General features: G+C 64.6%; 101 protein-coding genes, 1 tRNA gene and 3 pseudogenes (1 of these 105 running past the window's edge). 71 read left to right on the forward strand and 34 right to left on the reverse strand.

What is annotated here, in order from left to right:
- Positions 1–92 precede the first annotated feature (92 nt).
- Positions 93–581, reverse strand: coding sequence for a DNA starvation/stationary phase protection protein Dps (gene dps, locus FJW06_RS18815; protein ID WP_040979811.1), 489 nt, complete (start codon positions 579–581; stop codon positions 93–95).
- A 224-nt stretch (positions 582–805) separates the two neighbouring features.
- Here dps and FJW06_RS18820 point away from each other — a divergent pair, with 224 nt between their 5' ends.
- A complete protein-coding gene (locus FJW06_RS18820; protein WP_140753716.1) occupies positions 806–1,636 on the forward strand; it encodes a PhzF family phenazine biosynthesis protein in 831 nt (276 codons plus the stop codon).
- A 5-nt stretch (positions 1,637–1,641) separates the two neighbouring features.
- Here the strand turns inward: FJW06_RS18820 and FJW06_RS18825 are convergent, their stop codons facing one another.
- From FJW06_RS18825 to FJW06_RS18835, 3 genes are all read right to left on the reverse strand, one after another.
- Positions 1,642–2,892, reverse strand: a complete 1,251-nt coding sequence (locus FJW06_RS18825) for an LLM class flavin-dependent oxidoreductase (RefSeq protein ID WP_140753717.1) — start codon at positions 2,890–2,892, stop codon at positions 1,642–1,644.
- Positions 2,889–3,854 (reverse strand): LLM class flavin-dependent oxidoreductase, encoded by a 966-nt coding sequence (locus FJW06_RS18830; protein WP_140753718.1) that lies wholly within the window; start codon positions 3,852–3,854, stop codon positions 2,889–2,891. The genes FJW06_RS18825 and FJW06_RS18830 overlap by 4 nt, the downstream gene beginning before the upstream one ends.
- Positions 3,855–3,956: 102 nt before the next feature.
- Complete coding sequence (locus FJW06_RS18835; protein WP_140753719.1) at positions 3,957–4,877, reverse strand: LysR family transcriptional regulator; 921 nt, start codon at positions 4,875–4,877, stop codon at positions 3,957–3,959.
- Between the two features lie 131 nt (positions 4,878–5,008).
- Here FJW06_RS18835 and FJW06_RS18840 point away from each other — a divergent pair, with 131 nt between their 5' ends.
- The 4 genes from FJW06_RS18840 to FJW06_RS18855 all read left to right on the forward strand — a co-directional run bounded on the left by FJW06_RS18840 (position 5,009) and on the right by FJW06_RS18855 (position 9,390).
- Positions 5,009–6,235 carry a urate hydroxylase PuuD gene (locus tag FJW06_RS18840; protein WP_140753720.1) on the forward strand — a complete coding sequence of 409 codons (1,227 nt, stop codon included), beginning with the start codon at positions 5,009–5,011 and terminating at the stop codon, positions 6,233–6,235.
- Between the two features lie 2 nt (positions 6,236–6,237).
- On the forward strand, positions 6,238–7,551 hold the full coding sequence (gene guaD / locus FJW06_RS18845) for a guanine deaminase (protein WP_140753721.1): 1,314 nt from the start codon (positions 6,238–6,240) through the stop codon (positions 7,549–7,551).
- 79 nt (positions 7,552–7,630) lie between these two features.
- The gene (locus FJW06_RS18850) at positions 7,631–8,134 is read left to right on the forward strand and encodes a heme-degrading domain-containing protein (RefSeq protein ID WP_140753722.1); all 504 of its coding nucleotides are present in this window, start codon (positions 7,631–7,633) and stop codon (positions 8,132–8,134) included.
- The gene (locus FJW06_RS18855) at positions 8,131–9,390 is read left to right on the forward strand and encodes a glycerate kinase (protein WP_140753723.1); all 1,260 of its coding nucleotides are present in this window, start codon (positions 8,131–8,133) and stop codon (positions 9,388–9,390) included. Before FJW06_RS18850 ends, FJW06_RS18855 begins: the two co-directional genes overlap by 4 nt.
- Before the next feature lie 154 nt (positions 9,391–9,544).
- Here the strand turns inward: FJW06_RS18855 and FJW06_RS18860 are convergent, their stop codons facing one another.
- From FJW06_RS18860 to FJW06_RS18885, 6 genes are all read right to left on the reverse strand, one after another.
- Positions 9,545–11,011 carry a UdgX family uracil-DNA binding protein gene (locus FJW06_RS18860; protein WP_140753724.1) on the reverse strand — a complete coding sequence of 489 codons (1,467 nt, stop codon included), beginning with the start codon at positions 11,009–11,011 and terminating at the stop codon, positions 9,545–9,547.
- A 2-nt stretch (positions 11,012–11,013) separates the two neighbouring features.
- Complete coding sequence (locus FJW06_RS18865) at positions 11,014–12,249, reverse strand: putative DNA modification/repair radical SAM protein (protein ID WP_140753725.1); 1,236 nt, start codon at positions 12,247–12,249, stop codon at positions 11,014–11,016.
- Positions 12,250–12,347: 98 nt separating this feature from the next.
- Positions 12,348–13,754, reverse strand: a complete 1,407-nt coding sequence (locus tag FJW06_RS18870; RefSeq protein WP_140753726.1) for a glutamine synthetase family protein — start codon at positions 13,752–13,754, stop codon at positions 12,348–12,350.
- 11 nt (positions 13,755–13,765) lie between these two features.
- Positions 13,766–15,160: an aspartate aminotransferase family protein gene (locus FJW06_RS18875; protein ID WP_140753727.1), complete on the reverse strand. Its 1,395-nt coding sequence runs from the start codon at positions 15,158–15,160 to the stop codon at positions 13,766–13,768.
- A 153-nt stretch (positions 15,161–15,313) separates the two neighbouring features.
- Positions 15,314–16,288: a WD40 repeat domain-containing protein gene (locus tag FJW06_RS18880; protein ID WP_140753728.1), complete on the reverse strand. Its 975-nt coding sequence runs from the start codon at positions 16,286–16,288 to the stop codon at positions 15,314–15,316.
- 238 nt (positions 16,289–16,526) lie between these two features.
- Positions 16,527–17,582 carry a GTP-binding protein gene (locus FJW06_RS18885; protein ID WP_140753729.1) on the reverse strand — a complete coding sequence of 352 codons (1,056 nt, stop codon included), beginning with the start codon at positions 17,580–17,582 and terminating at the stop codon, positions 16,527–16,529.
- Positions 17,583–17,954: 372 nt separating this feature from the next.
- Here FJW06_RS18885 and FJW06_RS18890 point away from each other — a divergent pair, with 372 nt between their 5' ends.
- On the forward strand, positions 17,955–18,428 hold the full coding sequence (locus FJW06_RS18890) for a MarR family transcriptional regulator (protein WP_140753730.1): 474 nt from the start codon (positions 17,955–17,957) through the stop codon (positions 18,426–18,428).
- Positions 18,429–18,509: 81 nt separating this feature from the next.
- Here FJW06_RS18890 and FJW06_RS18895 read toward each other — a convergent pair whose 3' ends face one another.
- Positions 18,510–19,400: an AraC family transcriptional regulator gene (locus tag FJW06_RS18895; protein WP_140753731.1), complete on the reverse strand. Its 891-nt coding sequence runs from the start codon at positions 19,398–19,400 to the stop codon at positions 18,510–18,512.
- A gap of 45 nt (positions 19,401–19,445) precedes the next feature.
- Between FJW06_RS18895 and FJW06_RS18900 the strand changes: the two genes are divergently transcribed.
- The 5 genes from FJW06_RS18900 to FJW06_RS18920 all read left to right on the forward strand — a co-directional run bounded on the left by FJW06_RS18900 (position 19,446) and on the right by FJW06_RS18920 (position 23,577).
- On the forward strand, positions 19,446–19,853 hold the full coding sequence (locus FJW06_RS18900; protein WP_140753732.1) for a DUF2000 family protein: 408 nt from the start codon (positions 19,446–19,448) through the stop codon (positions 19,851–19,853).
- 177 nt (positions 19,854–20,030) lie between these two features.
- Entirely contained in the window at positions 20,031–20,915 is an 885-nt protein-coding gene (locus tag FJW06_RS18905) for a DMT family transporter (RefSeq protein WP_140753733.1), read from the forward strand.
- A 79-nt stretch (positions 20,916–20,994) separates the two neighbouring features.
- Positions 20,995–22,017, forward strand: a complete 1,023-nt coding sequence (locus tag FJW06_RS18910) for a LacI family DNA-binding transcriptional regulator (protein ID WP_140684407.1) — start codon at positions 20,995–20,997, stop codon at positions 22,015–22,017.
- On the forward strand, positions 22,014–22,997 hold the full coding sequence (locus FJW06_RS18915; protein ID WP_140753734.1) for a 2-hydroxyacid dehydrogenase: 984 nt from the start codon (positions 22,014–22,016) through the stop codon (positions 22,995–22,997). The genes FJW06_RS18910 and FJW06_RS18915 overlap by 4 nt, the downstream gene beginning before the upstream one ends.
- 187 nt (positions 22,998–23,184) lie before the next feature.
- Positions 23,185–23,577, forward strand: a complete 393-nt coding sequence (locus FJW06_RS18920; protein WP_140753735.1) for a hypothetical protein — start codon at positions 23,185–23,187, stop codon at positions 23,575–23,577.
- Positions 23,578–23,592: 15 nt separating this feature from the next.
- Here FJW06_RS18920 and FJW06_RS18925 read toward each other — a convergent pair whose 3' ends face one another.
- Positions 23,593–24,366: a gamma-glutamyl-gamma-aminobutyrate hydrolase family protein gene (locus FJW06_RS18925; protein WP_140753736.1), complete on the reverse strand. Its 774-nt coding sequence runs from the start codon at positions 24,364–24,366 to the stop codon at positions 23,593–23,595.
- Positions 24,367–24,633: 267 nt separating this feature from the next.
- Here FJW06_RS18925 and FJW06_RS18930 point away from each other — a divergent pair, with 267 nt between their 5' ends.
- On the forward strand, positions 24,634–25,743 hold the full coding sequence (locus FJW06_RS18930) for a TRAP transporter substrate-binding protein (protein ID WP_140753737.1): 1,110 nt from the start codon (positions 24,634–24,636) through the stop codon (positions 25,741–25,743).
- 87 nt (positions 25,744–25,830) lie between these two features.
- Here the strand turns inward: FJW06_RS18930 and FJW06_RS18935 are convergent, their stop codons facing one another.
- From FJW06_RS18935 to FJW06_RS18950, 4 genes are all read right to left on the reverse strand, one after another.
- Entirely contained in the window at positions 25,831–26,859 is a 1,029-nt protein-coding gene (locus tag FJW06_RS18935) for a zinc-dependent alcohol dehydrogenase family protein (RefSeq protein WP_140753738.1), read from the reverse strand.
- Positions 26,860–26,871: 12 nt separating this feature from the next.
- The gene (locus tag FJW06_RS18940) at positions 26,872–28,665 is read right to left on the reverse strand and encodes a TRAP transporter large permease subunit (RefSeq protein ID WP_181178429.1); all 1,794 of its coding nucleotides are present in this window, start codon (positions 28,663–28,665) and stop codon (positions 26,872–26,874) included.
- Positions 28,662–29,267: a TRAP transporter small permease subunit gene (locus FJW06_RS18945; RefSeq protein ID WP_140753739.1), complete on the reverse strand. Its 606-nt coding sequence runs from the start codon at positions 29,265–29,267 to the stop codon at positions 28,662–28,664. Before FJW06_RS18945 ends, FJW06_RS18940 begins: the two co-directional genes overlap by 4 nt.
- Positions 29,268–29,559: 292 nt before the next feature.
- A complete protein-coding gene (locus FJW06_RS18950) occupies positions 29,560–30,465 on the reverse strand; it encodes a branched-chain amino acid ABC transporter permease (RefSeq protein ID WP_140753740.1) in 906 nt (301 codons plus the stop codon).
- 94 nt (positions 30,466–30,559) lie between these two features.
- On the opposite strand from FJW06_RS18950, the gene FJW06_RS18955 reads away from it, so the two are divergent.
- The 10 genes and pseudogenes from FJW06_RS18955 to FJW06_RS19000 all read left to right on the forward strand — a co-directional run bounded on the left by FJW06_RS18955 (position 30,560) and on the right by FJW06_RS19000 (position 42,736).
- Positions 30,560–31,168 (forward strand): CGNR zinc finger domain-containing protein, encoded by a 609-nt coding sequence (locus FJW06_RS18955; RefSeq protein ID WP_140753741.1) that lies wholly within the window; start codon positions 30,560–30,562, stop codon positions 31,166–31,168.
- Positions 31,161–31,691, forward strand: a complete 531-nt coding sequence (locus tag FJW06_RS18960) for a hypothetical protein (protein WP_140753742.1) — start codon at positions 31,161–31,163, stop codon at positions 31,689–31,691. Before FJW06_RS18955 ends, FJW06_RS18960 begins: the two co-directional genes overlap by 8 nt.
- A gap of 239 nt (positions 31,692–31,930) precedes the next feature.
- Positions 31,931–35,416 (forward strand): annotated as a pseudogene (locus FJW06_RS18965) (indolepyruvate ferredoxin oxidoreductase family protein); the annotation flags it as partial.
- A gap of 150 nt (positions 35,417–35,566) precedes the next feature.
- Positions 35,567–37,882: an EAL domain-containing protein gene (locus tag FJW06_RS18970; RefSeq protein ID WP_140753744.1), complete on the forward strand. Its 2,316-nt coding sequence runs from the start codon at positions 35,567–35,569 to the stop codon at positions 37,880–37,882.
- Between the two features lie 317 nt (positions 37,883–38,199).
- Complete coding sequence (locus tag FJW06_RS18975) at positions 38,200–38,961, forward strand: hypothetical protein (protein ID WP_140753745.1); 762 nt, start codon at positions 38,200–38,202, stop codon at positions 38,959–38,961.
- A 90-nt stretch (positions 38,962–39,051) separates the two neighbouring features.
- Positions 39,052–39,201 carry a DUF3096 domain-containing protein gene (locus tag FJW06_RS18980; protein ID WP_023729728.1) on the forward strand — a complete coding sequence of 50 codons (150 nt, stop codon included), beginning with the start codon at positions 39,052–39,054 and terminating at the stop codon, positions 39,199–39,201.
- A 147-nt stretch (positions 39,202–39,348) separates the two neighbouring features.
- A complete protein-coding gene (locus FJW06_RS18985; protein WP_140753746.1) occupies positions 39,349–39,573 on the forward strand; it encodes an aa3-type cytochrome c oxidase subunit IV in 225 nt (74 codons plus the stop codon).
- 85 nt (positions 39,574–39,658) lie between these two features.
- Positions 39,659–40,912 carry a Re/Si-specific NAD(P)(+) transhydrogenase subunit alpha gene (locus FJW06_RS18990; protein ID WP_140753747.1) on the forward strand — a complete coding sequence of 418 codons (1,254 nt, stop codon included), beginning with the start codon at positions 39,659–39,661 and terminating at the stop codon, positions 40,910–40,912.
- The gene (locus FJW06_RS18995) at positions 40,912–41,337 is read left to right on the forward strand and encodes a proton-translocating transhydrogenase family protein (protein ID WP_041000216.1); all 426 of its coding nucleotides are present in this window, start codon (positions 40,912–40,914) and stop codon (positions 41,335–41,337) included. Before FJW06_RS18990 ends, FJW06_RS18995 begins: the two co-directional genes overlap by 1 nt.
- Before the next feature lies 1 nt (position 41,338).
- The gene (locus FJW06_RS19000) at positions 41,339–42,736 is read left to right on the forward strand and encodes an NAD(P)(+) transhydrogenase (Re/Si-specific) subunit beta (RefSeq protein ID WP_140753748.1); all 1,398 of its coding nucleotides are present in this window, start codon (positions 41,339–41,341) and stop codon (positions 42,734–42,736) included.
- Between the two features lie 179 nt (positions 42,737–42,915).
- Here FJW06_RS19000 and gyrB read toward each other — a convergent pair whose 3' ends face one another.
- Positions 42,916–45,387: a DNA topoisomerase (ATP-hydrolyzing) subunit B gene (gyrB, locus tag FJW06_RS19005; RefSeq protein WP_140753749.1), complete on the reverse strand. Its 2,472-nt coding sequence runs from the start codon at positions 45,385–45,387 to the stop codon at positions 42,916–42,918.
- A 342-nt stretch (positions 45,388–45,729) separates the two neighbouring features.
- Here gyrB and FJW06_RS19010 point away from each other — a divergent pair.
- Positions 45,730–47,101 (forward strand): annotated as a pseudogene (locus FJW06_RS19010) (cytochrome P450).
- Positions 47,102–47,109: 8 nt separating this feature from the next.
- Here FJW06_RS19010 and FJW06_RS19015 read toward each other — a convergent pair.
- From FJW06_RS19015 to FJW06_RS19040, 6 genes are all read right to left on the reverse strand, one after another.
- The gene (locus tag FJW06_RS19015) at positions 47,110–48,093 is read right to left on the reverse strand and encodes a complex I NDUFA9 subunit family protein (protein ID WP_140753750.1); all 984 of its coding nucleotides are present in this window, start codon (positions 48,091–48,093) and stop codon (positions 47,110–47,112) included.
- A 379-nt stretch (positions 48,094–48,472) separates the two neighbouring features.
- Positions 48,473–49,474, reverse strand: a complete 1,002-nt coding sequence (locus tag FJW06_RS19020) for an Ldh family oxidoreductase (RefSeq protein ID WP_181178433.1) — start codon at positions 49,472–49,474, stop codon at positions 48,473–48,475.
- A gap of 85 nt (positions 49,475–49,559) precedes the next feature.
- Entirely contained in the window at positions 49,560–50,369 is an 810-nt protein-coding gene (locus tag FJW06_RS19025; RefSeq protein WP_140753752.1) for an ABC transporter permease, read from the reverse strand.
- On the reverse strand, positions 50,369–51,079 hold the full coding sequence (locus tag FJW06_RS19030; RefSeq protein WP_140753824.1) for an ABC transporter permease subunit: 711 nt from the start codon (positions 51,077–51,079) through the stop codon (positions 50,369–50,371). The genes FJW06_RS19025 and FJW06_RS19030 overlap by 1 nt, the downstream gene beginning before the upstream one ends.
- Positions 51,080–51,321: 242 nt before the next feature.
- The gene (locus tag FJW06_RS19035) at positions 51,322–52,119 is read right to left on the reverse strand and encodes a transporter substrate-binding domain-containing protein (protein WP_140753753.1); all 798 of its coding nucleotides are present in this window, start codon (positions 52,117–52,119) and stop codon (positions 51,322–51,324) included.
- Between the two features lie 57 nt (positions 52,120–52,176).
- Positions 52,177–52,992, reverse strand: a complete 816-nt coding sequence (locus tag FJW06_RS19040) for an ABC transporter ATP-binding protein (protein ID WP_140753754.1) — start codon at positions 52,990–52,992, stop codon at positions 52,177–52,179.
- Positions 52,993–53,202: 210 nt separating this feature from the next.
- On the opposite strand from FJW06_RS19040, the gene FJW06_RS19045 reads away from it, so the two are divergent.
- From FJW06_RS19045 to FJW06_RS19060, 4 genes are all read left to right on the forward strand, one after another.
- A complete protein-coding gene (locus FJW06_RS19045) occupies positions 53,203–54,075 on the forward strand; it encodes a dimethylarginine dimethylaminohydrolase family protein (RefSeq protein ID WP_140753755.1) in 873 nt (290 codons plus the stop codon).
- Entirely contained in the window at positions 54,045–54,719 is a 675-nt protein-coding gene (locus FJW06_RS19050; protein WP_140753756.1) for a TetR family transcriptional regulator C-terminal domain-containing protein, read from the forward strand. Before FJW06_RS19045 ends, FJW06_RS19050 begins: the two co-directional genes overlap by 31 nt.
- Positions 54,716–56,296: a 5-guanidino-2-oxopentanoate decarboxylase gene (locus FJW06_RS19055; protein ID WP_140753757.1), complete on the forward strand. Its 1,581-nt coding sequence runs from the start codon at positions 54,716–54,718 to the stop codon at positions 56,294–56,296. The genes FJW06_RS19050 and FJW06_RS19055 overlap by 4 nt, the downstream gene beginning before the upstream one ends.
- Positions 56,297–56,494: 198 nt before the next feature.
- Positions 56,495–57,202: an SDR family NAD(P)-dependent oxidoreductase gene (locus FJW06_RS19060; protein WP_140753758.1), complete on the forward strand. Its 708-nt coding sequence runs from the start codon at positions 56,495–56,497 to the stop codon at positions 57,200–57,202.
- 139 nt (positions 57,203–57,341) lie between these two features.
- On the opposite strand, the gene rpsA is transcribed toward FJW06_RS19060, so the two are convergent.
- The 3 genes from rpsA to aroA form a co-directional block, all read right to left on the reverse strand.
- Positions 57,342–59,039, reverse strand: coding sequence for a 30S ribosomal protein S1 (gene rpsA / locus FJW06_RS19065; protein ID WP_140753759.1), 1,698 nt, complete (start codon positions 59,037–59,039; stop codon positions 57,342–57,344).
- Between the two features lie 195 nt (positions 59,040–59,234).
- Positions 59,235–59,885, reverse strand: a complete 651-nt coding sequence (gene cmk, locus FJW06_RS19070) for a (d)CMP kinase (protein ID WP_140753760.1) — start codon at positions 59,883–59,885, stop codon at positions 59,235–59,237.
- 256 nt (positions 59,886–60,141) lie between these two features.
- Positions 60,142–61,500, reverse strand: a complete 1,359-nt coding sequence (gene aroA / locus FJW06_RS19075; RefSeq protein ID WP_140753761.1) for a 3-phosphoshikimate 1-carboxyvinyltransferase — start codon at positions 61,498–61,500, stop codon at positions 60,142–60,144.
- 194 nt (positions 61,501–61,694) lie between these two features.
- On the opposite strand from aroA, the gene FJW06_RS19080 reads away from it, so the two are divergent.
- Positions 61,695–62,087 carry a TIGR02300 family protein gene (locus FJW06_RS19080; protein ID WP_140753762.1) on the forward strand — a complete coding sequence of 131 codons (393 nt, stop codon included), beginning with the start codon at positions 61,695–61,697 and terminating at the stop codon, positions 62,085–62,087.
- 164 nt (positions 62,088–62,251) lie between these two features.
- Positions 62,252–62,327: transfer RNA gene (locus FJW06_RS19085), tRNA-Ala, on the forward strand.
- A 103-nt stretch (positions 62,328–62,430) separates the two neighbouring features.
- Here FJW06_RS19085 and FJW06_RS19090 read toward each other — a convergent pair.
- Entirely contained in the window at positions 62,431–62,931 is a 501-nt protein-coding gene (locus FJW06_RS19090; RefSeq protein ID WP_140753763.1) for a DUF6496 domain-containing protein, read from the reverse strand.
- A gap of 65 nt (positions 62,932–62,996) precedes the next feature.
- A complete protein-coding gene (locus FJW06_RS19095) occupies positions 62,997–63,554 on the reverse strand; it encodes a YbhB/YbcL family Raf kinase inhibitor-like protein (RefSeq protein WP_348644058.1) in 558 nt (185 codons plus the stop codon).
- 357 nt (positions 63,555–63,911) lie between these two features.
- Here FJW06_RS19095 and FJW06_RS19100 point away from each other — a divergent pair, with 357 nt between their 5' ends.
- Complete coding sequence (locus FJW06_RS19100) at positions 63,912–64,268, forward strand: hypothetical protein (protein ID WP_246674699.1); 357 nt, start codon at positions 63,912–63,914, stop codon at positions 64,266–64,268.
- Between the two features lie 13 nt (positions 64,269–64,281).
- On the opposite strand, the gene FJW06_RS19105 is transcribed toward FJW06_RS19100, so the two are convergent.
- Positions 64,282–65,394 carry a lactonase family protein gene (locus FJW06_RS19105; protein WP_140753764.1) on the reverse strand — a complete coding sequence of 371 codons (1,113 nt, stop codon included), beginning with the start codon at positions 65,392–65,394 and terminating at the stop codon, positions 64,282–64,284.
- A gap of 205 nt (positions 65,395–65,599) precedes the next feature.
- On the opposite strand from FJW06_RS19105, the gene FJW06_RS19110 reads away from it, so the two are divergent.
- From FJW06_RS19110 to FJW06_RS19145, 8 genes are read left to right on the forward strand one after another with little or no spacing between them, the layout of a single operon-like run.
- Positions 65,600–66,151, forward strand: a complete 552-nt coding sequence (locus FJW06_RS19110; RefSeq protein WP_140753765.1) for a MaoC family dehydratase — start codon at positions 65,600–65,602, stop codon at positions 66,149–66,151.
- Between the two features lie 3 nt (positions 66,152–66,154).
- Entirely contained in the window at positions 66,155–67,315 is a 1,161-nt protein-coding gene (locus FJW06_RS19115) for a CaiB/BaiF CoA-transferase family protein (RefSeq protein ID WP_140753766.1), read from the forward strand.
- A 20-nt stretch (positions 67,316–67,335) separates the two neighbouring features.
- The gene (locus tag FJW06_RS19120; RefSeq protein WP_181178440.1) at positions 67,336–68,463 is read left to right on the forward strand and encodes an extracellular solute-binding protein; all 1,128 of its coding nucleotides are present in this window, start codon (positions 67,336–67,338) and stop codon (positions 68,461–68,463) included.
- A gap of 25 nt (positions 68,464–68,488) precedes the next feature.
- The gene (locus tag FJW06_RS19125) at positions 68,489–69,673 is read left to right on the forward strand and encodes an ABC transporter substrate-binding protein (RefSeq protein ID WP_140753768.1); all 1,185 of its coding nucleotides are present in this window, start codon (positions 68,489–68,491) and stop codon (positions 69,671–69,673) included.
- Positions 69,674–69,729: 56 nt separating this feature from the next.
- On the forward strand, positions 69,730–70,467 hold the full coding sequence (locus tag FJW06_RS19130) for an ATP-binding cassette domain-containing protein (RefSeq protein ID WP_140753769.1): 738 nt from the start codon (positions 69,730–69,732) through the stop codon (positions 70,465–70,467).
- Complete coding sequence (locus tag FJW06_RS19135; RefSeq protein WP_140753770.1) at positions 70,460–71,197, forward strand: ATP-binding cassette domain-containing protein; 738 nt, start codon at positions 70,460–70,462, stop codon at positions 71,195–71,197. Before FJW06_RS19130 ends, FJW06_RS19135 begins: the two co-directional genes overlap by 8 nt.
- Positions 71,194–72,135 (forward strand): ABC transporter permease, encoded by a 942-nt coding sequence (locus FJW06_RS19140; RefSeq protein WP_140753771.1) that lies wholly within the window; start codon positions 71,194–71,196, stop codon positions 72,133–72,135. Before FJW06_RS19135 ends, FJW06_RS19140 begins: the two co-directional genes overlap by 4 nt.
- Before the next feature lie 5 nt (positions 72,136–72,140).
- Complete coding sequence (locus tag FJW06_RS19145) at positions 72,141–73,106, forward strand: ABC transporter permease (protein ID WP_140753772.1); 966 nt, start codon at positions 72,141–72,143, stop codon at positions 73,104–73,106.
- On the opposite strand, the gene FJW06_RS19150 is transcribed toward FJW06_RS19145, so the two are convergent.
- Positions 73,107–73,946, reverse strand: a complete 840-nt coding sequence (locus FJW06_RS19150) for an amidohydrolase (protein ID WP_140753773.1) — start codon at positions 73,944–73,946, stop codon at positions 73,107–73,109.
- 166 nt (positions 73,947–74,112) lie between these two features.
- The gene (locus tag FJW06_RS19155; RefSeq protein WP_140753774.1) at positions 74,113–74,901 is read right to left on the reverse strand and encodes an IclR family transcriptional regulator; all 789 of its coding nucleotides are present in this window, start codon (positions 74,899–74,901) and stop codon (positions 74,113–74,115) included.
- Between the two features lie 165 nt (positions 74,902–75,066).
- On the opposite strand from FJW06_RS19155, the gene FJW06_RS19160 reads away from it, so the two are divergent.
- The 11 genes from FJW06_RS19160 to FJW06_RS19210 all read left to right on the forward strand — a co-directional run bounded on the left by FJW06_RS19160 (position 75,067) and on the right by FJW06_RS19210 (position 85,177).
- Positions 75,067–76,383: a sugar ABC transporter substrate-binding protein gene (locus FJW06_RS19160; protein ID WP_140753775.1), complete on the forward strand. Its 1,317-nt coding sequence runs from the start codon at positions 75,067–75,069 to the stop codon at positions 76,381–76,383.
- A gap of 133 nt (positions 76,384–76,516) precedes the next feature.
- Positions 76,517–77,413 carry a sugar ABC transporter permease gene (locus FJW06_RS19165; protein ID WP_140753826.1) on the forward strand — a complete coding sequence of 299 codons (897 nt, stop codon included), beginning with the start codon at positions 76,517–76,519 and terminating at the stop codon, positions 77,411–77,413.
- A 2-nt stretch (positions 77,414–77,415) separates the two neighbouring features.
- Complete coding sequence (locus tag FJW06_RS19170) at positions 77,416–78,282, forward strand: carbohydrate ABC transporter permease (RefSeq protein WP_140753776.1); 867 nt, start codon at positions 77,416–77,418, stop codon at positions 78,280–78,282.
- A 4-nt stretch (positions 78,283–78,286) separates the two neighbouring features.
- The gene (gene ugpC, locus FJW06_RS19175) at positions 78,287–79,384 is read left to right on the forward strand and encodes a sn-glycerol-3-phosphate ABC transporter ATP-binding protein UgpC (protein ID WP_140753777.1); all 1,098 of its coding nucleotides are present in this window, start codon (positions 78,287–78,289) and stop codon (positions 79,382–79,384) included.
- Position 79,385: 1 nt separating this feature from the next.
- Positions 79,386–80,498 carry a mandelate racemase/muconate lactonizing enzyme family protein gene (locus FJW06_RS19180; protein WP_140753778.1) on the forward strand — a complete coding sequence of 371 codons (1,113 nt, stop codon included), beginning with the start codon at positions 79,386–79,388 and terminating at the stop codon, positions 80,496–80,498.
- A 10-nt stretch (positions 80,499–80,508) separates the two neighbouring features.
- A complete protein-coding gene (locus FJW06_RS19185) occupies positions 80,509–80,838 on the forward strand; it encodes an L-rhamnose mutarotase (protein WP_140753779.1) in 330 nt (109 codons plus the stop codon).
- Entirely contained in the window at positions 80,831–81,904 is a 1,074-nt protein-coding gene (locus FJW06_RS19190) for a Gfo/Idh/MocA family oxidoreductase (RefSeq protein ID WP_140753780.1), read from the forward strand. The genes FJW06_RS19185 and FJW06_RS19190 overlap by 8 nt, the downstream gene beginning before the upstream one ends.
- Before the next feature lie 7 nt (positions 81,905–81,911).
- Positions 81,912–82,358: a MaoC/PaaZ C-terminal domain-containing protein gene (locus FJW06_RS19195; RefSeq protein WP_140753781.1), complete on the forward strand. Its 447-nt coding sequence runs from the start codon at positions 81,912–81,914 to the stop codon at positions 82,356–82,358.
- 17 nt (positions 82,359–82,375) lie between these two features.
- Positions 82,376–83,107, forward strand: a complete 732-nt coding sequence (locus FJW06_RS19200; RefSeq protein WP_140753782.1) for an SDR family oxidoreductase — start codon at positions 82,376–82,378, stop codon at positions 83,105–83,107.
- 64 nt (positions 83,108–83,171) lie between these two features.
- Positions 83,172–84,449, forward strand: coding sequence for an L-fuconate dehydratase (locus tag FJW06_RS19205; protein WP_140753783.1), 1,278 nt, complete (start codon positions 83,172–83,174; stop codon positions 84,447–84,449).
- 68 nt (positions 84,450–84,517) lie between these two features.
- Positions 84,518–85,177, forward strand: a complete 660-nt coding sequence (locus tag FJW06_RS19210) for a DUF2161 family putative PD-(D/E)XK-type phosphodiesterase (RefSeq protein WP_140753784.1) — start codon at positions 84,518–84,520, stop codon at positions 85,175–85,177.
- Positions 85,178–85,474: 297 nt separating this feature from the next.
- Here FJW06_RS19210 and FJW06_RS19220 read toward each other — a convergent pair.
- Positions 85,475–85,582: pseudogene (locus FJW06_RS19220) on the reverse strand (AraC family transcriptional regulator); the annotation flags it as partial.
- Positions 85,583–85,891: 309 nt separating this feature from the next.
- On the opposite strand from FJW06_RS19220, the gene FJW06_RS19230 reads away from it, so the two are divergent.
- From FJW06_RS19230 to ugpC (FJW06_RS19255), 6 genes are all read left to right on the forward strand, one after another.
- Positions 85,892–86,623 (forward strand): FadR/GntR family transcriptional regulator, encoded by a 732-nt coding sequence (locus FJW06_RS19230; protein WP_140753786.1) that lies wholly within the window; start codon positions 85,892–85,894, stop codon positions 86,621–86,623.
- Entirely contained in the window at positions 86,620–87,822 is a 1,203-nt protein-coding gene (locus FJW06_RS19235; protein WP_140753787.1) for a PLP-dependent transferase, read from the forward strand. The genes FJW06_RS19230 and FJW06_RS19235 overlap by 4 nt, the downstream gene beginning before the upstream one ends.
- A gap of 23 nt (positions 87,823–87,845) precedes the next feature.
- Positions 87,846–89,123 (forward strand): sugar ABC transporter substrate-binding protein, encoded by a 1,278-nt coding sequence (locus FJW06_RS19240; protein WP_140753788.1) that lies wholly within the window; start codon positions 87,846–87,848, stop codon positions 89,121–89,123.
- Positions 89,124–89,304: 181 nt separating this feature from the next.
- Positions 89,305–90,228: a sugar ABC transporter permease gene (locus FJW06_RS19245; protein WP_140753789.1), complete on the forward strand. Its 924-nt coding sequence runs from the start codon at positions 89,305–89,307 to the stop codon at positions 90,226–90,228.
- Entirely contained in the window at positions 90,228–91,076 is an 849-nt protein-coding gene (locus FJW06_RS19250) for a carbohydrate ABC transporter permease (protein WP_140753827.1), read from the forward strand. The genes FJW06_RS19245 and FJW06_RS19250 overlap by 1 nt, the downstream gene beginning before the upstream one ends.
- 3 nt (positions 91,077–91,079) lie before the next feature.
- On the forward strand, positions 91,080–92,147 hold the full coding sequence (gene ugpC / locus FJW06_RS19255; protein WP_140753790.1) for a sn-glycerol-3-phosphate ABC transporter ATP-binding protein UgpC: 1,068 nt from the start codon (positions 91,080–91,082) through the stop codon (positions 92,145–92,147).
- Here the strand turns inward: ugpC (FJW06_RS19255) and FJW06_RS19260 are convergent.
- Positions 92,144–93,955: an ABC transporter ATP-binding protein gene (locus FJW06_RS19260; protein WP_140753791.1), complete on the reverse strand. Its 1,812-nt coding sequence runs from the start codon at positions 93,953–93,955 to the stop codon at positions 92,144–92,146. The two genes, ugpC (FJW06_RS19255) and FJW06_RS19260, sit on opposite strands and share 4 nt — an antisense overlap.
- A gap of 190 nt (positions 93,956–94,145) precedes the next feature.
- Here FJW06_RS19260 and FJW06_RS19265 point away from each other — a divergent pair, with 190 nt between their 5' ends.
- The 8 genes from FJW06_RS19265 to FJW06_RS19300 all read left to right on the forward strand — a co-directional run bounded on the left by FJW06_RS19265 (position 94,146) and on the right by FJW06_RS19300 (position 102,550).
- Entirely contained in the window at positions 94,146–95,504 is a 1,359-nt protein-coding gene (locus tag FJW06_RS19265) for an LLM class flavin-dependent oxidoreductase (protein ID WP_140753792.1), read from the forward strand.
- An 11-nt stretch (positions 95,505–95,515) separates the two neighbouring features.
- Positions 95,516–96,289, forward strand: coding sequence for a DUF427 domain-containing protein (locus FJW06_RS19270; protein WP_140753793.1), 774 nt, complete (start codon positions 95,516–95,518; stop codon positions 96,287–96,289).
- Between the two features lie 52 nt (positions 96,290–96,341).
- Positions 96,342–97,985, forward strand: coding sequence for an ABC transporter substrate-binding protein (locus FJW06_RS19275; protein WP_140753794.1), 1,644 nt, complete (start codon positions 96,342–96,344; stop codon positions 97,983–97,985).
- A 31-nt stretch (positions 97,986–98,016) separates the two neighbouring features.
- Positions 98,017–98,976: an ABC transporter permease gene (locus FJW06_RS19280; RefSeq protein WP_140753795.1), complete on the forward strand. Its 960-nt coding sequence runs from the start codon at positions 98,017–98,019 to the stop codon at positions 98,974–98,976.
- Positions 98,973–99,860, forward strand: coding sequence for an ABC transporter permease (locus FJW06_RS19285; RefSeq protein WP_140753796.1), 888 nt, complete (start codon positions 98,973–98,975; stop codon positions 99,858–99,860). The genes FJW06_RS19280 and FJW06_RS19285 overlap by 4 nt, the downstream gene beginning before the upstream one ends.
- 52 nt (positions 99,861–99,912) lie before the next feature.
- A complete protein-coding gene (locus FJW06_RS19290) occupies positions 99,913–100,398 on the forward strand; it encodes a hypothetical protein (protein ID WP_140753797.1) in 486 nt (161 codons plus the stop codon).
- Positions 100,399–100,514: 116 nt separating this feature from the next.
- On the forward strand, positions 100,515–101,954 hold the full coding sequence (locus FJW06_RS19295; protein ID WP_140753798.1) for an aldehyde dehydrogenase family protein: 1,440 nt from the start codon (positions 100,515–100,517) through the stop codon (positions 101,952–101,954).
- A 20-nt stretch (positions 101,955–101,974) separates the two neighbouring features.
- Positions 101,975–102,550, forward strand: a complete 576-nt coding sequence (locus tag FJW06_RS19300) for a DUF1349 domain-containing protein (RefSeq protein ID WP_140753799.1) — start codon at positions 101,975–101,977, stop codon at positions 102,548–102,550.
- Positions 102,551–102,562: 12 nt separating this feature from the next.
- Here FJW06_RS19300 and FJW06_RS19305 read toward each other — a convergent pair whose 3' ends face one another.
- The gene (locus FJW06_RS19305; RefSeq protein WP_140753800.1) at positions 102,563–103,342 is read right to left on the reverse strand and encodes a helix-turn-helix transcriptional regulator; all 780 of its coding nucleotides are present in this window, start codon (positions 103,340–103,342) and stop codon (positions 102,563–102,565) included.
- A 110-nt stretch (positions 103,343–103,452) separates the two neighbouring features.
- Here FJW06_RS19305 and FJW06_RS19310 point away from each other — a divergent pair, with 110 nt between their 5' ends.
- The 8 genes from FJW06_RS19310 to FJW06_RS19345 form a co-directional block, all read left to right on the forward strand.
- Positions 103,453–105,594, forward strand: a complete 2,142-nt coding sequence (locus FJW06_RS19310; protein WP_140753801.1) for a hydantoinase/oxoprolinase family protein — start codon at positions 103,453–103,455, stop codon at positions 105,592–105,594.
- A 14-nt stretch (positions 105,595–105,608) separates the two neighbouring features.
- On the forward strand, positions 105,609–107,804 hold the full coding sequence (locus FJW06_RS19315; protein ID WP_140753802.1) for a hydantoinase B/oxoprolinase family protein: 2,196 nt from the start codon (positions 105,609–105,611) through the stop codon (positions 107,802–107,804).
- A 6-nt stretch (positions 107,805–107,810) separates the two neighbouring features.
- On the forward strand, positions 107,811–108,317 hold the full coding sequence (locus tag FJW06_RS19320; protein WP_140753803.1) for an acetone carboxylase subunit gamma: 507 nt from the start codon (positions 107,811–107,813) through the stop codon (positions 108,315–108,317).
- Between the two features lie 8 nt (positions 108,318–108,325).
- Positions 108,326–109,096, forward strand: a complete 771-nt coding sequence (locus tag FJW06_RS19325; RefSeq protein ID WP_140753804.1) for a glucose 1-dehydrogenase — start codon at positions 108,326–108,328, stop codon at positions 109,094–109,096.
- Between the two features lie 18 nt (positions 109,097–109,114).
- On the forward strand, positions 109,115–109,942 hold the full coding sequence (locus FJW06_RS19330) for an SDR family oxidoreductase (protein ID WP_140753805.1): 828 nt from the start codon (positions 109,115–109,117) through the stop codon (positions 109,940–109,942).
- Between the two features lie 83 nt (positions 109,943–110,025).
- Positions 110,026–110,964: an ABC transporter substrate-binding protein gene (locus FJW06_RS19335; RefSeq protein WP_140753806.1), complete on the forward strand. Its 939-nt coding sequence runs from the start codon at positions 110,026–110,028 to the stop codon at positions 110,962–110,964.
- Between the two features lie 94 nt (positions 110,965–111,058).
- Entirely contained in the window at positions 111,059–112,120 is a 1,062-nt protein-coding gene (locus FJW06_RS19340) for a betaine/proline/choline family ABC transporter ATP-binding protein (RefSeq protein WP_140753807.1), read from the forward strand.
- A 41-nt stretch (positions 112,121–112,161) separates the two neighbouring features.
- A protein-coding gene (locus FJW06_RS19345) for an ABC transporter permease subunit (RefSeq protein ID WP_181178435.1) crosses the window boundary here: on the forward strand, positions 112,162–114,110 show its 5' portion. Its footprint extends 103 nt past the window's final position; the window shows 1,949 of its 2,052 coding nt (coding positions 1–1,949); its start codon is at positions 112,162–112,164; its stop codon lies beyond the right edge, outside the window.

Consider the following 114,110-nt stretch of genomic DNA (forward strand, 5'->3'; position numbering starts at 1 on the left):
GAGCCGTCCACTTCCTCGGCTTCCTACAACTCGCCGCAGCTTTGCTCTGGATGCGTTGAATGTCGATTCAGCCTAGAACGGCAACCGCCCAGCTATTCCTTTTCCTGCGTGTGCGCTTCCAGGAACCACAGCAATTTGTCGAGCGAGCGCGAATAGGCGGTGAAGATGTCGGCGGTGTCGGCATCGCCGGCGTCGTCCGCCTCGTCGATCGCTTCGCGCGCCAGTTTGGCGGCCGTGGCATAACGGTCGATCAGCGCCGCCAGATGATCCTTGGTCTTGTGGATGTCGGTCGGATAGGGTTTTAGCTTCGTCGCCTTCGACACGTCTTGCGAAGTGCCGTGCGCGGTGCCGCCGAGCTGCACGGCGCGCTCGGCGATGATGTCGACATGGCCGTCGATCTCCTCGCGGAATTCATCGAGCATCTCATGGATGGCGATGAATTGCGGACCCTTGACGTTCCAGTGCGCCTGCTTGGTGATCAGCGCTAGGTCGATGGCGTCGGCAAGCCTGGCGTTGAGCAGATCGATCGATTCTTTTTTGGCATCCGATTTGAGGTCGTTCTTGGTGACGATGGCGTCCATGGTCGGCTCCTGTCGCGCTGCGTCGATTGGTGAGAGCTGAAGGCGGCCCGGACAGCCGCCAATCGTCAGAACGGCGATAGGCCGAATTTCGTTCCGCGTTGGATCGAAGCGCACGACGCTGATTGCAGATGTGACTGGCGCTCACCGCTGCTCGCCGCTTTCTTCATTTCCCAAAACGGCTTGAAATGTGTTTGTTGCGCCTCACGGACAACGAGGCCAGGAACATGGATGTACTGAGGATCGCAGCCTTTTCGGATGGGAACACCGGCGGCAATCCTGCCGGCGTGGTGATCGGCGAGGCCTTGCCGGATGCGGCCGACATGCAGCGCGTCGCGGCCGAAGTCGGCTTCTCTGAAACCGCTTTCGCCGCGCCCGAAGGCGAACGCTGGCGCGTGCGCTATTTTTCGCCGGAATCGGAGGTGCCGTTCTGCGGCCATGCCACCATTGCGCTCGGCGCGGCGCTGGTCAGGAAATTCGGCGACGGCGTCTTCAAGCTGAGGCTCAACCAGGCCGACATCACAGTCGAAGGCTTTCGCGACGGCGCCAATTTCGCCGCGGCGCTGCAATCGCCGCCGACGCGCAGCCAGCCGGATTCGTCGGAGCTGGCTGGCGAGGCGTTGGAGCTATTTGGCTATGAGCCTGGCGATCTCGATCCCGCCATTCCGCCGGCGCTGATCCATGGCGGCGTTGATCATCTCGTGCTGGCGCTGAAGTCGCGCGAGGCGCTGGCCGCCATGGCCTATGACTTGAAGCAAGGCCAGTCCTTCATGCGGCGCGAAGGCCTGGTCACGATCCTGCTCGCCTATGCCGGGACGCCGCGCCTCTTCCACACGCGCAATCCTTTCGCTTCCGGCGGCGTCTACGAGGACCCGGCGACGGGCGCCGCAACCGCTGCCTTTGCCGGCTATCTGCGCGACCTCGGTTGGCCGCATGGCGGCGCCATCGGCATCGTCCAGGGCGAGGATATGGGCATGCGCTCACGCCTCCATGCCGATATCCCGCCGGCGCCGGGCAGCTCGATCAGGGTGTCAGGGACGGCGCGGCTGATGGATTAAAGCCCTTAAGCCGGCCGTTTGAGGCCGAGATGTTCGCGCAGCGTGCGGCCTTCATACTCCTTGCGGAACAGGCCGCGCCGCTGCAGTTCGGGCACCACCAATGTCGCGAAGGCGTCGAGCTCGCCCGGGAACCAGGACGGCATGACGTTGAAGCCGTCGGCCGCGCCGCCTTCGAAGCGCGCCTGCAATTCGTCGGCGATCTCTCCGGCCGTGCCGACGATCCGCCAATGGCCGCGCGCACCGGCAAAATAACGCGCGAGCTCGCGGATCGAGAGCCCGTCGCGGCGCGCCTGCTCGATGACCAGCGCCTGCCGGCTTTTCATGCCTTCGCTCTCCGGCAGTTCGGGCAGCGGCCCGTCAATCGGATAGCGCCGGAGGTCGGAGATGCTGAGATAGCTGGAGAGCAGCGCCAAGCCGACATCGTCGGGGATCAGTTCCTGCAGCGCATCGTATTTCGCCTGTGCCTCGGCTTTCGTGGCGGCCACGATCGGCGCCACGCCGGGCATGATCTTCACATCGTCCGGCTGGCGTCCGTAGACGGCGAGCCGACCCTTGAGATCGTCGTAAAAGGCCTTGGCTTCTTCGAAGGTCTGCGCCGCCGAGAACACGACATCGGCGGTGCGCGCGGCCAGATCCTTGCCGTCATCGGACGCGCCGGCCTGCACCATCACCGGCGCGCCTTGCGGCGAGGGCGGGATGTCGAGCGGATCGCGCACCGAGAAGCTTTCGCCGTCATGGCCGGCAGCGCGTCGGTTCCATAGGCCGGTTATCACCGTGGCGAATTCGCGCGCCCGCGCATAGCGATCGGCATGTGGTCTGAGCCCCGTCGCGCCGAAATTCGCGGCCTCGATCGGGCTTGCCGACGTGACGAGATTCCAACCGGCGCGGCCGCCGCTCAGATTGTCGAGCGAGGCGAACATGCGCGCCAGCCCATAGGGCTCGTTGTAGCTGGTCGATGCCGTGGAAACCAAGCCGATCCGCTCGGTGTGCGCGGCCAGCGCCGAGAGCAGGCTGATCGGCTCGAAGCCGATCGAGCGCGACGTCTGGCTGGCGATCTGGACATTGGCCTCGCGCAGACCGGCGGCATCCTCGCAGAACACCACGTCGAACTTCGCCGCTTCCGCCGTCTGCACCAGCTTTATGTAGTGGTCGACGTCGACACCGGCCGTCACATGCGCATTCGGGTGACGCCAGGCGGCGATATGGTGTCCCGTCGCCCACAGGAACAAGCCGAGCTTCATCCGGCGCGCGGTCATTTTGCGCCTCCTAGCCCAAGATGTGCGCGCAACGTCGCGCCTGGCCGGCCCTGGCCGGCCAGCCCGCGGTGGCGAATCTCCGGCAAAATGTGGTCGGCAAAACTCTGGAGTTCCTGATTGCCAGTCGGCAAGGTCAGGTGGAGGCCCTCGCAGCCGCTCGAGCCCAGCAAGGTTCGAAGCCTGTCGACGTTGGGCTCCGATCCAACGGCGACCGTCAGCAGCACCTTCACACCTTCCGGTTTGCGGCCGGCGGCAAGCGCCCGGCGTCTCAAGTGCGCGCTAGCAGCATTGGCAGTCTCGGCCGATTGTTCCTCGATCAGGATGACGTCGGCGACACGGCTCGCGAAATCACGATCGGCTACGCTTGAGCCGGACATGACCAGCACAGGAGTGTCCTGCGGCGAGCGCGCGACATTGAGTGGCCCGCGTACCGCGAAGAAATCGCCCTTATGGTCGAGGACATGCATCTTGCCGGGATCGTGGAACCGCCCGCCCGCCTTGTCGAACAGCAAGGCATCCGCGTCCCAGCCGCGCCATAAACCGTGCACGATGCCGATGAACTCTTCTGCGCGGCGGCGAAAGTCGTCGTCCGAAAACCCTTCCGGCCGGCTGAAATTCGCCGCCTCGCGCGGGTTCTGGCTCAGCGTCGCGTTCCAGCCGATGCGGCCATGGCTGATGATGTCCAGCGAAGCAAACCGGCGCGCCAGATTGTAGGGCTGGTGCGCCAGCGTCGAGGCGCTGGCCACGAGGCCGATCCTGTCGGTCACGGTCGCCAAGGCGGCCAGCAGCGTCGTCGCTTCGAACGGACTGGTGGACGGCTCGCCGCTCCCCAACACGTCAGAAATGATGACCATGTCAACACCCGCCGCTTCCGCCTTCTGCACGAAGGCGCTGATCTGGCCGAAGTCCAGGACGTCCTGTCCGTTTGTGGCGGCGATGTTCAGCGAAATGGCGAGATGCATGCAGCGGTCCACTCGGTTGCGGGCGACGTCTCGCAGCCATTCGGCAACCAACCTAGGCCGGCTTTCGCGCAAGGCAACCGGCCCGGATGGCCCACGCGGCTATCACTTGCCAGCCAGGATATCCTTGATCAGCCGCTGGCAGCGGTCGGCCATGAAGTCGAGCAGCAGCCGCACCTTCGGGTCCTGCAGCTTCTTGTGAGGATAGACGGCGGCGAACTGCACCGGCGTCGGTGGCGTCTGGGGCAGGATCACCTTCAGCCGCCGGTCGCGGATGAAGGGCTCCACCTCGAAGCGCGGCTTGTTGATGATGCCGCGCCCCGACAGCGCCCAGCCGGTCAGCACATCGCCGTCGTCGGTGTCATAGGGACCGTGCACCTCGAATTTCTGCACGCCGCCCGGCGTCTGCAATGTCCAGACGAATTCGCGCGCGCCGGCATAGCGCAGCATCAGGCAATCGTGCTTCTTGCCGACCAGTTCCTGCGGCTCGGCCGGTTCGCCGCGCGCTTCCAGATATTTCGGTGCTGCCACCAGCACGCGCTCGCATTCCATGATGCCGCGCATACGCAGGCTCGAATCCTCGATGATGCCGAGTCGGAAGGCAACGTCGATGCCTTCCTTCATGATATCGACATTGTGGTCGGAGAGCCTGAGCCGCACCTCGATATCGGGGTATTTATCATGGAAATCCGGTATGCCGGAAGCGATCAGCCGGCGGCCGAGACCGAGCGGCGCCGTAACCCTGATGGTGCCGCGCGGCTGTCCGGAAAGGGCTGCGACCGCGGCTTCCGCCTCGGTGATCGCATCCAGCACCTGCTTGGCACCGGTGTAGAACACGGTGCCGTGCTCGGTCGGCATCAACTGCCTCGTCGTGCGGTTGAACAGCCGGACGCCCAGATGTTTTTCGAGTTCCTTGATGCGGTTGGAGGCGACGGCCGGCGAGATCCGCATGTCGCGCCCCGCCGCCGAAAGGTTGCCGAGCTCGACGACGCGGACGAAGACGGCGATGTTGTCGAGATAGGCCATGCGTGGCTTTCATGCGGCTCCGTGGGGCACCCTATTATTTTTTATTTTTTTTTGAAAGTCATCGCGCACCTCGCCTCTTTTCGTTTGCGCGCCAGACCGTAAAGTCGCTCTCATCGGCAGGGACGAGTGCAATGATGGATTTCGCGATTTTCTGGGACTGGCTGAGTTTTGCGGTCCGCTGGCTGCATGTCATCACCGGCATCGCCTGGATCGGCTCGTCCTTCTATTTCGTCGCGCTCGACCTCGGCCTGCGCCAGCGTCCCGGCCTGCCCGCCGGCGCCTTCGGCGAGGAATGGCAGGTGCATGGCGGCGGCTTCTACCACATCCAGAAATATCTGGTGGCGCCCGCCGAGATGCCCGAGCACTTGACCTGGTTCAAATGGGAATCCTACGCCACCTGGCTGTCGGGCTTCGCCATGCTCTGCGTGGTCTACTATGCCGGCGCCGATCTCTTCCTGATCGACCCCAACGTGCTTAACATCTCGGTGCCGGTCGGCATCCTCTTGTCGCTCGCCACCATCGGCGTCGGCTGGATCGTCTACGATCTGCTCTGCCGCTCGCCGCTCGGCAAGAGCGACACCGGCCTGATGCTGGTGCTCTACTGCGTGCTTGTCTTCATCGCCTGGGGGCTGACGCATCTCTTCACCGGTCGCGCCGCCTTCCTGCATCTCGGCGCCATCACCGCCACCATCATGTCGGCCAATGTCTTCATGATCATCATCCCCAACCAGAAGATCGTCGTCGCCGACCTCATCGCCGGCCGCAAGCCCGACCCGAAATACGGCAAGATCGCCAAGCAGCGCTCGTTGCACAACAACTACCTGACCTTGCCGGTACTGTTCCTGATGCTGTCGAACCACTACCCGCTGGCCTTCGGCACCGAGTTCAACTGGGTCATCGCCTCGCTTGTCTTCATCATCGGCGTTTTGATCCGGCACTATTTCAACACCGTGCATGCCAGGAAGGGCAACCCGACCTGGACCTGGCTCGGTGCTGCCGTGCTGTTCATGATCATCATCTGGCTGTCGACCGTGCCGAAGGTGCTGACCGGCGAGCCCAAGGCCTCCGCCGCATCCTCCGCCGCGCAGGTCTATATGGCTTCCGCGCATTTCCCGGCGGTGCGCGACACCGTGCTTGGCCGCTGCTCGATGTGCCATACGCAAGAGCCGGTCTATGAAGGCATCTACCATGCGCCGAAGGGCGTGCTGCTCGACACTGACGAGCGCATCGCCGAGCATGCGCGCGAGATCTATATCCAGGCCGGCCGGGCGCATGCCATGCCGCCCGCCAACGTCACCCAGATCACCGACCAGGAAAGGGCCCTTCTGGTCGCCTGGTTCGAAGGCGCCGGAAAGTAAGCATGACAGCGAAAATTCTGCGCGGCCGCACGCTCTCCTTCCTGCGTTGGCCCGAAACGATAGACGACCATTCCGCCTGGCGTTACGAGGAGGATGGCGGGCTGTTGATCGACAACGGTAAGATCATCACTGCCGGCTCATATGCCGAGGTCTTGGAGAAGGCAGGCGCCGGCATCGGGACGATCGACCATCGCCCGCATCTCATCCTGCCGGGCTTTCTCGATGCCCATGTCCATGTGCCGCAGATGCAGATCATCGCCTCCTATGGCGCCGAGCTGCTCGACTGGCTGAACAAATACACCTTTCCGGAAGAGTCGAAATTCCAGAACGCGCAGCATGGCCGCCGCATCGCCAGGGTCTTCCTCGACGAGATGCTGCGCCAGGGCACGACGACCGTCGTCGCCTATTGCTCGGTGCACAAGTCTTCGGCCGAGGCTTTCTTCGCCGAGTCACATGAGCGCAATATGCTCAACATTGCCGGCAAGGTGATGATGGACCGCAACGCGCCGGACGGCGTGCTCGACACGCCGCAGACCGGCTATGACGATACCAAGGCGCTGATCGCCGAATGGCACGGCAAGGGCCGTCAGCTCTATGCAATCACGCCGCGCTTCGCCATCACCTCTACGCCCGAGCAGATGGAGATGGCCGGCGTGCTCTGCCGTGAGCATCCCGATCTCCACATGCAGACGCATCTGTCGGAAAACCACGCCGAGATCGCCTTCACCCAGGAGCTCTATCCTTGGTCGCGCGACTACACCGACGTCTATGAGCATTACGGCCTGCTCGGCAAGAAGAGCCTGTTTGGCCACTGCATCCATCTGTCGGACCGCGAGGCGGATGCGCTGTCGCAATCGGGCTCGGTCGCGGTGTTTTGCCCGACCTCCAATCTCTTCCTCGGCTCCGGCCTGTTCGACTATCAGCGTTACCGCCGGCGCGAGAAGCCGCTCAGGATCGCCGCGGCCACGGATGTCGGCGGCGGCACCAACTATTCGATGCTGCGCACCATGGATGAGGGCTACAAGGTGATCGCGCTGAACGGCGAGAAGCTGAACCCCTTCCAGTCCTTCTGGCAGCTGACGCGCGGCAATGCCGAGGCGCTGTCCGTGGCCGACAAGGTCGGCACGCTGGAAGAAGGCACCGACGCCGATATCGTCGTGCTCGACGCCCATGCGACGCCGGGCATGCGGCTCAGGATGGAGACCGTGGAGACGCTGGCGGAAGAGCTCTTCCTGCTGCAGACGCTGGGCGACGACCGCGCTGTGCGCGAGGTCTATGTGGCGGGTCGGCCGGCAAAGAGCGCGATCGCGGCATAACGCCATTCCATGCCCTTCGCGCTTGACCCGGCGTCGGCCATCGGCCAAAGCGTGCGTCGACATTTGACAGGGGAACGCCATGGCCACCGCCGACGACATCGCTCTGATCAAGAAACAGGAAGCCACGCTGGTCTTTGCGGCCTTCGATGAGGCGGTCGCATTCAAGATCGGCTCTGCCATCAGGGACCGGGCACTGAAGGAAGACCTGCCGATCATCGTCGACATCAGGACCTTCGACCGGCCGCTCTTCTATGCCGCGATGCCTGGCTCCAACGCCTCCAATCCGGACTGGGCGCGGCGCAAGATCAATGTCGTGAAGCGGTATCTCAGAAGCACCTATCGCCTGGTCCTGGAGCAGCAGCGCTCCGACCGCACCTTCAAGATCGGTGAGGGCCTGGACATTGCCGACTATGTGCTGGCCGGCGGCGGCTTTCCTCTCACCGTCAAGGGCGCAGGCGTGATCGGCGTCATCGCCGTCTCCGGCTTGCCGGAGCGCGAGGACCACGGCGTCGTGGTCGATGCGCTCTGCGCGCATCTCGGCGTCGATGCGAGCAAGCTCAGGTTGCCGCCGGAAGACAAATGACCGATCCAAAAACCTTCCTCACCTCGATCTTCAACGCCGCCGTCGCCGCCGCCGACCCGGAAAAGACGATCCGCAATCATTTGCCGGCAAAACCGAAGGGCCGCACCATCGTCATCGGCGCGGGCAAAGGCTCGGCGCAGATGGCGGCGGCCTTCGAGCGGGTCTGGGACGGTCCGATCGATGGCCTTGTCGTCACCCGCTACGGTTATGGTGCCAAATGCGAGCGCATCGAGATCATCGAGGCGGCGCATCCGGTGCCGGATGCCGCCGGCCTCGAGGCCTCGCGCCGCTTGCTGGAGAAGGTGCGGGGCCTGACTTCGGAAGACTTGGTCGTGGCGCTGATTTCCGGCGGCGGCTCGGCCCTGCTGCCGTCGCCCGCGCCCGGGTTGACGCTTGCCGATGAGATCGCCGTTAACGAGGCATTGCTCGCCTCCGGCGCGCCGATCGCGGCGATGAACACCATCCGCAAGCATGTCTCGACCATCAAGGGCGGACGGCTGGCCGCTGCCGCGCATCCGGCGCGCGTGGTGTCGCTGGTCGTCTCAGACATCCCAGGCGACAATCCGGCCCTGGTTGCGTCGGGCCCGACCGTTCCCGACACCGGCAGCCGCGCCGACGCGCTCGCCTCGATCGCCGCCTATGGCATGAAACTGCCGGACGCGGTCATGGCCCACATCAATTCGTCCGCCGCCGACGCGCCCCGCCCCGACGATCCGCGTTTCGCCGGCAACGAAGTGCACCTGACCGCCTCGGCCGGCGTCTCGCTGGAGGCAGCCGCCGCCGAAGCGAAGCGGCAAGGCATCGAGGCCGTCATCCTGTCGGATGCGATCGAAGGCGAGGCGCGCGAGGTTGGCGGCGTGCATGCCGCGATCGCGCGGGAAGTGGCCACGCGCAATCGTCCCTTCAAGAAGCCGGTGCTGATTCTCTCCGGCGGCGAGACGACGGTGACGTTGCGCGCCAAGGGCAAAGGCGGCCGAAATTCCGAATTCCTGCTCGCCTTTGCGATCGGCATCGATGGCGTGGACGGCATCCACGCACTTGCTGCCGATACCGACGGCATCGATGGTTCCGAGAACAATGCCGGCGCCTTTGCCGACGGCTCGACCGTGGCACGCATGCGCGCGGCAGGCGTTGACGCCAAGGCGATGCTTGCCGGCAACAACGCTTGGACGGCCTTCAATGCGGCCGGGGATTTGTTCGTGCCGGGGCCGACGGGCACGAATGTGAATGATCTGAGGGCAATTCTGGTCCGCTAGGCTTGGCTCGGCCCGGCAGTTTTGAGATTCAGGTCAGGCCGAGTCGAAAATGGTGGGTTCCGAGAACCGGAGCGGAGCGTACTTTCGTACGTGAGCACCGGAAGCGCAGGAAGCCGCCATTTGCAGGCCGGCCTCACCTGAAGATCAATACTGCCTAGGCAGCCATCAACTGCTTCACCTTCCGCATATCTCCGAGAAACCGCTCCTTCTCGGCCTCTTTGTCCTCGTGATCGCGGATACGCAGGATGAAGGACGGGTGGATGGTCAGGAACACACGCAAACCGTCCTCGCGCTCGATCACGTCGCCTCGCATCTTGGTGATCGGCACCGCCTTGCCAAGCAGCGATTGCGCCGCCGTCGCGCCGAGCGCCACCACGAGGTTCGGCTTGACCAGATCGAGCTCCTTGTCCAGCCACCAGCGGCAGGCCTGGATTTCGCCCGCATTGGGCTTGGAATGGATCCGCCTTTTGCCGCGCGGTTCGAATTTGAAGTGCTTCACCGCGTTGGTCACATAGACCTTGCGGCGGTCGATTTCGGCGTCGTCCAGGATGGTGTCGAACACCTTGCCCGCCGGACCAACAAACGGCTTGCCGGCCAGATCCTCCTGGTCGCCGGGCTGCTCGCCGACGAAGATCACGTCGGCATTCTCCGGCCCCTCGCCAAAGACGGTCTGCGTCGCATCGCGCCAAAGCGGGCAGCGGCGGCAGCCTTTCGCCTCCTCGCACAGCTCCGGAATATTTCCAGCTTCAGGCGCCACAACATCGGACGGCTCGGGCGTCGGCCAGTGCTTGGCCTTCACCTTGGCGTGGTGCGGTGCTGGGGTGGTTGGCATCCGGTCGATCATGGCTGACGCAGCCTTGTCCGCTCCTGCTATCAAATCTGGAATGAGCGAGGCCTCCGGAAGGTTCCGCCAATATTTCTTCGGCATCTCCCTCTGCATCGCCTTCACCTTGAGGCGGGCAGGATTGAAAATGCTTGCGAAATAGGTCTGCCACAGCGCTTCCGCATCGTCCTCGCCCGGCGCGTCGCGCTTGCCGGCGCCCGGGCCGATGGCTAGCTGCTCGCCGTCCCAGTCGGCCGAGGCGTAAGGTGTCAGGATCGACCAGCGCATGCCGGTAAAGCGCCGCACGAAAAAATGGGCGTTGCGCTCGACGATGAAATGCTCAGGCTCGAACCAGGCGACATAGCGTTCGTCCGTGCCTTCGCCGATCTTCCGGAAACGCACGAAGGCGCGCATCTTATGGACGTCGCGGTGCACCGCCTTCTCCGTCGCCTCCAGCTTGCGGATATCCGGATCGGAAGCGATCGAGAGCAACTTCGGCTCCGAACGCAGCCGCCAGAGCAGCCGGTAAAGAAAGCCGAAGCGCTCGGGGTCGCAATGGCAGATGACGGTCTCGGCGCGTTCGATGAAATCGCGCGGTACGACCAGCTTTGCATCGGCCAATACAGCCGGCAAGTCTTTACCGCGATCTTCTCCATCCTGCTCGACCTGCCACGCGACATCTTCCGGCGTTATCTCGTTCATGGCCAACCGGCGCGCCGCGTCGCGCCAGCCGGCAAAATCGGTCTCGCTGTCGAGCCGGACAAGATGGGTGGCGAGGTTGAGCTGGGTGCTTGGCATGGTCAGAACAATGAAAGCTGCTCGCAGGAGCGGGCGATCACCTGGCGCAAGCCGGCCTTGTCGGTCAGGGCGCCCGGCGACCAGCCTTCCGCGATGATGAAGGGCCGCAGCTTGGCGACCGAATGGCAGAGCCGGCCGACATCCTCCAGCCGCAGCCGCCGGTGGCGGCGTGTTTCGATAATCCTGTCGATGACCTTGGTACCAAGGCCGGGAACGCGCAGCAGGGTTTCGCGCTCGGCGCGGTTGACGTCGACTGGAAAGCGGCCCCGGTTGCGCAGCGCCCACGCAAGCTTGGGGTCGATGGCCAGGTCCAGCATGCCATCAGTGCTGCCGGCCAGGATCTCCGGCTGCGAGAAGCCGTAAAAGCGCATCAGCCAGTCGGCCTGGTAGAGCCGGTGTTCGCGCATCAGCGGCGGCTTGCGCAATGGCAGTGATGACGATGAATCCGGGATGGGGCTGAAGGCGGAGTAATAGACACGTCTGAGGTGATAGCTGCCATAAAGCCGGGCGCTGGCGCGCAGGATGCCGTCGTCGGATGTCTTGTCGGCGCCGACGATCATCTGCGTCGACTGGCCGCCCGGCGCGAAGCGCTCCTGCTTGCGGGTCTGCAATGTCGGCTCGGACTTTTCCTCGATCTTGCGGCGCAGCTTCGCCATCGAGAGCCGGATCGTTTCCGGCTTCTTTTCCGGTGCCAGCTTCTTCACGCCCTCGTCGGTCGGCAGTTCGACATTGATCGACAATCGGTCGGCATAGAGGCCGGCCGTTTCGATCAGCTCGGCCGACGCTTCGGGAATGGTTTTCAGGTGAATATAGCCGCCGAACTTTTCCTCGATCCTGAGCCGCCGCGCCACCTCAACCATCTCGCCCATGGTCTCGTCCGGCGAGCGGATGACGCCTGACGACAGGAACAGCCCCTCGATGTAGTTACGGCGATAGAAGTCCATGGTGAGCTTCACCACCTCCTCGACGCCGAAGCGGGCACGCCGCACATTCGAGGACGAGCGGTTGATGCAATAGCTGCAGTCGTAGATGCAGAAATTGGTGAGCAGGATTTTCAGCAGCGAGATGCAGCGCCCGTCCGGCGCGTAGGAATGGCAGATGCCGGAACCCTCGGTCGAACCGATGCCGCCCGATCTCAGCGAGTCGCGCTTCGCCGAGCCGGACGAGGCGCAGGAGGCGTCGTATTTGGCGGCATCGGATAGGATCGCCAGTTTTTCGCGAAGGGAAAGTGCAGCCATATGTTCATGATATGTTCTCATGCGCACGATAGCTATAGCTTTTGATGAGGCGCGGCAAAATGTGATCGCCGCATCCCAAATGTCGTCGTCGGCGAAACTCACACCTCGTGCAGATAGAGGTGATAATCCAGCTCGCTGACGGTGCGGGCGACACGCAGATATTCGGCCTGTTTGATCGATACGAAGGTCCGGTGCAGGTCGGGACCGAGCGCCAACTTCAGGAAATCGGAACCTCTGGCCGCTTCGATAGCTGCGCGCCAGTCGGCGGGCAAGGTCGATCTCTCCGTCGCCTGCTGGTAGCCATTGCCGGTCGTCTCCGGGCCAGGGTCCAGGCCCTCATCCACACCCTTGACGATGCCGGCCAGCACCGTCGCCGCCACCAGATAGGGATTGGCATCGACGCCGGACGGCCGGTGCTCGATGCGGCGGTTCCTGGCGTCGCCCGCTGGCACGCGCAGCGCCACCGAGCGGTTGTTGACGCCCCAGCTCGGCGCCACCGGCGCGTAAGATTGCGAGACGAATCGCCGCCATGAATTGGCGTGCGGCGCAAACACCAGCATCGATTCCGCCATGGTGTGGATGAGGCCGCCAAGCGCATTGAGCAGCTTCGGCGACCATTTTTCGCCGGTAGTCTCGGTGAAGACGTTGCGGCCGGCATCGTCCTGCAGCGAGACGTGGAAATGCATGCCCGAACCCGCATATGCCTCGATCGGCTTGGCCATGAAACAGGCGGTGACGCCGTGCCGGCGCGCCTGCGCCCTGACCAGCCGCTTCAGCATGACGAGGTCGTCGGCCGCCCGCATCACGTTCTTGCGGTAGTTCAGCGTCAGCTCGTACTGGCCGGGCGCGTATTCCGAAATGACCGTTTCGGCTGGGATGCCCTGCGCCTTGGCTGCGGCGTAGATGTCGGAAAACAGCGGCTCCATGCCATGCAGATGGTCGACCGAATAGACTTCCGTCTTCGCCGAACGGCGGCCGTCGAGCACAGCGCGTGCGGGCTGCACCTTACCGTCCGCGTCGCGCTCATTGGACAAAAGGAAAAATTCCAACTCGAAGGCGCCGGCCGGATGCAGGCCGCGCGCCGCAAGCAGTTCCACCTGTCTTGCCAGCACCAGCCGCGGGTCGGAGGTCATCGGCTGGCCGTCGAGATGGTACATCGACATCAGCACCTGGCCACGGGCCGGGCTGGTGCCGTAGAGCGGTACCAGTGTCCCCGGGATTGGCCACGCCCTGAGGTCGCCGTCGCCGGTGTCCCACACCAGCCCGGTCTCGTGCACGTCCTCGCCGGTGATGTCGAGGCCGAGGATCGAGATCGGCAGGTGTCGGCCGTTCTCGAAGATGCCCATCAGCTCGTGCCGGCGCACGATCTTGCCGCGGCCGATGCCGTTGGCGTCGGTGAGCACGATGTCGAACGCCTCGATCTCGGGATGCGCGTCGAGAAAGGCTTTTGCCTCGGCTGGCGTCGAGCCGGAAGGTGAAGTTGTTACGGCGTTCGGATTGTCCATGGCCGCTTTTCTCACGCCGCAAGCTTGCCGGCAACCGTGGCGAAGGCGGCGATCAGCCGGCTCACCTGTGCGGACGTTGTCACGGGCGAGATCAGCATCATGTTGTGGAACGGCGCGATCAGCACGCCGCGATTGACGAGCGCTACATGGATGGCGGCTTCGAGCTCCGGCGCATGCGCCTTCTCGGCCTCGCCGCCATCGTGCAACGGTCCCGGCGCGCAGATGAATTCGACGCGCGCGCCGACCCGCGCCACATGCCAGGGAAGCTTGTTTCGCTGGATGACGGCGGAGAGCCCCGCATCGAGCCGGCGCGCCAGCCGGTCCATATGCGCGTACGCCTCCTCGGTCATCACCTCTTCCAGCGTCGCCCGCATCGCCGCGAATTGCAGCGGATTGGCCGACAGCGTCGTGCCCATGCCGGAATAGCCGGGCTCCTTGGTGCGGTTGTAGGCGCCGTAGCGGGTGGCGACTTCCTCGCTCATGCCCCAGATGCTCGCCGGCACGCCGCCCGCCACCGGCTTGCCAAGCACGAACAGGTCCGGCTCCAACCCATGCTTCTTCGTGTAGCCGCCGGGGCCGGTCGAAATGGTGTGCGTCTCATCGATCAAAAGCAGCGTGCCGGCCGCGCGGGTCAGCCGCCGCAGCGCATCGTGGAAGCCCGGTTCCGGCAGCACCATGCAGGAATTGGTCAGCACCGGCTCGGTGATGACGCAGGCGACGTCGCGGTTCGCCAGCGCTGCTTCCAAGGCAGCGATGTCGTTAAACTCGACGATCTTCGTCGCCCGTGTGAGATCGCGGAATTCGCCGGCCAATCCAGGCCGGTTGACCGGTTTGCCGTTGATCAGCCGCACCATCGTCTCGTCGACCGACCCGTGATAGCAGCCGTTGAAGACCAGGATCTTCTCGCGCCCGGTCACCGCGCGGGCGACGCGCAGCGCGAAGCGGTTGGCGTCGGTGGCGGTGGTGGCGATCTGCCAGTAGGGGAGGCCGAAGCGTTGCTGCAGCAGCGTTCCGATCGCCAGCGCGTCCTCGCTGGGCAGCATATAGGTCAGGCCGCGGGCCGCCTGACGGCGGATCGCGCGCGCGACCGCAGGCGGCGAATGGCCGAGCATCGAGCCGGTGTCGCCAAGGCAGAAATCGTCGAGCCTGTTGCCGTCGATATCGGTGATGGTGGCGCTCTTGGCGCCGTCGACCAGGATCGGGAACGGCGTCGGCCAGTCGGTCATCCAGTGCATCGGCACGCCGCCGAGGAAGCCGGCGATGCCGTTGCCAAGCTTCGCCTCGGATTTCGGCCGCGCCTTGCGGAAGGCGGCCGCCTCCGCCCCGCGCAGCTCGGCGATGCGAGCGATGTCGATGCCGCCGATGGAGCCACCGATGGAATTCGTGGAACTGTCCGATGCCTGCATGAAAGCCCCTGTGTTTCGCGCGGCACTCTGCCCATGGCTTGGCGAAACTGCAATTGGCCGTAGTGGGGGCGGGCGTTGGCTCAGGGGAGTAGGGCAGTAGGGCAGTAGGGCAGTAGGGCAGTAGGGCAGTAGGGTTTTCCTTTCCCTACTCCCCTACGCAGTGATATCGATCACGCCGCAGTCGCCGGCGGCGCTGCCGAACACGATGCGGCGCTCTTCCTTGTCCCACATCATCGACGTGATGGCGCCCTTGCCGGGACGGCGCAGCAGCACTTCCTTGGCGTCGGCGAAGCGCGCCGCGATGACCATGCCGTCCTCGTAGCCGATGGCGGTGACCTCCTGGCTCGGATGGCAGGCGACGCAGGTCACCATGGTGTTGCCGCGTGTGCCGAGCTCCAGCGGCGCCTTGCCCATCGGGCCATCCTTGCTGGCGAACGGCCAGACGATCGCCGCCGGCGCGCCCGAGCTTGCCAGCCATTTGCCCTTCGCGCTCCAGGACAGGCTCTTCACCTTGCCGGGATAACCCGACATGCGCATGTGCTTGCCGTCGGCGAGCTTCCAGCCATGCAGCGCGTTCTCCTGCATGGTGGTGACGAGGAAGGTGCCATCCGGCGAAAAGGTGATGCCGGTATGGGCGCCGGCCCATTCGAGCTCCACCGGCTTGCCTTCGGCCGCCGGGAAATGCAGCGTTGCGCCATTGTAGCGGGCGACGCCGAAGCGCATGCCCTTGGGCGAGAAGGCCAGCCCTTCCACCGAACGCGGATGGACAAATTCCTTGATCTTGCCGTCGGCGAAACGCACGAAGGCGGTCTTGCCGGAGGCGTAGGCGATCGCGCCTTGCGGTCCGGCGGCGATGCTGGTCACCCATTTTCTGCCGGCGCTGGCGAGTTCGCTCACCTCGCCGCCGGCCTTCACGGCAAACACCTTGCCGTCCTCGCCGCCGGTGATCAGCCGATCGTTCGCAGCGTCGTGGAAAGCGGCCAGCAGGCCGTCATTGGCCTGCACCGTCTTGTGCCCATTGTCCAACCGGTGGATCGCGCCGTCGGCCAAGGCGAAATGCGGCACGTCGTTGAGGAAGACAGCGGCGACGCAATGGCCTTCGAGATCAAGCGGGGCGACTGTGGGCATAGGGCGGTCCATTCGGGCTTCTGTGCACGAAGCCGGTGTGGCTAGGTGCGACCTGGCCTTCTCCCCTTGTGGGAGAAGGTGGATTGGCGCGCAGCGCCAAGACGGATCAGGGGTAATTGACGGATCGCCGTCATCGCCAAGCTGGAGCACCCCTCATCCGACCTCGCTTCGCGAGGCCACCTTCTCCCACAAGGGGAGAAGGGAGAAAGCGCAGCGCTAGCGCCTGAAAGTGCGGAAATCAAGCCGCCTGGCAGGCTTCGAAGCTCTTGCGCAACCGCTCCGCATCAAGCTCGCGGCCGATGAAGACCAGCCGGCTCTCGTGCTTTTCGCCGTCCTTCCAAGCGCGCTGGTGGTCGCCCTCGAGGATCATGTGCACGCCCTGCAGCACATAGCGGTCCTCGTCGCCCTTGAGCGCGATGATGCCTTTCAGCCGCAGGATGTTCGGCCCTTCCATCTGGGTGACCTTCTCGATCCAGGGGAAGAACTTCTTCGGGTCCATCTCGCCGCCGCGCAGCGACACCGACTTCACCGTCACGTCATGGATGTCGGAAGCATGGTGGTGATGATGATCGTGGCCGTCGTGATGATGGTGGTCGTGATCGCAATCCGGGCCGCATTCGTGGTCGTGATCGTGGTCATGCGCATCGAGGAAGTGCGGGTCGTTCTCCAGCGCGCGTGACAGGTCGAAGGCGCCGCGGTCGAGCACTTCGCTGAGCGCGACGCCCGAGCGCTGCGTGCGGTGGATCTTTGCCGCCGGATTGATGGCTCGGACCGTCGCTTCGACCTTTTCCAGCTCTTCCGGCGTGACGAGGTCGGTCTTGTTCAGCACCACAACGTCGGCGAAGGCGATCTGGTCCTCGGCTTCCTTGGAATCCTTCAAGCGCAGCGGCAGGTGCTTGGCGTCGACCAGCGCCACCACAGCGTCGAGCTTGGTCTTGGTGCGCACGTCGTCATCCATGAAGAAGGTCTGCGCCACCGGCACCGGGTCGGCGAGCCCCGTAGTCTCGACGACGATGGCGTCGAAGCGGCCAGGGCGTTTCATCAGGCCCTCGACGACACGGATCAGGTCGCCGCGCACCGTGCAGCACACGCAGCCATTGTTCATCTCGTAGATTTCCTCGTCGGACTCGACGATCAGGTCGTTGTCGATGCCGATCTCGCCGAACTCGTTGACGATGACGGCGTAGCGCTTGCCGTGGTTCTCCGACAGGATGCGGTTGAGCAGCGTCGTCTTGCCAGCGCCGAGATAGCCGGTGAGAACGGTTACGGGAATTTGCGTCTGTGCATCGCTCATATTTGCCTCGAAAATCTTGGCGAAAATCTTGGATTGTCGGCCTCATATAGGATGGGCGCCGCGCTTTTGCACGCCTCAAACCGATAGACTAGGCATCCGCTTGCCTCGGCAGCCGGACCGGGGCGGAAAAGATGGTGTCGAGAGTGGAACTTGGCAGGGCTCTTGCGGCAGCCCCGCCAGGCCGATGTGAATCTCGCCGGTTCAAAAGTCGTTTGTCATCTAACTGAAATAAACATCTGGCATCACCTGCGCGGGCACCGCAATGCTTGCCGGCAAAGCGTTCCGCAAGCCGGATTCTTAGAGATCGTCATTTGCCAACCGTCGGACAGCCTCTATGCTGGCCACGCCGGTTGGGCCGAAGAGGGAATGGCCATGGCCAAGGCGGACAAGACAGCGACAATGAGCCGGCTGCATTCGGCGGCGAGGCTGGCGCGCACGGCGCTCGCGTCGCGGCTTCTGGCGCATGGTTTCTACGCCGGCCAGGACCAGATCATGCTGGCGCTCGACCGTGAGGACGGCCAGACCCCCGGCAACCTCGCCGGCAGGCTCGGCGTGCGGCCGCCGACCATCACCAAGACCATCAACCGGTTGCAGGCGCAGGGCTTCCTCGAAAAGCGTGCCTCCAACGCCGATGCCCGCCAGGCCCATATCTTCCTCACCGAATCCGGCCGCGAAACCATTCGCGCCATCGAGAAGTCGGTCAAGAAGACCGAGAAGCAGGCGCTGAGGGGCCTCGACAAGAAGGACCAGAAGGCGCTGTTCAAGTTGCTCGCCCGCATCGAGGCGAATCTCTCGAACGAAGATCTGGTCCTGATCGACGACGACGCGGAGATGGACGAAGCGTAGCGCGACGCGCAGCGTCATCGCTCCACGGGCGGATTTAGCACTGTGAGCGCGATGCGCAGCGTAGTCGCTTCACGTACGGCGTTAGCATTGTAAGCGCGACCCTACGCCTCGCGCTTGCGCGCTTACCAGAGTTGCCCAGCGACCCGGCGTCATGCCGAATGCCTTCTTGAAATGCCGGTTGAGATGGCTCTGGTCGCTGAAGCCGGCGCCGGCGGCGATCTCCGCCAGCGACTCGCCCTCGGCGATCATGCGCCGCGCCCTTTGCAGCCGGCGCATCAACAGGAAGCGATGCGGGCTGGTCGAATAGGTGGCGCGAAAATGGCGCGACAGCGCGTAGCGGTCGAGGCCAGTAATGGCCTCCAATTCATCGGAACGCACTGCGCGCTCGGCATGCTCTTCCAGATAATCGCGCGCAAGCGCCGCAGCGCGCCAGGCGGTCTTGCTCGCTGACTTTGCCGGCTTTCCCGCGTGGCGCCTCAGATGCTGCGCCAGCTGCGCGACGAAATCCGCCACGAACAGGTCGCCGAGCTCTTCGTCCAGCGGCGCCAGCGCCGAGAGCAGCGTGCCCCGCAGCGCCGGATCGTCGACCACTGCGTCGCGGACGAAGGGCAGCGGCTCGCCTTCGAGGCAGTCGAGCAGCAGGGACGGCTCCAGGTAAAGAATCCTGTAGCGCAGCCCGTCCTCCGTGCCGGCGCCGCCATCGTGCAATTCGTCCGGGTGCAGCACGATCGCCTGGCCGGGTAGGCTGTGTTGCAGCGCGCCGCGATAGTGGAAGCGCTGCACGCCGTTGAGTGTCACGCCGATTGCATAGGTGTCGTGCCGGTGCAGTTCGAAGGCATTGCCGTGGAAGCGCGCCTCGATGCGTTCGAGGCCAAGCCCGCCAGGCGCAGAGACGATGCGGTCGCCATCGGCCGCATCCGCGCACGAACGTTCAAGACCTTCCTTCGCTTCTGCGCCTAGAGCCTGCGCCATCGCCCTGTTCCGCCCCTCATGGGCCATCTCGGAGTTTCAATCTTGGTGTTCGATACGAAAATTGCAATTGTCCTGAGAGAGGATCTGCCGGTGTGGCAGAAGCTCAACGTCACCGCGTTCCTGACCAGCGGTATCGTCGCGCAGTTTCCCGAGGTCATCGGCGAGGCCTATCGCGACCGTGCCGGCAACCTCTACAACCCGATGTCGATCCAGCCGGTCATCGTCCTGTCGGCCGACGCGGCGACGTTGGGCACGATCCATCGCCGGGCCTTGGAGCGCGGCGTGACGACGTCCGCCTATGTCGAGGAGATGTTTTCGACCGGTCACGACGCAGCCAACCGCGCCGTCTTCGCCCAATTCGCGCCGGACGATGCCAAGGTCGTCGGCATCGCCTTGCGCGGCGAGAAAAAGCTCGTCGACAAGATCACCAAGGGCGCCCGCATGCATGGCTGAACGCCGGGGCGTTGTTGCAGCGGCCGCATTTGGTCCGGCCACGCCGGACAATTGGCTTGCCGGCAAGCTTTGATTGCCGCAAAGGTGGGGCCTCCGCCTTTGCTTTCTCTCGGCCCGAATTTGTCTGTTTCCCGAACTCAAGACGACAGCGCAACGCCGCCCGCGGCGATGCTTTTGATGCTTTGCGTCTATGTCTGCTTCACTTTCCTCGACACCTCCAGCAAATACCTGGTGCTGGCCGGCGTCTCGGCGCTGATCGTCGCCTGGGCCCGTTTCACCGTCCATGTCCTGCTGGTCGGCGTCTTCCTGCGCGGCTGGCGCGAGCCGGCGCGCTTTCGCGCCAACAATCTGCCGGCGCATATATTGCGCGGCTGCATGCTTTTCGGCTCGACCATGTTCAACATCCTGGCGCTGAAGACGCTGCAGCTTGCCGAAACCACCTCGATCTATTTCTTCGGCCCGATGGTCATCACCGCCCTTGCCGGCCCGTTGCTCGGCGAATGGGCGGGCTGGCGGCGCTGGCTGGCGATCCTCACCGGCTTTGTCGGTGTTCTGATCATCACCCGGCCCGGTGTCGGCGTGTTCGGCATCGGCCATCTCTTCGCGCTGGGCTCGATGCTGTCGAACAGCTTCTACGTCATCATGACGCGGCGCATGTCTTCGACCGAAACATCCGAGAGCCTGATCCTGTTCTCGGCGCTGGCGCCGTCGGTGCTGCTGGCCCCGATGCTTGCCTTCTCGCCCGCGCTGCCGCACGGCGGCCTTCAGTGGTTCGTCGTCCTGATGCTGGGTGTCTTCGGCGCCGGAGGCCACTATCTGCTGGTCCGAGCCTATCGCCTGGCGACCACGACGCAACTGGCGCCTTTCCCCTACTCGCAGATGGTGTGGATGATCATCTCCGGCTGGGTGATCTTCCACCAGTTCCCCGACCGCTGGACCTTGCTCGGCGCTGCCGTCATCGTTGCCAGCGGCCTCTACATCATCCACCGCGAGCACAGGCTTCGCGTGCGCAACTCCGCCTCGCTCGACACCGAGGCCGAGGCGCTGGCGAAAAAACTTTGATTTGCTCCCGATCAATGGCATAAGGCCGAATTTAAACAATTTAAAGACCCGATTGAGAGACCCTGGGGAGCGAAGGGCACTGGCACAGAAGATCAAGCTTTCGACGATCGCGGATGCGCTCGGTGTGTCCACGGCAACGGTATCGCTGGCGCTGCGCGACAGCCCGCTGGTCGCAGGCACCACGCGCGAGCGCATCAAGGAGCATGCCCGCGCCATCGGCTATATCTACAACCGCCGCGCCGCCTCGTTGCGCACCTCGCGGTCCGGCATTGTCGGCGTCGTCGTTCACGACATCATGAACCCGTTCTTCGCCGAGATCCTGCGCTCGATCGAGAGCGAGCTCGACCGCAGTCGCCAGACCTTCATCCTCTCCAACCACTACGACCAGCTGGAAAAGCAGCGCACCTTCATCGACACGCTGCTGCAGCTCGGCGCCGACGGCGTCATCATGTCGCCGGCTATCGGCACGCCGGCCGAGGACATCATCATGGCCGAGGAAAACGGCCTGCCGGCTGTGCTGATCGCGCGCACCGTCGCCGGCGCCGACGTGCCGGTGTTCCGCGGCGACGATGCCTATGGTACCGCATTGGCCACCAATCACCTGATCTCGCTCGGCCACAAGCGCATCGCCATGGTCGGCGGCACCGACCAGACCTCGACCGGCCGCGACCGCTACCAGGGCTATCTCAACGCGATGGAGGCGGCCGGCCTGGAGGTGAAGCCGTCCTGGCGCATTCCCGGGCCGCGCACCAAGCAGGCGGGGTTCGAGGCCGCGGGACAGTTTCTGGCACTGAAGGACAGGCCCACCGCTGCCTGCTGCTGGAACGACCTGGTCGCGATCGGGCTGATGAACGGCATCGCGCGCGCCGGCCTCGTGCCGGGCGTCGATATCTCGGTCACCGGCTATGACGATCTCGAGGAAGCGGCGATCGCGACGCCGGCGCTAACCACGGTCTGGAATGGCCAGCGCGAGGTCGGCCGCCGCGCGGCGAGCGCCTTGCTCGACAAATTGAACGGGCAGGCGGTGCGGCCCTCGCAGGAGCTGATCAAGCCGGAACTGCATGTGCGGCAGTCGACCGGCAAGCCGGTGGAGCGTGCATGACTAGGGCCGAGAGAAAATTGCCGGTCGCCATCCTGGTGCCCGCCGATTTCAACGACCATGCCGCCGGCCGCATCGACAAGGCGTTCGAGCCTGTGCCGATCGAACGCGCCGATCCTTTGCTGGTGACGGACGAGATGCGCGCCAAGGTACGCGGCATCGCCTCCTACGCGGGCGTCAGCGCGGCGATGATCGACGCGCTGCCCAATCTCGAGATCATCGCCAGCTTCGGCGTCGGCTACGATTCCATCGACGCCAATCACGCAGCCAAGCGCGGCGTCATGGTCACCAACACGCCCGACGTTTTGACCGATGAGGTCGCCGACACCGCCATCGGCCTTTTGATCAACACCGTGCGTGAGCTCTACGCCGCCGAGAAATGGCTGCGCGACGGCGACTGGGTGGAGAAGGGCAATTATCGCCTGAGCCGGCTTACCTTGCGCGGCCGCAGCGTCGGCATTTTCGGCATGGGCCGCATCGGCCGGGCCGTCGCCCGCCGCCTCGAAGCCTTCGGCCTGCCGATCGCCTATCACAACCGCCGCAAGGTCGAAGACCTGCCTTACGACTATCATGCCACTTTGAAGGGGCTTGCCGAAGCCGTCGACACGCTGATCTGCATTGCCCCCGGTGGCGCTTCCACCGAGAAGGCGATCAATGGCGAAATCTTGTCGGCGCTGGGTTCGAACGGCGTCTTCGTCAATATCGGCCGCGGCTCGGCCGTGGATGAGGCAGCTCTCGCCGCCGCCCTCGAAAGCGGCGCCATCGCCGCCGCCGGGCTCGACGTCTTTGCCGATGAGCCGAACGTACCGCGGGCCCTGCTCGACGCGCCCAACGCCTCGCTTCTGCCGCATGTCGGCTCGGCATCGGTCCACACCCGCCGCGCCATGGCGGACCTCTGCGTCGACAATCTCGTCGCCTGGTTCACCGAGCGCCGGCCGCTGACGCCCGTGCCGGAGACGATCAACGTCAAGCCGCGCGGCTAGGACTATCCGGAAAGCGGTTGTCCGTCGGAATTACGCAAAAAGATACAGGGAAATTTCAGGGAAAGTGGGGGCGGTCAGGCTCGGCGGCTTCGCTTCCGCCACATGCGTTAATGCTGGCGGAGCAGATTAACCGCTGCTTAACCCTTTGAATTCATTTTTCATGCATAATTGAGTGTGGAGAGGCGGCGTGAAGCTGATTGCCGGGTTGGTCATGTCGGTTGCGTTGTTCGGGGGCGCGCATGTCCTGTATGGCGGCCAAGGCCAAAGCACGGCTATCGAAACCGCGACTTCAAGCACGTATCGACTGACGGCCAATGGCGACGAAGCCGGCTGCGCCGTGCAGCGAGGAGCCTCGGTCTCTGACGGCCTGTCGCGGCTCGACGTCGCTTCGGACTGCAGCAAGCTGATGCCCGGCGTCGAGCGGGCGAAATTCTGGCGCGAGCAGGCGGACGGCTCGGTCGCTTTCAGCGAGAACGGCATCGACCCTATCGTCACCTTCGGCGTCGCCGATGGCGACGGCTACGAATCCTACGCGCCGTCCGCGCCGCTGCTGGCGCTGAATAGCGACAGCAGCAACTGAATTTAAGCTGAGTGTTTATTCCGCTGCGGCGCGGGCGCCTGCCTTTGCCGCCGCGTGCAGCCGCACGGCATCGCCGAAAGCCTTGAAGATCTTCGCGGAATTGCTGTCCGACTTCACCCAGTATTCGGGGTGCCATTGCACGCCGACCGCGAAGGCCCGCGCATCCTTGACGGAGACCGCTTCGATCGTGCCGTCGGTGGCCAAGGCCTCGATTTGCAGTTTCGAGCCGAGCCGGTCGATTCCCTGCCGGTGCAGCGAGTTGACCTTGATGTCTCCGGCGCCGAACACTCCGGCAAGGCAGCTTCCGGGCTTGATCGAGATCGTCTGATGGATGGCGAAGCGCTCGTCCTGATTGTCGCTCACCGGCGCGCGGTGATCGAGCGAGCCTTCGCGCTCCTGGATTTCGGTGCCCAGCGTGCCGCCGAGCGCCACGTTCAGCTCCTGGATGCCGCGGCAGATGGCAAGCAGCGGCACGCCGCGTTCGAGCGCCTTGCGGATCAGCGGCAGCGTGGTGGCGTCGCGCGCGGGATCGTAAGGACCGTTGGCCTCGCTCGGGTCGCCATTATAAAGCGAGGGATGGACGTTGGATTTCGAGCCCGTCAGCATGACGCCGTCAACCGAGGACAGCAATTCGTCGAGGTCGAGCCGGTCGCCGAAGGACGGCACCAGCAACGGGAACACGCCGGCGCCCGTGATCGCCGCTTCCAGATATTGCTGGGGCGCGGCGTGCCAGGTGTAATTGTCGAACTGGCGAACGTCGGTTGAGACTGCGACGAGCGGCTGCTGCATTTTGGGGTTGGTTTCCATCAGGCCAAGGATTTGTTCTGCCTATAAAATAAGCGATCCGTAGCGGCTTTTCCATGGCAAGTTTCGCTACCTCGCATGGGCCAGGCAAGAGACTATTAGACTATAGTTGCAGTGGGCCGCTGAGAATGGCCGCAAGCTTGGCCGCGGCGCTGGACTCGACTTCTTGCCCGTGTATGTTTCTCCCCCAACCGGTCCGGGCACCGAGGATGTCCTGGCATCGGTCAGCTGATCCGCAAGGGAGGAAACTTAATGGATCGTCGTTCATTCATTCGCAAGGCCGGAGCCTCCGGCGTGGGTGCCGCCGCAGCGGCTGCGGCACTCGCCACGCCGGCCATCGCCCAGTCCAATCCGAAAGTGACCTGGCGGCTGGCGTCGTCCTTCCCGAAGTCGCTCGACACGATCTATGGCGGCGCCGAAGTCTTCTCCAAGATGCTGTCGGAAGCGACCGATGGCAATTTCCAGATCCAGGTCTTCGCTTCGGGCGAGCTTGTGCCCGGCCTGCAGGCGGCCGATGCCGCCGCCGCCGGCACCGTCGAAGCGGCCCACACCGTGGCCTATTATTACTGGGGCAAGGACCCCACCTGGGCGCTGGGTGCGGCAGTGCCCTTCTCGCTCAACGCGCGCGGCATGAACGCCTGGCACTACCACGGCGGCGGCATCGACCTGTTCAATGAATTCCTTGGAACGCAAGGGTTGTACGGTCTGCCGGGCGGCAATACCGGCGTCCAGATGGGGGGCTGGTTCCGCAAGGAAATCAACAGCGTCGCCGATCTGTCGGGTCTCAAGATGCGCATCGGCGGCTTTGCCGGCAAGGTCGTCGAAAGGCTTGGCGTGGTGCCGCAGCAGATCGCCGGCGGCGACATCTACCCGGCGCTGGAAAAGGGCACCATCGACGCCGCAGAATGGGTCGGCCCCTATGATGACGAGAAGCTCGGCTTCTACAAGGTAGCGCCCTATTACTACTATCCCGGCTGGTGGGAAGGCGGCCCCACCGTCCATCTCCTGTTCAACAAGGCGAAATACGAAGAGCTTTCACCGACTTACAAATCGCTGGTGCGCACCGCGGCGCAGGCCGCGGACGCCAACATGTTGCAGAAATACGACTATGTGAATCCCCCGGCGGTGCGGCGACTTGTGGCCGGCGGCGCCAAGCTCAGGCCGTTCAGCCAGGAGATCATGGCCGCCTGTTTCGAGAAGGCCAACGAGGTCTACGCCGAGATGGAATCCAACAACGCACCGTTCAAGAAGATCTGGGAATCGATCAAGGCCTTCCGCAAGGAGCACTACCTCTGGGCCCAGGTCGCCGAATACAATTACGACACCTTCATGATGGTGCAGCAGCGCAACGGCAAGCTGTAGAAGATTAGCCCCTCTCCCCGTATAGAGCGGGGAGAGGGGCGCTGTTCTCGGCGGTTTCGCCAATCGCCAACATTGCAGGACTTGACTTCAGCCCCGGCCCGGCACCACCAGCACCTTGACCTCGCCCGGCGCTGGCGGGCTGGCGATCACCTGCGGCGCTTCCTCCAGGCTGACCTGCCTCGAGATCAGCCTGTCGACCTCGATCGCTCCGGAGGCGATCAGTTGCGCCGCCCTTCCATGCGTGAACGGGTTAAGGAAGGAGCCGAGCACCTTCAGCTCGCGGAACAGAAGATCGAACGGCTCGATTTCCACCGTCATGCCTTGCGGCACCACGCCGACGATGACGACCGTGCCGCCGGCCCGAGCCATGCGCACCGACTGTTCGACCGTGTCGCGAACGCCGGCGCATTCCAGCACCACATCGACGCCGCCTGGCACCAGGCCATCAGGCCCCGCGACGGCCGCGATCGGGTCCCCGGGGCCTGGGTCGATCGTCGCGGTCGCACCGAGCTCCTCGGCAAGCGCACGGCGGGAGGCCTGCCTGGTCGACAGGATGATGGTTGCCGCGCCCGCGAGTTTTGCCAGTTGCACGATGAGCAGGCCGATGACGCCGCCGCCGAGCACCACGACCGACGCGCCCGGCCGGATCGCGGCAAGGTCGACGTCGTGCAGGCAACAGGCGAGCGGCTCGCAGAAGGCGCCGTGCGTCGGCTTGAGGTCTGCCGGCAGCCGGAAGGCCTGCTTGTGCGGCATCAGCACGTAATCGGCGAAGCCGCCGTCGCGGTGGATGCCGATGGCCCTCAGATTGCTGCAGAGATTGACGCGGCCGGTGTGGCAATGGGCGCAGCGCCCGCAGGCGATGTTGGGATCGCCGGTGACGCGGTCGCCGACGGCAATGCCCGACACCGCCTGGCCGACGGCTTCGACGATGCCGGAGAATTCGTGGCCGAGCGTCACTGGCGGCGTGCAGGGGAACTCGCCGTGGAAAAGGTGCCGGTCGGTGCCGCAGACGCCGCAGGCCTCGATCCGTACCAGGACGTCCTCCGGACCCGGCGAAGGCTTATCCACTTCGCGAAGCGCGATGCTGCCGATTGCTTCCAGCCGGACGGCTCTCATGACGTGGTCACCTCAATTGAAACTCGGCGGCTTCGAAAGGTCGGGCGCCGGCGCCGCCGGCTTGGCCGGTGCATCGCCGAAGCTCGGCGGCTGCGACAGGTCGGGCGTGCCGGGAGCCGCCGCGGCGCCGCCATTGGCCGGCGCCGCGCCGTTGTTGTTAGCCGGGGCTGTACCGAGCGGCGCCAGCGACGGCATGTCGGGCAGCTTGAGGTCGATCGTGCTCGGTTCGACCGCGGTGCCCTTGTAGCGCATGACCATCTGCGGGAAGGCGATGGTGAGTCCGATCATGATCACCTGGATCAGCACGAACGGCACCGCCCCCCAATAGATCTGCCCGGTGCTGACCGGCGCTATCTGCTTGCCTGTGATCCTGTCGAGATAGGGCACGCGGGCCGCGACCGAACGCAGGTAAAACAGCGCGAATCCGAAGGGCGGATGCATGAAGCTGGTCTGCATGTTGACGCCGAGCAGCACGCCGAACCAGATCAGGTCGATGCCGAGCTTGTCGGCGGCCGGCGCCAGAAGCGGCACGATGATGAAGGCGAGCTCGAAGAAATCGAGGAAGAAGGCAAGCACGAAGACCAGGATGTTGACGCCGATCAGGAAGCCGGTCTCGCCGCCGGGAAGCGAGGTCAACAGATGCTCGACCCAGACATGGCCGTTGACGCCGTAGAAGGTGAGCGAAAAGACGCGCGCGCCGATCAGGATGAACAGCACGAAGGAGGAAAGCCTGGTCGTCGAGGCCAGCGCCTGATTGATGACGTCCCTCGTCAGGCGGCCCTTCATCGCCGCCATGATGAGCGCGCCGACGGCGCCCATGGCGCCGCCTTCGGTCGGCGTGGCGATGCCGAGGAAGATCGTGCCCAGCACCAGGAAGATCAGCGCCAGCGGCGGGATCAGCACGATCACGACCTGCTGCGCCAGCTTGGACATCATGTTGATGCGGAGCCGCTGGTCGACGATGGCCACGATATAGATGACGATGACGCCGACGGCGAAGCCGAGGATGTCGGCATTGTCGCCCTGCGTCGGCGCGAGATAGCGATAGGCGCCGTAGGAGATGGCGACGGTGATGAGCAGCGCCACGATCAGCGACAGCACGCCGTGGCCGAGCGTGCGGGCTTCGAGCGGCAGCGCCGGCATCGAGTTTGGCCGGACGATCGACATGATCAGGATATAGAGCATGTAGATGCCGGTCAGCACGAGGCCGGGGATCAAGGCGCCGGCATACATGTCGCCGACCGAGCGCCCTAGCTGGTCGGCAAGCACGATCAGCACCAGCGACGGCGGGATGATCTGCGCCAGCGTGCCGGAGGCCGCGATGACGCCGGACGCAACCCTGCGGTCATAGCCGTAGCGCAGCATGATCGGCAGCGAGATCAGCCCCATGGCGATGACGGAGGCCGCCACCACGCCGGTCGTCGCGGCAAGCAGCGCGCCGACGAAGATCACCGCATAGGCAAGCCCGCCGCGGATCGGCCCGAACAGCTGGCCGATCGTGTCGAGCAGGTCCTCGGCCATGCCCGAGCGCTCGAGCACTATGCCCATGAAAGTGAAGAAGGGTATCGCCAGGAGCGTGTCGTTGGACATCACCCTGGTGCCGTAGAAATTGTCGGGAAGCGCGTGCAGCAGGGGCCACGCGAGGTTGATTGAGCCGCCGGAATAGGGCGAGACCAGCACGCCGATGAAGAAGAACAGCAGGCCGTTCGCGGCCAGCGAGAAAGCGACGGGGTAGCCGATCAACAGGAAGACGATCAGCGAGGCGAACATGATCGGCGCCATGTTCTGCGCCATGAATTCGATCATGGGCGGGCCTCGCCCGCGATCGCCTTGGCTTCCTCGGCCAGCGCCTTGGCCTCGAGCTCGGCCTGCTCATGCGCGGACAGGAAGGGATTGGGATCGTCCATGTCGCCGCGCATGATGGCGATCTTCTTGATGATCTCGGAAACCCCTTGCAGCGCCAGCAGGAAGAAGCCGACCAGCAGGATCGCCTTGGCCGGCCACACGATCAGCCCGCCGGCATTGGTCGACATCTCGCCGCTGCGGAAGGACAGCGACACGTAAGGCACGAAATAGACCACCATCAGCACCACGAAGGGCATCAGGAAGAACAGGTGGCCGAAGAGGTCGATCCAGTGCTGCACGCGCCGCGGGAACATGCCGTAGACGATGTCGATGCGGATATGGTCGTTCTGCTTAAGCGTGTAGGCGGCGGCCAGCATGAAGGCGGCGCCGAATAGATACCATTGCAGCTCCAGCCAGGCATTGGAGGAGGTGTCGAACACCTTGCGGATGACGGCGTTGCCGGCGCTCACCAGGATCGCGAGCAGGATCAGCCAGGAGACCCAGCGGCCGATGAACTCGTTAATGCGGTCGATTGTCCTGGATAGAGCGAGCAGCCCTGCCATGCATAGTCCTCCCTCGCGCATCGGCCAGAAAATCGCTTCGATTTTCGGAAAGCATGATGCGCAGACTCAAAAGTACTTCGCGATGCGCCCGATTCCCCCCCGGCGTCGCGCCGCTTGGCCCAACGATATGCAGTGCGTGGTCCGGCAGGTCAACATGACAAAGCCGCTGCAAACAGATCGGCAGGGCGCGCAGCGGCGGAATGCCGCCGCCTGACGATGCGTCATGCAACGAAAGTCTGTGGGCAACGAAAGTGTGTGGCAGCGAAAGTCTGGAGACAGCGAAGTCTGGGGCTCAGGCGATCTTGGCCTGGTCGCGCCCGGCGCCGATCAGCACCAGCATGGCGACGAGGAAGAGATAGATCCAGGCGTCGCGCCATTCGAGCGGGAAATAGCCGGCCCAGAGCGCTTCCGCCATGCCGAAGGCCGCGGCGCCAAGCGCCGCCTTGAGCGGCGACAGATAGCCGCCCACCGCCGTCACGAACAGGATCTTGAGGCCGTAGATCAGCCCGGTGCCGAATGAGACATTGCCGTAATAGAGACCGGCAAGCACCCCGGCCAGGGCGGCGCAGAAGCCTCCGAGCAGCACGGCGCGGCGGAACACCGCGGTGACGTCGATGCCGCACATCGCCGCCGCTTTCGGATCGTCGGAGACGGCGCGCCAGGCGCGGCCGAAGCGCGAATGCGAGAATAGCCAGGCCGCCAGCGCCACCAGCGCGATGACACAAGCGCAATCGAGCAGCTGGATGACGGTAAGCGTGACTTTGAAGCCCTCGCCCTGGGCAAAGATGACCGGGGTGGCGAGCATCGGCGGCAGCCACAGGTCATGCGTGTCGGCGGCGATGCGGCTCGCCTCCGACAGGAAGAGCAAGATGCCGAGCGTCGTCACCACGATGGCATTGGGCGAGCGGTCGGCGAGCCTCTCGAAAACGCTGCGCGACAGGACCTGGCTGATCAGCGCCGCATAGAGGATGGCCGCGGCGGCGCCGAGCGCCACCGCGGCGGCGAGCGTCAGCCACAGCGCCTGATAGCCGAAGGCGGCGGTCAGGATCATCGTTTGGCCGCAGAAGGCGAAGAGCGCGCCGTAAGCCAGGTTCGTGCGATGCAGGATGCCGTTGGTCAGCACATAGCCGAAGGCGAGCAGCGCATAGAGCGCGCCCGAATGCAGCCCGTTCAGCACCTGCTGGAAGAAATAGTGCATGCGACGTCCTTGGGTCGCATGGTGCGACCCTGCACGAACCGTTGCACTCGGAATCTAACTTGTCAAATGCGTTTTATCGGTTAGATTTCTATTCATGACGGTATCCTGGACCCCGCACCGCTTCACCGGTGGCATCCTTGCGCTCGACACGGCGAACACCGTCGTGCTGCGCAACGATCCGCAAAAGTCCTTCGACCGTTTCGACGACCCGGCAGAGATCGCCCGCTTCGCCGAGGCGGCGAGCGGTTTTCGCGCCGCCGAACTCGGCGGCCGGCGGCTGCAGGCGCCGGAACCGGGCGAGATAAAACCGACCGTCATCTCGATCCGCGAAGCGACCGATCGCCTGTTTCGCCATGCCGTATCGAACGGCGCGCTCGCGACCAGTCACCTGCCGGGTTTCCTCACGGCCTGCGCCGGCGGTTTGTCCGGCAGCGCGACCGAGATCGGGACGCCGGGCCGGCCTTTCGGCGATCCGGCAACGCCGATTGCCTTCGAGGCGGCCTTGGCCGTCTCGGCGCTGTCGCTGCTGCGCGACGAAACGGTGGCGCGGCTGCGGATCTGCCCCAATTGCAGCTGGCTGTTCGTCGACCGCAGCCGCAACGCCAGCCGCTTGTGGTGCGACATGGCCGTTTGCGGCAACCGCCAGAAGGCAAACCGTTATTACCGCCGCCGGACGGCGGCGAGGGAGGTCAGCAATGCTTAGGAAATTGTCGCGTTCGGCCCTGGTCGGCGCAGCCCTGGTCGCCGCTGTCGCGCTCGGCGCCTGCCGCGACACCGGCAAGGACCAGCTCTTTGCCATTTCCGGCAAATTGTTCGAGTTCAATTACCGCTTGGCCATCGCCACCTATGTCATCACATTGAAGCCGCTGCGGCCGATGGTCGACGGCCAGGTCGCGGTGGTGAGCTTCCAGAACCCTGCGGGCGGCGACCCGCTCATCGTCAACCAGAAGATCTGGCCGAAGCTGCCTCACATCACGCTCACCAGCCCGCCGCTCTCCTGCGTGGTCAAGGACAAGCCTTACAAAGTCTCGATCCGCATCGAGGATGCGACGGGCACGTTGCTGCAAAGCATCGACATCACCATGACCTCGTCGGAGGACCAGACGATGCTGCCCGACCGGCCATTGGTGATCGGCCCGAAATACGAGCTCAATCCGGACCTTGCCGGCCACCCCGACGGCAAGCTGCCCGACCAGCAGAAGCCGGATTGCTCGAAAGCGACCTGAAACGCGCGGCGTGGAGCAATTCCACGGTTTCCGTGAAACGGTGAAACCGTCCCCTGTCGCGAAATTTTTGTTCCTCACGAAGCGGTTAGCATGATCTTGCATGCGCCGCCGGCCACTCGCCAGACCGTTTGTTGCGTGTTATCTGGCCTCTGCGATTTTGTTTGACCTCACCGCCAAGGGACGAAAGACTGCGGTGTCCCACTCCGACGTTGGCTGCCTGATTTGAGGCGCCTCCGCAGAGGAAATACCTGATGACGCTGCACGACGTCGCGCTCGACGACAAGTTCGACCTTGGCAAGGAGCGCGTCTTCCTGTCCGGCGCGCAAGCAGTCGTGCGCATGCTTCTGATGCAGCGCGAGCGCGACCGCCGCGCCGGCCTCAACACGGCGGGCTTTGTCTCCGGCTATCGCGGCTCGCCGCTGGGCGGCCTCGACATGCAGCTGTGGCGGGCGAAGAAGCAGCTCGCGCAAGCCGACATCGTCTTCCAGCCCGGCCTCAACGAGGAGCTCGCCGCCACCGCCTGCTGGGGCTCGCAACAGGCCGAGTTGCTGGGCGAGGGCACGCATGATGGCGTCTTCTCCGTCTGGTACGGCAAGGGCCCGGGCGTCGACCGTTCCGGCGACGTCTTCCGACACGCCAATCTGGCGGGCTCCTCGAAGCATGGCGGCGTGCTTGCCCTGATGGGCGACGACCATATGGCCGAATCCTCGACCAACGCACATGCCACCGAATTCCTTTTCGTCGACACCATGGTGCCGATCCTCAACCCGGCCGGCGTCCAGGAGATCATCGATTACGGCCTCTATGGCTTTGCCATGTCGCGCTTCGCCGGCACCTGGGCGGCGATGAAATGCGTCAAGGACAACATTGAATCGACGGCCTCGGTCGACGCCTCGATCGAGCGGCTGAACATCGTCATTCCCGAATTCGACATGCCGCCGGGCGGCCTGAACATTCGCCACGAGATCGACATGCTCGGACAGGAAGAGCGGCTGCATGAATACAAGCGCGCCGCCGCTTCCGCCTTCATCCACGCCAACGGGCTGAACCGCATCGTCTATTCCGGCGGCCGCAACCCTAAGCTCGGCGTCATCACCATCGGCAAGAGCTATCTCGACGTCCGCCAGGCGCTGGAGGATATCGGCATCGACGAAGCGGCCGCCAACCGCATCGGCATTCGCCTGTTCAAGGTCGGCTGTCCGTGGCCGCTGGATTTCCAGCATATCGCCGAGTTCGCCCGCGGCCTCGACACCATCGTCGTCGTCGAGGAGAAGCGTTCGCTGATCGAGGTGCAACTGCGCGAGAACCTCTACGGCACCGCGGTCCAGCCGATGATCGTCGGCAAGAAGGACGAGCGCGGCGACTGGCTGTTTCCGGCCAAGGGCGCGCTCGACCCAAACGAGATCGCCATCGCGCTCGGCGAGCGCATCCTGCGCACCATCGGCCCGTCGGAAGAGATCGCCGCCAGGGTGGCGAAGCTGCGACAGTTCCAGGCGATGCTCTCCGACACCGTCGACATCGGCTCGCGCACGCCTTTCTTCTGCTCGGGCTGCCCGCACAATTCATCCACCAAGGTGCCGGACGGTTCGCTGGCCGCCGCCGGCATAGGCTGCCACTTCATGGCGCTATGGATGGACAGGAACACGGTCGGCTTCACCGCCATGGGCGGCGAAGGCGCGCAATGGGTCGGACAGGCGCCGTTCTCCAAGCGCGACCACATCTTCCAGAATCTCGGCGACGGCACCTACAACCACTCCGGCGTACTGGCGATCCGCTTCGCGCTGTCTTCTGGCGCCAACATCACCTACAAGATCCTCTACAACGACGCCGTCGCCATGACCGGCGGCCAGCCGCATGAGGGCGGTCTCACCGTCGATATGATCGCCAGGCAGGTGCGCGCGGAGGGCGTCGACCGCATCGCCGTCGTCACCGACGAGCCCGACAAATATGCCGGCAAGGCCGATTTCCCGGCCGGCATCACCATCCATCACCGCGACGACCTCGATCTCGTCCAGCGCGAGTTGCGCGACGTGAAGGGCGTCTCGGTGCTGATCTACGATCAGACCTGCGCCGCCGAAAAGCGCCGGCGCCGGAAGCGCGGCACCTTCCCCGATCCGGACAAGCGCGTCTTCATCAACGAGCTGGTCTGCGAAGGCTGCGGCGATTGCGGCGTGCAGTCCAACTGCGTCTCCATCCAGCCGGTCGAGACCGAATTCGGCCGCAAGCGCCGCATCGACCAGTCGAGCTGCAACAAGGACTTTTCCTGCCTCAACGGCTTCTGCCCGTCCTTCGTCACCGTGCATGGCGGCAAGATCAGGAAGGCCGAAGGCATTGCCGGCAAGGCCGATCCTCTCGACGGCGTGCCGGCGCCGGCCGAGTTCCGCATGGGCAACCAGGGCTGGGCCGGGATTATCGACGGGGTCGGCGGCACCGGCGTCGTCACCGTCGGCGCGGTGCTCGGCATGGCCGCGCATCTGGAAGGCAAGGGCTGCGGCATGATCGACATGGCCGGCCTCGCCCAGAAGGGCGGCTCGGTGTTCACCCATGTCCGCATCGCCCCGACGCCCGAGGACATCCATGCCATTCGCGTTTCGGCCGGCAAGGCCGACCTCGTGCTCGGCTGCGACCTTGTCGTCTCCGGCGCCAAGAAGGTGCTGGGCGCGGTGCGGGAGGGGCACACGATCTTCCTGGCCAACACCGCCGAGATCATGCCCGGAGAGTTCACCCGGTCCGCCGACTTCTCGCTGCCGGTCGAGCGGCTGAAGAAGGCGATCCGGGCGGCCGCCGGCGACGACAAGGCGCATTTCTTCGACGCCACCCGCACGGCAACCGCGCTGTTCGGCAATTCGCTCGGCGCCAACATGTTCATGCTGGGCTTCGCCTTCCAGCATGGCGGTCTGCCGCTTTCGGCCGAAGCCGTTGAAAAGGCGATAGAATTGAACGGTGAAGCGGTGGCGATGAACATCGCGGCTTTCCGCTGGGGCCGCCGCGCCGCGCATCAGCCCGATTTCGTGCGCGACCTGGTCGCCCAAACCGGCAAGCCGGTGTCGAAACCCGCCGAGACGCTGGACGATGTCATTGCCCGCCGCGTCGCCTTCCTCACCGCCTACCAGAACGCCGCCTACGCCAGGCGCTACGCCGACCGTGTGGTGGCGTTGCGTACCGCCGAAGCCAAGGCCGTGCCCGGCTCGACCGCGGTGACCGAGGCCGTCGCCAGGAATCTCTTCAAGCTGATGGCGATCAAGGATGAATATGAGGTGGCGCGACTCTACACCGACGGCACCTTCGCCGCCGACCTCGCCAAGCAGTTCCAGAGCTACGACAAGCTCGAATTCCACCTCGCGCCGCCGGTCCTCGGCCGCCGCGGCAATGACGGCAAGCCCCGGAAATCGAGCTTCGGCCCGTGGATGATGAAGGGCTTCCGGCTGCTGGCGGCGATGAAGGGCCTGCGCGGAACCACCTTCGATCTTTTCGGCTACACGGCCGAGCGGCGCATGGAGCGGCAGTCGCTGCGAGACTACGAGGCCGACCTCGACCTTATCGCCGCAGCACTTGCGCCGGGCAGGGTGGAGGCCGCCACCGCTCTAGCCTCGGTGCCGGCGCTGATCCGCGGCTACGGCCATGTCCGGCAGGCTAGCGCCGCGAAGGCGGCCGGCGAGCGTGCGCGGCTAATCGAACGTCTCGCCCAGGCTCCGGCGGAGCCGGCGCTGCGCGCGGCGGAGTGAACGCGCCGGCGCGTCGATGGCGCGCCAACTCGCCCTAAGTTTCCGGGTCTGTCGCGCATATCGCAACCCTCTGCAACCGTGGCCGAGCGCCGTTCTAAGCCTTTCTTAAGGCCGGTGTGGCATGAAAAGGCGTAGTGTTGGGCCAACGGCATGGGTAGAACAAAGACCGAGAACATCCCGGCGGATGTTTATATCCAGTTTGTGCGGTCGTTGTTCGACAACGCGCACATGCTGGTGATCGGTGGCGTTTGCTATTGGATACTCGGCTTCATGATCTATTGGCGGACGCATGATCCGCTGTTTCTGGCCTTTTCATTCGGCCTGCTCTCCATCAGCCTTTTTCGTTACGCCGGCATACGCGGCTTCCTGAAGGCAGGCGGCACCATAGCCAATGTCGAAGAGGCCCGGCGGTGGGAGCGCAACTACATCCTCAAGGGTAGCCTGCAGGGCCTGGGCCTGGGTTCGCTGTGCTTCATATCGATCTACGTCTATCCCGATCCCTTCGCCGAGCTGGCCGCGACGTCGCTGACGATCGCGACCCTGGTCACGGTTGTCGGCCGCAATTACGGCTCCCCGCAGATGGTGCGGATTTTCTCCGTGACCTTCATCGGCCCGGCGGCGCTCGGGCTCCTGCTGCGCATGGATTTCCCGTCCGTCCTGCTCGGCCTGATGATCATCCCGCTGACATTCATCACCATCAACAGCGCCGACCATGTCCGCAACGTGCTCTTCTCCGCCGTCATCGGCCATAAGCAGGCCAGGAACCTGACGCGCCGGTTCGACCGCGCGCTCAACACCATGTCGCATGGCCTGGTCATGCTGGGCCCCGACGGGCGCGTCGCGGTGGCCAATGCCGAGGCCGCCCGCCTGATGTCGCTGAAATCGGGTGACGCCTTGCTCGGACGCTCTATCCACGGTCTTCTGATGCGCGGCGTCGCCGGCGGCATGCTGGCGCCGAAAGACTGCCGCTACATCGAGGCGCAACTGACGCGCGCCCTGCGCGAAGGCCGCGACCGCAAGGTGCTGGTTTCCCTCGCCAACGGCCAGCATTACGAATTCTCCGCCCGCGAAGGCAGCCAGGAACTGGGCGTCATCACCTTCGAGGACGTGACGGCGCGCGTCGAGGCGGAGGAAAAGATCCGCTTCATGGCGCGCTACGACAATCTGACCGGCCTGCCCAACCGCGCCTATTTCCACGAGCTGGTCGGCGAGGCCATGGCCTCCGGCGACCAGGATCGGCTCTGCGGCCTCGCGGTGCTCGATCTCGACGACTTCAAGAGCGTCAACGACACGCTCGGTCATCCGGTCGGCGACGGGTTGATCTATGCCGTGGCCGAGCGCCTCGCGGCGATTGCCGGACCCGGCATCACCGTCAGTCGTTTCGGCGGCGACGAGTTCATGGTCTTCTTCGACCGCGTCGAGGACGAGAGCCATCTCAGCACCCTGCTCGACCAGATCTTCGCGGACCTGCAGGGCGAGGTGGACGTCGCCGGCCACGGCTTGCGCATCCAGGCCAGCGGCGGCGCGGTGCTTTCCAAGGTCAAGGACACTGACGCGGACGCCATGATCGTCAAGGCGGACCTTGCCCTCTACAAGGCCAAGGAGCTCGGCAAGAACAGCTGGCGGCTGTTCGAGGCGGCCATGGATGCCGCTTTCCGCAACCGCCAGCTGATGAAGGCCGATCTGCGCAATGCGGTGCAGGCCAAGGACTTGCGCGTGGTCTATCAGCCCATCGTGGCCGTCAGCACCATGCGCATCGCCAGTTGCGAGGCGCTCTGCCGCTGGGACCATCCCGATCTAGGCCCGATCTCGCCCAGCGTCTTCATTCCGCTTGCCGAGGAGATGGGCATCGTTTCCGACATCAGCACCCTCGTGCTCGAAGCAGCCTGCGCCGAATGCGCCAAATGGCCGGCCCAGACCAGCGTGTCGGTCAACCTGTCGGCCAAGGATTTCCGCAATCGCGACATCGTCCAGAAGGTCAGGGACGCCTTGGCCAAGTCGGGCCTGGCGGCGCACCGGCTCGAAATAGAGGTTACCGAGACCGCGCTGCTCGACGACAAGTCGCTGACGCGCGAGTCGATCGAGGAACTGAAGGCGCTCGGCGCGCGCATCGCGCTTGACGATTTCGGCACCGGCTATTCCAGCCTGAGCTATCTCCACAAGCTGCCGCTCGACAAAATCAAGATCGACCGCTCCTTCCTGGTCGATGTCAACCAGAACCGGCAGTCGCTCGATCTTCTGAAGGGCATTGTCGGCCTGTCGCGGACGTTGGGCCTTTCCGTCACCATCGAAGGGGTCGAGACCTTCGAGCAGCTGAAGACGCTGGTTCATCTGGTCAAGCCGGACTTCGTGCAGGGTTTTCTCTTCGGCGCTGCGCTCAGCGCGTCGGGCATTGAGACGATGTCGAGCGTCACATGGCCATTTGCCGCGGACCTGCATATTGCCGGCAAACGGACAGCCAGCTGAACGGGCTTAAACGGCCTCGGCTTCGGTGTGATATACTCCGCATTTCCAGTTCGCGGTGACGAAGGTGACTTGCGCAAGTCTAAACCCGCCACGTCTCGATATTTTCAAACCTTGAACTTGAGATGATCCAAGTGATCGCCGGGAGGTCGTGTCAGACAGCCGTCAGCGTCGAGCTTAGCCGTTTTGTTATGCAGGTTCGGCGAAAATCTGCCCAACCATTAACGTTAACAAGCGGTAAATCAGCAATATCGAATTTTCAGCTTGTGTCTCATTTCAACTCGAATAGCCTAATTGCAGGCGGAATTCGAGGATCGGCAATGGATGCAGTGAGGAAGAGTGCGTCGGCTGACGCCAGCGCGAGGATGGACTCCGCGCTCAACCGGTCGATGATGCAATTACTGGATCACGTCGAATATCGTCTCATCACCGGTGGCGAAGATCTCGAGGCGATCTACCGGCTCCGCTACAACTCCTATCTGCGCTCAGGTATGTGTGGCCCGATCGCCAGCGGCATGTTCGAGGACCGTTGGGATAACCTGCCCAATTCCTACAGGTTCGGCGTCTATTGTTACGGTGAATTGGTCAGCACGCTGCGCTTTCACTATATTTCCAGCGAGCAGCCATACTCGCCTTCGATCGACGCCTATCCCGAAGTCCTGCTCCCGCGCCTAGCCCGCGGCGAAACCTTCATCGACGGGACCCGCTTCGCAACCGATCCCGACAGCGCGCCGGCGCCCGGCGTGCTGCCGTTCCTGACGCTCAGGATCGCCATGGTCGCCTCCTGTTACTTCGGCCAGGACTCGGTGCTAACCCCCGTCAAGCTCGAGCATTCCGCCTTCTACGCGCGGTTCTTCAATGCTGTGCAGAGGAGCGAGGCCAAGCAATTTCCGGGGGTTCTTGCCCCGATCGCGCTGTTCGAAATTCCGGCCGGCGAGAACATGCGCCTGACGCTCGAGCGGCTGCCGTTTTTCAAGTCGACGCCGCTGGAACAGCGGCTGATGTTCGGCAATCCGGCCATCAACCGGTTGACGCCCCTCACGATCGTGCCGACGGCGAAATACTATCGCGCCGCCGCCTGAATGCGCGCCATGAACCTTTCGCCGGCTGCGCCGTTATCCGGTCCGCAGCCCGCCTGACGGCGATTGCCCGTCAAAAGAAAGGATTCCCGCATGACCATCCACTCGCTCGCGCTGACGCCACTGATCTCGCTGATCGCAGGCGTGCTGATCCTGGTGATGCCGCGGCTCCTCAACTACATCGTCGCGCTGTACCTGATCGTTGTCGGCCTGCTCGGCCTCTTCCCCCATCTCGCCGGCTGAAATCCCCTCGCCGCGCCGACGAAGGCAAGGCGTTCGATTTCAACTTTCGTTTGAGGCTCTTGTCGCTGGCCGTGCGGCAATAGCGCCATTGCTCTTGGTTCGGCTTTTCGCTATGTGCCTCACAGGCATTTTCGAAGGGGTACTTCCATGGCTGATCACTCGCCGACCGGTCCTGTCGAGCTTGGCGCGCAGATGGACTATGCCGAGCACGACCGTACCTACAAGGCTTTTCTCGGCCTTGCCAAATACGGCTCGCTGGTCTGCGCCGCCATCCTCATCGCTATGGCCTTCGGCTTCTTCGTCGGCGGCTTCTTCTCGGCGACCATCCTGTTCATCCTGATCTTGGCCGTCGGCACTCTCATTCTGCGGTAGATTTCCCAGCCAATTGCACTCGACGTCACCGGACGTCCCGGCCGACGCCTTGCGCAATCAAGGTTCCAGCCGAAAGGATCATCCGGTGGGACAAATAGTATTCATCCCTCGTGAGGTTGACCCGAACGAGCCGCGCGTCGCGGCCTCGCCGGAGACGGTCAAGCGCTTGGCGGGTCTCGGCTTCGACGTGATCGTCGAGAAGGGCGCCGGCCTCGGTTCCCGCATCCCCGACCAGGATTTCGCTGCTACCGGCGGCACCATCGGAGCGGCGGCCGACGCCAAGAAGGCCGATGTCGTGCTGAAAGTGCGCCGTCCGACGGATGCGGAGCTGAAGGGCTACAAGTCGGGCGCCGCCGTCATCGCCATCATGGATCCCTACGGCAACGATGCCGCGGTGGCCGCGATGGCCAAGGCTGGCATCACCGCCTTCTCGATGGAGTTCATGCCGCGCATCACCCGCGCGCAGGTCATGGACGTGCTTTCCTCGCAGGCCAATCTCGCCGGCTACCAGGCGGTGATCGACGCGGCGGCCGAATATGACCGCGCGCTGCCGATGATGATGACGGCGGCCGGCACCGTGCCGGCGGCCAAAACCTTTATCATGGGTGTCGGCGTCGCCGGCCTGCAGGCAATCGCCACGGCGCGCCGCCTCGGCGCGGTCGTCACTGCCACCGACGTTCGCCCGGCGGTTAAGGAGCAGGTGCAGTCGCTCGGCGCCAAGTTCCTGGCGGTCGAGGATGAGGAGTTCAAGGCGGCCGAGACTGCCGGCGGCTACGCCAAGGAGATGTCGAAGGAATATCAGGCCAAACAGGCGGCGCTGACTGCCGAGCACATCGCCAAGCAGGACATCGTGATCACCACCGCGCTGATCCCCGGTCGCCCGGCGCCGAAGCTGGTGTCGGCCGCCATGGTCGCCTCGATGAAACCTGGCTCGGTGATCGTCGATCTTGCGGTCGAGCGCGGCGGCAATGTCGAGGGCGCGGTGCCCGGCAAGGTCGTGACCACCGAGAACGGCGTCAAAATCGTCGGCCATCTCAACGTGCCCGGTCGTGTCGCGGCCTCGGCCTCGCTGCTCTACGCCAAGAACCTCTATGCCTTTCTCGAGACGATGGTCGACAAGGCGGCGAAACAGCTTTCGATCAAGCGCGACGACGAGTTGGTCAAGGCGACCATGCTGACCGATGGCGGCAAGGTCGTGCATCCCAATTTCGCCAAGGCGGCGGAACAGCCGCGCACCGAGCCGGCGGCCATTCCGGCGACGATCATGGTTGCCGATGCCGCCGACGCGAAGCCGGCGGCAAAGAAGAAGTCCGCAGCCAAGCCTAAGGGAACCGCGTGATGGACGCCTTGCAGAAAGCTCTCGATCAGCTCGATCAGGCGACCGCCGCCGTACGGCTCGCGGTGCAGGATCTCGCCAACAATGCGCCGGGCGCGGCCGATGCCGCCGGCGGCGCGGCGCACGCGCTCTCGGGCGGCGCCATCGATCCCTTCGTCTTCCGCTTCGCCATCTTCGTGCTGGCGATCTTCGTCGGCTATTATGTCGTCTGGTCGGTGACGCCGGCGCTGCACACGCCGCTGATGGCCGTCACCAATGCAATCTCTTCCGTGATCGTCGTCGGCGCGCTGCTCGCGGTCGGCATCGCGGCTTCCGGCCTTGCGGCGGGCTTCGGCTTCGTCGCCCTGGTGCTGGTCTCGGTCAACATCTTCGGCGGCTTCCTGGTGACCCAGCGCATGCTTGCCATGTACAAGAAGAAGGAAAAGTGACGTGACCGTCAATCTCGCTTCCTTCCTCTATCTCGTCTCCGGCATCCTGTTCATCCTGGCGCTGCGCGGCCTATCGCATCCGACCACCAGCCGCCAGGGCAACCTCTACGGCATGATCGGCATGGCGATCGCCATCGCGACCACGCTGGCGCTGGCGACCCCCTCGGCCGGCCGTTTCGGCCTGATCGTGCTCGGCCTCGCCATCGGCGGCGGCATCGGCGCGGTCACCGCGCGCCGCATCGCCATGACCTCGATGCCGCAATTGGTCGCCGCCTTCCACTCGCTCGTCGGCTTCGCCGCCGTCATGGTGGCCGCCGCCGCCATCTATGCGCCGGAAAGCTTCGGCATCGGCACGGCGGGCGACATCCACGCCCAGGCGCTGGTCGAGATGAGCCTTGGCGTCGCCATCGGCGCCATCACCTTCACGGGCTCTGTTATCGCCTTCCTGAAGCTCGACGGCCGCATGTCCGGCAAGCCGATCATGATCGGCGGCCGCCATGTCATCAACATCGCCCTCGGCGTCGCCCTGGTGGTGCTGATCGTGCTGCTCGTGACCACCGAGTCCAAACTTGTCTTCTGGCTCATCGTCGCCGCCTCGCTGGTGCTCGGCGTGCTCTTGATCATCCCGATCGGCGGCGCCGACATGCCGGTCGTGGTGTCGATGCTGAATTCCTATTCGGGCTGGGCTGCGGCGGCGCTTGGCTTCACGCTCGGCAATCTGGCGCTGATCATCACCGGCGCGCTGGTCGGCTCGTCGGGCGCGATCCTTTCCTATATCATGTGCAAGGGTATGAACCGGAGCTTCATCTCGGTCATCCTCGGCGGTTTCGGCGGCGAGACGGCCGCGGCTGCCGACGACGGCATCGAGCGCACCGTCAAGCAGGGCTCGGCCGATGACGCGGCCTATCTGATGATGAACGCCCAGAAGGTCATCATTGTGCCCGGCTACGGCATGGCCGTCGCCCAGGCGCAGCACGCGCTGCGCGAGATGGCCGACAAGCTCAAGGCCGCCGGCGTCGAGGTGAAATACGCCATCCACCCGGTCGCCGGCCGCATGCCCGGCCACATGAACGTGTTGCTCGCCGAGGCCAACGTGCCCTACGACGAGGTGTTCGAGCTGGAGGACATCAACTCGGAATTCGCGCAGGCCGATGTCGCCTATGTCATCGGCGCCAACGACGTGACCAACCCGTCCGCGCGCGATGACAAGTCCTCGCCGATCTACGGCATGCCGATCCTCGATGTCGACAAGGCCCGCACCTGCCTCTTCGTCAAGCGCTCGCTCGGCTCCGGTTATGCCGGCATCGACAACACGCTGTTCTACAAGGATGGCACCATGATGCTGCTCGGCGACGCCAAGAAGATGACCGAGGAAATCGTCAAGGCGATGGACCACTGATCCGGCCGTAGTTCCTGCAATGAAAAAGCCCGCTGGACGCGGGCTTTTTCATTGCAGGAACTGTCGGCTAGAGCAATTCCAGGAAAAGTGTGAGCGGTTTTCCGTGCGGAATTGCGTTAAAACAAAGAGATAGAGCGGTTCGCCGTTTCCGTGAAACGGTGAAACGCTCTAGGTCGCGCTCAAATGTCGAGGTTAGCCACCGACAGCGCGTTGTCCTGGATGAACTCGCGCCGCGGCTCCACCTCGTCGCCCATCAGCCGCGAGAACAGCGAGTCGGCGTCCGTCGCGTCGTTGACCTTGACCTGCAGCAGCGAGCGCACGTTCGGGTCGAGCGTGGTTTCCCAGAGCTGCTCGGCATTCATCTCGCCGAGACCCTTATAGCGCTGCATGGTGAGGCCCTTGCGGCCGGAAGCGAACACCGCGTTAAGCAGCGCCAGCGGCCCCGAAAGCAGCTCCGAGGTCTCTTTCCGGCGCAAGCTCGGCTGCTCGGCATAGACTTCCGAAAGCCGCGGCGCGTAGCGGTCGAGCTGGCGCGCATCAGCCGAAGCGATCAATCCGGCATCGAGCTGCACCACATCCTTCACGCCGCGCACGGTGCGCTCGAAGACATAGCCGCCAGAGCCGTCATTCGAGGTCGAAAGCCGCCCGGTCCAGCCGCGCTCGGTCTCCTCGGCGATCATGTCCAGCCGCTTTGCGACGCCCTCGGCCATCTCGTTTGCGCGGCCGAGATCGGCAAGCACGTCGGCATTAAGCGCTCCGGCGATCGCCGCCTGCTCGACGACGCTGCGGTTGTAGCGCGTGTGCAGGCCGTTGATCAGCTGGCGCACCGCCAGCGCGTCGTCGACCGAGGCTCGCAGGTCTTGTCCTGTCCGGACCTCGCCGGAGGTCAGCACCAGCGAGGCCTCGTCCAGTCCGGACTCGATCAGATATTCCTCATAGGCGCTCTCGTCCTTGAGATATTGCGAGCTCTTGCCTCGCGTCACTTTGTAGAGCGGCGGCTGGGCGATGTAGAGATGGCCGCGCTCGATCAGCTCCGGCATCTGCCGGAAGAAGAAGGTGAGCAGCAGGGTGCGGATGTGGGCGCCGTCGACGTCGGCGTCCGTCATCAGGATGATCTTGTGGTAGCGCAGCTTGTCGGCGTTGAACTCGTCCTTGCCGATCGAGGTGCCGAGCGCGGTGATCAGCGTGCCGATCATGTCGGAGGAGAGCATGCGGTCGAAGCGGGCGCGCTCGACGTTCAGGATCTTGCCGCGCAGCGGCAGGATCGCCTGGTTCTGGCGCGAGCGGCCGCCCTTGGCCGAGCCGCCGGCCGAGTCACCCTCGACGATGAAGATTTCCGACTTGGCCGGGTCGCGCTCCTGGCAGTCGGCGAGTTTGCCGGGCAGCGAGGTGACGCCGAGCGTGCTCTTGCGCGTGATGTCGCGCGCCTTGCGCGCGGCTTCGCGCGCGGCCGCCGCCTGGATCACCTTCTCGACCACCACCCTGCCTTCGCTCGGATGTTCTTCCAACCAGGTGCCGAGCGCCTCGTTGACCAGGCTCTCCACCACCGGGCGCACCTCGGAGGAGACCAGCTTGTCCTTGGTCTGTGAGGAGAATTTCGGGTCCGGCACCTTGACCGAGAGCACCGCGGTCAGGCCTTCGCGGCAGTCGTCGCCGGTGAGCGAGACCTTTTCCTTCTTCGTCTGGCCGGAGGATTCGCCATAGCTGGTGATCTGCCTGGTCAGCGCCGCGCGGAAGCCCGCCAGATGCGTGCCGCCGTCGCGCTGCGGGATGTTGTTGGTGAAGGCCAGCACGTTCTCATGGTAGCTGTCGTTCCACCACATCGCTACTTCGACCGTGATGCCGTCGCGCTCGGCGCGGATGGCGATCGGCGCCTCGATCAGCGGCTTCTTCACCCGGTCGAGATATTTGACGAACTCTTCCAGGCCGCCGTCATAATGCAATTCATGACGCACGAGATCGGCATGGCGCGCGTCGGTCAGGATGATCCGCACGCCCGAATTGAGGAAGGCAAGCTCGCGCAGGCGATGCTCCAGCGTGCCGAAATCGAACTCGATCATGCTGAAGGTTTCGGACGACGGAAAGAAGGTGATCTCGCTGCCGCTGCGGCCCTCATAAGTGCCGGGCTGCTTGTTCTGCTCATATGTGCCGGTCACCTTCAACGGCGCGTCGGCATTGCCATGCGTGAAGCTCATCTCGAAGATTTCGCCGTTGCGGCGGATCTTGAGCTTCAGCCATGCGGAAAGAGCATTGACCACCGAGACGCCGACGCCGTGCAGGCCGCCGGACACCTTATAGGAATTCTGGTCGAATTTGCCGCCGGCATGCAGCTGCGTCATGATCACTTCAGCTGCCGAAACGCCCTCCGAAGAGTGGATATCGGTCGGAATGCCGCGGCCATTGTCGATGACGGTGACGGAACCGTCCGGGTTGAGCGTTACCGAGACAAGGTCGGCATGGCCCGCCAGCGCCTCGTCGATAGCGTTGTCCACCACCTCGTAGACCATGTGATGCAGGCCCGAGCCGTCATCGGTGTCGCCGATATACATGCCTGGCCGCTTGCGCACGGCATCCAACCCCTTCAAAACCTTGATGGAATCGGCGCCGTACTCGGCTTCCACGCCAATGGCGCTTTCGGTCTGGTCGCTCATGAATACCTGTCTGATTGATGTCTATGGTCTGGCGCGGAAAAATGGCCGCGAATCGCGCCGTTTTGATGTCCTAGATATAGGCGCAAACGGTTGCTTTTCCAAGGTTTGCGGCCATTTTGCCGGCTTGGCGAGCAGTCTTTTCAAGCCCGCACGAGATGCTGGTCTGCGAAGGTGGGCATCCGACCGTGAAAGCCGCGCCGAAAGGCGGTCTCGCAAGTGCCGTACCGGAGGATTCCGCACCTGGGCGGCTCGCAGGGTCTTCAGCGCTTCGCCGCCGGCCCCCGTCACATGGACGCCTGCTTCGTAGGGCACTACATTCGGCGCTGTCAGCGGAGCATCTTCATGGACACCAAGCCCGCCCCTTTTCGTGCCGCCGGCGCCGAAGCCGCGCACAACGCCGCCTTCGACGCTGGAGATGATGCGCATCGTCTACCGCAACCCGCTCGAGCTGTGGGGCGAGCACACCTACAACGAGCCCTGGATCTCGGTGACCGGCGTCGGCGGGCCGCTGGTGATCGCCAACGATCCGGGCCTCATCCGCCATGTGCTGATCGACAACGCCAGGAACTACAAGATGGCCACGGTGCGCCAGCTGATCCTGCGGCCGATCCTGCGCGACGGGCTGCTGACCGCCGAGGGCGAGGTCTGGAAGCGTTCCCGCAAGGCGATGGCGCCCGTCTTCACGCCGCGCCACATCTTCGGCTTCGCCGCGCCGATGCTGAAGCGCACGCTGGATTTCGTCACCAGATACGAGGCCGGTGGCACGACCGACGTCGCTCACGACATGACGCTGCTCACCTATGACATTCTGGCCGAGACGCTGTTTTCCGGCGAGATCGCCGGCGAGCCAGGCAGCTTCGCCAAGGAGATCGACCGCCTGTTCGAGACCATGGGCCGCGTCGATCCGCTCGACCTTCTGCGCGCGCCGGAATGGCTGCCTCGGCTGACCCGCATCCGCGGCCGCAAGACCATGGCCTATTTTCGCAACATCGTCGCCAACACGGTGAGGATGCGCGAGGAGCGGATGAAGCGCGATCCTGGCGGCGTGCCACAGGATTTCCTCACGCTTCTGCTGCGCGCCGAGGGACCGGACGGGCTGACCCGCGCCGAGGTCGAGGACAACATCATCACCTTCATCGGAGCCGGCCACGAGACGACCGCGCGGGCGCTGGGCTGGACCATCTATTGCCTGGCCGAGGCGCCCTGGGAGCGCGACAAGGTCGAGCAGGAGATCGACGCGGTGCTGGCGCGTGAGCCCGACCCGACCAAGTGGCTGGACGCGATGCCGTTCACCCGCGCCGCCTTCGAGGAGGCGCTCAGGCTCTATCCGCCGGCGCCCTCGATCAACCGCGAGCCGATCGAGCCGGAGACCTGGAACGGTCTCTATATCCCGAAATATGCCGCCGTGCTGGTGATGCCCTGGGTCGTGCATCGCCACAGAAAACTCTGGGACAGGCCAGACGCCTTCCTGCCGGAGCGCTTCCATCCGGAAAACCGCGACCGGATCGACCGCTTCCAGTACCTGCCCTTCGGCGCCGGGCCGCGCGTCTGCATCGGCGCCAGCTTCGCCATGCAGGAGGCGATCATCGCGCTGGCGATCCTGTTGTCGCGCTTCCGCTTCGATACGACATCGCAGACCCGGCCATGGCCGGTGCAGAAGCTCACCACGCAGCCGCAGGGCGGCCTGCCGATGCAGGTCTCCCGGCGGGTGTAAGGAATGCTTTAGCGGTCGGCGATCGGCCGGCGCTGCTGGAACTGGCCGGCGGCGCGGAAGCGCCAGAGATAGCTGGGCAGGATGGTGGCGATCGCCTGCGGCTGGATGCCGAGACCGGTAAGCGTCCTGGCTGCTTTGGCGGCTTCGTCCGAGACGATGTTGTGCTCGCGCAACTGGAGCACCTGGTCCTTGGTCAGGAGCGGATTGGGCAGCAGCTGAAGGATCGACGCCTGGATGTTCGCCACCCACCACGGCACCGGCACCAGCAGGCGCCTGCGGTCGATCACGGCAAGCATCTCCTCCATGCATTCCTTGAACGTCAGCACCTGCGGGCCGCCGAGTTCATAAATCTGGCCGCCCTTGACATTGCCGTCGACCGAGCGCGCGATCGCTTCGGCGACGTCGCCGACATAGACCGGCTGCAGCTTGTTCTGCCCGCCGCCGATCAGCGGCAGGACGGGCGAGAGGCGCGCCATGCCGGCGAAGCGGTTGAAGAAGCGGTCCTCCGGTCCGAAATTGATCGACGGCCGGAAGATGACGGCATCGGGAATCGTCTCGAACACCGCTTTCTCGCCGAGCGCCTTGGTGCGTGCATAGGCCGAAGGCGAATTCAGATCGGCGCCCAGGGCCGAGATTTGGGTGAGACCGGCGCCGACCGAGCGTGCGGCCTCGGCGACGGCGCGCGCGCCGAAATCGTGGACCGCGCCGAACTTCTGGCGCCCGGTCTCATGCAGGATGGCGACGAGGTTGACGACGTGGTCGGCGCCTTGCACGGCGCGGTCGACCGACCAGCGCACGCGCACATTGGCCTGCACCGGCTGGATCTGGCCGACATTGCCGAGCGGCTGCACATGGCCGGCAAGATCGGGCCGCCGGCAGGCGACCCGGATGCGGTAGCCGCGCTTGGCAAGCGCACGCACCACATGGCGACCGACGAAACCCGAACCGCCGAAGACGACGACGAGCTTGGGGGTCTGCAGGATTTCGGTCATGATCGGCTCCGCGCGCGTGCTTGGCTGAAGCCGTTTCTTAATCCGTTTCTCGCCAAAGGCAAAGAGCGACCGGAAGTCGCCATTGCGTTGTTTTTGGACTTGCCCGGAACGCCTCTCCTGCCGCATTTGAAGAAGACAGAAAACCCCGCCGAAGCGGGGTTTTCCGGGCAGTGTCCGCGCCGAAACAGGGTCCAACGAGGCGGCCTGACTTGAGACAGTATCAAGGTGGCGTGAAGCAAGCACGCCCGCCCCCGCCCTGAACGCCCGGCGCGGCCCCGCCAACCGCGAGCCAGACGAAACCAACCAGGGCGGCTCGCGGCATGGGATGCCGGATATGGGTAGCGTCAAGCGGGAAAAAGGTTCGACAGCGTGGGAAAAATCAGGCCGAATAGCGCTCGGCGAATTCGGAGATGCGCTGCACGACCGCCCTGGAGGTGGTGATACCGCGCGCCTTGGCCTTCTCCGCGGCTTCGGCGCGGGAGCGGCCGGGAATATGCACGCCATAGCGCCGCCGCAGCCGGTCGAGCTGGTCCTTCATGCGCTGTTCGAAATCCGGGTCGAGCAGTTTTGGTTCGATGGCCAGGACGAAAAGGCCGGTGCCGGGGCTCTCCGCCCCACCGGTGAACCAGGGCGCGTCGAGCGACCAGTTGGCGCCGGAAATGCCGGCGGCCAGCACCTCGACCATCAAGGCGATGTTGGCCCCGCGCTGGCCGCCAAAGGCAAGCATCGCGCCCTTCATGGCCGCCGCCGGATCGGTGGTCGGGTTGCCGCTGGCGTCCAGCGCCCAGCCTTCGGGGATCTTCTTGCCGTCCTCGGCCGCCTTGCGGATGTTGACGAAGGCGGTGGCGCTCGACGACTGGTCGATGACCAGCGGCGGCCCGTCGGCGGCGGGCGAGGCGAAGGACATCGGGTTGGTGCAATAGACCGGCTTGACCGAGCCTGACCCGGCCAGCACCGCCGGCCCGTTGGTGGCGGCGAAGGAAACCAGCCCCTGTTCCGCCAGCCGGCCGGTGAAATAGCCGAGCGCGCCGCATGTATAGGCGTTCTTCTGCGAGAAGATCGAAACGCCGAACAGTTTTGCCGCCTTGACCAGGTCGTCGATCGTGCGGTCGAAGCCGGTATGGGCAAGCCCGCCGCGCGCGTCGGAGAGATAGACGGCGAGCGCCGGCCGGGTGACCACCGGATCGGCATTGCCGTCGATGCGGCCGGCTTCGAGCGCCTCCAGATAGTCGATCAAATGCGACAGGCCGACCGCCGACAGGCCTTCGGCCTCGGCCGCGATGATGGAAGCTGTCAGCGACTGCGCCGCCTCCTCATTGGCGCCGGCGCCGAGCGCCGCCATCCGGCATAGGCCTGTTGCCTGGTCGAGAGTGAGTTGCATCAGAGTTGCCCTGCAGCGAGTAGCAAATAGGAATAGCGAGTAGGGGAGATAAAGAAACTGTTCGCTATTCGCTACTCTCTATTCGCTAACCGATTTTGACCGGAATCCGCGCCTCGATCCGGCTGAACACGAAGACCAGAATGCCGGTAATCGTCATATAGATCAGCGCCAGAAGCAGCAAAGGCTCGTAGGTCAGGTAGGTGTCCTGGCGCACCTTGGAGGAGACGGCGAAGATGTCGATGACACTGATCGTCGCTACCAGCGGCGTCGATTTCAGCTGCAGCACGGTCTCGCCCGTCAGCGTCGGCAGCGCCCGGTAGAAGGCTTGCGGCAGCCAGATGCGGCGGAAGATTTTCCAGCGGCTCATGCCGAACGCTCGGGCCGCCTCCAGCTGTCCGCGCGGCACGCCGGCAAAGGCGCCGCGCATCACCTCGCCCTCATAGCCGGCGAAGGAGAAGGTCAGCGCCACCACGGCATAGGGCCAGGCCTGCCTCAGATACGGCCATAGCCACGATTCGCGGATCCACGGATATTGCGGGAAGATCGAGCCGAGGCCGTAATAGAGCAGCCAGAGCTGCAGGAGCAGCGGCGTTCCCCGGATGATGGTGCAGAAGGCCTTTGCCGGCGCCGAGAACCAGATCGGCCCGCCGGCCTGGGCGAGCCCGAGCGGCACGGCGAGCGCAAAGCCCAGCGCGCAAGTGACGGCAAGGATCCACAGCGCCCGCCAGATGCCTATCAGGCCCATTTCCCAATATTGTGGCAGCCAGTCCCAACGCATGAAGAAAGCCGCGCAGAGCACGAGCGCCAAGGCGATCAGAATCAGCACGATGCGGTGCGGCTTGAGCCAGATCGAGGCGCGCGCCGCCATGTTGATCGCGGTGGCTTCGGCCGACATCAGCGCGCCTCCTTGACGGAGGGCATGCCACGCCGCGACCAGGCCTCGACGCGGCCGATGATCAGGTTGGAGAACAGCGTGAGCGCGAGATAAAGCGCGCCGGCGGCGAGATAGAAGAGCAGATAAGCCTTGGTGACACCCGCCGCCTGGCGCGTCGCCAGCGTCAGTTCGAAGAAGCCGACGACGGCAAGCAGCGCGGTGTCCTTGGTGGCGATGAGCCACAGATTGGCAAGGCCGGGGATGGCGAAGGGCAGCATGGCTGGCAGCGTGATGCGCCTGAGCATCAGGCCGGGCGACATGCCGTAGGCGCGGGCAGCCTCGATCTGGCCTTGCGGGATGGCGAGGATGGCGCCGCGGATGACTTCGGTCGAATAGGCGCCCTGGACGAAACCCAGCACGAAGATGCCGGCCGCGAGCCCGCTGATGTCGACACGGCTGTAGCCCATCGCCGTCAGCACCTGGTTGATGAGGTCGGTTCCGGCATAATAGAGCAAAAGGATCAGCACCAGTTCCGGCACCGCGCGGACCACCGTGGTGTAGACGGCCAGAAGGTCGCGCGTCACCGGGCCGCCATAGAGCTTGCCGAAGGCGCCGGCGGTGCCGATCATGAGGCCGAGGCAGGTGGCGCCCACGGCGATTTCGACCGAATGCAGCAGGCCGGTCAGCAGCGTGCTGCCCCAGCCGGGCGCCACGGGTGACAGGAGTTCCATGATGCCGGCCGCGGAGGCCGGAAGAAAGGCGTCGATCAGCTTCGCCCCCGGATTGCTGGCAAGAGCGGTTCGCCGTTTCACGGAAACGGCGAACCGCTCAATTTTTTGTTTCGCGCAACTCCGGCCGGAAAACCGCTCACACTGGAATTGCTCTAGCTGCTGGCGTCGAGCTCAGCGACTTGCATGCATGGCAAGGTTTGGGCATGGCGCCGACGCCATGCCCTCACTCATGTGCGAGAGGCTCAGTTCGACTGCGTGGCGCCGCCATAGATGTCGAAGTCGAAATACTTCTTCGAGATCTCGTCATATTTGCCGTTGGCGCGGATCGCCTTGATGCCGGCGTTGAACTTTTCCTTGAGTGCCGTGTCTTCTTTGCGGATACCCGCGCCGACGCCCGGCCCAAGCACTTCGTCGTCCGGAGCCACCATGCCCTTCAGGTCGCAGCAGGCCTTGCCCTGGTCGGTTTTCAGGAATTCGCCGAGCGCGATCGAGTCGGCCTGCACCGCGTCGATGCGACCGGCGGCCAGATCGTTGTTGGCTTCGTCCTGCGTCTGATATTCCTTGATCTCCTGCGCGCCGGTGAAGTGCTTCTTGGCGTAGACGGCATGCACGGTCGACACCTGGACGCCGATCACCTTGCCCTTGAGGTCGTCAGGCGTGGCGCCGAATTTCTGGTCTTTCGGCCCGATGATCGCGGTCGGGGTGTTGTAGTACTTGTCCGAGAAGTCGATCGTCTTCTTGCGCTCGTCGGTGATCGACATCGAGGAGACGATGGCGTCGATCTTCTTGGTGGTCAGCGCCGGGATGATGCCGTCCCAGGCGACCGGGGTGATGACGCAGTCGAGTTTCTCCTCGGCACAGACGGCGTTGACGAAGTCGATCTCCCAGCCCACCCATTTGCCGGTCGCGTCGGGCGAGGTGAAGGGCGGATAGGGCTCGGCGGCGACACCGATCTTGACCTGCTCGGCCTTGGCCACGCCGCCCATCGCCGCGACACCGAGAAGCAGCGCTGCGGCCAATGTCTTGAGAACAGTCTTCATTTCAGGACTCCCAGTTTGTTGTTGTTCCCGGTTTTTCGCTCCGCTTGATGCCGGCTCCTAGCCGACATTGCGGAGGAATTGTTTGAGCCTTTCGGATTTGGGCGCGCCGAACAATTGTTCCGGCGCACCTTCCTCCTCGACCAGCCCGTTGTAGAGGTAGACGACATGCGTCGCGACCTCGCGGGCGAACTTCATTTCATGCGTCACCAGCACCATGGTGCGCCCCTCGCGCGCCAGGTCGCCGATCACTTTCAGCACCTCCCCGACCAGTTCCGGGTCGAGCGCCGACGTGGGCTCGTCGAACAGCATGACGCGCGGATTGATCGCCAGCGCGCGGGCGATCGCGGCGCGCTGCTGCTGTCCGCCGGACAGAAAGGCCGGATAGACGTCGCGCTTCTCCGCCAGCCCGACGCGGGCGAGCAGCTTTTCGGCCTGCGCGATCGCCTCGTCGCGCTTGACGCTCAGCACATGCACCGGAACCTCGATGACGTTCTCGATCAGCGTCATGTGGCTCCAGAGATTGAAATTCTGGAACACCATGCCGAGCTTGGAGCGGATCCGCTCGATCTGCCTGCGGTCGGCCGGAATGGTGTGGCCGTGGCTGTCGGCCTTGAGCTTGATCTCTTCGCCATTGACCCGGATGATGCCGCTGGTCGGGTTCTCCAGGCAGTTGATGCATCGCAGCAGCGTCGATTTGCCCGAACCCGAGCCGCCGATGATGGCGATCACCTCGCCGTCGCGCGCCGACAGCGAAACGCCCTTTAGCACGTGCAGCTGGCCGAATTTCTTATGCAGGTTCTCGACATGGATGGCTTCGGCGGCGGCGCTTTGCGCCTTGCCGGATTGGACTGCGGCAGCGTCCGCCACGCTCACCGGGCGACCTCTATAAGGTCCAAGGCAGTTCGTCGAACGTCCATCCGGTTAATCAACATCCGCTGTACTGCCCGCTCCAGACTCAAGCATGGACCCGACAGCGCGAGCCCGTCAATCCCGCTCATTACGGCACTTGCGGCGTTGTTGTGCAAGTGTATAAATAGCCCTTCATGAAATTTTTTCGCTTTTTTTCATTTTAGAAGGGCATCGATGAGCGCTTTCGGGTCACAGTCCATGGCGGCGCCGCTGCGGCGTGTGCTGATGCGTTCGGCGGCCAATGCCATGCGCGACGCCGACAGGGCTGCCTGGCATTATGGCCCAGGGTTCAACCCGGCGAAGGCAGCCGCCCAACACGCGGCCCTTGCCGAACTGGTGGCGGCTTCCGGCGCCGAGATCGAATGGATCGAGGACAGGGCCGACGGTCTCGCGGATTCGGTGTTCACGCATGATCCGTCGCTGATGACCGATCGCGGCGCGCTGATCCTGTCCATGGGCAAGCCCTTGCGCGCCAAGGAGCCTTCGCTGCATGAGGAAACTTATAAGAGGCTCGGCATTCCGATCCTCGGCCGCGTCGAGGCTCCCGGCCAGGTCGAGGGCGGCGATTGTGTATGGCTGGATGGTCGCACGCTGGCGATCGGGCGCGGTGTGCGCACCAACCAGGAGGGTATCCAGCAGCTAGCCAACCTGCTGACGCCGCTCGGCATTTCCGTCTATGGCTTCGACCTGCCGCTATGGCAGGGCGAAGAGGCGTGCCTGCATCTGATGTCGGTGATCAGCCCGCTGGCCGACGACCTCGCGCTGGTCTATTCGCCGCTTCTGCCGGCCCCGTTCTACCAGATGCTGAAGGCGCGCGGCATCCGCCTGGTCGAAGGCGATCCGGAAGAGTTCGCCTCGTCCAACGGCCTCAGCCTGAACGTGCTGCCGACCAGCCCGTTGAAGGTCATTGCCGTGGCCGGCTTCCCCAGGACCAAAGCCGCGATGGAAGCCGCCGGCTGCACAGTCGAAATCTTCGAGGCGGACGCGCTCTGTATCGCCTGCGAAGGCGGGCCGACATGCCTGACGCGGCCGATCCATCGCCAATGAATGCGCCGTCCCGTCGCAAATTCCGCCGCGAGGGCGAGGAGCGGCGGCGGCAGGATCTGATCGATGCGACCCTGGACAGCGTGGCCGAACATGGCCTTGGGGGCGCCACCTTGCGCACCATCGCCTTGCGCGCCGGCGTCACCGCCGGGCTGATCCGCCACTATTTCCCCGGCAAGGAAGACTTGCTGCAGGAGGCCTATGCAGCATTGATGGGACGCATGACCGAGCAGGCGAAAGCGGCTTTGGCCATGGAAGACGCCTCGCCGCGCCAACGTCTTGCGGCTTTCGTCACCGCCAACCTCAACGCGCCGATCATCGACCAGCGGGTGTTCTCGCTGTGGGCAACCTTCATCGGCCGCGCCGGCGCGTATCCGACGCTCGCCCGCGCCCATAGCGAAGGTTATCTCGGCTTTCGCAATGAGGTGGAAGCGCTCGTCGCCGAAGTGCTCGCCGCCGAAAGGCGCAAGCCGGACCCGGCGGAGTTGCGCCACCATGCCATTGCCATCAATGCGATCATCGACGGGCTCTGGATCGAAGGCTGCTTGGCCGGCGAGATGTTCTCGCCAGGCGAGCTCGCGGCGATCGGTGTCAAGACTGTCGAAGCAGAGCTCGGCCTAGGGCCGGAAACGGGAGGAAACCAATGACCACCATCGGCGAAGCGCTGATCAATCTGCTCGAGGCGCATGGCGTCGACACCGTCTTCGGCATTCCGGGCGTGCATACGGTTGAGCTCTATCGCGGTCTGGCGCGCTCGAAGATCCGCCATGTCACGCCGCGCCACGAGCAGGGCGCCGGTTTCATGGCCGACGGTTATGCGCGCGCCGGCGGCCGGCCGGGTGTCGCCTTCGTCATCACCGGGCCGGGGCTGACCAACACCATCACCGCCATGGGCCAGGCACGGGCCGATTCGGTGCCGATGCTGGTCATCTCTGGCGTCAACGCCACCGATACGCTGGGCAAGGGGCTGGGCTTCCTGCATGAGCTGCCCGACCAGCGCGGCATGATGGAAAAGGTGGCGCTGTCTTCCGAGCGCATCACCGAGGCCGAACAACTGCCGGGCGCGCTCGCCCGGGCCTTCGCGCTCTTCTCGTCGGCACGGCCGGGTCCGGTGCATATCGAGATTCCCACCGATGTCATGGTCAAGCCCGCCGAAGGCATCGCGGCGGCGCTGAGCAACGCCGCGCCGCCGTCGCCGGACTCGGCGGCAATTGGCGAAGCGGCGAAATTGATCAAGGCCGCCAGCCGCCCGCTGATCCTTTCGGGCGGCGGCGCCAGGAAGGCCGACGCGGCGCTGCGGCGCCTGGCCGAGACGCTTGGCGCCCCGGTCGTCGAGACGGCCAATGCGCGCGGCCTGCTGCATGGCCATCCGCTCTGCGTGCCGGCCAGCCCCAGCCTGAAGGCCGTGCGCGCGCTGATGGCGGACGCTGATCTGGTGATCGCCGCCGGCACCGAGTTCGGCCCGACCGACTATGACGGTTATGGTGACGGCGGCTTCGTGTTGCCCAAGAACCTGATCCGCATCGATATCGGCGCCGACCAGATTACGCGCCGGCCGGTGACGGTCGGCATCCAGGCTGACTGCGCCGAAGGGATCGAGGCTTTGCTCGCGGCAATCGGGCCGGGTCACCCTGCGGCCAAGGATGGCGAAGCCCGTGCGGCCGCGGCACGGAACGCTGCGCTGGCCGAGCTGAGACCCGAATACCTCGCGCAGCTTCGCGCCGTGGAGATGGTCCGCGACGCGCTGCCGGGCGCCATCATCGTCGGCGATTCGACCCAGCCGATCTATGCGGCCAACCTCTACTACGACCACGACCGTGCTGGTGGCTGGTTCAATGCCGCGACCGGCTTCGGCGCGCTGGGCTACGGTCCGCCGGCGGCGATCGGCGCAGCGCTTGCCGTGCCGGAAGCGCCGGTGGTGTGCCTCACCGGCGACGGCGGCTTTCAGTTCACCCTGCCGGAGCTGGGTGCGGCGCTCGATGCCGGGACGCCGGTGATCTTCGTCGTCTGGAACAATCGCGGCTATCGCGAGATCGAGACCTCGATGCTCGACGTCGGCGTCGAGCCGGTAGGTGTCTCGCCGGCGCCGCCGGATTTCTGCAAGCTCGCCGAGGCCTATGGCATCGAGGCCGAGCGCTTGACCGGGGTCGGCGGTCTTGCCGAGGCGCTGAAGCGCGCGCGAGCGGCGGGCAAGCCGCGCGTCATTGAGATCACCGTCGACTGAAAGGCTGGCGCGACCGTTGCTGGACCACGCCGACGCATCGGCAATTGACGTCGCCCGCCACGGTCCGACGCATGCAAAGACGCTGCGCCAGCCATGTCGATATTTCAATTGAGTGACAGCGCGAAAGGCGCGACGTTCGAGCCTGGGGCGGCATAACCCAAGATATAATCATAAAAAAATGACAGGAGCGGTCTAAGTATGACGGAAACGCTGAATGGCAGGCATGTCGTGGTGACGGGCGGCACTGGGGCGCTCGGCGGCGCGGTTGTCGGCAGGTTGCTGGAGCAAGGCGCGATCTGCCATGTGCCCAATGCCCATGCTGCGGCCCCGCCGCATTTTCCTTACGCAGCCCATGCCAGCGTGCATCTGGCGCATAATGTCGACCTGTCGGATTCGGCCAAGGTCGAGGCCTTCTACCATCAGGTGCCCGAACTCTGGGCCTCGATCCATCTTGCCGGCGGCTTCACCATGGCGCCGGTCGAGAAGATCGAGTCGGCTTCCTTCGCCGAGATGATGGACACCAACGCCCGCACGGCCTTCCTGTGCAGCCGCGCCGCGGTGCGCTCGATGCTGGCGTCCGATACGGCCGGCCGCATCGTCAACGTCACCGCGCGGGCGGCCCTGGAGCCGCGCAAAGGTTCGGGCATGGTCGCCTATACGGCGAGCAAGGCCGCGGTCGCGGCAATGACGGTGGCGATGGCCGAGGAGTTGAAGCACAAGGGCATCCTGGTCAATGCGGTGGCCCCTTCGACGCTCGACACGCAGGCCAATCGCGACAGCATGCCGGACGCCGATTTCAGCAAATGGGTCAGCCTCGATGCCGCGGCCGAAGCGATCGCCTATCTCGCCTCGCCCGCCAACCAGGCCATGAGCGGCACGCTGGTTCCGCTCTACGGCCGGGCCTGACGGCTATCTCTTTGTTTACGCAATTTCGGACGGAAAACCGCTGACGCTTTTCCTAGAATTGCTCCGATATCCCAACCAAAAGAAAACCCCGCCGGATCGCTCCGGCGGAGTTTTTGTTGTTCGGATCGAAGGCCTCGGCTTAGTTGCCCTGCTTCTTCAGCGCCGCGCCCAGGATGTCGCCGAGCGACGCGCCGGAGTCGGTCGAGCCGTACTGGGCGACCGCTTCCTTCTCCTCGGCGATTTCCAGCGCCTTGATCGAGACCTGCAGCTTACGGGTCTTCTTGTCGAAGGCGATGACGCGGGCGTCAACCTTCTGGCCGACGGTGAAGCGCTCGGGGCGCTGCTCGTCGCGGTCGCGCGAAAGGTCGGAGCGCTTGATGAAGGTCTCGAGGCCGCTGTCGACCAGCCGCACGTCCAGACCGCCATCCTTTACGCCGATGACCTCGCAGGTGACGACGGCGTTCTTGCGCAGCTCGCCGCTGCTCGCCGCCTCGCCGACCGTGTCACGGGCCAGCTGCTTGATGCCGAGCGAGATGCGCTCCTTCTCGATGTCGACGTCGAGCACCTGCGCCTTGACCATGTCGCCGCGATTGTACTCTTCGATGACCTGCTCGCCCGGACGGGTCCAGTCGAGGTCGGACAGGTGCACCATGCCGTCCACGTCGCCTTCCAGGCCGATGAACAGGCCGAACTCGGTCTTGTTCTTGACCTCGCCCTCGACCTGGCTGCCGACCGGATGGTTGCGCGCGAAGGCTTCCCACGGGTTCTCCAGCGTCTGCTTGAGACCGAGCGAGATGCGGCGCTTGGCCGGATCGACCTCGAGCACCACCACGTCGACTTCCTGGGTCGTCGACAGGATCTTGCCGGGGTGCACGTTCTTCTTCGTCCACGACATTTCCGAAACGTGGATGAGGCCCTCGATGCCCGGCTCCAGCTCGACGAACGCGCCGTAGTCGGTGATGTTGGTGACGGTGCCCTTGATCTTCTTGCCGATCGGGAACTTGGTGCCGATATCCGACCACGGATCCGACTCGAGCTGCTTCATGCCGAGCGAGATGCGGTGGGTTTCCTGGTTGATGCGGATGATCTGCACCTTGACCGTCTGGCCGATGTTGAGGATCTCGGTCGGATGGTTGACGCGGCGCCACGCCATGTCGGTGACATGCAGCAGGCCGTCGATGCCGCCGAGGTCGACGAACGCACCGTAATCGGTGATGTTCTTGACCACGCCTTCGACCACCTGGCCTTCCTCGAGGTTCTGCACGATCTCCGAACGCTGTTCGGCGCGGCTCTCCTCGAGCACGGTGCGGCGCGACACCACGATGTTGCCGCGGCGGCGATCCATCTTGAGGATCTCGAAGGGCTGCGGGTTGTGCATCAGCGGGGTGACGTCGCGGATCGGTCGGATATCGACCTGGCTGCGCGGCAGGAACGCCACGGCGCCGTCGAGGTCGACGGTGAAGCCGCCCTTGACCTGGTTGAAGATGACGCCTTCGACGCGCTCACCCTTGGTGAACTTCTCTTCGAGGCGCACCCAGCTCTCTTCGCGCCGAGCCTTCTCGCGCGACAGCATGGCTTCGCCAAGCGCGTTCTCGATGCGCTCGACATAGACCTCGACGGTGTCGCCGACCTTGAGGGAGGACTCCTTGCCCTTGGCGCCGAATTCCTTCAGCGGCACGCGGCCTTCGACCTTGAGGCCGACGTCGATGATGGCCATGTCCTTTTCGATCGCGGTGATCGTGCCCCGGACAACCTGGCCTTCGCCGGAATGGCCGGCGGTGAATGATTCTTCGAGCATGCTCGCGAAATCGTCGCGAGACGGATTAGCAGCTGACATTGTTTCTCCTGGAATGCTCCGCGCGCTGGCGGAGCGGGCGCCGTGGGTTAGCGTTGCGTGAGCCTGCCGGCGTTCCGGGCTGAAGAGCCCTTGGCCGCTATCGGAGCGGCAAGTCCGGCGCATGAAGAATGCTGGCAGGCTGGTTCGTGCCCGATATGGGTATTTTCGCCGCCCTAGGCAACCGAAAAAGCCCGATCAAGCCTTGTTTCTCTTGGCAAGGACCTCGTCAACGATCGCCATCGCCGCCAGAAACGCGGCCTCTATAGCCATTTCGCTGGTATCAAGCAAGTGCGCGTCCGCCGCCGGCTTCAAAGGCGAGTCGGCGCGGCCCATGTCGCGCTCGTCGCGGCGCTCGATGTCGGCGAGGATGGTGGCGAAGTCGGCACTGCCGCCCATGCTCTCTATCTCGGCCAGCCGGCGCTTGGCGCGCACCTCGGCGCTCGCCGTCACATAAAGCTTGATGTCGGCATCGGGGCACACCACCGTGCCGATGTCGCGGCCGTCGAGCACCGCGCCCGGCGGCGCCTTGGCGAACTCGCGCTGCTTTTCGACCAGGATGCGCCGCACCGTGGGAATGACCGCGACTTTCGATGCCGCTTCGCCCACCGCATGCGACGACAGCACCGTCCGGTCGAGGTTCGACAGATCGACCTGCCGCGCTGCGGTTTCGGCAGCCGAGACATTGTCGAGCGGCAGGCCGAGTTCGAGCAGCTTGTGGGCCACAGCGCGATAGGTGAGGCCGGTGTCGAGCAGGTTCAGGCGATAGTGGTCGGCGAGACGGCGGGCGAGTGTGCCCTTGCCGGCGCCGGCGGGGCCGTCGATGGCTATGGTGAAGGGGGTGCTCATGGATGGAGCGTCGCGGTTGGAGGGGGCGACAAATACAAAAACCGCCGCGATCCTTCGCGCCCCCCTCTGTCCTGCCGGACATCTCCCCCACTTGGGGGGAGATTGGCAGCTTCGGCGCCCCGCTCGATCTTTAAACGCTGGTGATTGGCGAAAGCCGACGCGACAGCTGATCTCCCCCCTTGAGGGGGAGATGTCCGGCAGGACAGAGGGGGGCGCTGTCCCGCCAACATTTCAGTTTGGCCCCAGTCCATCGCCGTCACTCGATCTCCGCGCCGAGCCCCTTCATCAATCCCATGAACTCCGGAAAGCTCGTCGCGATCATATTCGCGTCGTCGATGGTCACCGGCTTCTCCGTCGCCAGCCCCATCACCAGGAAGCTCATGGCGATTCGGTGGTCGAGATGCGTCTTCACCACTGTGTCCTGGCCGTTAGGATGAGCGCCCAAGCCCTTGCCGCCCGGCTTGCCGCGCACCGCAAGCGATGCCTCGCCCTCGGTGCAGTCGACGCCGTTGAGCTTGAGCCCGTTGGCGACCGCCGACAGCCGGTCGGATTCCTTGACCCGCAATTCCTCGAGGCCCTGCATCAGCGTCTCGCCCTCGGCGAAGCTCGCCGCGACCGCCAGCACCGGATATTCGTCGATCATCGACGGTGCGCGCTCGGGCGGCACCACGACCCCTTTCAATTCCGAGTACCGCACGCGCAAATCCGCCACATCCTCGCCGCCGGCATTGCGCGGGTTGAGGATGTCGATGCGGCCGCCCATCTCCTGCAGGGTCAGGAGCAGCCCGGTGCGGGTCGGGTTCATCAGCACGTTCTCGATTGTAATGTCCGAGCCCGGCACGATCAGCGCCGCCACCAGCGGGAAGCCGGCGGAGGAGGGATCGCCCGGCACGGCGATCGTCTGTCCCGTCAGCTTGCCCTGGCCTTCGATGAAGATGTGGCGCACGCCGCGCTCGTCGGTCTCGACGGTCAGATTGGCGCCGAAGCCCTTCAGCATCTTCTCGGTATGGTCGCGCGTCATCACCGGCTCGATCACCGTGGTGATGCCCGGCGTGTTCAAGCCGGCAAGCAGCACGGCCGACTTCACCTGGGCCGACGCCATCGGCACGCGATAGGTGATCGGCGCGGCATGCTTCGGGCCACGCAGCGTGATCGGCATGCGGTCGCCCGGCGCCGCCTTCAGCACCTGCACGCCCATCTGGCGCAGCGGGTCGAGCACGCGGCCCATCGGCCGGCCGGAGAGCGAGGCGTCGCCGATGAAGGTCGTCTCCATGTCATAGGTGCCGACGAGGCCCATGGTGAGGCGCGAGCCGGTGCCGGCATTGCCGAAATCGAGTGGCCCTTCCGGCTCGAGCAGCGCGCCGTTGCCGGTGCCGCGGATCACCCATTCGGCGCCGTTCTTTTCGATATGGGCGCCCATCGCCTTCATGGCGGCGCCCGTGCGCATCACGTCCTCGCCTTCGAGCAGACCGGTGATACGGGTCTCGCCCGAGGCAAGGCCGCCGAACATGAAGGAGCGGTGCGAGATCGATTTGTCGCCCGGCACGCGGGCCGTGCCGGCAAGGGCAGGGGATTTGCGGGCCGTGGCTGGTTTAGCAGCGGCGGAATGAGACATTTTGTCGTCCAAATGAAATGCCGGCTGGCCGGCCCGGTTCGTCATGATGCGGCGGTCTCGTATCACGGCGCGCGGCAATGGTCATCCCCTTGGCGCAAGCCTTTGAAAAGCGGGTTTCGGGCACATGTCTTTTGGCTTTGACAGCGCTCCAAACTGCGGTTAAGGGGACCATTCTTTTATTGACGAGGCCTGACGTGGCAAAAGCTGAACTTGGCACCAAACGTATCGACCCTGAGACGGGACGGAAATTCTACGACCTGAACAAGGACCCGATCGTCTCGCCCTATACCGGCAAGAGCTATCCGCGCTCCTATTTCGAGGAAGGCAAGATTTCCGCGATCGAGGAGGATGAGGAAGTCGCCGACAAGGAAGTCGACGCCGAGGACGAAGAAGGCGCCGAAATCGTTTCGCTGGAAGATGCCGACGAGGAGACCAAGGGCGGCGGCGATGATCTTCCCGATCTCGGCGACGACGAGGATGTGGATCTCGGCGACGATGACGACGACACCTTCCTCGCCGACGAAGAGGAAGAAGACGACGACGTCGCAGATATGATCGGCGTCGGCGACGACGAGGACGAGGTCTGATTCCGATTGTTTGCCGGCCATTTTCGCCTGTGACGAAAAAGCGGTCTTTCAAGACTTGATCTTGACCGAAGGCGGCGCTAGAAGCCGCCAGCACTAAACGACGGCGCGGGCCCAACCGCGCCGGATCTCTTCGCCGGAAACGGCGCCGGCTGACTGCCGGGAGTGGGGCCATAGCTCAGTTGGGAGAGCGCTTGAATGGCATTCAAGAGGTCGTCGGTTCGATTCCGATTGGCTCCACCAAACAGTCCTTCCTGAGCTGAGCAAGGTTTTCAGCTGGCCGAAATTGTTACCGCAAGCTGCTCGGAGCAACTGATGAACGGCCCGCTCCCGTCTTGCAACCGGGTTAACCGCGCTCGGCGCGGGTTCTGGCTGCCTTGCGCGCCGCCGCCGATCGTCCGGCGGCGCCTTTGGTCCGCGCGGCTTTCCTGGCCGCCGCCGACCGCTCCGCGGCCGTCCGGCCGGATGCGGCGCTCTTGGCCTGCCGCGACAGGGCCTTGCGGGAGGCGGTGCTTTTCGGCTCGCCCTCGAGCACCTTCGACACAGCCTTCGAGACCTTCGGCTGACGCTTCGGCTTCCGTTCACCCTGGCCTGCCTCGTAAGCGTATTCGGCGCTCTTGCGCGTGGTCTCCTTCACGTCGCCTTGCTTGGGCGGCGGCAGGTCGACGCCTGCGCGGCGCGCCTCCGAAAGGCCGATGGCGATCGCCTGCTTGGTGGAGCGGGCGCCGTGCTTGCCGCGGCGGATTTTGTCGATTTCAGCGTGAACGAATTCACCGGCCTGCGTGCTTGCCGACTTGCCTTCGCGCTTGTCCTTGCGCGCCTTTTCGATGGTTTTCTTGTCCGGCATTGTTTTTCTCTCCTCATTCGAACGGGAGGTACAAGCGAACGCGGAAAGCCCGCTTCAGCTGCGCATCAGCGGGTTTCATATGTGCCGACGAGGTCGGCGGTGGCGATCACATGCTGCTCCGCAAGGGCCAGAAGTTCGGCGATTCCCATCTTCCCGCCGGTTTCCAGCGTTTCAACGTCGAGTGCCAAAAGGCGGAAGTGATAGTGGTGAACGCCATGTCCCTTTGGCGGCTGGGGACCGTCATAATGGGCATTGCCGAAGTCGTTCACGCCTTGGCGGAAACTTTCCGGCCCGGCGGTGCCTTCGGGCAGGCGGTCCCGGGCGGCGGCAATGTCATAGACCGCCCAATGGCGAAACATGCCGCGGGGCGCGTCGGGATCCTCGACGACAACCAGGAAGCTTTTGGTCCCGGCCGGCGCGTTCTTCCATTGCAGGGGAGGAGACAGATTGCCGCCATTGCGGACATAGGGCTCGGGAATGGTCTGGCCATTCCCAAAGGCTGGACTCTCAAGCGTGAAAGCCATGGCTGGACTCCGTGCTCTTATCGCGTTCTTCCCGAAGGAAATTAACGAACGATCTCTGCTCGGATCGGTGGAGCGCAATCGCTGCTGGTTTTTTGGCAACGCGGGGCATCGGCGGGAGTTCCAGCCTCGCTGGATGTTCGCAAGCGAAGCTATCGGTCCCGGCTGCGCAGACGGACGCGACTCAAATCGTATGCCAAGGAAATCCCTATGCCGGCGGCGGCAACTAGGCTAAGGGCTCCTGTCAGAGCGATGCTTATGAGGATTTCGGTTTTGGGTGGGAAACTGGCGCAGGGGCGGGTTCAATCCGGATTGCTTGCGCGACCAGACAATCTCTTTGCGATGTTTTGCATTGCGGTCGCGCTTGTTGCTTGCCAATCGACGCCAGACACACAGCCTGTCGCCGACCCGCAACCCGCTCCGGTCGCCGCTCCCGCTCCGGCCTCGCCGAATTCGGCTGTGCTGGATCAGACGGTCGCGGTCGTCCAGCCCGGCAAGGGCGTCCCGGCGAGATACGCAGCCTTTTCCGGCATCTGGGCGGGGCAGCTCAACGGCATGTATGACGGCAAGCTCGCGGTCCTGACCGTGTCCTCGGGCGGGCAGGTGACGGCCAGCTACGCATGGGGCGATCTGGCCGACAACAAGCCGGGCGTCGCCGACGGCTCCGGCAGGATTTCCGGCAACACGTTGAAGCTCGGACGCCTGCCGAACGGCGCGGACATTACCGCCACGATGCCGTCGCCGGGAACGCTCAACGTCACCTACGCGCTTGCCGGCCAGACCTATACCGGCTCGTTCGCGCGGGTCGGCCAGTAACCAACGCGAGCTGCTAGCATTGGAGCGGGTCCTCGATGATCCGCACGCACATCGGCGTTCCGATCTCGATGGCTTGGCGGGTATCGGTCAGCCGGCCGCTCTGCTCGTCGCGGGCGAAGATCGAGATACGGTCGGCATTCTGGTTAGCTGAAAACAGATGCTTGCCGGATGGCGTCAGCGCCAGGTTGCGCGGCGTCGCGCCGCCGCAGGGCGCGAAGTCGACTGGATCGAGCTTTCCCGATTGCTGGTCGACGGCGAAGATGGCCACGCTGTCATGGCCTCTGTTGGAGCCGTAGAGAAAGCGGCCGTCGGGCGAGATCTGGATGTCGGCGCAGTGATTATGTGCGCGTGCCTGCGCGGGCACCGCCGGCTTGGCGTCGATTATCTCGAGCCGACCCGAGGATTGGTCGAGCGCCAGCGACACCACCGTCGAGTCCAGCTCGTTCATGACGAAGACGAAGCGGCCGTTCGGATGCAGCGCGACGTGACGCGGCCCGGCGCCGGGCGCGAGCGCCGAGGAAGCGAGCTTCAACAGCGTGCCGTCGGGCTCGATGCGGTAAGAGACCAACTGGTCGATGCCGAGATCGGCGACGATGGCGACGCCGCCCTGGAAGGTTTCGGTGACGCTATGGGCATGCGACCGCTCCTGCCGCTCGGCATTGGGGCCGGTGCCGGAATGCGCCACGCTCGCCAGCGGCGCCGTCAGGCCCCCGTCGGCCGCAAAGCCGAACACGGCGACCGCCTTGTCGGGCCCGCCGCTTCCCATGCCGTAATTGGCTACCAGAAGCTTGCTGCCGTCGCGGCTGATGGTGTTGTGCGCGGTGATGCTGCCGAGTGACGGCTGCTTGTTGATATAGGCGAGTGAATTGGCGGCGCGCTCGAAGCGATAGGCGGTGACCGTTCCCTCGCGCCAGGCGAAGACTTCTGAATTGGCATAGATTCGCGTTCCGTCCGGCGTCACCGATAGGAAGGTCGGGTTGTCGACCTCGTCGGTCTCGGCAAGCTTCTGCACGGCAAGCGTCGCCTCGTCGAAGGCATAGACGCCAAGGCCGACGCCGCGCGCGCCCTGGAAATAGGGCGCCTCGCGGTTGAGGCTGCCGACAAAGACAAGACAGGCGCTTTGCATTGGTGTTCCTCCTGTCGCCGGCGGCTCCTGCGCCCGTGCCGGCTTTCCAAAAATTTCGCCGATCATCGCTTGCAAGGCAATCCCATATGTGAAAATATTATTCACAAAAGAAAATTGACGGGAGGAAAGCGATTATGCGTCTCGCCATCCGGCATCGTGACCGGAACCGCCCTGCAGGCCGCGCCGGAAGCTCCCGGAGAGGATCATGAGCGCATTCTCGCCGACCGTCGGTGTCGCCTCGACGCATCCTGCCGACATGCCTGAGGCGCATGCGGAGATCCCTGTCTGGAATTCGGAAAACTGGTTCTACGAGGACTGGCAGGTCGGCCACAAAATCCGTTCGCTCCGCCGCACCATCTCCGAGGGCGAGAGCCATATGTTCAATACGCTGGTGCTGGATATCCACCCTTACGTGCAGGACCAGATGTTCGCCGAGAAGGAAGGCATCTTCGGCCGGCGGCTGGTGGCCGGCGCCTTCGTGTTCTCGGCCGGGCTCGGCCTGGTCGCCACCAACTGCCTCAACGCCTTTTCCTATGGCTATGACAAGCTTCGCTTCATCAAGCCGGTCTTCATTGGTGACACCATCTATTCGATCCGCACCAACCTCGACAAAAAGCCGCGCTACCAGGATATGGGCCTGATCCGCGCCAGCTATGAAGTCTTCAAGGGTGAAGGAGAGCTGGTGCTCTACTGCGAGCATCTCCAGACGGTGAAATACAAGAACCCGGCCGATTTCGCCGGCAAGACAGAGAAGTGAGCCGTGGCCGCTGAAAACGAACTTCCGCTGACCGGCCTCGTCGTCGTCGACATGAGCCAGTTCCTGTCGGGCCCCTATTGTTCGCTGCGCCTGCTCGACCTCGGCGCGCGCGTCATCAAGATCGAGCGGCCGGACGGCGGGGATCTCTCGCGCCGGCTCTATCTCAGCGACACCGAGATCGGCGGCGATTCCACCATTTTCCACGCCATCAACCGCGGCAAGGAGAGCCTTGCCATCGACCTCAAGAACGAGGCCGCCCTCGCCATGCTGCGCGCGCTGATCGCCAAGGCCGACGTGCTCATCCAGAACTTCAGGCCGGGCGTCATCGAGCGGCTCGGCCTCGATTATGAGCATGTGAGGACGATCAATCCCCGGCTCGTCTATGCCTCTATCAGCGGCTATGGCGAGGACGGCCCCTGGGTGAAGCGCCCGGGGCAGGATCTGCTCGCCCAGGCTCGCTCCGGAGTGATGTGGCTGAACGGCGACGAGGAGCAAGGGCCGGTGCCGTTCGGGCTGGCGATCGCCGACATGCTGGCGGGCGCTGCCTGCGCCCAAGGCATCCTGGCCAAGCTGGTGCGGCGCGGCATCACGGGCGAGGGCGGCCATGTCGAGACCAGCCTGCTCGAGGCGCTGGTCGATTTCCAGTTCGAAGTGCTGACCACGCATCTCAACGACGGCCGCCGCCTGCCGAAGCGCTCGTCCTTCCGCAGCGCCCACGCCTATCTCTCGGCGCCCTACGGCGTCTATCCGGCGAAGGACGGCTACCTGGCGATTGCCATGACCCCGATCCCGAAGATCGCCGATCTGCTCGGATTGCCGGAGCTCGACCCGTTCCGCGACAAGCCCGCGACCTGGTTCACCGCCCGCGACGAGATCAAGGCGATCATCGCCAGACGCATTGCCGAAAAGACCACCGACGAGTGGCTGGCCATTCTCGAGCCCGCCGACGTCTGGTGCGCCAAGGTGCTGACCTGGCCGGAGCTGATGCAAAGCGACGGTTTCAAGGCGCTCGACATGCTGCAGACCGTGACGCGCGAGGACAATGTCTCGATCCTCACCACGCGTTCGCCGCTGCGCGTCGACGGCGCGCGCGCCAGGGTTGACCGCGCCGCCCCGCGCATCGGCGAGCACAGTGAAAAGATCCGCGCGGAGTTCGGCCTGTGAGCGGTGTTTCTTTGAAAGGCATGACCTGGAGCCATCCGCGCGGCTACGACCCGATGGTGGCGTGCTCGGCGCTTTGGCAGGAAAGGACCGGCGTTTCGATCGAGTGGGACAAGCGTTCGCTGCAGGATTTTGAGTCCTTCCCGGTGGAAGAGCTCGCCCGCGCCTATGATTTGATCGTCATCGACCATCCGCATGTCGGCCAGATCACAGCCGAGAAATGCCTGGCGCCGCTCGATTTCCCCGGCCGCGAGGCGGAGCGCGAGGCGCTGGCCAGGGGAAGCGTCGGCAAGTCCTATCCGAGCTACACCTGGCAGGGGCGGCAATGGGCTTTCCCGATCGACGCCGCGACCCAGGTGCAGGCCTGGCGGCCGGACCTGATCGAGGCAGCGCCCACGATCTGGACCGAAGTGCTGGCGCTTGCCGAGCAGGGCCGGGTGCTCTTGCCGCTCAGGCCGCCGCATTCGCTGATGTGCTTCTACACTTTGGCCGCCGATCTCGGCCGGCCATGTATCGTCGATGGTTCGGCCGACCTTGTTGACGCCGAGACCGGCGAAACCGCTTTCGAGATGCTGCGCGAGATCGCGGCGCTCGTCGATCCCGCATGCCTGACGATGGATCCGATCGCGGTGTTCGAAAGGATGGTCGAATCCGGCTCGCGCATCGCCTGCGCGCCGCTGATCTATGGCTATGTTTCCTATGCAGTGGCAGGTTTCCGGCCGCATCGCCTCGCTTTTGCCGACATGCCGATCGTTGGCGGCAACGGCCCGATCGGCTCGGCGCTTGGCGGCACCGGCATTGCCGTCTCAGCCTTTTCCGCCGCGCGCGAGGCGGCGATAGACTTCGCCTACTGGATTGCCAGCGGCGACGTGCAGCGCGGACCCTACGCCGCCGCCGGCGGCCAGCCCGGCCATGCTGCCGCCTGGGAGGATAATGCCGTCAATGCCGCGACCGGCAACTTCTATCGCGCCACGCGGGCGACGCTTGAAGGCGCATGGGTCCGTCCGCGCCATGACGGCTACATGGTCTTCCAGCAGCAGGCCTCCGACCGCATCAATGACGGCCTTGCCGGCAGGCAGGACGCCCGCCACGTCGTCGCCGACATCAATCACCTGTTCCGGGAGAGTTTCGCGCCGGCCGCTGCCGGTTAGTTCCACTGCACCAAGGGAGGAAAAAATGACCAGCCTGATACGCGGCCTGCTCGCCGCAACCGCCTTAATCTCGATGCCCTTCGCCGCCCATGCCGCCGACGTGAAGTCGGTGATCGACGGCCTGCCGGCCGATCTCAAGGCGCAATATGACGGCGCGCCGCAGAAGGTGCTGCCCTCGGCCTGGGATAATTTCACGCCGCCGGCGAAGCCGTGGAAGTGGTGCCATTCGGAGAGCTACCAGGGCAATCCGTGGCGCGTGTCGGTCACCAAGGAATTGAAGCGGCTGGTCGACGGCCTCATCGCCGACGGCTCGGTGTCGAGCTTCGAGGTGTCGGATTCGAACAACGACCCGAGCCAGCAGATCAACCAGATCCGCGCCTTCATCGACAAGAAGTGCTCGATCATCACCTCGATCCCGGGATCGGCGACGGCGCTTGACGATGCCGTGAATGCCGCGGCTAAGGCGGGCATTCCCTTCATCACCGCGGCTGGCTCCATCACCAGCCCCAACGCCATCAATGTCGATTCCAACTATGCCCGCTGGGGCTATGACATGATGACGGCGATCGGCAAGGCAAAGCCCGATGCCAGCGTGCTGGTGGTCGAAGGCATCGCCGGCCATCCGATCGTCGTCCAGGAAAAGCAGGGCGCCGACAAGGCGCTTGCCGAGAACAAGGGCCTCAAGGTCGCGCGTACCGTCAACGGCAACTGGACGGCCAACGTCACCAAGACAGTGGTGCTGCAGGCCATCGCCACCAATCCGGCGCCGATCGACGCGGTGTGGACGACCGGCAGCGAAAGCCGCGTCGTCGCCGAGGCCTTCGCTGAAGCCGGCCGCCCGGCGCCGCTGATCACCGGCTCGATCACCGGCGATGCGCTGGGCTACTGGAAGGCCAATCCCGACAAGTACCGCTTCGAAGGCCATGCCGTTCTGCCGGGCTGGACCGCGCAGACGCTGTTCCGTGTCGGCGAGCGCATGCTCGACGGCCAGAAGCCGAAGCTTAACACGCTGCTGATCCCGATCCCGCCGGTGCATGCCGCCGAGCTCGACAAATGGTACAAGGACTGCATGACGCCGGACGCCGTTTCGGTCTTCCCGGTGCCGCCGACGGACCCGATGCCCGAAAACGTGCTCGACGCCTATTTCAGCAATCCCGCCCCGACCAAGGGTTGGGATTATTCCAAGGTGCCGGACGCTTGCGCCAAGTGATGTGAAGCCGGCTCAACACCCTTAAAGGGGCCGGCTTCTCCATTTCGGGAAGAAAAATGCTCGAAGTCCGAGGCGTCTCCAAACGCTATGGCGAAACCGTCGCGCTGGCCGAGGCGTCGATTGCCTTCCGTCCCGGCACGATCCATACGATCCTGGGCGAGAACGGCTCGGGCAAGAGCACGCTGGTGAAGCTGTTGTCCGGCATCGTGCAGCCGGATGGCGGCGTGATCCTGCTCGATGGCAAGGCGTTTTCCGGCACGCAGCCCGCCGCCTTCCAGGCCGCCGGCTTCGTCACCGTTTTCCAGGAAGTGCTGGTCGCGCCGGATCGTTCGGTGACCGACAACATCCTGCTTGGCCTGGACGGTCTGTGGCGACGAGGCGTGCCGCGCGGCGAGCGGCGCGCCCGGGCGCAGGCCGCGCTCGGGCGCTTTGCGGTAACGCCGATCGATCTCGACCGGCCATGCGGCGAGCTGCCGCTTGCCGGGCGGCAGCTTGTGGTGCTCGCCCGCGCCGTCATCCGCAACCCGCGTGTCCTGATCCTCGACGAGATGACGGCGGCGCTCGACTTTGCCGACCGCGAGTCGGTCTTCGCGCTGATGCGCGAGCTTGCCGGACAGGGCACGCTGATCCTGTTCATCACGCACCGCATGGACGAGGTGATGGCTTTGTCCGACCGTATATCCATCCTGCGCGCCGGCCGCGTGGTGAAGACCGAGGAGCGCGGCGCCTCGACGCCGGCCGAGCTTCTGGCGGCGATGGCGCCGCAGACGGCAGCGGAGCTGGCGCATGGCTGAGGGAAAGGCTCTTCGCGTGCGGGACCTTGTCATCGCGCCCGGCATCGATCCGATCACCCAGACCATCGCGCCGGGCGAGATCGTCGGCCTTGCCGGCCTCGACGGCCATGGCCAGGAACGCTTCCTGCGCGCGCTGGCTGGGCTTGAGCGGCCGGTCTTGGGTGAGATCGCCGTCGACGGCAAGGCAGGATCGATCACCAGCTTCCGCAAGGCCGTCGCCGGCGGCATCGCCTATTTGCCGCGCGACCGCCGCTCGACCGGCATTTTCCCGGCGCAGTCGGTGCTCGACAATTTCGCCATCTCCACCGTGTCGAACGACCGCCGCTTCGGCCTTCTCTCCTTCGCGGCACGGCGCCGGCGCTACGAGGCTTACAGGCAAAAACTCAGCATCGTCGCGCCACGCCCCGAGGCGGCCATAACCACGCTGTCCGGCGGCAATCAGCAGAAGGTGCTGCTCGCGCGGGCCCTTGCGCTGGAGCCGAACTTCCTTTTGCTCAACGATCCGACGCGCGGCGTCGACGTGGCGACGCGGCACGTGCTCTATGACGTCTTCCGTAGCCTTGCCGCCGAGGGCATGGCCCTGGTGATTCTGTCCAGCGAGATCGAGGAGATATTGCTTCTCTGCCACCGCGTGCTGGTGTTCCGCGAGCAGCGTGTGTCGGCTGAGTTCTCGGGCGCGGAAATGACCACCGACGCGGTGATCGCCGCCATGTTCGGACGCGCCGCATGAGCCCGGTCCTTCGCAAGCTCCGTGGCGTCGGCTTTGCCGTTGTGATGCTTATCGTCCTCATCGTGCTCAACGTCGCGCTCAATCCGGCGCGCTTCCAGCCATCGTCCTGGGGCACGTTGCTGGGGCTCGCCGCACCCCTCATCGGCGCGGCCGTCGCCTCGGCGCCCGTCATCCTGGCGGGACGCGGCGGCATCGATATCTCGGTCGGTCCGCTGATGGGCTTCGTCAACGCCCTGGTCATCCAGCTTCTGTTCCTCAACCTCGGCATCTCGTCGCCGCTGGTCATCGTCCCGGCCGCGCTGCTGGTCGGCGCCGCGGTAGGCGCGGCGAACGGCGTGCTTGCCACCATCGTGCGCATTCAGCCGATCGTGGCGACGCTCGGCACCTATCTGATCCTCACCGGCATCACGCTCACCATCCTGCCGGCCCCGATCGGTCCGGCGCCGGACTGGCTGAAGGCGATGGCCGGACCGCTCTCGATCATGCCGCTGGCGCTGATCGGTCTCTGCTGGCTGCTTATACGCCGGACACCCTATCACGACCTGCTGATGGCCGTCGGCAGCGACGACCGCGCCGCCTATACGGCTGGCGTGCCGGTGACCAAGGTGCGGCTGATCGCCTATGTGCTCACCGGGATCTTCGCCGCCGCCGCCGGGCTGATGCTCACCTCGCTGATCGGCTCGGCCGACCCCAATATCGGCCCGACCTACACGCTGATCGCCATTGCCGCCGTGGCGCTCGGCGGCGTCAGCCTCGCCGGCGGCCGTGGCGGGCTTGGCGGTGCCGCGATCGGCGCCATCGACATCTTTCTGCTGCAGAGCCTGCTCACCACCTTCAACGTTTCAACCTATGTGCTGCAGATCGCCTATGGCCTGATCCTCGTCGTCGCCGTGGTGCTGACGGCGGTGCAGGAACGGCTGTCGAAGCGGAAAGGCTGAGCGGGATGACTAGCAACTGGTTCCAGTCCACCGACGCCCGTATCGCCGGCGCCTTCCTGATGGCGCTGCTTTTGCAGATCGTCGGCACGCTGCTCATCCCCGGCTATTCGGCGCCCTTCGCCATCCGCGCGCTGCTGGTCATCGCCTCGCTGCTGGCGGTGGCTTCGATCGGCCAGACCCTGGTCGTCATCCTCGGCGGCATCGATCTCTCCATCCCCTTCGTCATCGGCTTCGCCAATGTCGTGGCGGCGCAGCTTTACGGGCAGGGCTGGAACTTCGCCCTGGTCTGCGTTCTCGTCGGTGTCCTTGCCATCGCGATCGGCGCGCTCAATGGATTGATCTCGCGCGGACTGAACATTCATCCGCTGATCGTCACGCTCGGCATCGGCATGGTCGTCCAGGGCGCCGTGCTGTTGTGGACCGAGGGCTTTCCCTCCGGCTCGGCGCCGGAAGCCGTGTCCAGCTTCGTCTCGATCGGCGGCTCGGTCGGCCCCTTGCCCGTGCCCTTGCTGGTGCCTTGTCTCATCTTGCTGACGGCGCTGATCGTGCTGGTGCTCGCCCGCACGCCCTATGGGCGTCGCCTCTATGCGGTCGGCAGCAATCCGGAGGCGGCACCGCTGGCGCTGATCGATCCGCTGCGCATGTGGATTGTCACCTATGCGGCGAGCGCCTTCTTCGCGGCGGTTGCCGGCGTGCTTTTGCTTGGCTTCACCGGCTCGGCCTATGGCGATGTCGGCCAGCCCTATCTCTTCCAGACGATCGCCGCGGTTGTTGTCGGCGGCGCGGCGCTTGTCGGCGGGCGCGGCAGCTATCTCGGCACGATCGCCGGCGTCCTGGTGCTCACCGAAATCAACACGCTGCTGATCGGCCTCGGCTTCCGCCCGTCGACGGTGCAGGCCGCGCTCGGCCTAGTCATCCTGCTCCTGGTCTCGCTCTATGGCCGCGAGCGCCACGTCAGGACGACGATTTAACTACCCTAACTGCCATAGCCGGCGCGCATTGCCCGAAAGCAACCGCGTCCGCTCCGACTCGCTTGTGCCAGCCAGCAGGGCGTGCGTGGCTGCAATCCAGGTCGTCAGCCCGCCGCCCAGTGTGCAGACCGGCCAGTCGCTGCCCCAGATCACCCGGTCCCAGCCGAAGCTGCTGATCGTGTGCTCGACATAGGGCCGGAGCGTATCGACCGTCCAGGTCGCCGGGTCGGCATAGGCGACGACGCCGGAGATTTTGCCAACGACATTCGGACGCTTGGCGATCGCTTCCATATGCTCGCGCCACGGATGCTCGGCATTGCCCTTGATGTCGGGCACGCCGCAATGGTCGAGGACGAACTGGACGTCGGGCGCGAGGTCGGCAAGCGCCATCGCCTTCGGGATCTGACGCGGCAGCACCACCAGGTCGAAGGTCAGGCCGGTGCCGGCCAGCCGCTTGATGTTCTGGCGAAACAGCGCTCCTTCCGACAGGTCGTCGGGCACGACATGCAGCACGCGGCGGAAACCCTTGACGAACGGATCGGCCTTGACCGTCTCCAGATAGGCCTCGAAGCCGGCCTCTTCCGGCCGGCAGGCGGCGATCGCTCCACGAAGCAGGCTGCCTGGGCGGCCGGCGACCGACTTCACGTAAGCGGTCTCGGCGGCGATGTCGGCAGGATCGACATCGACCTCCATATGCAGGACGTCTTCGATGCCTGAGCGCCGCGCTTCGGCTGCATATTCCTCATAGGGGAAATCGCGGTTCAAGGCCGGCGCGCCGGCCAGCCACGGATAGCGAAGCGCGCTTTGGTCGACGAGATGCAGATGCGTGTCGATGATCATGGCGGCGTTTCCTCCGTGGCTCTGAAGAATGATCCCGAAAGGTTGCAGACTTTTCGGATGAGATCATGCTCCAAAAAACAAAACCTTAGAGCGGGTGACGGCTATTTTGGGTTCTTTCCGCTCCAAGGCACTATCTCGCCGAAAAATCCATTATTCAAATAAGAAATTACGACGATTGCGGCACGTCGGATCCGGCGAGCTGCGACAGCCTGGCGGCGGCGCCTTGCAGATGCCGGATCGTCAGCGTGATGTCCGGCGCCGTGGGGGCGTTGACCAGCGTGATGTAGGGGATGGTCAGCGCCGCGATGGCCCTGCCGTCGGGCCCAAGCACCGGCGTCGAGAGATTGTAGACGCCGGCGGTCTGCAGCGAGGCCATCATCTCGTAGCCACGGTCGCGCACCTGGTCGAGGCGGGCAAAGAACTCCGGCGTCAAATTGAGCTGTTCGGTGCTCTGCAGGTGCTCGGCGATCATCATCTTGCGCTCCTCGGGCGAGCGGAAGGCGAGCAGCACATGGCCGGAGCCGGTGTCGAACAGGCTAATATGCGAGCCGACTCGGATCGAGATGCCCCAGTAGCGCGGCGCTTCCTGCTGCGCGATGACCACGGCGGCGCCGCGGTCGAATACGACCAATTGATTGGCTTGCCATGAGGTCTCGGCCAATTCGCGCATGATCGGCGTCGCGTAGGACACCAGGCGCCGCACCGGCGCGTGCAATTGCGCCAGCCCGAATAGCTTGAGCGTCAGCGAATAGCGGTCGCCGTCGATCTTGGTGACATAGCCGCGCCGCACCAGGCGGTCGAGCATGCGGTAGAACTCGTTCGGGCTGCGGTCGAGCCGCTTGGCGATCTCCGCCTGCGTCAGCCCGCCGTCCACGCTCGATAACAATTCGAGAATGTCCAGCCCCTTGTCCAGCGCCGGCGCGCGGTAGCGGTCCCCGTCTTCTTCCTCAGCCACCTGCCCCTCCAGTGAATTTCGATCTGCATATATGCATGAACTTCATTCGGCTGGAAGCATAATCGCCTTGACCCGGGAATGAAAATGCTATTTGCATATGAATGAAACTTGAGCGATCGGTCGCGCACTCGGCGGGCCGTCGCTGCGAGCCCATGGGAGGAGAACATGACGAGACTGGTTCTAGGCATTTCCGCCGGCCTGGCTGGCCTGCTGCTGAGCGGCACCGCGTTTTCGGCCGATCTGCCCGGCAAATTTCCGGGCGTGACGATCGACGTGAAGCTGATCGGCGGCCAGCAATATGAAAAGCTCTACGAGCGCATTCCCGAATGGGAGAAGGCGACCGGCGCCAAGGTCAACATCCTGACCAAGAAGAACGGCTTCGACATCGACAAGGAGCTGAAGTCCGACATCGCCTCGGGCAGCACCAACTGGTGCGTCGGCTGGAACCATTCGTCCTTCGCGCCGCAATATACGAGCCTTTACACCGATCTCAGCAAGCTCCTGCCCAAGGAAGAGATCGACGCTTTCGTGCCCTCGACGATCAAGGCCGCGACCATCGACGGCAAGCTGGAGATGCTGCCGCGCGCCCAGTTCGACGTCTCGGCGCTCTATTACCAGAAGAGCCTCTACGAGAACGCCGACAACAAGACCAAGTTCAAGGCCAAATACGGCTATGACCTTGCGCCGCCGGACACCTGGAAGGAAGTGACCGACCAGGCCGAGTTCTTCGCCAACCCGCCAAATTTCTACGGCACGCAGTTCGCCGGCAAGGAAGAGGCGATCAACGGCCGCTTCTACGAGATGGTGGTCGCCGAGGGCGGCGAATATCTCGACAAGGGCGGCAAGCCCGTCTTCAACTCCGAGGCCGGCATCCGCGCGCTCGACTGGTTCGTCAACCTCTACAAGGCCAAGGCCGTGCCGGCCGGCACCACCAATTACCTCTGGGACGATCTCGGCCAGGGCTTTGCCTCCGGTACCGTGGCGATCAACCTCGACTGGCCGGGCTGGGCCGGTTTCTTCAACGACCCGAAGTCCTCGAAGGTCGCCGGCAATGTCGGCGTGAAGGTCGCGCCCAAGGGCTCTTCCGGCAAGCGCACCGGCTGGTCGGGTTTCCATGGCTTCTCGGTGACCGAGAACTGCCCGAACAAGGAAGCCGCGGCTTCGCTCGTCTGGTGGCTGACCAACGAGGACAGCCAGAAGCTGGAAGCGGCCGCCGGTCCGTTGCCGACCCGCACCGCGGTTTGGGACTGGGACTTGAAGCAGGCTGAAAACGATCCTTACAAGAAGGAGGTTCTCTCCGCCTTCCAGGAGGAAGCCAAGCACGCCTTCGCCGTGCCGCAGACGCCGGAATGGATAGAGATCTCCAACGCCGTCTATCCCGAGCTGCAGGCGGCGATTCTTGGCGACAAGACGTCCAAGCAGGCTCTCGACGACGCCGCCGCCAAGGCGACGCAGATCCTCCAGGACGCCGGCAAGCTCTAAGCAGCGCTCCCAAGGCTGCCTCCCCCATCGTGAATGGGGGAGGCGACAGCGTCCTGTCGCCGCTGACTTTCCGCTCCGGCCGGCGCAATGCCCGTGGCGGCCCGAAATGAATGCAATACCCCACAGGATACTGATGAAGGGCCTCAAGCCATCCGCGCCGTTTCTGCTGCTGCTCCCGGCCATCGTCGTGCTGGCGGCGGTCGTGGTGCTGCCGTTGATCCTGTCGCTCTATTCCAGCTTCACGCCGTTCCGTCTGACGCGGCCCGAGACCTTCTTCGTCTTCATCGGCTTCAGGAACTATCTCTCGATCCTGTCCAACGCGGATTTCTGGTGGGCCTTCGGCCGCACCGTCCTGCTGCTCACCATCGCGCTGAACCTCGAAATGCTGCTCGGCCTGGGTCTAGCCATGCTGGTCGAGAAGGCGACGCGCGGCCAGCGTATCCTGCGCACGCTGATGATGTTCCCGATGATGTTCTCGCCGATCCTGGTCGGCTTTCAGTTCAAATTCATGTTCAACGACAATATCGGCCTGGTGAACAACGCGCTGCAGTCGCTGGGCATCACGCAGGACGCCATCCCGTGGCTGATCGAAGGCCATCTCGCCTTCATCGCCATTACGATCGCCGAGATCTGGTCGTCGACCTCGATCTTCGCCATCCTGATCCTGGCCGGCCTGCTCGCCATGCCCAAGGAACCGATCGAGGCGGCCCGCGTCGACGGCTGCACGCCTTGGCAGACCTTCCGCTATGTCACATGGCCCTTCGTCATGCCCTTCGCCTATATCGCCATGACGATCCGCTCGCTGGACGTGGCGCGCGCCTATGACATCGTCAAGATCATAACCGATGGCGGCCCGGCCGGCCGCACGGAGCTGTTGTGGACGCTGGTCGGACGTACCGCCTACAGCGACGCTCGCATGGGCCTCGCCAACGCCATGGCCTACTTCTCGATCCTGCTGTCGATCGCCTTCACCGTCTATTTCTATAACAAGCTCGCCGCGGCGCGCGCGCAGATTGGCGCGGAGTGGTGACGATGGACGAGAACGCCTCCGCCCGCCTGACGCGCCGCGCGCTGACCGTGGCGCACCGTGTCAGCCTGTTCCTCGCCATGCTCGTCATCTGCCTGCCGGGCATCTGGATCGTGCTGTCGTCGCTGAGGCCCACGGTCGAGATCATGGCCAAGCCGCCGGTCTGGATCCCGCAGGAAGTGTCGCTCGATGCTTACATCGCCATGTTCAGCGGTATCGGCAAAGGCGGCATTCCGGTCCTCGACTATTTCCGCAACTCGCTGATCATCTCGGTCACCTCGACGGTGATCGCGGTCGCGATCGGCATGGCCGGCGGCTACGCCTTTGCGCGTTACCGCTTTCGCGGCAAGTCGGGCATGTTCCTCGGCCTGATGCTGACGCGCACCGTGCCCGGCATCGCGCTGTCGCTACCGCTGTTCTTCCTCTATGTGCGGTTGGGCATCATCGACACCCATATCGGCATGATCCTCGCTTATGTCGCGCTCAACGTGCCCTTCACCATCTGGCTGATCGACGGCTTCTTCCGCCAGGTGCCGAAGGACCTCGCCGAAGCCGCGCAAATCGACGGCTGCACGCGCTGGCAGGCCTTCTGGCAGGTGGAATTCCCGCTGGCGCGCCCCGGCATCGCTTCGGCCGCGATCTTCGCCTTCCTCACCTGCTGGAACGAGTTCGCTTTGGCCTCGCAGCTCACCCGCTCCGTCAACTCCAAGACGCTGCCGGTCGGGCTGCTCGACTACACGGCCGAGTTCACCATCGACTGGCGCGGCATGTGCGCGCTGGCCGTGGTGATGATCATTCCGGCGCTGACTCTCACCTACATCGTCCAGAAACATCTCGTCGGCGGCCTCACCTCCGGCGCGGTGAAAGGTTGACTTCATGGCAACGGTTTCGCTGAAAAAGCTCACCAAGCGCTACGGCAATATGGAGATCGTGCACGGCATCGATCTCGAGATCGCCGACCGCGAATTCATCGCGCTGGTCGGCCCGTCTGGCTGCGGCAAATCGACGACCCTGCGCATGATCGCCGGCCTCGAGGATATCAGCGGCGGCAACATCGATATCGGCGGCCGCACGGTCAACGACCTGCCGCCGCGCTCGCGCAACATCTCCATGGTGTTCCAGTCCTACGCGCTCTATCCGCATATGACGGTGCGCGAGAATCTCGGTTTCTCGCTGAAAATCGCGGGTGCCGCCAAGGACGACATGGACCGGCGGGTCGCCGAAGCCTCCGCCATCCTCGGCCTGGACGAATTGCTGGAGCGCCGCCCCTCGCAGCTCTCCGGCGGCCAGCGCCAGCGCGTCGCCATGGGCCGCGCCATCGTGCGCGATCCGGACGTGTTTCTGTTCGACGAGCCGCTCTCCAACCTCGACGCGAAGCTCCGCACGCAGATGCGCACCGAGATCAAGAAGCTGCATGCCAAGGTGAAGTCGACCGTCATCTACGTCACCCACGACCAGGTCGAGGCGATGACGCTCGCCGACCGCATCGTCATCATGCGCTCCGGTTACATCGAGCAGGTCGGCACGCCGGACGAGGTGTTCAGCCGTCCCGCCACCCGCTTCGTCGCCGGCTTCATCGGCTCGCCGCCAATGAATTTGCATGAGGCGACGGTGAGCGATGGCAGGCTGGTGTTCAGCGGCGGCGACAGCCTGCCTCTGCCTGGCCAGTTCAATTCGAAGACGGCAGCCGGCGACAAGGTCGTGTTCGGCATCCGCCCCGATGATTTCTATCCCACCGGCCACGGCTTGAGCTCCGGGGGCGAAGCGGAAGTCCATCGTATCGAGCTGCCGGTCAGCATCACCGAGCCGCTCGGCAACGAAACGCTGGTCTTCGCCGAATTCAACGGCACCGACTGGGTCTCGCGCATGCTCAATCCCAAGCCGCTGAAAGCCGGCGACAGGATCGGCATGAGCTTCGACCTGAGCCGCGCGCATCTGTTCTCCGCCGAAACCGGAAAATCGCTGAGGAACTGACATGGCGAAAATCGAGAAAATCGAACTGCGCATGGTCGACCTCGTGCCGAAGGTCAAGCGTACCGACGCCATCCAGAGCTTCGTCAGCCAGGAAACGCCGATCGTCACCATCACCGATTCCGACGGCGCGTTGGGCACCGGCTACAGCTACACGATCGGCACCGGCGGCTCATCGGTGATGCGGCTGCTTGCCGACCATCTCGCGCCGCGCCTGATCGGCCGCGACGCCGACCAGATCGAGGCGATCTGGCACGAGCTCGAATTCGCCACCCACGCCACCACCATCGGCGCCATCACCGCGATCGCACTGGCCGCCATCGACACCGCCCTTTGGGATCTGCGGGCTAGAAAACAGAACCTGCCGCTCTGGAAGCTCGCCGGCGGCGCCAAGGATCGCTGTCCGCTCTACACCACGGAAGGCGGCTGGCTGCACATCGAGACTCAGGCGCTGGTCGACGACGCGCTGGAGGCCAAGGCCAAGGGTTTCACCGGCTCGAAGGTCAAGATCGGCAAGCCGCATGGCTCGGAGGATTTTTCACGGCTGTCGGCGGTGCGCAAGGCGGTCGGCGACGGCTACGAGGTCATGACGGATTGCAACCAGGGCTTTTCCGTCGACGAAGCGATCCGCCGCGCCGAGCGCTTGCGCGATCTCGACCTCGCCTGGATCGAGGAGCCGCTACCGGCCGACGACATAGACGGCCATGTGCGGCTGTCGAATTCGACGGCGACGCCGATCGCGGTGGGAGAGTCGCTCTATTCCATCAGGCACTTCCGCGAGTACATGCAGAAAGGCGGCGCCAACATCATCCAGGTCGACGTCGGCCGCATCGGCGGCATCACGCCATGGCTGAAGGTCGCCCATGCTGCGGAGGCCTTCGACATGCCGGTCTGCCCGCATTTCCTGATGGAGTTGCATGTCAGCCTGGTCTGCGCCATCCAGAACGGCAAATATGTCGAGTATATTCCGCAGCTCGATCAGTTGACGGGCGCCAAGATGCGCATCGAAGATGGCCACGCCCTGGCGCCCAGCGAGCCGGGCATCGGCATCGACTGGGACTGGGACGCGGTCAAGGCAAGGAGCATCGCCGAATTCACCACGGCGATCGTGAAATAGGGAGGCGGATATGCAGCGCATGGGAATGGTGCTTGGGCTGAAGCCCGAGAAGGTCGAGGAATATGTCCGCCTTCACGCCGCCGTATGGCCGGACGTTCTCGCCATGATCTCGGCCTGCAACATCAAGAACTATTCGATCTTCCTGAAGCGGCCGGAGAACCTGCTTTTCTCCTATTTCGAGTACCACGGCAGCGACTACGCGGCCGACATGGCCAAGATGGCCGCCGACCCGAAGACGCAGGAGTGGTGGGCGGTCTGCATGCCATGCCAGGAGCCGCTGGAAACCCGCAAGGAAGGCGAGTGGTGGGCGTCGATGCAAGAGGTCTTCCATCATGACTGATGCCTTTGATCCGGCATCGCTGGCGCAGTCCTGGCCCAAGCCCTCGAAGCCGCGCCCGATCGTCACCTTCGGCGCCGGCTCGATCGTCGGCGACGCGCATTTTCCCGCCTACTGCAAGGGCGGTTTCCCGATTTCCGGCCTCTACGATCCGGACCAGCCCAAGGCGCAAAGGCTCGCCGACAAATGGGGCGTGAAGGCGTTCGGCTCGGTCGAGGAGGCCGCGGCCGTGAAGGACGCAATCTTCGATCTGGCGACGCCGCCGGGCCGGCACGCCGAGGTGCTGAAGGCCTTGCCCGATGGCGCGGTGGCGCTGATCCAGAAGCCGATGGGCAATTATCTCGGCGAGGCGACCGAGATCCTGGAAATCTGCCGCGCCAAGCAACTGAAGGCGGCGGTCAATTTCCAGCTCCGCTTCGCGCCGATGATGCTCGCGCTGAAGGATGCCATCGCCCGCGGATGGTTGGGCGAGGTCGTCGATTTCGACGCGCTTCTGGCGCTGGACACGCCCTGGCAGCTCTGGGAATTCCTGCTCAAGGCGCCACGCGTCGAGATTGCCATGCATTCGATCCACTATCTTGACCTGATCCGCCAGCTTCTCGGCAATCCGCTGGGCGTGCATGCCAAGACGCTCGGCCATCCCAACCACAAGGTCGCGCAGACCCGCACCAGTGCCATCCTCGACTATGGCGACACGGTGCGCTGCGGGCTGTCGATCAACCACGACCACAAGTTCGGCCGGCGCTACCAGGCCTGCGAGTTCCGCATCTGCGGCACAGAGGGCGCGGCCTATGTCAAGCTCGGCCTCAACCTCGACTATCCACGCGGCGAACCGGACATCTTGGAAATCCATCCCAAGGGCGGCTCGGAGTGGGTCACCGTCCCGCTCGCCGGCGAATGGTTCCCCGATGCCTTTGTCGGCCGCATGGCCAATGTCCAGCGCTTCGCGTCCGGCGAGGACGCGGAACTGGTGAGTTCCGTCGAGGACGCCTGGCACACCATGGCGTTGGTCGAGGCCGCCTATAAATCGAGCTCCGCGCCGGCGACGCCGCTGGCCGAAAAGCCATAGGCGGGACATGGAACAGACCACCTATTTCGAGGATTACGAGATCGGCTCGTCCCGCCTCACCGGCGGCCGCACCATCACTGAGACCGACTTCGTCGTCCATGCCGGCCACACCGGCGATTTCTTCCCGCATCACATGGATGCCGAGTTCATGAAGACGACGCCTTTTGGCCAGCGCATTGCCCATGGCACCCTGGTCTTCTCGGTCGGCGTCGGCCTGACGGCGAGCGTCATCAATCCGGTCGCCTTCTCCTACGGCTACGACAGGCTGCGTTTCATCAAGCCAGTCTTCATCGGCGACACCATTCGCACGCGCACCACCATCGCCGCCAAGGAAGACGACCCGAAACGGCCAAACGCCGGGCGCGTCATCGAGCGCGTCGAGGTTTTGAACCAGCGTGACGAGGTCGTGCTGGCCGCGGATCACATCTACATCGTCGAGCGACGGCCCGGCTGAAAGACGGAGACAGAAGAATGGCTGACATCACAGGCAAGGTCGTGGTCGTTACGGCGGCCGCGCAAGGCATTGGACGGGCAAGCGCGCTGGCTTTCGCGAAAGCGGGCGCCATCGTCCACGCCACCGACATCAACGAGACGGCCTTGGCCGAACTTGCCGACACGCCCGGCATTGCGACGCGAAAACTCGATGTGCTGAACGACGAGGCGGTGAAGGCCGCCTTCGCCGAGATCGGCCAGGTCGATGTCCTGTTCAACTGCGCCGGCTTCGTTCATGCCGGCTCGATCCTCGAGATGAAGGACGAGGATCTCGACTTCGCCTTCAACCTCAATGTGCGCGCTATGATCCGCACCATCCGCGCCGTGCTGCCCGGCATGCTGGAACGCGGCGACGGCTCGATCGTCAACATGGCCTCCGTCGCCGGCGCCCCGAAGGGCGTGCCGAACCGTTTTGCTTATGGCGTGACCAAGGCGGCCGTGGTCGGCCTGACCAAATCGATCGCGGCTGACTATGTCGCCAAAGGCATCCGCTGCAACGCGATCTGCCCGGGCACGGTTGAAAGCCCTTCGCTTCAGGGCCGCATGCAGGCGCAAGGCGACTATGAGGCGGCGCGCGCGGCCTTCATCGCCCGCCAGCCGATGGGCAGGATCGGCACGCCGGAAGAGATCGCCGACCTCGCGGTCTATCTCGCCGGCGCGACTTATACGACGGGACAGGCCTATAATATCGACGGCGGCTGGTCGATCTGAGGCCGTTCGGCGGGCAATTGAGCGGTGGCGATCCAATGACGAGGCGGGCTAGTACGAGGCAGCAATGACGAAAATCACGGACCTCAGAACCTTCGACCTCCGTTTCCCGACATCGCAAAGCCTCGACGGCTCGGATGCTATGAATCCGGACCCGGACTATTCGGCCGCCTATGTCATCCTCGACACCGATGTCCAGTCGCTGAAGGGCCACGGCCTCACCTTCACCATCGGCCGCGGCAACGAGATCTGCTGCGCGGCGATCGAAGCGCTGCGCCATCTGGTCGTCGGACTCGACCTCGACTGGGTGAAAGAGGATCCCGGCCGCTTCTGGCACCATGTGACCGGCGACAGCCAGTTGCGCTGGATCGGGCCGGATAAGGGCGCCATGCATCTCGCGGTCGGCGCGGTGGTCAATGCCGTCTGGGACCTTTGGGCCAAGGAAGCCGGCAAACCGGTCTGGCGCCTGGTCGCCGAGATGAGCCCGGAAGAAATCGTGCGCCTTGTCGACTTCCGCTACCTCACCGATGCGATCACGCCGGCCGAGGCGCTGGAGATTTTGAAGAAGGCCGAAGCCGGCAAGGCCGACCGCATCGCCACGCTCGAGCGTGAGGGTTATGCCTGCTACACCACCTCCGCCGGCTGGCTAGGCTATCCCGACGACAAGCTCAGGCGTCTCTGCCAGGAAGCGGTCGACGATGGGTTCAACCATATCAAGCTGAAGGTCGGCCGCGATCGCGCCGACGATATCCGCCGTCTCGGGATCGCCCGCGAGGTCATCGGTCCGGACCGCTACCTGATGATCGACGCCAACCAGGTATGGGAGGTCGACCAGGCGATCGATTGGCTCAAGGACCTCGCCTTCGCCAGGCCCTTCTTTATCGAGGAGCCGACCAGCCCGGACGATGTCGCCGGCCACGCCAAGATCCGCAAGGCTGTCGCGCCGATCAAGGTCGCGACCGGCGAGATGTGCCAGAACCGCATCATGTTCAAGCAGTTCATCGCTGGCGGCGCGATCGACGTGGTGCAGATCGATTCCTGCCGCATGGGCGGGCTGAACGAAGTGCTGGCGGTGCTCCTGATCGCGGCCAAGTTCGGCCTGCCGGTCTGGCCGCATGCCGGCGGCGTCGGCCTGTGCGAATATGTCCAGCACCTGTCGATGATCGACTATGTCGCCGTGTCAGGCAGCAAGGACGGGCGGGTCATCGAATATGTCGATCACCTGCACGAGCATTTTTTGGAACCCTGCGTGATCCGCGACGCCGCCTATATGCCGCCCCAGGCGCCCGGATTCTCGATCGAGATGAAGGCGAAGTCGATCGAGGATTACCTGCATCGCGCCTGAGACATGGCGCGGCAAACCGGGGCGCCGCCCGCGGTGCCCGACCGCCGCGAATCGGCTATGCCTGTCGCATGCAGGAGACTTCCCTCTACGAGCCGGTGAAGCGGTTTCTCGAGAGCATGGATTTCGCCGTCAAGGGCGAGATCGGCGGCTGCGACGTGGTCGGCGTGCGCGCCGGCGAGCCGCCGGTTGTCGTCATCTGCGAGCTGAAGCTGCAATTCAACCTCGAGCTCGTTCTGCAAGCCGTCGATCGCGCGGCCGCGTGCGACGAGGTGTGGCTCGCCGCCTATATGTCGGCGCGCGGCAGGGGCCGCGAGCACGACCGCCGCTTTCGCGCGCTCTGCCGCCGTCTCGGCTTCGGCCTGTTGGGTGTCGGCAGGAAGGGTGAGGTGGAGCTGCTGCTCAGTCCCGCCGCCCTGCCGCCGCGCCGGGATCCCAGGCGGCGCTCGCGCCTGGTCGAGGAGCATCACCGCCGCAAGGGCGATCCGTCCGTCGGCGGCAGCACGCGCAAGAAGCCGATCATGACCGCCTACCGGCAGGAGGCGCTGGCCTGCGCCGCCGCCATGGCCGACGGCCCGAAACGGCCGCGCGACCTCAAGGCCCTTTCGCCGCGCGCCGCGAGCATCCTGCAGCATAACTACTATGGCTGGTTCGCCCGCGCCGAGCGCGGCATCTATGCACTGACCGAAGCCGGCCTTGCCGCGATTGGGCCGCTTCCGGCAGCTCTATAAGCTTCACGCCCGGAGGCCACGGAAGCTTTTCGCGGAGGCCGAGACCACATCGGACCCTGCATGCTCCTCTGCAGGTCGTGCGTATCAGCGTGACTCGGCCTCCGCGATGCTCGAATCCGGCTTCCTGACCAAATCGAACTTCAACCGCGAGTTCCGCCGCGTCACCGCTAGAGCAATTCCAGGAAAAGTGTGAGCGGTTTTCCGCCCGGAATTGCGTAAAAAGAGATAGTGCGTTTCGCCGTTTCCGTGAAACGGCGAAACGCGCTAAGCCCCGCTTCATGGCGCGAGCGGTCTCGATCAGAAACGCTCGCGGTAGCCGCGCGGATTGGTGCCGAGGATACGTAGAAAGCCGCGCCGCATCGTCTCCTCGGAGCCGAAGCCGCAGCGCCGGGCCGTCTGGCTGACCGTCTCGTGCAGCTCTCGCTCGAACATGCCCCGGCGCCTCCCTTCCGCTCCGGCACGCCCGCCGAGGCTTCGCCGGCCGTGCTGGCGGAGGCCAAGGAGCGGCTTTCGGGTTCGAGGCGGGTCCGCGAGGAAATGTTCGCGCGCTGGCGCCGGGAGCGTGCGGCCGAGCCGGCACGCATCCGCGCCTGAAACGCCGGGGCTGGATGGCGCATAGCGCTGTTCAGCCCGGCCCGTTTTCGACTGTTGACTCATCTTTTCCGTCTGTGCAGAAATTGGTTGGACCATTGAACCACTTTAGGCGCGGCCGGCTTGACCGATTTTCTGCCCCCCATCCAGACCACGGCCCGCGATGACGCGGTGCTGAAAGCATTGGCGGGCTTCGTGCGGCAGGAGGCTCTGGGCCCGGGCGAAAAGCTGCCGACCGAGCGTATCCTGGCCGAACGCCTCAAGGTCAGCCGCAACACGGTGCGCGAGGCCCTGACCCGCTGGGAAGGGCTGGGCCTCGTCGAACGGCGGCAGGGCTCGGGCACCTATCTCAAGGCCGCCGTCTCCCCCGACATGCTGCACATGCCGCTGACGCTCGCCGGCGGCAACGACTTCGCCGGCCTGATGGCGACGCTGGAGATCCGCCGCGCGCTGGAGGCCGAGGCAGCCGCCCTTTGCGCTATTCGCGCCGGCAAGGCCGAGCTCGCCGAGATCGAGCGCAAGCTCGACCTCATGGAGGAGGCCTTCCAGACTCGCGCCGGCATGTCCTCGGAGGAGGATTGGGAATTCCACCAGGCGGTCTTCCGCGCCTCCGGCAACCCGCTCTTCGAGCAGATCATCGCCGCCATGTACGAGATGTTCCACCGTTTCTGGGAGCATCCGCTCGGCGTGCGGGATTTCGGCCATGCAAGCTTTCCCTATCACCGCACCATCTTCGAGCGCATCGCCGCGCGCGACCCCGAAGGCGCCCGCGCCGAAGCGCTGAAGCTGATCGCCACCGTCGAGGACGATCTGAAGCGCGGCGCCGCCAACCTCAAACTTTCGGACCGCAGATGAACGAGCAGCCCAACACCTTCGACCCGGCTTCCCTGGCCAGCGACTATCTCGGCGAGGCGGCGACGCTGCTGGCGCATGACGATCCGTTCCCGGGCGGCGCGGTGGTGCCACCGATCTACCAGACCTCGCTGTTCACCTTCGCCAATTACGCCGACATGGCCGAGACCTTCGCCGGCAGGAGGAAGCAGCCGATCTACTCGCGCGGCGACAATCCGACGGTGATGGAGTTCGAGGCGCGCGTCGCGGCGCTCGAGGGCGCGGAAGCCGCGCGCGGCTTCTCCAGCGGCATGGCGGCGATCAGCGCCACGGTGCTCGCCTTCGTCGGCGCCGGCGAGCGCATGGTCGCCGTGCGCAATTGCTATGGCGATGCCTACCGCCTGTTCGAGCGCCTGTTTCCGCGCCTTCACATCAAGGTCGACTATGTCGACGGCTCCGATCCCGACGCGGTTGCCGCGGCGCTTCCCGGCGCCAAGCTGCTCTACCTCGAAAGCCCGACCTCGATGATGTTCGAGCTGCAGGATCTCGAACACCTGACGCGGCTGGCCAAGGAGCAGGGCATTGTCACCACCATCGACAATTCCTGGGCGACGCCCGTCTTCCAGAAGCCGATCTCGCACGGCGTCGACCTGGTGCTGCATTCGGCCTCGAAATATCTGAGCGGCCACAGCGACACCGTCGCCGGCGTGGTGGCGGGTTCTGCCGTCCACATCAAGCATATCAACGAGCAGACCTATTCCCAGCTTGGCGGCAAGCTGTCGCCCTTCGAAGGCTGGCTATTGCTGCGCGGCCTGCGCACGCTGCCGCTGCGCCTGCCGCACCACATGAAGAGCGGGCTTGTCATCGCCGAGCGGCTAAAGGCGCACGGCAAGGTCGAGCGCGTCAACCACCCTGCCTACTCCAACCATCCCGGCAAGAAGACTTTAGCCGGCTATGCCGGACTGTTCTCCTTCGAGGTCACCGAGGATGTCGACATCCCGGCTTTCGTCGACGCGCTGAAATATTTTCGCATCGGCGTCAGTTGGGGCGGCCATGAAAGCCTGGTCGTGCCGGCAAAGGCCTCGCTCGAGCAGACGCCGGGCATCAATTCGATGGCGCGCTTCGGCGTCAGCCCCCGAACCATCCGCTTCAATGTCGGATTGGAAAATGTCGAAGACCTCTGGGCCGACATCGCCCAAGCCTTCGACAGAGCAAAAAAATAAGGATCAAAATGGGAGTCCTGAAGATGAAAAGACTGACCTTCATGCTTGCCGCCGTCGCCGGCCTGGCGATCTCCGCCAGCGGTGCGTTGGCCGACACCACCATCAAGCTGGTCGAGGTCATCACCAGCCCGCCGCGCACCGAATTCCTGAAGAAGCAGATCGCCGATTTCGAGCGCGCCAATCCCGGCATCAAGGTCGAGGTGGTCTCGCTGCCCTGGGGCCAGGCCTTCGAGAAGTTCCTCACCATGGTGCAGGCCGGCGACACGCCCGATGTCGTCGAGATGCCCGAACGCTGGATGGGCCTCTACGCCAATAACGGCCAGCTCGAGGATCTCGGCCCTTACATGGCCAAGTGGCCCGATGCCAAGACGCTCGGCGAGCGCGCCAAGCAGTTCGGCTCGACCGTCAACAACACGCAATTCATGATCCCCTATGGCTACTATGTGAACGCGCTGTTCTGGAACAAGAAGCTGTTCAAGCAGGCCGGTCTGGACGGCCCGCCGGCGACGCTCGACGAGTTCGTCGAAGATTCCAAGAAGATCTCGGCCATTCCCGGGAAATACGGCTACTGCCTGCGCGGCGGCCCCGGCGCCTTCAACGGCATGCACATGTTCATGAACATCGCCCAGGGCAAGGGCGGCTATTTCAACCCGGACGGCACCTCGACCATCAACGAGGAAGGCTCGGTCAAGGGCCTGCAGATGCTGGCCGACATGTACAAGAATGGCCTTGCGCCGAAGGACGCTGTGAGCTGGGGCTTCAACGAGACGGTGACCGGCTTCTATTCCGGCACCTGCGCCATGCTCAACCAGGATCCGGACGCGCTGCTCGGCATCGCCGACAAGATGAGCGCCGACGACTTCGCTGTGGCGCCATTGCCGGTCGGCCCGAGCGGCAAGTCCTATCCGACGCTGGGCTATGCCGGCTGGGCGATGTTCGCCACTTCCCAGCACAAGGACGAAGCCTGGAAGCTGATGTCGACGCTGCTGTCGCCCAAGGACAATCTGGAATGGGCCAAGGAAGTCGGCGTCGTGCCGATCCACAACGGCGCCGACCAGGACCCCCATTTCAAGACCGAGCAGTTCAAGGGCTGGTTCACCGAGCTCAGCGACAGCTCCAAATATGAAATGGTGACGCCGCCGACGCATCTGGAAAACCTCGGCAACTTCGTCGACCAGGTGGCGATCAAGAACTTCCAGGAAGTGCTGCTCGGCCAGAAGCCGGCCAAGCAGGTAGCCGACGAATGGGCGGCGTTCCTGACCAAGGAACAGCAGGACTGGATGGCGAAGAACAAGAAGTAAGCGCAGGCTTTTCCTTCTCCCCGTTTACGGGGAGAAGGTGGTCCGAAGGACCGGATGAGGGGCAGCGCCAGATCCTCGTAAGTTCGCGCCGCCCCTCGTCTGCCTGCTGGCATCTTCTCCCCGCAAACGGGGAGAAGGACGCTGTTGCTACGCCGCCCCAATCGTCCAACGCGAGCACCGTATGACCTACGCCGTCTCCGAAATCCGATCCGCCGCGCCGCCGCGAAAGCGGCGGCTGAGCAGGGCTGCGATCGAGCCATGGCTCTATCTTTCGCCGGCTATCGTGCTTTTGGTCCTGGTGCTTTTGGTGCCGCTGATCATCGGCATCAGCTATTCCTTCCGCAAATTCTCGGCCTTCAAGTCGCAATATGTCGGCCTTGCCCAATACCAGGCGATGCTTTCCGACCAGGTGCTTGGACAGGCGCTGATCAACACGCTGTGGTGGACGGTCACCAGCCTGTTCTTCCAGTTTTTTCTGGGGCTTGGCTTGGCGCTGCTGCTCGACAGGCCCTTCTACGGCCGCAAGGTCGTGCAGGCGGTGGTGTTCCTGCCCTGGGCGGTGCCGTCCTTCCTTTCCGGCCTCACCTGGGCCTGGCTGTTCAACCCGATCATCGGGCCGCTGCCGCACTGGCTGTTCGCGTTGGGCCTGAAGGCCGAGCCGACCAATGTGCTCTCAGATCCGGCCACCGCCCTGTGGGGGCCGATCGTCGCCAACATCTGGTTCGGCATTCCTTTCTTCGCCATCACGCTGCTCGCCGCGCTGAAGTCGATCCCGTCCGAACTGCATGAGGCGGCGGCCATCGACGGCGCCTCGCCCTGGCAGCGCTTCACCAAGGTGACGCTGCCTTTCCTGGCGCCGACCATCGTCATCACGGTCATGCTGCGCACCATCTGGATCGCCACTTTCGCCGACCTGATCTTCGTCATGACGGAGGGCGGGCCGGCGGGTTCGACCAGCACGGTGCCGGTCTACATCTATGTCAGCGCCTTCAAGTCGCTGGACAAAGGCTACGCCTCGGCGGTTGCGGTGCTGCTGCTGGTGCTGCTCATCGCCTATGCCATCGGCCTGATCGCCATCCGTCGCACGCTGGTGAGGCACGTATGATGATCGCCGGTCGCTCCACCTCCTCGCGCATCTTCGGCGGCATCGGCCTCTACGCGGCGATCGCGGCTTATGTGATCTTCGCGCTGTTCCCGATCTTCTGGACGCTGAAGATCTCGGTGACGCCCGAGCGTCTGCTCTATTCCGAAGGCATCACCTTCTGGCCGTCGGAAACGACGCTGAAGAACTTCGCCACCGTGCTCGAAGCCTCCGACTTCCCGCGTTATTTCCTGAACAGCGTCATCGTCTCGGTGTCCACGGCCGCGTTCGTCACCGTCATCGCCACGCTCGCCGGCTACGCCATGTCGCGCTTCACCTTCCGCGGCAAGGCGACGCTGGCGATCCTGCTGCTGCTCACGCAGACCTTCCCGCTGGTCATGGTCATTCCGCCGATCTACCGCATCATGGGCGATCTGGGTCTCACCAACAGCCTGGTCGGCCTGATCATCATCTACACCGCTTTCAACACCGCCTTCGCCACATTTCTCATGCAGTCCTTCTTCGACGGCATCCCGAAGGATCTGGAGGAAGCCGCGATGATCGATGGCTGCACGCGCGCGCAGGCGATGCGCCGGGTGATCGTGCCGCTGACCTTGCCCGGCATGGGCGCGACGCTCGGTTTCGTCTTCACCGCCGCCTGGAGCGAATTGCTGTTCGCGCTGATGCTGATCTCCAGCGACGAGCAGAAGACCTTCGCCGTCGGCCTGCTCACCTTCATCGGCAAGTTCGCCGTCGACTGGGGGCAGATGATGGCGGCTTCCATCCTGGCGCTGATCCCGGTCTGCGTCTTCTTCGCCTTCCTGCAACGCTATCTCGTTACCGGCCTCACCGCCGGCGCGGTCAAAGGATAAAAGATGGCTTCCGTCACGCTGCGAAATGTCGAGAAGGATTATGGCGCGCTGCGCATCCTGCACGGCGTCGATCTGGAAATCGCCGATGGCGAGTTCGTCGTGCTGGTTGGTCCGTCCGGCTGCGGCAAGTCCACGCTCTTGCGCATGATCGCGGGCCTCGAGGAGGTCACCGGCGGCGAGATCCATATCGGCGAGCGCTTGGTCAACGACGTCGCGCCCAAGGACCGCAACATCGCCATGGTGTTCCAGTCCTACGCGCTCTACCCGCATATGGATGTGTCGTCGAACATGGGCTTCAGCCTGATGCTGAAGAAGGCCGAGAAGGCCACGATCGACGGTCGCGTAGGCGCGGCAGCCAAACGGCTCGGCCTCGATTCCTATCTCGCCCGATTGCCACGCCAATTGTCCGGCGGCCAACGCCAGCGTGTCGCCATGGGCCGCGCCATCGTGCGCGACCCGAAAGTGTTCCTGTTCGACGAGCCGCTCTCCAACCTCGACGCCAAATTGCGCGTCCATATGCGCGCCGAGATCAAGGCGCTGCACCAGCAGCTCAAGACCACGTCGGTCTATGTCACCCATGACCAGGTCGAGGCGATGACCATGGCCGACCGCATCGTCGTCATGCATGACGGCTATGTGCAGCAGGTCGGCCATCCGCTCGAGCTTTACGACCGTCCGGCCAACACCTTCGTCGCCGGCTTCATCGGCTCGCCGGGCATGAATTTCTTGCCGGCCAAGGTCGCCAAGGGCGGCAAGGTCGATGCCGTGCTCGCCGACGGCCAGAAGCTCAGATTGCCGGATGGCCTGCCGCTGGGCGATGGCGATGCGCTCACTGTCGGCCTGCGGCCCGAGCACATCAAGCTGGTCGACGACGGCGCGCTGAAGGCCGAGGTCGAGGTCGTCGAGCCACTCGGCCTGTCGACGCAGTTCTATGTCAGGCTCGCCAACCAGCAGATCTGCGTCTTCGTCATGGGCCGCAGCGACGTGAAGCCGGGCGACACCATCCGCCTTGCCGCCGATCCGGCGGCACTGCATCTGTTCGATCCGGCAAGCGGAAACCGGATCGGCTAGCTGGCCAGCAACGCATCCGTTCGCCAGCAGGCGATCAAATGGCCATTGCCGATATCCGCTGAGGCAGGCTCCGCCTTCCGGCACTGAGGCGCGGCAAGCGGGCAGCGGTCGGCAAATGCGCAGCCGCCGATAGAGGGGCCCTCGATTGGCGCTCCGACCTGGAGGGCGATGGTCGGAGCCTCGTCTGAAGACGCCGCCAAAAGCTGCTTCGTGTAGGGATGGTTGGGCCCGCGGAAGACCTGTTCGGACGTGCCGGTCTCGAACAGCCGGCCGCGATAGAGCACGCCGATCCTGTCGGCCATGTAGCGCACGACCCTGAGGTCGTGGCTGATGAACAGATAGGTCGTGTCCCTGTCGCGCTGAAGGTCGTTGAGCAGGTTGAGAACCGTCGCCTGCACCGACACGTCCAGCGCCGAGGTCGGTTCGTCCAGCACCACCACTTTCGGCGCCCCGGCGAAGGCGCGCGCGATTGCCGCCCTCTGCCGCTGACCGCCGGACAATGAACGCGGTTTCTGCTCGGCGGTCGTGTCGGCCAGCCGGACGGAGCGGAGAAGCTCGGCGACGCGGGTCTTCGCGTCGCTTCGGCCAAGGCCGGCAAGCCGCCGCAGCGGCCGGCTGATGATCCGCCCGATCCGGTGGCGCGGATTGAGCGTGCGGTCGGGCGATTGGAAAACCATCTGCACGTCCCGTCGCTCGCCCGGCGCGCGTTTCTCGGCGCGCGGCGCGACCGTTCTGCCGAACAGTTCGACCGATCCTTGGCTCGGTGTCTGCAGCCCGGTGACAATCCGCGCCAGTGTCGACTTGCCCGAGCCGGACTCGCCGATCAGGCCAAAGGTCTCGCCCTGGCCGATGCTGAGGTCGATATTGTGCAGCACCGCCTGGTCGCCGAAGGAATGGCTGATCCCCTTGCCGGCGATGGCGATCCGCCTGTTTCTTTGATCGGCAGGAGAGGCCATCGTCGTGGGGCGATGACGAACGGTCGTGCCGGTCTCGGCCAGCCGACCGTCGCGCTTGGTGAAATTGAGCGCCGGGATCGAGCCGATCAGCGCCTTGGTATAGGCATGAGCGGGGTTCTCGAAGACATCGCGCGCCTCGCCGCTCTCGACCACGGCGCCTGACTGCATCACCGCCACCCTGTCGCAGGAGCGGCGGATCAGGTTGATGTCGTGGCTGATCAGAAGGATGCTGGTCTTGTGGTCCCGGCGCAGGTCGTCGAGGATGGCGATCACCTCCGATTGCACGCTGGCATCGAGCGCTGTCGTCGGCTCGTCCAGCACCAGCAGCGCCGGGTCGAGCGCGATGGCGATGGCGATGTTGGCCCGCTGCTGCATGCCGCCGGACAATTCATGCGGATAGAGATCGAGCACCCGCTCCGGATTGGCGACCCGCACGCGCCGGAGCAATTCGGCCGAGCGCCAGCGCGCTTCCTCGTGACGGACCGGGCGATGACGCATGATCGTCTCGCCGATCTGCCTCCCGATCGTCATGGCGGGGCTGAGCGCAGCGCCCGGATGCTGGTAGACCGCTGCGATGCGATCGCCCCGCAGGCCGCGCAACTCTTCGCCGGAGAGGCTGCCGATTTCCCGCCCCTGGAACTCCAGCGCTGAGGCGGCGATCCGGGCATTCCGCGGCAGGTAGCGCAATATGGCCAGCGCCACCGAGCTCTTGCCCGAACCTGACTCGCCGACCAGTCCCAACGCTTCGCCCCGGCCTATGGAGAGCGACACGCCGTCGACGGCGGATTGCCATCCTCTTTTCCCGCCATAGGCGATGGAAAGTTTCTCCACATTCAGTACCGAAGGGGACATCAAGACCTCGAAATCGCTTTCTGCCGGTGCCCTAATCGAGGGCAATCGCTTCCGCTTGCGTAGTATATTATATCTATAAAATTACTCGAATTACGGCCGAGCGCAATCTAACCTTTTGCAGATTGGAGATTTCGGGTCGCGCCGAACAACGCGGCGCCCGTGTCTCTCAGCGATTTGCAAGGAGGCCGGCATGGCGCGAAATCAGTTGATCCTCAACGCGTTCTTCTTCAACCCGCAGGGCGACCATCGCATGTCGTGGCGGCATCCGCGCGCGCCCGGCCGGGAGGTGCTCGGCTTCGATTATTACCGCGATCTGGTCCAGGCGGCCGAACGCGCCAGGATCGACACCATCTTCGTTGCCGACCATGTATCGATCTGGGATTCGGTGAAGAGCGGCGTCGCGCATTACGCCAATGCCCGCCTGGAGCCGCTGACGCTCTTGTCGGCGCTGGCCGGCGTGACCAAGCATATCGGCCTCATCACCACCGCCTCGAGCTCCTACAGCGAGCCCTACAACGTGGCGCGCTTGTTCGCCTCGCTTGACCATATCAGTGGCGGCAGGGCGTCGTGGAACGTCGTCACCTCGGCCATGGACGAGGAGGCGCGCAATTTCGGCCGCGACGGCAACATCGAACACGCCTTCCGCTATCAGCGCGCCGCCGAATTCCTCGATATCGTCAAGGGGCTGTGGGACAGCTGGGAGGACGAAGCCCTGCTGTTCGACAAGGAAACCGGTTATTTCGCCGACCCGGACAAGGTCCATGTGCTCGATCATCGCGGGGCGCATTTCAAAGTGCGCGGGCCGCTCAATGTCTCGCGGCCGCCACAAGGCCATCCGCTGATCGTTCAGGCCGGTTCCTCGGAAGACGGCAAGAACTTCGCCACCGCCCACGCCGACGCCCATTTCGCCATCTACAGCACCAGGGAAGACGGCATCCGGTATCGTGAGGACATCAACGAGCGGCTCGCCCGTCACGGCCGGCGCCCCGAAAGCTTCAAGATTCTGCCGGGCATCCTGCCGATCGTCGCGGCTTCCGAGGCCGAGGCGCGCGACAGGCAGGATTACCTGCAGATGCTGTTGCCGGATCGCGTCGGCATCGATCTCCTGTCGAGCTGGAGCGGCATCGATCTGTCGGCCTATCCGCCGGATGGCCCGCTGCCGCAGCTCCCCGACGAAAGCACCTTCAACGGCGGGCGCACCTCGCTCAACCGCGTCAAGCAGTGGGCGACGCAGAACCTGACCCTGCGTGAGATCGCGCGAAAACTGGCGAACAGCGGCTCGGTGCCGACTGTCGCCGGCACGCCGAAGCAGATCGCCGACCAGCTGCAGGACTGGTTCGAGGCGGGCGCCGCCGACGGCTTCAACCTGATGTTCCCCCTGTTGCCGGAGGACTGGATCAATTTCGCCGCTGAGGTCGTGCCCGAGCTGCAGCGCCGCGGCGTCTTCCCGACGGAATACGCGCCCGGAACGCTGCGCGACCGCTTCGGCCTCGCCCGTCCAGCCAACCGCTTCGCCGAGCAGCGCGCCAACCAGCGCGCCGTGTCCTGAGGAGAGCCGTCATGACCGCTCAACCCAGACTGCAGCCGCGCGAAGCGACCGCTCCGCAGCTGATCAATGTCCTGCACAGCCCCAAGCGCATCCGCGTCAAATTCGCCGGCCGCGTGATCGCCGACAGCCGCAATGTGCTTGTGCTGCGCTCCAACCATTTTTTGCCGATCTATTTCTTCCCGCTGGCCGCCGTCGACCAGTCGGTGCTGAAGCCGTCGAAGCAGGGTCAGCAGCATGCCGTCGGCGGCGAGACCAGATATTGGGATATCGAAGCCGGCGACCGGCGCGCCGCTGATGCCGCCTGGTCGTTCACGGCGCCGCCCGACGAGAACCTGGCGCCGCTCGCCGGCCGCGTCGCCTTCACCTGGAACCTCGTCGATCAATGGTTCGAGGAGGAGGAAGAGGTCTTCGTCCACGCCCGCGATCCCTATGCGCGCATCGACGTGCTGCAGAGTTCCAGCCATCTCGAGATCTGGTTCGACGGCGAGCCGATCGCCGACAGCCGCCGTCCCGTGCTGCTGTTCGAAACGCACCTGCCGACACGTTTCTACCTGCCGCCCGAGGATGTCCGGCTCGACCGGTTGAGGGCCTCGTTGACGAGGACCCGATGTCCCTACAAGGGCGTTGCCTCCTACTGGTCCGGCGGGCGCAAGGACGGCTCGCTCAGCGAGGACATCGCCTGGAGCTACCGCGATCGGATCGCCGAGATGCCGAAGATCAAGGGGCTCATCGCCTTCTATCCGCAAGCGGTCGACCGCATCCATCTCGACGGCCAGCCGGTCTGATCCAGCCCCGTCTCCACTTCATTTCAAAACCACGATTTTCACAGAGGCAAAAATGACCAAGCGCAACGAAATCGACGCCCTTCGCAATCTCTCCGGCGACATCTGGAACATCGCCATCGACGAATACGCCAAGGGTTATCTCAAGCGCCGCGACCTGTTGAAATATGCAGCCCTCATCGGCTTGACCAGTTTCGCCGCGTCACAAGGTCTGGGCTTTCCCGGCTCGGCGCGCGCCGCTGCTGGCGGCGGCACCGTCCGTGTCGGGCTTGGCCAGCCGACCAAGGCGATCGATCCGGTCACGGTCACCGATCCGGCCAGCATCGGCGTTCTCAGCCAGGTCGGCGAATATCTCATCCTCGACGATCCCAAGGATGGGCTCCAGCCGAAGCTCGCTCTTTCCTGGGAAGCCGACGAGACGGCCAAGCGCTGGACCTTCAAGCTTCGGCCCGGCGTGAAATTCCATGACGGCCGCACCGTCACCGCCAAGGACGTGGTGGCGAGCTTCGAGCGTCTGGTCGACCCGAACAGCGGCTCGTCGGCGCTCTCGGCTTACAAGGGCATCCTCTCCAAGGGCGGCGCCAAGATCGTCGACGACGAGACGGTCGCTTTCGACCTCGACCAGTCGAACTCGAATTTCCCCTTCTATGTCGCGTCCGACGTCTACAACGCGGTGATCCTGCCGGCCGACTATGCCGGCGACTTCGAGAAGAATTTCAACGGCACCGGTCCGTTCAAGCTGGAATCCTTCCGCCCCAAGCAAGGCGCCAGCTTCGTGCGCAATCCCGACTACTGGGGCGACAAGGCGCTGCCTGACCGGGTCGAGATAAAGTTCTTCGATGACGAGCAGGCGCAGGTCGTGGCGCTGCAGGCCGGCCAGCTCGACGTCATCCCGAGCACCACGCGTCTGGAACTGGCGATCGAGGGCAATCCCAACTTCAAGCTGCTGAGCGTCCAGGCGAGCTCGCATGACGCCGTGCATCTCAGGACCGACCAGGCGCCGTTCACCGACAACCGCATCCGCCGTGCACTGGCGCTCACCCTCGACCGTGAGGCCATCGTGAAGGGCCTGCTCAAGGGGCGCGCCATCGCCGGCAACGACACTCCGTTCGCGCCGATCTTCCCTTCGGCCGATCCGTCGGTGCCGCAGCGCAAGCAGGACATCGCCGAGGCCAAGCGTCTGCTCGCCGAAGCCGGCGTGCCCAACGGCTTCGAGGTGACGCTGACCACCGAACGCGCCTACGACATTCCCGACTACGCCGTGATCATCCAGAACTTCGCCAAGAAGGCCGGCATCGACATCAAGCTCAACGTGCTGCCGCAGGATGCCTATTACGGATCGGCGACCTTCGGCAGCTCACCCTGGCTTGATTCCAATCTCGGCATTACCGATTTCGGCCATCGCGGCACGCCCGACATATTTCTCAACGCCACGCTGAAGAGCGACGGCGCGTGGAACGCCGCGCATTTCAAGAATGCGGATTATGACGCATTGTTGGCCGAATACGGCAAGGCGCGAGACCTGCAGGCGCAGCGCGTCGCGGCCGGCAAGATCCAGGCCCTGCTGCTCGATGAGACGCCGGAGATCATCAGCTACTTCTCGCAATATAGCCGCATCTCCAGCGCGAAGGTCGAGGGCGTGCGCTTCACCGCGATCTCGCATCTTCTGCTCGACCGCGTTTCCTTCGTGCAGGCATGATGCGGGAACGCCAAGCCGGGCGGGCCACCGGATGCTGACCGGCCGCACCTTGTCGGCGCGCCTGGCCTCGCTGCTCCTCACCTTGTGGCTGGTCAGCGTACTGGTCTTCCTCGCCGGGCAGGTCCTGCCCGGCGATGTCGCGCGCGTCATGCTTGGTCCGTTCGCGGATGCGCAAGCGGTCGCCGCGCTGAACAGACAACTCGGCGCCGACCAGCCCGTGCTCGTCCAGTACGGGCGCTGGTTCAGCGCGGCGCTTACCGGCGACTTCGGCACGTCGCTGTCGATGCGGGCGCCGGTCGCGCCCTTCGTGTTGGCAAGCCTCGGCCGCTCGGCCGCGCTTGCCGGCATCATCCTTTTGTTTCTCGTGCCGCTGGGCGTCGGCGCGGGCATCGTCGCCGGCCTCAACCAGGGTCGGCTCGCCGACCGGCTGATCGTGCTCGCCGGCGTCTGCTTCGGCATCGTGCCTGATTTCGTGTCCGGCCTGCTCCTGCTTCTGGTCTTCGGATTGTGGCTGAACTGGCTGCCGATCACGGGTGCGGCGCCCGACGGCGCGGGCTTCTGGACGAGCGGCTGCTATCTCATCCTGCCGGCGCTGCCGATCGTGCTCAATCTCGCCGGCTATCTGGCGCGCATGACGCGGGCCGGCGTCATCGAGGCGCTGGCCGCCGACTATACGCGCACCGCCATCCTGAAAGGGCTGGATCGCCGGCAGGTCATTGTCCGCCACGTGCTGCCCAACGCGTTGACGCCGACGGTCGCGGTGCTGGCGACCCAGAGCGGCTACATGCTCGGCGGGCTGGTGGTGATCGAGACGCTGTTCGGCATCCAGGGCCTCGGCAATCTGGTTCTGAACGCCGCCAAGTCGCGCGATTTCCCGATGCTGGAAGCAGGCGTGCTGGTGATGGCGACGATCTTCGTCCTGTCCTCCGCGATAGGCGATCTCGCCCAGGCGCTGCTCGACCCGCGGCAACGGTGGAGGGCGTCGCCATGATGGACCTCCTGGAATTCCCCGCGTCCTCGCCCGCGCCCGCTGTCATGCGGACCGCCGCCAGGCTGGGCCGCGCCGTTCGCGGCCTTCCCGCGTCCGTCATCATCGGATCGCTCATCCTCGCCTTCTGGATCGCCTGCGCCCTGTTCGGCGGCCGGCTGGTCCCCTACGATCCCTATGCCGAGGATTTCCTCGCCACGCTGACGCCGCCGGATACCGCGCACTGGTTCGGCACCGATCATCTCGGCCGCGACGTGCTGTCCCGCATCATCGTCGGATCGCGCGATATCCTGCTGGTGGCGCCGCTCGCGACATTGGGCGGCATCGCCGCCGGCGCGATCATCGGTTTGGTGCTCGGCTATTTCGACGGGCTGGTCGATGCGGTCGGCGCGCGGCTGCTCGACGCGCTGATGGCCTTTCCATTCATCGTGCTCGTCACCATGACGCTGGTGGCGCTGGGGCCTTCGAACCTCACGGTCATCCTGGTGATCGCCATCGCCTATGCGCCGCTGGTGGCGAGGACCGTGCGCGCTGCCGTGCGCGAGCAGAAGGAACGCGAATATGTCAGCGCCGCCCGTCTCGGCGGCGAGAACGCCTTCGCCATCATGGTGCTGGAAATCCTGCCCAACATCCGGGAGACGATCCTCATCGAGCTCGTCACTAGGCTGGGCTACGCCTTCTTCTCGATCGCCACGCTGAGCTTTCTCGGCCTTGGCGTCCAGCCGCCTTCGGCCGACTGGGGCCTGGCGATCGCCGAAGGCTACGGCTTCCTCACCGGTGGCAAATGGTGGGTCGTGGTCTTCAACTCGGGCGCGATCGTATCGCTGGTCATGGCCACCAACCTGATCGCTCAAGGCATAGGCGCCTTCGAGAATATCGAGAGATGAATTGCGGCTTTTGATTGCTAGACTCCCGTTGATTCGTCTCGACAGGAACGGCATGAGCAAAGCCCTCGGCACATTCGCACTGATCACGGTTCTGAGCGCCTTGCTGATGGCGCTCTCTTTGGCGGTTGCCAGGCACGGCTATCCCTACGGCGCGTTCGGCGTGAAGCGTCTCGACGGCATCGCCGACGCCGGCTCGTTCCTGGCGATTGCCGCCGTCTACTTCTTCGGCGCCATGCTGATGATGATCCTGCCGATCCGCGTCGCCGGCATCGTGCTGACCCATGCCGCCGATGCGATCTTCTGGGCGACGATCATGCTGTTCGCGACCATCGTCGGCTCGCTCGTCGCCAGATGGGCGTTTGGCCAGCATGAGGTGCTTTGGGCGCTCTTCAACTGGCGCTTCCTGTTCGTGGCAGTGATCGTGGCGGCACACCTCACCATGAACGAGCTTCGCCGCAACATCCTGCTCAGAAGCCTGTTCTTCGTCGTCTTTGGCGCGGTCACGCTCGCCTGCCTGTTCTGGTCGTTCTCGACCTGAGTCCTAGCTTTGTCGCATATGGCGGGTAGACCTCCTGCCAGGCAATGACTATATCATTTGTCTGACAATTGACCCCGGTCGAAGGCCGTCGCGACCAAAACCCAAGGAAAAACAAGATGACCGTGCTGCGCAAAAACCTGATCGACGGCGAGTGGCTTGGCGAGGCCGGCTCGCGCAACATCAACCCCTCGAACACCAACGACGTCGTCGGCGAATATGCTTCGGCCGGCCCCGAAGAGGCCAAGCAGGCCATCGCGGCCGCCAAGGCGGCCTTTCCGGCCTGGTCGCGCTCCGGGCCGCTGGCCCGTCACGCGGTGCTGAAGAAGACCTCCGACGAGATCATGGCGCGCAAGGACGAGATCGGCCGCTCGCTCGCCCGCGAGGAGGGCAAGACGCTGGCCGAGGGCGTCGGCGAGACCATCCGCGCCGCGCAGATCTTCGATTTCTTCGCCGGCGAGACGCTGCGCCTGTCGGGCGAGATGGTGCCGAGTGTGCGGCCGGGAGTCGGCGTCGAGATGACCCGCGAAGGCGTCGGCGTCGTCGGCATCATCACGCCGTGGAATTTCCCGATCGCTATTCCCGCCTGGAAGATCGCTCCGGCGCTGGCCTACGGCAACACCATCGTCTTCAAGCCGGCGGAGCTAGTCCCCGAAAGCGCTTGGACCATCGTCGATATCCTGCACCGCGCCGGCCTGCCCAAGGGTGTGCTCAACCTCGTCATGGGCAAGGGCTCGGTGGTCGGCCAGGCGATGCTCGACAGCCCCGACGTCAACGCCATCTCCTTCACCGGCTCGGTCGGCACGGGCAAGCGTGTCGCAGCGGCAAGCGTCGAGCACATGCGCAAGTTCCAGCTCGAAATGGGCGGCAAGAACCCGCTCGTCGTGCTCGACGATGCCGACCTCGCGGTGGCCGTCGACTGCGCCGTCAACGGCGCCTATTTCTCCACTGGACAGCGCTGCACTGCGTCGTCGCGCCTGATCGTCACTGAAGGCATCCACGATCGCTTCGTCGATGCGGTAAAGGAGCGGCTGGACAAGCTCGTCATCGGCGACGCGCTCGATGCCAAGACCCAGATCGGCCCGGTCGTCGACCAGACGCAGCTCAAGCAGGACGAGGACTACATCGCCATCGGTGTCAGGGAAGGCGCAACACTCGCCTTCGGCGGCGAGCGGCTGGAGCGCGGCACGCCCGGCTTCTATCTGAAGCCGGCGCTGTTTGTCGGCTCCAACAATGCCATGCGCATCTCGCGCGAGGAGATCTTTGGCCCAGTCGCCAATGTCATCCGCGTCAAGGATTATGACGAGGCGCTCGCTGTCGCCAACGACACGCCGTTCGGCCTCACCTCGGGCATCTGCACGACCAGCCTGAAGCATGCGACGCATTTCAAGCGCAATTCCGAAGCCGGCATGGTCATGGTCAACCTGCCGACAGCGGGCGTCGACTTCCACGTGCCGTTCGGCGGCCGCAAGGGCTCGAGCTATGGTCCGCGCGAGCAGGGCCGCTACGCCATGGAGTTCTACACCACGGTGAAGACCGCCTATACATTCGCCGGCTAATCCAGTCCGGGAGGGAATCGATGAGCGTGACCGGCATGACATGGCTCAACCCGCCGCCGCACCACGAGGTCGGCGACGGCACGCTCACCGTCCGCACCGGCAAGGACACCGACTTCTGGCGCGAGACCTTCTATGGCTTCTGGCGCGACAACGGCCATTTCCTCTACCGACCGGTCGAGGGTGACTTCAGCGCCGAGGTCACCGTCAAGGGCGACTATAAGGTGCTATACGATCAGGCGGGGCTGATGCTGCGCCTCAGCGAAACGCACTGGATCAAGGCCGGTATCGAATACACCGACGGCTTGGCCTATTTCTCGGTGGTCGTCACCAAAGACACCTCCGACTGGTCGCTGGTCGCCATCGCCGCCCGCAAGGACGGCGTCAGGATCCGCCTGACCCGTCACGCCGAGGCGATCCGCATCCAATATCTCGACGCCTCGGATGGTCACTGGAAGCCGGTGCGGCTCGCCTATTTCCCGATCTCGAAAGCGGTCGATGTCGGCATGATGTGCTGCTCGCCGCAGCGCGAGGGTTTTGAGGTGACGTTTTCCGATTTCACCATCGGGCCTGCGATTTCGAGGGAATTGCACGACTGACCCAACGCTGGACTAGCTGTCCATCCGGTGCTGGAAGAATTGCAGGAACAATTCGCGCTCGGTGGTGATGTCGAGCTTTTCATAGATGCGGCGGCGGTGGTTCTTCACCGTGCCGACGGTGATGCCGAGCCGCTCGGCAATGTTGGCTGTCGGATGGCCGGCCAGGATCAACTGCACCAGTTCGCGCTCGCGCGATGAAAGCTCGGGCCAGAGGCTTTCCGGAATTCTAGGCTTCTGCTGGGGCGAGGCGCCGGGACCACTGGGCGCAGAGGTGCGGGAGAAGTCTGAGCCGCGCGCCTTGATGTCCAGCGCATGCAGCGCCTCGAACACCGGCAGCCGCTCGGTCAGCAACGCGATCTCGCTGTCCTTGAACGACACCGTCGAGCGGTCGAGGAAGATGCCGAGGCACCAGTCGCCGCCATCGGCGAGCATGATGCCGACCTCGTCGCAGATTTCCGATTGCGCCAGGAAGCCGGCTATGTACTGGCCGCGTTTCGCCTCCTCGCCGGCCAGACCTTTCAGCGGCATGATGCCCAGCCGGCGCTCGCGCCTCCAGGATGCATAGAACGGGTCGAAGACATAGTAGTTGTCGAGATAGCGCCGCACCATCTCGTCGGAGAAGCGCCGGTGCTTGACGAATTCCGGCGTTTTGGTCGCCGAATAGCGCGTCACCGTCACCAGGTCATGCGCGATGTCGGCGCCGATCAGATCGATCAGGCAGTCGACATGCCGGTCGGTGCCAGTGGCGGCGATCGCCTTGGCCAGCGGCGCCCAGATATTGCCCATGCGCATGCCCTTTTCTCGGCGAACCGCGCCATGCGGTCATTGTGTCTTTAGGCATATGGCGCGATCCGGCCGGTCGAATCTAGCCTGCGGTCACTCTCGGCAAGGGAAAGCGACCCGTGGACCAGATCACCACCAACCCAATCGTCATCGGCATCGACGCCGGCGGCACCATGACCGACACGATCCTTGTCGATCAGGACGGTCAGTTCAAGATCGGCAAGTCGGCGACCACGCCGAAGAACGAGGCGGAAGGTTTCCTCGCCTCCGCCGAGGATGCGGCCGACGCCTGGGGCATCTCGCTCCAGGACCTGTTCTCGGGCGTCAATGTCGTGCTCTATTCCGGCACCGGCATGCTCAACACGCTGTTGTCGCGCACCGGCCGCAAGCTCGGGCTGATCACCACCAAGGGCCTCGAGGACATGATCCTGATGGGCCGCGGCCTGCAGGCCTGGGCCGACTATTCCTATGCCGACCGCCTGCACGCGGTCACCCATCACCATCCCGATCCGCTGGTACCGCGTCGCCGCACCCACGGCGTCACCGAGCGCATCGACCAGTTCGGCGACGTCATCCTGCCGCTCTACGAGCACGAGGTGCATGCGGCCGCCAAGAAGCTGATTGCCGACAAGGTCGAGGCGATCTGCATCATGACCATCTTCTCGCATGTCAATCCCGCGCATGAGAAACGCATCGCCGAGATCTGCCGCGAGGAGATCGCCGCCGCCGGCGCCGACATCCTCGTCTACACCAGCCACGAAGTTCGGCCGGTCATCCGCGAGCAGTCGCGGCTGAACTCGGTGCTGATCGAGGCCTATGCCACCTCGCGCGGCCGCAAGCAGCTCAAGGGCATCGAGGACGTCTCGAAGAAATACGGCTTCAGATATGGCGTGCAGACGCTGCTTTCCTTCGGCGGCCTGACCTCGATTGAACATCCGCGCCTGCACGAGACGATGATCTCCGGGCCTATCGGCGGCATCCTGGGCGCTGCCTATATCGGCAAGCTGATCGGCAACGACTCGCTGATCTGCTCGGATATGGGCGGCACATCCTTCGACATGGGCGTCATCACGCGCGGCCAGACACGGATCGAGAACGAGCCGCTGATGGACCGCTTCAAGCTCAACGTGCCGACGCTGCATCTCGACACGATCGGCGCCGGCGCCGGGATGATCCTGAAGGTCGACCCGCTGACCAGGAAAGTCTCGCTCGGGCCGGAAAGCGCCGGATCCGATCCCGGTCCGATCTGCTTCGCCAAGGGCGGCACCGAGCCGACCATCGCTGACTGCGACGCGATCCTCGGCCGCTTGAACCCGCATTACTTCCTCGGCGGCAAGGTCGTGCTGCAGGTCGAGAAGGCGCGTAAAGCCTTCGAGGAGAAATGCGCCCGCGTGCTCGGTGTCGGCGTCGAGGAAGCCGCCGAAGGCATGATCGACATGCTGGAGGCCGACGCCAACAACGCGCTGCGCCGCGTCATCTCCGGCCAGGGAATCCATCCGTCGGAATTCACGCTTTTGTCCTATGGCGGCTCCGGCCCGCTGCACCTCGCCGGCTGTTCTAGGGGCATCGGCTTCAAGGACATCATCACCTTCCAGTTCGCCGCAGCCTTCTCGGCTTTCGGCTGCACCACCGCCGACTTCATGCGCCGCCATTCGGTGTCGACACAGATCGACATCGGCGCGCGCGCCAGCGATGACGAACTGCAGGCTTTCGGCGCGAAGGTCACGGGCGTCTGGGACGATCTGACCAAGGCCGCGGTCGACGAGATGATCGCCGATGGCCACGGTCGCGACAAGATCAAGACCGTGCCGTTCCTGATGATGCGCTACACCGGCCAGCTCGAGGATGTCGAGGTGATGGCGCCGCTGTCGGCGGTCCGTTCGGCCGACGACATGCGTAACGTCATCGCCGAGTTCGAGGCGGTCTACGCCAAGGTCAACCACCGCGTCTCGCGCTATGGCGAGGCGGGCTTCTCGATCACCGAGCTCGGGTTGATCGCCACCGCCGACAAGGTGAAGCCAACTTTGGTCAAGCGTCCGCTGGGCAAGTCCGATCCGGCTTCTGCTCACAAGGGCATGCGCGAGGCCTATATCGGCGGACGCTGGCACAAGGCCAATCTCTACGAGATGGACCTTCTGCAGCCTGGCCATGAGGTGATCGGCCCGGCCATCATCGAACACCCGGCGACGACCCTCGTCGTCCACCCGCAGGACCGCGTCCATGTCGATGAATGGACGCTGCTTCACTACACTCACGCTTGAGAAGGGCGAACGCCATGCTGGATAAACCCGCCTCCGCGCTCCGCATCCGCGAAAGGCTGCTCGAATCCGAACGGCTGATGGATGAGACCGGCTGCTATGACGGCATCACCGAGCTCAAGCTGCGCAACCAGGACCCGCTGAAATTCGAGACGCTGCATACCAAGCTGCGCGCCTACTGTGTGTCCGCGCGGGAAATGGCACGCCGCATCTCCGCCTCGCCCGGCGTGCGCGAGGTCGGCGAGATGGTCGTCGCCATCTACACGCCCGAAGGCGATGCCATCGCGCTCTCCAATGGCATCATGGTGCATGTGCACACGATGAGCCGCTTCATCAAATGGATGATCCGCAACGGCTACGAGGAAAACCCGCAGATCCGCGACGGCGACATCTTCGCCAACAACGACGCCTTCATCGGCACCGTGCAGGTGCCGGACGTGATGGACGTGGTGCCGATCTTCCATTCCGGCAAGCTGGTCGGCTGGGCCGGCGCCGTCTGTCACGAGCTCGAAGCGGGCGGCATCACGCCCGGCGGCGACGTGGCGCTGGCGCAGGAGCGCTTCACCGAAGGCCTGTTCGTCTGCGCCGAGAAGGTCGGCGAGAACGACGAGCTCAGGCGCGACTATGTCATCCGCTGCGAGCGCAATCTCCGCATGCCGATCTACTGGGTTCTGGACGAGAAGGCCAAGGTGGCGTCATGCATCGACATGCGCGAAAGCGTCAAGGCGCTGATCGACGAGATCGGCCTCGACTACTGGATGCAGGTGTCGAAGGAGTTCATCGAGGAAGGCCGCCGCGCCCAGCTTGCCCGGACCCGCCAGCTCACCGTGCCCGGCATCTATCGCGGTCACACTTTTTACGGCCACGTCACCAAGGGCAAGCCAGGCTACCAGCCGCTCGGCGATCCCGACTGGCTCTACAACATCCCGATCGAGATGGAGATCACGTCGGACGGCAAGATCAAGATGGACTTCGAGGGCACGCAGCCCTGGGGCTACCACTCGATGAACTGCACGCCGGCCGGCATGGATGGCGGCATGTTCGTGACGCTGACCCAGCACATGAATTTCGAAGGTCTCGTCAATGACGGTGCCTGGATGGCCACCGAGCTGAAGCTGCCCAAGGGCACCTGGACCAACCCCGACAACGAGATGGTGGCGACGGCGACTTCCTGGGCGCTGCTGCTCCCCGCCTATGGCGTCTTCCAGCGGCTCTTGTCGCGCTCCTTCATCGCGCGCGGCTTCGTCGAAGAGGCCTTTGTCGGTCAGGTCAACAGCCCGATGATCGAGATGGGGGGCACCAGCCAATACGGCACGCCCTTCGGCATGGCGCATTTCGAATGCGCCGCCGCCGGCTCGGGCGCGCTGGCCATCAAGGACGGGCTCGACACCGCCTATGTCGGATGGAACCCGGAATCCGACATGGGCAATATCGAGATCTGGGAACAGAACATGCCGATGCTCTATATCGGCCGGTCCATCGTTCCCAACTCGGGCGGCGCCGGCAAATACCGTGGCGGCTGCTCCTTTCTGTCGACGTGGCTGGTGAGCAAGACCGATCATCTCAGGCTGGTCACGTCCGAACATTCTTCGCGCGTGTTCGACAATGGCGGGCTTTGCGGCGGCTATCCGGCGCCGACCTGCCAGAAACACCGCGCGGTGCGCGAGAGCAACATCTTCGAGCTGGCCGAAAAGGGCGCGCCGCTGGCGCACCATACCGGCACCAACCCGTACCGCTCGGAGTTGGAGGTCCGGCTGGAAGGCGAGCATGTGACGCTGGAAGGGCCATACATCACCGCGCCGCATAAGACGGGTGATGTCTTCACCCATTCCTATAATGGCGGCGGCGGTTACGGCGACGTGCTGGAGCGCGATCCGGTCAAGACCGCCTGGGATGTCGAGAACGGCTTCCTCACCAAGGAGGCTGCCGAAGGTATATTCGGCATCGTGCTCGATGAGGACGGGGAAGGTTTCCCGGTCGCCAATCTGGACGCCACCAAGCGCCATCGTGCCGAAATGCGGGCAAAGCGCCTGGCTCGTGCAAAACCGGTTTCGGAATGGATCGCCAAGGAGCGTGAGCGGGTGAAGGCGGCCGATTTCGCGCCCGAGGTGAAGAAGATGTACGCCAGCGCGATCAAGCTCTCGCCGCGCTTCACCAGGGATTTTTCCGCCTTCTGGGATGTCGACGCAAAATCGACCTTCGGCGTGGAGTAACGGACCATGACCTCATACAGCAAGGAAGTCATCGCCGATCTGGTTGCCGGCACGCTGCCCTGGCCGCAGACGCGCCGCATCATGAGCGCCTACAAGGACGATGATCGTTTCTTCAAATATGTCGCGGTGCTGCAGGACCGCGTCGGTTGGAAGGATCCGATACTGCTCCCGGTCGGCGACCATCTCTTCATCTGCCAGAGCGGCGACGAGCGGGTGACGAAATGCGAATGTGGCCATTCCTTCGGCGACTACCGCAGGAACTGGAAGCTGGAGGCCGCGATCATCGTACGCGACAGCGAGGAGACGTTGCGTGAGATCTACCCCAACAGCGACCTGCCGGACCCGGACTGGATGGAGGTCCGCGAGTTCATCTGCCCTGAATGTGGCACGCTGCATGAGGTGGAAGCGGCGGCGCCTGGCTATCCGATCGTGCATGATTTCGAGCCTGATCTCGAAGGGTTCTATCGCGATTGGCTTGGCAAGCCGCTGGAGCCGTCGAACAAAGGAGGCTGATGCCGCAAATGGGCCGCGTCGCAGGCAAGGTGGCGCTCGTTACAGGGGCCGGTCTCGGCCTCGGGCGGGCGTCGTCGCTTTTGCTGGCATCGGAAGGCGCAAAACTGGTCGTCAGCGACATCGACGAGACGCTCGCCGGCGATACGGCGGCTGAGATCGTCAAGGCCGGCGGCGAAGCGCTGGCGCTGCGCCAGGATGTCTCGAAATCCGAGGACTGGTCTGCCGCCAAGGCGGCGATCGAGCAGCGGTTCGGGCGGCTCGATGTGTTGGTCAACAATGCCGGCATTGCGATTGCCAAAAACATCGAGGACACGACTTTAGCCGAATGGCGGCGCACCATGGCGGTCAATCTCGACGGGGTCTTCCTCGGCTGCCAGGAGGGCGTCAAGCTGATGAAGAAATCCGGCGGCGGATCGATCATCAACCTCTCTTCCATCGACGGCATTATCGGCGAGGCGGATCTTGCCGCCTACTGCGCCTCCAAGGGCGGCGTGCGCACCTTGACCAAGGCGGTCGCCGTGCATTGCGCCGAACAGCGCTACGGCATCCGCTGCAACTCGATCCATCCTGGCTACATCTGGACGCCGCAGACCGAGAACTATTTGCGCGACCTCGGCACGCTCGAGCAGGAGAAGGCAAAGGCGCTGTCGCGCCATCCGATAGGCTTCCTCGGCGAGCCCAACGACATCGCCTACATGGTCCTCTACCTCGCCTCGGACGAATCGAAATTCGTCACCGGCTCCGAAATGGTTGTCGACGGAGGCTATCTTGCAGTGTGAACACGGAGCGCGTTCGCGATGACCAATCTCACCGGCCGCAGCGCCATCGTCACCGGCGGCTTTTCCGGCATGGGTTTTGCCATCGCCACGGCGCTCGCCAAGGCTGGCGCCAATATCGCCGTCGGCTCCTACGTGGCGCCGCCGCAGCCGGGCAGGGCGGATGCCGCCTACTATCCCGGCGCCGACGAAATCGAGCGCGTGAAGTCGGCGCTGGCCGCCCACGGCACCAAGGTGCATGCCGCCCATCTCGACGTGCGCGACAGCGCACTCACAAATCTCTTCTTCGCGGAAGCCCAGGCCACCGTCGGCCCGGCCGACATCCTGGTCAACGCCGCCGGCACCACGGCCGAGCAACCGGTCTGCGGCCATTCCGACGAGCTCTGGGACAAGATCGTCGACACCAATCTCACCGGGGCGTTCCGTACGACCCGCGCGGTGCTGCCCGGCATGATCGGGCGCGGCTGGGGCCGCATCGTCAACATCGGCTCGACGGCGGCTTCCGTCGGCTGGAAGGACAATCCTGCTTACTGCGCCTCCAAGGCCGGACTGCTCGGGCTGACGCGTTGCGTGGCGCTCGAAGGCGCAGCGCATGGCGTCACCTGCGTCATGATCAGCCCGACCTGGGTCGAGACCGAGCTGATGCGCCGCAACGTGGCGCAGGTCGTCGAGCGCGAAGGCAGGGGCCGCAGCGCCGAGGAACTGATGGACGAATTCAGGAAAGGCAATCCCCAGGGGCGTATGATGCAGCCGGAGGAAATCGCGGCGCTCGCCGTCTTCCTCTGCTCGGACCTCGCCAGGGGGATCACCATGGAAAACATCCAGATCACTGGCGGAGCCATGTGGTAGCGTCGGTGGGGGGTGATGGATTCCGGTCTCGTGGGAGGAGACCGGAATAGACGGAAGGACCATCAACCAACAGGGGAACTGACATGAAAATAGGAAATGCCTTGCAAGGCGCCGGTCTTGGCCTGGCGCTGATGCTTGCCGCAACGACGGCTGGGCAAAGCGCCGAACTCGGCGCCAAGGACGAGCCGATCAAACTCGCGATGCTGGAGTGGACCGGCGCGCATGTTTCGACTCACATCGCCGGCCAGCTTCTGGAAAAGCTCGGCTACAAGGTCGAATACGTCACCGCCGGCAATTTCCCGCAATTCTCGGGCCTCGCCGACGGCTCGCTCAGCGCCTCGGTCGAGATCTGGTTGAACAATGTCGGCGACATCTATCCGAAGGTGCTGGCCGCCAAGCAGATCGAGGACATCGGCAAGCTCGATCTGAAGACCCAGGAAGGCTGGATTTATCCGAAGTTCATGGAGAAGGTCTGCCCGGGCCTGCCAGATTGGACCGCCCTCAACAAGCCCGAATGTGTTCAGGCATTGGCGACGCCCGAAACCGCGCCCAATGGTCGCTTCCTCGACTACCCGGCCGATTGGGGTTCGCGCGCGGCAACCATCCTTGCCGACAACAATATGCCTTACACCGCGGTTCCGTCGGGCTCCGAAGGCGCGCTGGTCGCGGAGCTCGAAGCTGCCGAAGCCGCCAAGACGCCGCTCATCATGATGTTCTGGGGCCCGCATTACGCGCTGGCCGAGAACGATGTGGGTTGGGTGACGATGCCACCCTGCAAGGAGCAGGCCAACGAGCACTGCATCACCCCACCTGATGTCGACAAGATCGTCTGGTCGGGCTTTGGCGCCAAATGGCCGGCGGCTTACGCCTTCCTCAAGGCCTTCAAGATGGATGCGACCGAGCAGCAGAAGATGATGCTGGCCGTCGACAAGCAAGGCAAGGATCTCGACGCCGTTGTCAAGGAATGGATCGACAAGAACGAGACGGTGTGGAAACCTTGGCTAGACGCCGCCAAGGGATAATTCGCCGATGTGCCTGGCAAAGGCTGAGGGGCGCCATAGGCCCGGTTTCCGCGATGGGCGGAGCCGGGCGGGCGATCGGCACGGGTGGTTAGGGATGAACACGGCCGCGCGTCCGATAAAGCTTGCCTGCCGAAATGTCTGGAAGGTCTATGGCCGGCGCCCGGCCTATTACTTCGACTCGCGCGGCTATATCATCGATCCCGATGCGCTGGCCGAGCGCCTGCGCGCTGAGGCGCATCTGCCGGCTGTGGTCGATGCCAGCTTCGAGGTGGCGACGGGCGAGATCTTCGTCATCATGGGCCTGTCCGGCTCCGGCAAGTCGACCCTGGTGCGGTGTCTCTCGCGCCTGGTCGAGCCGAGCGCCGGCGAGGTCCTGCTCGACGGCAGGAACCTGCTCGCCGCCAGCGGCAAGGAGCTCATCGAGCTGCGCCGCCACGCCATGGGCATGGTGTTCCAGAATTTCGGCCTGCTGCCGCATCTGAGCGTATTGGGCAATGTCGCCTTCCCACTGAAGATCCAGGGCAAGCCGGCGAAGGAGCGCGAGGCCCGCGCCCGCGAGATGATCGCGCTGGTCGGGCTCGAAGGCCGCGAGGCGTCCTTCCCGCATCAGCTCTCCGGCGGCCAGCAGCAGCGCGTCGGCATTGCCCGCTCGCTCGCGGTAGGCCCGGAGCTCTGGTTCCTCGACGAGCCGTTCTCGGCGCTCGATCCGCTGATCCGCAAGCAGATGCAGGATGAGTTCCTGCGCCTGCAGCGCATGCTGAAGAAGACCATCATCTTCATCACCCACGACATCGCCGAGGCCTTCCGCCTGGCCGACCGGCTGGCGATCATGCGGGCCGGCAAGATCGTGCAAATCGGCCGCCCCGCCGACATCGTGCTTAATCCGGCCGACGACTATGTCGCGCAATTCACCGAGGACATGCCGCTGCTGCGCGTCATCACGGCCGGCGACATCGCCGCGCCCGCCAATGGCGCCGCGCTGCCGGAACGCAGCGTTGCCGCCGACACCAGCCTTGAGGCGCTCATCCCGCAACTCGCCTCGGGTGTGACGGCCTTCACCGTTCCTGGCGTGGGCGACAGTCCGTCGGCGGTGCTCGACGCCGGTGCCGTGCTCGCGGTGCTCGAACGCGAGCAGGCGAGGCGCAAGAGCTCATGACAGCGCCGGCCGCGGCATTTCGGCCCTCCTTGCGGTTCGTAGTGGAACCGGCGCTTCTGCCTTGGTGCGGTCTGGCCGTGCTGGCGGGGCTTTGCCTGCTTCTCAAAAACGAGCTTCCCTGGCTGGTCAATTTCCCCAAGCAATGGACGCTGCCGCTGGCCACTTACATCAACGCGGTGACCGACATTGTCGTCGCTGTCATCCAGCCGGGCTTCCGGGCGCTCTCCGTCCTGCTCGATGCGCCGATGCGCGGCGCGCGGCTGGCGCTCGCCTGGCTACCCTGGCCGGCGGTGATGCTGGCTGTCGCCGCCCTTGCGCTGAAGTCGAGCGGCGAGCGGCTGGCGGTCTTCGCGCTCGCCACGCTCGCCTATATCCTGCTCGCCGGCTACTGGGCGCAGAGCATGAACACACTGGCGCTGGTGCTGCTGGCGGTCCCGATCTCGACCGTGCTCGGCTTCCTGCTTGGCGTTCTGGGTTACGCCCGGCCGCGCTGGCGTCCGGTGCTCAATGGCGCGCTCGACCTGATGCAGACGGTGCCGGCCTTCGCCTATCTCATTCCGCTCCTGCTCCTGTTCGGCTTCGGTCCGGTGGTCGGGCTGATCGCCTCGGCGATCTACGCGACGCCGCCGATGGTGCGCAACACCATGCTCGGGCTGGACCGCGTGCCGGCGGCGATCAGCGAGGCCGGCCTGATGAGCGGCTGCACGCGCCGCCAGCAATTCTGGCAGGTCGAGGTGCCGACGGCGCTGCCGCAGCTTCTCGTCGGCTTCAACCAGACGACGATGGCGGCGCTGTCGATGGTCATCGTCGCCGCCATCATCGGCGGCTTCGAGGACATCGGCTGGGAGGTGCTCTCCTCGATGCGCAAGGCCGAGTTCGGCCAGAGCATCCTCTCCGGCCTGGTCATTGCGCTGCTCGCCATCCTCATCGACCGCCTCACCATCGGCTACGCCAAGGCGCCGGAGACCGGGCCGACGCCCGCCATGCGCTGGATGACGCAGCGCCGGCTCGCCCTGTCGCTGGCGGTCGCGCTGGCTCTCGCCATCGTCATCCGACTGGCCGCGCCCGATGCGATGCTTCTGCCGGAAACCGGGCTACGCATGCAGATGGGCGCCGTCAACCAATGGCTGCTGGGGCTCGTGCGCGACTACGCCTGGTTCTTCAACGGTGTGCGTAATGCGGTGCTCTACTGCCTGCTTCTGCCGATGCGCGTCGGCATTGCCGGCTCGGCGACGCCGGCAATGTGGGGCTTCTCATTGCCATCGTCGGTGCTCGCCGCCTATCTCGTCCTGGTGCTGGCCTTGGCCGTGTTGGCGCTGCGCAGCTTCGGTTGGCGCGGGGCACTGGCCGTGCTGGCTGCCGGCCTTGTTCTCTATACCGGCTTTCTCGATCTCCCCTGGCCTGTCTTCATCCTTGCCGTCGCCTTGCTTGCCGGCCAGGTGGGCGGGCCGCGGCTCGGTTTTTTCGCGCTTGTCGGCTTCGGGCTGATTCTGGTCAACGGGCTATGGCCGCAACTGGTGCAGTCGCTCTATCTCTGCACGCTGGCGGTCCTGCTTTGCCTTCTGGTCGGCGGCGCGCTCGGCACATGGGCGGCGCATAGCGATCACGTCTCGCATATCCTGAAACCGATCTGCGATGCGTTGCAGACCATGCCGCAATTCGTCTTCCTCATCCCGGCGCTGATGTTCTTCAAGGTCGGCGAGTTCACGGCGCTGATCGCCATCATGCTCTACGCCATCGTGCCGCCGATCCGCTATGTCGAGCACGGGCTGCGGCATGTCCGCCCCGACGTCGTCGAGGCGGTCGAGCAGATGGGCGCAACGCCGATGCAGACTCTGCTGCAGGCCAAGCTGCCGCTTGCTTTGCCGGTCGTCATGCTTGGCCTCAACCAGACCATCATGGCGGCGCTGTCGATGCTGGCCATCGCCGCCCTTGTCGGCACGCGCGATCTTGGCCAGGCGGTCTATGTCGCGCTCGGCAAGGCCGATGC

Origin of the sequence: Mesorhizobium sp. B4-1-3 (genome assembly GCF_006439355.1) — a bacterium.
In the GTDB taxonomy this organism is placed as follows: Bacteria; Pseudomonadota; Alphaproteobacteria; order Rhizobiales; family Rhizobiaceae; genus Mesorhizobium.

What these genes read in the sequence shown, in the direction of transcription:
- dps (WP_040979811.1), bottom strand. Translation starts at nt 581, where the DNA reads ATGGACGCCATCGTCACCAAGAACGACCTCAAATCGGATGCCAAAAAA.
- FJW06_RS18820 (WP_140753716.1), top strand. Translation starts at nt 806, where the DNA reads ATGGATGTACTGAGGATCGCAGCCTTTTCGGATGGGAACACCGGCGGC.
- FJW06_RS18825 (WP_140753717.1), bottom strand. Translation starts at nt 2,892, where the DNA reads ATGACCGCGCGCCGGATGAAGCTCGGCTTGTTCCTGTGGGCGACGGGA.
- FJW06_RS18830 (WP_140753718.1), bottom strand. Translation starts at nt 3,854, where the DNA reads ATGCATCTCGCCATTTCGCTGAACATCGCCGCCACAAACGGACAGGAC.
- FJW06_RS18835 (WP_140753719.1), bottom strand. Translation starts at nt 4,877, where the DNA reads ATGGCCTATCTCGACAACATCGCCGTCTTCGTCCGCGTCGTCGAGCTC.
- FJW06_RS18840 (WP_140753720.1), top strand. Translation starts at nt 5,009, where the DNA reads ATGATGGATTTCGCGATTTTCTGGGACTGGCTGAGTTTTGCGGTCCGC.
- guaD (WP_140753721.1), top strand. Translation starts at nt 6,238, where the DNA reads ATGACAGCGAAAATTCTGCGCGGCCGCACGCTCTCCTTCCTGCGTTGG.
- FJW06_RS18850 (WP_140753722.1), top strand. Translation starts at nt 7,631, where the DNA reads ATGGCCACCGCCGACGACATCGCTCTGATCAAGAAACAGGAAGCCACG.
- FJW06_RS18855 (WP_140753723.1), top strand. Translation starts at nt 8,131, where the DNA reads ATGACCGATCCAAAAACCTTCCTCACCTCGATCTTCAACGCCGCCGTC.
- FJW06_RS18860 (WP_140753724.1), bottom strand. Translation starts at nt 11,011, where the DNA reads ATGCCAAGCACCCAGCTCAACCTCGCCACCCATCTTGTCCGGCTCGAC.
- FJW06_RS18865 (WP_140753725.1), bottom strand. Translation starts at nt 12,249, where the DNA reads ATGGCTGCACTTTCCCTTCGCGAAAAACTGGCGATCCTATCCGATGCC.
- FJW06_RS18870 (WP_140753726.1), bottom strand. Translation starts at nt 13,754, where the DNA reads ATGGACAATCCGAACGCCGTAACAACTTCACCTTCCGGCTCGACGCCA.
- FJW06_RS18875 (WP_140753727.1), bottom strand. Translation starts at nt 15,160, where the DNA reads ATGCAGGCATCGGACAGTTCCACGAATTCCATCGGTGGCTCCATCGGC.
- FJW06_RS18880 (WP_140753728.1), bottom strand. Translation starts at nt 16,288, where the DNA reads ATGCCCACAGTCGCCCCGCTTGATCTCGAAGGCCATTGCGTCGCCGCT.
- FJW06_RS18885 (WP_140753729.1), bottom strand. Translation starts at nt 17,582, where the DNA reads ATGAGCGATGCACAGACGCAAATTCCCGTAACCGTTCTCACCGGCTAT.
- FJW06_RS18890 (WP_140753730.1), top strand. Translation starts at nt 17,955, where the DNA reads ATGGCCAAGGCGGACAAGACAGCGACAATGAGCCGGCTGCATTCGGCG.
- FJW06_RS18895 (WP_140753731.1), bottom strand. Translation starts at nt 19,400, where the DNA reads ATGGCGCAGGCTCTAGGCGCAGAAGCGAAGGAAGGTCTTGAACGTTCG.
- FJW06_RS18905 (WP_140753733.1), top strand. Translation starts at nt 20,031, where the DNA reads ATGCTTTGCGTCTATGTCTGCTTCACTTTCCTCGACACCTCCAGCAAA.
- FJW06_RS18915 (WP_140753734.1), top strand. Translation starts at nt 22,014, where the DNA reads ATGACTAGGGCCGAGAGAAAATTGCCGGTCGCCATCCTGGTGCCCGCC.
- FJW06_RS18925 (WP_140753736.1), bottom strand. Translation starts at nt 24,366, where the DNA reads ATGCAGCAGCCGCTCGTCGCAGTCTCAACCGACGTTCGCCAGTTCGAC.
- FJW06_RS18930 (WP_140753737.1), top strand. Translation starts at nt 24,634, where the DNA reads ATGGATCGTCGTTCATTCATTCGCAAGGCCGGAGCCTCCGGCGTGGGT.
- FJW06_RS18935 (WP_140753738.1), bottom strand. Translation starts at nt 26,859, where the DNA reads ATGAGAGCCGTCCGGCTGGAAGCAATCGGCAGCATCGCGCTTCGCGAA.
- FJW06_RS18940 (WP_181178429.1), bottom strand. Translation starts at nt 28,665, where the DNA reads ATGATCGAATTCATGGCGCAGAACATGGCGCCGATCATGTTCGCCTCG.
- FJW06_RS18945 (WP_140753739.1), bottom strand. Translation starts at nt 29,267, where the DNA reads ATGGCAGGGCTGCTCGCTCTATCCAGGACAATCGACCGCATTAACGAG.
- FJW06_RS18950 (WP_140753740.1), bottom strand. Translation starts at nt 30,465, where the DNA reads ATGCACTATTTCTTCCAGCAGGTGCTGAACGGGCTGCATTCGGGCGCG.
- FJW06_RS18955 (WP_140753741.1), top strand. Translation starts at nt 30,560, where the DNA reads ATGACGGTATCCTGGACCCCGCACCGCTTCACCGGTGGCATCCTTGCG.
- FJW06_RS18960 (WP_140753742.1), top strand. Translation starts at nt 31,161, where the DNA reads ATGCTTAGGAAATTGTCGCGTTCGGCCCTGGTCGGCGCAGCCCTGGTC.
- FJW06_RS18970 (WP_140753744.1), top strand. Translation starts at nt 35,567, where the DNA reads ATGGGTAGAACAAAGACCGAGAACATCCCGGCGGATGTTTATATCCAG.
- FJW06_RS18975 (WP_140753745.1), top strand. Translation starts at nt 38,200, where the DNA reads ATGGATGCAGTGAGGAAGAGTGCGTCGGCTGACGCCAGCGCGAGGATG.
- FJW06_RS18980 (WP_023729728.1), top strand. Translation starts at nt 39,052, where the DNA reads ATGACCATCCACTCGCTCGCGCTGACGCCACTGATCTCGCTGATCGCA.
- FJW06_RS18985 (WP_140753746.1), top strand. Translation starts at nt 39,349, where the DNA reads ATGGCTGATCACTCGCCGACCGGTCCTGTCGAGCTTGGCGCGCAGATG.
- FJW06_RS18995 (WP_041000216.1), top strand. Translation starts at nt 40,912, where the DNA reads ATGGACGCCTTGCAGAAAGCTCTCGATCAGCTCGATCAGGCGACCGCC.
- gyrB (WP_140753749.1), bottom strand. Translation starts at nt 45,387, where the DNA reads ATGAGCGACCAGACCGAAAGCGCCATTGGCGTGGAAGCCGAGTACGGC.
- FJW06_RS19015 (WP_140753750.1), bottom strand. Translation starts at nt 48,093, where the DNA reads ATGACCGAAATCCTGCAGACCCCCAAGCTCGTCGTCGTCTTCGGCGGT.
- FJW06_RS19020 (WP_181178433.1), bottom strand. Translation starts at nt 49,474, where the DNA reads ATGCAACTCACTCTCGACCAGGCAACAGGCCTATGCCGGATGGCGGCG.
- FJW06_RS19025 (WP_140753752.1), bottom strand. Translation starts at nt 50,369, where the DNA reads ATGTCGGCCGAAGCCACCGCGATCAACATGGCGGCGCGCGCCTCGATC.
- FJW06_RS19030 (WP_140753824.1), bottom strand. Translation starts at nt 51,079, where the DNA reads ATGGAACTCCTGTCACCCGTGGCGCCCGGCTGGGGCAGCACGCTGCTG.
- FJW06_RS19035 (WP_140753753.1), bottom strand. Translation starts at nt 52,119, where the DNA reads ATGAAGACTGTTCTCAAGACATTGGCCGCAGCGCTGCTTCTCGGTGTC.
- FJW06_RS19045 (WP_140753755.1), top strand. Translation starts at nt 53,203, where the DNA reads ATGAGCGCTTTCGGGTCACAGTCCATGGCGGCGCCGCTGCGGCGTGTG.
- FJW06_RS19050 (WP_140753756.1), top strand. Translation starts at nt 54,045, where the DNA reads ATGCCTGACGCGGCCGATCCATCGCCAATGAATGCGCCGTCCCGTCGC.
- FJW06_RS19055 (WP_140753757.1), top strand. Translation starts at nt 54,716, where the DNA reads ATGACCACCATCGGCGAAGCGCTGATCAATCTGCTCGAGGCGCATGGC.
- FJW06_RS19060 (WP_140753758.1), top strand. Translation starts at nt 56,495, where the DNA reads ATGACGGAAACGCTGAATGGCAGGCATGTCGTGGTGACGGGCGGCACT.
- rpsA (WP_140753759.1), bottom strand. Translation starts at nt 59,039, where the DNA reads ATGTCAGCTGCTAATCCGTCTCGCGACGATTTCGCGAGCATGCTCGAA.
- cmk (WP_140753760.1), bottom strand. Translation starts at nt 59,885, where the DNA reads ATGAGCACCCCCTTCACCATAGCCATCGACGGCCCCGCCGGCGCCGGC.
- aroA (WP_140753761.1), bottom strand. Translation starts at nt 61,500, where the DNA reads ATGTCTCATTCCGCCGCTGCTAAACCAGCCACGGCCCGCAAATCCCCT.
- FJW06_RS19090 (WP_140753763.1), bottom strand. Translation starts at nt 62,931, where the DNA reads ATGCCGGACAAGAAAACCATCGAAAAGGCGCGCAAGGACAAGCGCGAA.
- FJW06_RS19105 (WP_140753764.1), bottom strand. Translation starts at nt 65,394, where the DNA reads ATGCAAAGCGCCTGTCTTGTCTTTGTCGGCAGCCTCAACCGCGAGGCG.
- FJW06_RS19110 (WP_140753765.1), top strand. Translation starts at nt 65,600, where the DNA reads ATGAGCGCATTCTCGCCGACCGTCGGTGTCGCCTCGACGCATCCTGCC.
- FJW06_RS19120 (WP_181178440.1), top strand. Translation starts at nt 67,336, where the DNA reads ATGACCTGGAGCCATCCGCGCGGCTACGACCCGATGGTGGCGTGCTCG.
- FJW06_RS19125 (WP_140753768.1), top strand. Translation starts at nt 68,489, where the DNA reads ATGACCAGCCTGATACGCGGCCTGCTCGCCGCAACCGCCTTAATCTCG.
- FJW06_RS19130 (WP_140753769.1), top strand. Translation starts at nt 69,730, where the DNA reads ATGCTCGAAGTCCGAGGCGTCTCCAAACGCTATGGCGAAACCGTCGCG.
- FJW06_RS19135 (WP_140753770.1), top strand. Translation starts at nt 70,460, where the DNA reads ATGGCTGAGGGAAAGGCTCTTCGCGTGCGGGACCTTGTCATCGCGCCC.
- FJW06_RS19140 (WP_140753771.1), top strand. Translation starts at nt 71,194, where the DNA reads ATGAGCCCGGTCCTTCGCAAGCTCCGTGGCGTCGGCTTTGCCGTTGTG.
- FJW06_RS19145 (WP_140753772.1), top strand. Translation starts at nt 72,141, where the DNA reads ATGACTAGCAACTGGTTCCAGTCCACCGACGCCCGTATCGCCGGCGCC.
- FJW06_RS19150 (WP_140753773.1), bottom strand. Translation starts at nt 73,946, where the DNA reads ATGATCATCGACACGCATCTGCATCTCGTCGACCAAAGCGCGCTTCGC.
- FJW06_RS19160 (WP_140753775.1), top strand. Translation starts at nt 75,067, where the DNA reads ATGACGAGACTGGTTCTAGGCATTTCCGCCGGCCTGGCTGGCCTGCTG.
- FJW06_RS19165 (WP_140753826.1), top strand. Translation starts at nt 76,517, where the DNA reads ATGAAGGGCCTCAAGCCATCCGCGCCGTTTCTGCTGCTGCTCCCGGCC.
- FJW06_RS19170 (WP_140753776.1), top strand. Translation starts at nt 77,416, where the DNA reads ATGGACGAGAACGCCTCCGCCCGCCTGACGCGCCGCGCGCTGACCGTG.
- ugpC (WP_140753777.1), top strand. Translation starts at nt 78,287, where the DNA reads ATGGCAACGGTTTCGCTGAAAAAGCTCACCAAGCGCTACGGCAATATG.
- FJW06_RS19180 (WP_140753778.1), top strand. Translation starts at nt 79,386, where the DNA reads ATGGCGAAAATCGAGAAAATCGAACTGCGCATGGTCGACCTCGTGCCG.
- FJW06_RS19185 (WP_140753779.1), top strand. Translation starts at nt 80,509, where the DNA reads ATGCAGCGCATGGGAATGGTGCTTGGGCTGAAGCCCGAGAAGGTCGAG.
- FJW06_RS19190 (WP_140753780.1), top strand. Translation starts at nt 80,831, where the DNA reads ATGACTGATGCCTTTGATCCGGCATCGCTGGCGCAGTCCTGGCCCAAG.
- FJW06_RS19195 (WP_140753781.1), top strand. Translation starts at nt 81,912, where the DNA reads ATGGAACAGACCACCTATTTCGAGGATTACGAGATCGGCTCGTCCCGC.
- FJW06_RS19200 (WP_140753782.1), top strand. Translation starts at nt 82,376, where the DNA reads ATGGCTGACATCACAGGCAAGGTCGTGGTCGTTACGGCGGCCGCGCAA.
- FJW06_RS19205 (WP_140753783.1), top strand. Translation starts at nt 83,172, where the DNA reads ATGACGAAAATCACGGACCTCAGAACCTTCGACCTCCGTTTCCCGACA.
- FJW06_RS19210 (WP_140753784.1), top strand. Translation starts at nt 84,518, where the DNA reads ATGCAGGAGACTTCCCTCTACGAGCCGGTGAAGCGGTTTCTCGAGAGC.
- FJW06_RS19235 (WP_140753787.1), top strand. Translation starts at nt 86,620, where the DNA reads ATGAACGAGCAGCCCAACACCTTCGACCCGGCTTCCCTGGCCAGCGAC.
- FJW06_RS19240 (WP_140753788.1), top strand. Translation starts at nt 87,846, where the DNA reads ATGAAAAGACTGACCTTCATGCTTGCCGCCGTCGCCGGCCTGGCGATC.
- FJW06_RS19245 (WP_140753789.1), top strand. Translation starts at nt 89,305, where the DNA reads ATGACCTACGCCGTCTCCGAAATCCGATCCGCCGCGCCGCCGCGAAAG.
- FJW06_RS19250 (WP_140753827.1), top strand. Translation starts at nt 90,228, where the DNA reads ATGATCGCCGGTCGCTCCACCTCCTCGCGCATCTTCGGCGGCATCGGC.
- ugpC (WP_140753790.1), top strand. Translation starts at nt 91,080, where the DNA reads ATGGCTTCCGTCACGCTGCGAAATGTCGAGAAGGATTATGGCGCGCTG.
- FJW06_RS19260 (WP_140753791.1), bottom strand. Translation starts at nt 93,955, where the DNA reads ATGTCCCCTTCGGTACTGAATGTGGAGAAACTTTCCATCGCCTATGGC.
- FJW06_RS19265 (WP_140753792.1), top strand. Translation starts at nt 94,146, where the DNA reads ATGGCGCGAAATCAGTTGATCCTCAACGCGTTCTTCTTCAACCCGCAG.
- FJW06_RS19270 (WP_140753793.1), top strand. Translation starts at nt 95,516, where the DNA reads ATGACCGCTCAACCCAGACTGCAGCCGCGCGAAGCGACCGCTCCGCAG.
- FJW06_RS19275 (WP_140753794.1), top strand. Translation starts at nt 96,342, where the DNA reads ATGACCAAGCGCAACGAAATCGACGCCCTTCGCAATCTCTCCGGCGAC.
- FJW06_RS19280 (WP_140753795.1), top strand. Translation starts at nt 98,017, where the DNA reads ATGCTGACCGGCCGCACCTTGTCGGCGCGCCTGGCCTCGCTGCTCCTC.
- FJW06_RS19285 (WP_140753796.1), top strand. Translation starts at nt 98,973, where the DNA reads ATGATGGACCTCCTGGAATTCCCCGCGTCCTCGCCCGCGCCCGCTGTC.
- FJW06_RS19290 (WP_140753797.1), top strand. Translation starts at nt 99,913, where the DNA reads ATGAGCAAAGCCCTCGGCACATTCGCACTGATCACGGTTCTGAGCGCC.
- FJW06_RS19295 (WP_140753798.1), top strand. Translation starts at nt 100,515, where the DNA reads ATGACCGTGCTGCGCAAAAACCTGATCGACGGCGAGTGGCTTGGCGAG.
- FJW06_RS19300 (WP_140753799.1), top strand. Translation starts at nt 101,975, where the DNA reads ATGAGCGTGACCGGCATGACATGGCTCAACCCGCCGCCGCACCACGAG.
- FJW06_RS19305 (WP_140753800.1), bottom strand. Translation starts at nt 103,342, where the DNA reads ATGCGCATGGGCAATATCTGGGCGCCGCTGGCCAAGGCGATCGCCGCC.
- FJW06_RS19315 (WP_140753802.1), top strand. Translation starts at nt 105,609, where the DNA reads ATGCTGGATAAACCCGCCTCCGCGCTCCGCATCCGCGAAAGGCTGCTC.
- FJW06_RS19320 (WP_140753803.1), top strand. Translation starts at nt 107,811, where the DNA reads ATGACCTCATACAGCAAGGAAGTCATCGCCGATCTGGTTGCCGGCACG.
- FJW06_RS19325 (WP_140753804.1), top strand. Translation starts at nt 108,326, where the DNA reads ATGGGCCGCGTCGCAGGCAAGGTGGCGCTCGTTACAGGGGCCGGTCTC.
- FJW06_RS19330 (WP_140753805.1), top strand. Translation starts at nt 109,115, where the DNA reads ATGACCAATCTCACCGGCCGCAGCGCCATCGTCACCGGCGGCTTTTCC.
- FJW06_RS19335 (WP_140753806.1), top strand. Translation starts at nt 110,026, where the DNA reads ATGAAAATAGGAAATGCCTTGCAAGGCGCCGGTCTTGGCCTGGCGCTG.
- FJW06_RS19340 (WP_140753807.1), top strand. Translation starts at nt 111,059, where the DNA reads ATGAACACGGCCGCGCGTCCGATAAAGCTTGCCTGCCGAAATGTCTGG.